The organism is Actinoplanes lobatus (assembly GCF_014205215.1).
In the GTDB taxonomy this organism is placed as follows: domain Bacteria; phylum Actinomycetota; class Actinomycetes; order Mycobacteriales; family Micromonosporaceae; genus Actinoplanes; species Actinoplanes lobatus.
The window spans coordinates 1771602-1885735 of the sequence record NZ_JACHNC010000001.1; the positions used below are offsets into that span (position 1 = coordinate 1771602).

General features: G+C 71.3%; 103 protein-coding genes and 1 tRNA gene (2 of these 104 cut by a window edge). 38 read left to right on the top strand and 66 right to left on the bottom strand.

Features of this window, described 5'->3' with window-relative positions:
• The 3 genes in view from BJ964_RS07980 to nagA are tightly spaced (each overlapping or abutting the next) and all read left to right on the top strand, a layout consistent with a single transcriptional unit that may run on beyond the window.
• Window positions 1–337 carry the 3' portion of an SIS domain-containing protein gene (locus BJ964_RS07980; RefSeq protein WP_188120082.1) on the top strand. Its footprint begins 587 nt before the window's first position, so 337 of the gene's 924 nt are visible here — the last part of the coding sequence; its start codon lies beyond the left edge, outside the window; the stop codon is at window positions 335–337.
• Window positions 334–1266 carry an ROK family protein gene (locus tag BJ964_RS07985; RefSeq protein WP_407650795.1) on the top strand — a complete coding sequence of 311 codons (933 nt, stop codon included), beginning with the start codon at window positions 334–336 and terminating at the stop codon, window positions 1264–1266. Before BJ964_RS07980 ends, BJ964_RS07985 begins: the two co-directional genes overlap by 4 nt.
• Window positions 1263–2357 carry an N-acetylglucosamine-6-phosphate deacetylase gene (gene nagA, locus BJ964_RS07990; RefSeq protein WP_188120083.1) on the top strand — a complete coding sequence of 365 codons (1095 nt, stop codon included), beginning with the start codon at window positions 1263–1265 and terminating at the stop codon, window positions 2355–2357. The genes BJ964_RS07985 and nagA overlap by 4 nt, the downstream gene beginning before the upstream one ends.
• Here nagA and BJ964_RS07995 read toward each other — a convergent pair.
• Both BJ964_RS07995 and BJ964_RS08000 read right to left on the bottom strand, forming a co-directional pair.
• Complete coding sequence (locus BJ964_RS07995; RefSeq protein ID WP_188120084.1) at window positions 2283–3008, bottom strand: phosphatase PAP2 family protein; 726 nt, start codon at window positions 3006–3008, stop codon at window positions 2283–2285. The genes nagA and BJ964_RS07995 overlap by 75 nt on opposite strands.
• A 9-nt stretch (window positions 3009–3017) precedes the next feature.
• The gene (locus BJ964_RS08000) at window positions 3018–4082 is read right to left on the bottom strand and encodes a trypsin-like serine peptidase (protein ID WP_229807079.1); all 1065 of its coding nucleotides are present in this window, start codon (window positions 4080–4082) and stop codon (window positions 3018–3020) included.
• A 348-nt stretch (window positions 4083–4430) separates the two neighbouring features.
• Here BJ964_RS08000 and BJ964_RS08005 point away from each other — a divergent pair, with 348 nt between their 5' ends.
• Complete coding sequence (locus tag BJ964_RS08005; protein ID WP_188120086.1) at window positions 4431–5651, top strand: DUF4032 domain-containing protein; 1221 nt, start codon at window positions 4431–4433, stop codon at window positions 5649–5651.
• On the opposite strand, the gene BJ964_RS08010 is transcribed toward BJ964_RS08005, so the two are convergent.
• The gene (locus tag BJ964_RS08010) at window positions 5631–7394 is read right to left on the bottom strand and encodes an NAD-binding protein (RefSeq protein ID WP_229807078.1); all 1764 of its coding nucleotides are present in this window, start codon (window positions 7392–7394) and stop codon (window positions 5631–5633) included. The genes BJ964_RS08005 and BJ964_RS08010 overlap by 21 nt on opposite strands.
• Before the next feature lie 123 nt (window positions 7395–7517).
• Here BJ964_RS08010 and BJ964_RS08015 point away from each other — a divergent pair, with 123 nt between their 5' ends.
• Window positions 7518–8405, top strand: a complete 888-nt coding sequence (locus BJ964_RS08015; protein WP_188120087.1) for a hypothetical protein — start codon at window positions 7518–7520, stop codon at window positions 8403–8405.
• A gap of 58 nt (window positions 8406–8463) precedes the next feature.
• Here BJ964_RS08015 and BJ964_RS08020 read toward each other — a convergent pair whose 3' ends face one another.
• Window positions 8464–8883, bottom strand: coding sequence for a GNAT family N-acetyltransferase (locus tag BJ964_RS08020; RefSeq protein ID WP_188120088.1), 420 nt, complete (start codon window positions 8881–8883; stop codon window positions 8464–8466).
• A gap of 102 nt (window positions 8884–8985) precedes the next feature.
• On the opposite strand from BJ964_RS08020, the gene BJ964_RS08025 reads away from it, so the two are divergent.
• A complete protein-coding gene (locus BJ964_RS08025) occupies window positions 8986–10506 on the top strand; it encodes an outer membrane protein assembly factor BamB family protein (protein WP_188120089.1) in 1521 nt (506 codons plus the stop codon).
• Window positions 10507–10558: 52 nt separating this feature from the next.
• On the opposite strand, the gene BJ964_RS08030 is transcribed toward BJ964_RS08025, so the two are convergent.
• A complete protein-coding gene (locus tag BJ964_RS08030) occupies window positions 10559–11647 on the bottom strand; it encodes an ABC transporter ATP-binding protein (protein WP_188120090.1) in 1089 nt (362 codons plus the stop codon).
• 138 nt (window positions 11648–11785) lie between these two features.
• On the opposite strand from BJ964_RS08030, the gene BJ964_RS08035 reads away from it, so the two are divergent.
• Window positions 11786–11862 (top strand) — tRNA-Thr (locus BJ964_RS08035).
• Between the two features lie 49 nt (window positions 11863–11911).
• On the opposite strand, the gene BJ964_RS08040 is transcribed toward BJ964_RS08035, so the two are convergent.
• The 5 genes from BJ964_RS08040 to BJ964_RS08060 all read right to left on the bottom strand — a co-directional run bounded on the left by BJ964_RS08040 (window position 11912) and on the right by BJ964_RS08060 (window position 16647).
• Window positions 11912–12304, bottom strand: coding sequence for a RidA family protein (locus BJ964_RS08040; protein ID WP_188120091.1), 393 nt, complete (start codon window positions 12302–12304; stop codon window positions 11912–11914).
• A gap of 26 nt (window positions 12305–12330) precedes the next feature.
• On the bottom strand, window positions 12331–13668 hold the full coding sequence (locus BJ964_RS08045) for an APC family permease (protein WP_188120092.1): 1338 nt from the start codon (window positions 13666–13668) through the stop codon (window positions 12331–12333).
• Window positions 13669–13790: 122 nt separating this feature from the next.
• A complete protein-coding gene (locus tag BJ964_RS08050) occupies window positions 13791–14711 on the bottom strand; it encodes a methionyl-tRNA formyltransferase (protein WP_188120093.1) in 921 nt (306 codons plus the stop codon).
• Window positions 14712–14726: 15 nt separating this feature from the next.
• On the bottom strand, window positions 14727–15941 hold the full coding sequence (locus BJ964_RS08055; protein WP_188120094.1) for an argininosuccinate synthase: 1215 nt from the start codon (window positions 15939–15941) through the stop codon (window positions 14727–14729).
• Window positions 15934–16647: a HalD/BesD family halogenase gene (locus tag BJ964_RS08060; RefSeq protein WP_188120095.1), complete on the bottom strand. Its 714-nt coding sequence runs from the start codon at window positions 16645–16647 to the stop codon at window positions 15934–15936. The genes BJ964_RS08055 and BJ964_RS08060 overlap by 8 nt, the downstream gene beginning before the upstream one ends.
• Before the next feature lie 518 nt (window positions 16648–17165).
• On the opposite strand from BJ964_RS08060, the gene BJ964_RS08065 reads away from it, so the two are divergent.
• The 3 genes from BJ964_RS08065 to BJ964_RS08075 are packed head-to-tail and all read left to right on the top strand — an operon-like array spanning window position 17166 to window position 20118.
• Window positions 17166–17927: an SDR family NAD(P)-dependent oxidoreductase gene (locus tag BJ964_RS08065; RefSeq protein ID WP_188120096.1), complete on the top strand. Its 762-nt coding sequence runs from the start codon at window positions 17166–17168 to the stop codon at window positions 17925–17927.
• A 28-nt stretch (window positions 17928–17955) separates the two neighbouring features.
• A complete protein-coding gene (locus BJ964_RS08070) occupies window positions 17956–18993 on the top strand; it encodes an ornithine carbamoyltransferase (RefSeq protein ID WP_188120097.1) in 1038 nt (345 codons plus the stop codon).
• Between the two features lie 18 nt (window positions 18994–19011).
• A complete protein-coding gene (locus tag BJ964_RS08075; RefSeq protein ID WP_188120098.1) occupies window positions 19012–20118 on the top strand; it encodes a PQQ-like beta-propeller repeat protein in 1107 nt (368 codons plus the stop codon).
• A 6-nt stretch (window positions 20119–20124) separates the two neighbouring features.
• Here BJ964_RS08075 and rlmB read toward each other — a convergent pair whose 3' ends face one another.
• Genes rlmB through BJ964_RS08095 form a run of 4 tightly spaced genes read right to left on the bottom strand, consistent with a single transcriptional unit; the run spans window position 20125 to window position 27075 of the window.
• A complete protein-coding gene (gene rlmB / locus BJ964_RS08080; RefSeq protein ID WP_188120099.1) occupies window positions 20125–21252 on the bottom strand; it encodes a 23S rRNA (guanosine(2251)-2'-O)-methyltransferase RlmB in 1128 nt (375 codons plus the stop codon).
• Window positions 21252–22667 carry a cysteine--tRNA ligase gene (gene cysS, locus BJ964_RS08085; RefSeq protein WP_188120100.1) on the bottom strand — a complete coding sequence of 472 codons (1416 nt, stop codon included), beginning with the start codon at window positions 22665–22667 and terminating at the stop codon, window positions 21252–21254. The genes rlmB and cysS overlap by 1 nt, the downstream gene beginning before the upstream one ends.
• A gap of 23 nt (window positions 22668–22690) precedes the next feature.
• A complete protein-coding gene (locus BJ964_RS08090) occupies window positions 22691–24046 on the bottom strand; it encodes a class II fumarate hydratase (RefSeq protein ID WP_223150016.1) in 1356 nt (451 codons plus the stop codon).
• Window positions 24047–24084: 38 nt separating this feature from the next.
• Window positions 24085–27075, bottom strand: coding sequence for an AfsR/SARP family transcriptional regulator (locus tag BJ964_RS08095; RefSeq protein WP_188120102.1), 2991 nt, complete (start codon window positions 27073–27075; stop codon window positions 24085–24087).
• Window positions 27076–27315: 240 nt separating this feature from the next.
• Between BJ964_RS08095 and BJ964_RS08100 the strand changes: the two genes are divergently transcribed.
• Window positions 27316–27840, top strand: coding sequence for a hypothetical protein (locus BJ964_RS08100; RefSeq protein ID WP_188120103.1), 525 nt, complete (start codon window positions 27316–27318; stop codon window positions 27838–27840).
• 15 nt (window positions 27841–27855) lie between these two features.
• Here BJ964_RS08100 and BJ964_RS08105 read toward each other — a convergent pair whose 3' ends face one another.
• The 3 genes from BJ964_RS08105 to BJ964_RS08115 all read right to left on the bottom strand — a co-directional run bounded on the left by BJ964_RS08105 (window position 27856) and on the right by BJ964_RS08115 (window position 31421).
• Window positions 27856–29514, bottom strand: coding sequence for a fumarate hydratase (locus tag BJ964_RS08105; RefSeq protein ID WP_188120104.1), 1659 nt, complete (start codon window positions 29512–29514; stop codon window positions 27856–27858).
• A 62-nt stretch (window positions 29515–29576) separates the two neighbouring features.
• Entirely contained in the window at window positions 29577–30869 is a 1293-nt protein-coding gene (locus tag BJ964_RS08110; protein ID WP_188120105.1) for a hypothetical protein, read from the bottom strand.
• A gap of 57 nt (window positions 30870–30926) precedes the next feature.
• Window positions 30927–31421 carry an Lrp/AsnC family transcriptional regulator gene (locus BJ964_RS08115; protein WP_188120106.1) on the bottom strand — a complete coding sequence of 165 codons (495 nt, stop codon included), beginning with the start codon at window positions 31419–31421 and terminating at the stop codon, window positions 30927–30929.
• Window positions 31422–31614: 193 nt separating this feature from the next.
• Between BJ964_RS08115 and BJ964_RS08120 the strand changes: the two genes are divergently transcribed.
• Together BJ964_RS08120 and hisC are read left to right on the top strand one after the other, a co-directional pair.
• Window positions 31615–32562: an RDD family protein gene (locus tag BJ964_RS08120; protein WP_188120107.1), complete on the top strand. Its 948-nt coding sequence runs from the start codon at window positions 31615–31617 to the stop codon at window positions 32560–32562.
• A complete protein-coding gene (gene hisC / locus BJ964_RS08125; RefSeq protein ID WP_188120108.1) occupies window positions 32559–33647 on the top strand; it encodes a histidinol-phosphate transaminase in 1089 nt (362 codons plus the stop codon). Before BJ964_RS08120 ends, hisC begins: the two co-directional genes overlap by 4 nt.
• A 13-nt stretch (window positions 33648–33660) precedes the next feature.
• On the opposite strand, the gene BJ964_RS08130 is transcribed toward hisC, so the two are convergent.
• The 6 genes from BJ964_RS08130 to BJ964_RS08155 are packed head-to-tail and all read right to left on the bottom strand — an operon-like array spanning window position 33661 to window position 38563.
• On the bottom strand, window positions 33661–34812 hold the full coding sequence (locus BJ964_RS08130) for an outer membrane protein assembly factor BamB family protein (RefSeq protein WP_188120109.1): 1152 nt from the start codon (window positions 34810–34812) through the stop codon (window positions 33661–33663).
• A gap of 29 nt (window positions 34813–34841) precedes the next feature.
• Window positions 34842–35684, bottom strand: a complete 843-nt coding sequence (locus BJ964_RS08135) for a hypothetical protein (protein WP_188120110.1) — start codon at window positions 35682–35684, stop codon at window positions 34842–34844.
• A 39-nt stretch (window positions 35685–35723) separates the two neighbouring features.
• On the bottom strand, window positions 35724–36824 hold the full coding sequence (locus tag BJ964_RS08140; RefSeq protein ID WP_188120111.1) for a tetratricopeptide repeat protein: 1101 nt from the start codon (window positions 36822–36824) through the stop codon (window positions 35724–35726).
• 30 nt (window positions 36825–36854) lie between these two features.
• Window positions 36855–37343, bottom strand: a complete 489-nt coding sequence (gene ispF, locus BJ964_RS08145) for a 2-C-methyl-D-erythritol 2,4-cyclodiphosphate synthase (RefSeq protein ID WP_188120112.1) — start codon at window positions 37341–37343, stop codon at window positions 36855–36857.
• Window positions 37340–38035, bottom strand: a complete 696-nt coding sequence (gene ispD / locus BJ964_RS08150; protein ID WP_188126850.1) for a 2-C-methyl-D-erythritol 4-phosphate cytidylyltransferase — start codon at window positions 38033–38035, stop codon at window positions 37340–37342. The genes ispF and ispD overlap by 4 nt, the downstream gene beginning before the upstream one ends.
• A 42-nt stretch (window positions 38036–38077) precedes the next feature.
• The gene (locus tag BJ964_RS08155) at window positions 38078–38563 is read right to left on the bottom strand and encodes a CarD family transcriptional regulator (RefSeq protein ID WP_183222390.1); all 486 of its coding nucleotides are present in this window, start codon (window positions 38561–38563) and stop codon (window positions 38078–38080) included.
• A 350-nt stretch (window positions 38564–38913) separates the two neighbouring features.
• Here BJ964_RS08155 and BJ964_RS08160 point away from each other — a divergent pair, with 350 nt between their 5' ends.
• A complete protein-coding gene (locus BJ964_RS08160; RefSeq protein ID WP_188120113.1) occupies window positions 38914–39696 on the top strand; it encodes a hypothetical protein in 783 nt (260 codons plus the stop codon).
• 62 nt (window positions 39697–39758) lie between these two features.
• On the opposite strand, the gene BJ964_RS08165 is transcribed toward BJ964_RS08160, so the two are convergent.
• From BJ964_RS08165 to BJ964_RS08180, 4 genes are read right to left on the bottom strand one after another with little or no spacing between them, the layout of a single operon-like run.
• Entirely contained in the window at window positions 39759–40211 is a 453-nt protein-coding gene (locus BJ964_RS08165) for a DUF6023 family protein (RefSeq protein WP_188120114.1), read from the bottom strand.
• Window positions 40208–41272, bottom strand: coding sequence for a type III polyketide synthase (locus tag BJ964_RS08170; protein WP_188120115.1), 1065 nt, complete (start codon window positions 41270–41272; stop codon window positions 40208–40210). Before BJ964_RS08170 ends, BJ964_RS08165 begins: the two co-directional genes overlap by 4 nt.
• 11 nt (window positions 41273–41283) lie before the next feature.
• A complete protein-coding gene (locus BJ964_RS08175) occupies window positions 41284–42438 on the bottom strand; it encodes an acyl-CoA dehydrogenase family protein (RefSeq protein WP_188120116.1) in 1155 nt (384 codons plus the stop codon).
• Window positions 42428–43144, bottom strand: a complete 717-nt coding sequence (locus tag BJ964_RS08180) for a methyltransferase domain-containing protein (RefSeq protein WP_188120117.1) — start codon at window positions 43142–43144, stop codon at window positions 42428–42430. The genes BJ964_RS08175 and BJ964_RS08180 overlap by 11 nt, the downstream gene beginning before the upstream one ends.
• Window positions 43145–43192: 48 nt before the next feature.
• Between BJ964_RS08180 and BJ964_RS08185 the strand changes: the two genes are divergently transcribed.
• The 4 genes from BJ964_RS08185 (at window position 43193) to disA (ending at window position 47494) form a co-directional block, all read left to right on the top strand.
• Window positions 43193–44020, top strand: a complete 828-nt coding sequence (locus BJ964_RS08185) for a UbiA family prenyltransferase (RefSeq protein WP_188120118.1) — start codon at window positions 43193–43195, stop codon at window positions 44018–44020.
• Window positions 44021–44112: 92 nt separating this feature from the next.
• The gene (locus BJ964_RS08190; protein WP_188120119.1) at window positions 44113–44778 is read left to right on the top strand and encodes a hypothetical protein; all 666 of its coding nucleotides are present in this window, start codon (window positions 44113–44115) and stop codon (window positions 44776–44778) included.
• A gap of 35 nt (window positions 44779–44813) precedes the next feature.
• Entirely contained in the window at window positions 44814–46229 is a 1416-nt protein-coding gene (gene radA / locus BJ964_RS08195) for a DNA repair protein RadA (protein WP_188120120.1), read from the top strand.
• A gap of 83 nt (window positions 46230–46312) precedes the next feature.
• The gene (gene disA / locus BJ964_RS08200) at window positions 46313–47494 is read left to right on the top strand and encodes a DNA integrity scanning diadenylate cyclase DisA (RefSeq protein WP_188120121.1); all 1182 of its coding nucleotides are present in this window, start codon (window positions 46313–46315) and stop codon (window positions 47492–47494) included.
• A gap of 1595 nt (window positions 47495–49089) precedes the next feature.
• On the opposite strand, the gene BJ964_RS08205 is transcribed toward disA, so the two are convergent.
• The 4 genes from BJ964_RS08205 to BJ964_RS08220 all read right to left on the bottom strand — a co-directional run bounded on the left by BJ964_RS08205 (window position 49090) and on the right by BJ964_RS08220 (window position 51434).
• Window positions 49090–49599, bottom strand: coding sequence for a 2'-5' RNA ligase family protein (locus BJ964_RS08205; protein ID WP_188120122.1), 510 nt, complete (start codon window positions 49597–49599; stop codon window positions 49090–49092).
• Between the two features lie 5 nt (window positions 49600–49604).
• On the bottom strand, window positions 49605–50348 hold the full coding sequence (locus BJ964_RS08210; RefSeq protein ID WP_188120123.1) for an adhesin: 744 nt from the start codon (window positions 50346–50348) through the stop codon (window positions 49605–49607).
• Between the two features lie 82 nt (window positions 50349–50430).
• Window positions 50431–50928 (bottom strand): peptide deformylase, encoded by a 498-nt coding sequence (locus tag BJ964_RS08215; RefSeq protein ID WP_188120124.1) that lies wholly within the window; start codon window positions 50926–50928, stop codon window positions 50431–50433.
• Complete coding sequence (locus BJ964_RS08220; protein WP_188120125.1) at window positions 50925–51434, bottom strand: glycine cleavage system protein R; 510 nt, start codon at window positions 51432–51434, stop codon at window positions 50925–50927. Before BJ964_RS08220 ends, BJ964_RS08215 begins: the two co-directional genes overlap by 4 nt.
• A 20-nt stretch (window positions 51435–51454) precedes the next feature.
• On the opposite strand from BJ964_RS08220, the gene BJ964_RS08225 reads away from it, so the two are divergent.
• Entirely contained in the window at window positions 51455–52354 is a 900-nt protein-coding gene (locus BJ964_RS08225; RefSeq protein WP_188120126.1) for an A/G-specific adenine glycosylase, read from the top strand.
• Window positions 52355–52403: 49 nt separating this feature from the next.
• On the opposite strand, the gene BJ964_RS08230 is transcribed toward BJ964_RS08225, so the two are convergent.
• From BJ964_RS08230 to BJ964_RS08275, 10 genes are all read right to left on the bottom strand, one after another.
• Complete coding sequence (locus tag BJ964_RS08230; protein ID WP_188120127.1) at window positions 52404–54929, bottom strand: ATP-dependent Clp protease ATP-binding subunit; 2526 nt, start codon at window positions 54927–54929, stop codon at window positions 52404–52406.
• Between the two features lie 347 nt (window positions 54930–55276).
• Entirely contained in the window at window positions 55277–55633 is a 357-nt protein-coding gene (locus BJ964_RS08235; RefSeq protein WP_188120128.1) for a histone-like nucleoid-structuring protein Lsr2, read from the bottom strand.
• A gap of 95 nt (window positions 55634–55728) precedes the next feature.
• Entirely contained in the window at window positions 55729–57237 is a 1509-nt protein-coding gene (lysS, locus tag BJ964_RS08240) for a lysine--tRNA ligase (RefSeq protein WP_188120129.1), read from the bottom strand.
• A gap of 56 nt (window positions 57238–57293) precedes the next feature.
• Entirely contained in the window at window positions 57294–58052 is a 759-nt protein-coding gene (locus tag BJ964_RS08245) for a type III pantothenate kinase (protein WP_183224407.1), read from the bottom strand.
• A gap of 64 nt (window positions 58053–58116) precedes the next feature.
• Complete coding sequence (nadC, locus tag BJ964_RS08250) at window positions 58117–58974, bottom strand: carboxylating nicotinate-nucleotide diphosphorylase (protein WP_229806981.1); 858 nt, start codon at window positions 58972–58974, stop codon at window positions 58117–58119.
• Window positions 58971–60641, bottom strand: coding sequence for an L-aspartate oxidase (locus tag BJ964_RS08255; RefSeq protein WP_188120131.1), 1671 nt, complete (start codon window positions 60639–60641; stop codon window positions 58971–58973). The genes nadC and BJ964_RS08255 overlap by 4 nt, the downstream gene beginning before the upstream one ends.
• Before the next feature lie 62 nt (window positions 60642–60703).
• Complete coding sequence (locus tag BJ964_RS08260) at window positions 60704–61609, bottom strand: septum formation family protein (RefSeq protein WP_188120132.1); 906 nt, start codon at window positions 61607–61609, stop codon at window positions 60704–60706.
• Between the two features lie 91 nt (window positions 61610–61700).
• Entirely contained in the window at window positions 61701–62129 is a 429-nt protein-coding gene (gene panD / locus BJ964_RS08265; RefSeq protein WP_188120133.1) for an aspartate 1-decarboxylase, read from the bottom strand.
• The gene (gene panC, locus BJ964_RS08270) at window positions 62129–62962 is read right to left on the bottom strand and encodes a pantoate--beta-alanine ligase (RefSeq protein WP_188126851.1); all 834 of its coding nucleotides are present in this window, start codon (window positions 62960–62962) and stop codon (window positions 62129–62131) included. Before panC ends, panD begins: the two co-directional genes overlap by 1 nt.
• A 35-nt stretch (window positions 62963–62997) precedes the next feature.
• Window positions 62998–63855, bottom strand: coding sequence for a Rossmann-like and DUF2520 domain-containing protein (locus BJ964_RS08275; protein ID WP_188120134.1), 858 nt, complete (start codon window positions 63853–63855; stop codon window positions 62998–63000).
• Window positions 63856–64062: 207 nt separating this feature from the next.
• Between BJ964_RS08275 and BJ964_RS08280 the strand changes: the two genes are divergently transcribed.
• On the top strand, window positions 64063–65043 hold the full coding sequence (locus tag BJ964_RS08280) for an SAM-dependent methyltransferase (RefSeq protein WP_188120135.1): 981 nt from the start codon (window positions 64063–64065) through the stop codon (window positions 65041–65043).
• A gap of 17 nt (window positions 65044–65060) precedes the next feature.
• A complete protein-coding gene (locus BJ964_RS08285) occupies window positions 65061–66185 on the top strand; it encodes an NADH-quinone oxidoreductase subunit D (protein ID WP_188126852.1) in 1125 nt (374 codons plus the stop codon).
• 4 nt (window positions 66186–66189) lie between these two features.
• Here the strand turns inward: BJ964_RS08285 and BJ964_RS47300 are convergent, their stop codons facing one another.
• From BJ964_RS47300 to folP, 8 genes are all read right to left on the bottom strand, one after another.
• Window positions 66190–67281: a hypothetical protein gene (locus tag BJ964_RS47300; RefSeq protein WP_203832531.1), complete on the bottom strand. Its 1092-nt coding sequence runs from the start codon at window positions 67279–67281 to the stop codon at window positions 66190–66192.
• Window positions 67282–67391: 110 nt separating this feature from the next.
• Complete coding sequence (locus BJ964_RS08295; protein ID WP_188126853.1) at window positions 67392–67883, bottom strand: hypothetical protein; 492 nt, start codon at window positions 67881–67883, stop codon at window positions 67392–67394.
• A 45-nt stretch (window positions 67884–67928) separates the two neighbouring features.
• Entirely contained in the window at window positions 67929–68213 is a 285-nt protein-coding gene (locus BJ964_RS08300; RefSeq protein ID WP_229806980.1) for a hypothetical protein, read from the bottom strand.
• 40 nt (window positions 68214–68253) lie between these two features.
• Complete coding sequence (locus BJ964_RS08305; protein WP_229806979.1) at window positions 68254–69462, bottom strand: ABC transporter permease; 1209 nt, start codon at window positions 69460–69462, stop codon at window positions 68254–68256.
• A 138-nt stretch (window positions 69463–69600) separates the two neighbouring features.
• Complete coding sequence (locus BJ964_RS08310) at window positions 69601–70119, bottom strand: DUF3180 domain-containing protein (protein ID WP_188120137.1); 519 nt, start codon at window positions 70117–70119, stop codon at window positions 69601–69603.
• On the bottom strand, window positions 70116–70643 hold the full coding sequence (folK, locus tag BJ964_RS08315) for a 2-amino-4-hydroxy-6-hydroxymethyldihydropteridine diphosphokinase (protein ID WP_188120138.1): 528 nt from the start codon (window positions 70641–70643) through the stop codon (window positions 70116–70118). The genes BJ964_RS08310 and folK overlap by 4 nt, the downstream gene beginning before the upstream one ends.
• On the bottom strand, window positions 70640–71002 hold the full coding sequence (gene folB / locus BJ964_RS08320; RefSeq protein ID WP_188120139.1) for a dihydroneopterin aldolase: 363 nt from the start codon (window positions 71000–71002) through the stop codon (window positions 70640–70642). Before folB ends, folK begins: the two co-directional genes overlap by 4 nt.
• On the bottom strand, window positions 70999–71823 hold the full coding sequence (folP, locus tag BJ964_RS08325; protein ID WP_188126854.1) for a dihydropteroate synthase: 825 nt from the start codon (window positions 71821–71823) through the stop codon (window positions 70999–71001). The genes folB and folP overlap by 4 nt, the downstream gene beginning before the upstream one ends.
• 362 nt (window positions 71824–72185) lie before the next feature.
• Here folP and BJ964_RS08330 point away from each other — a divergent pair, with 362 nt between their 5' ends.
• From BJ964_RS08330 to BJ964_RS08360, 7 genes are read left to right on the top strand one after another with little or no spacing between them, the layout of a single operon-like run.
• A complete protein-coding gene (locus tag BJ964_RS08330) occupies window positions 72186–72449 on the top strand; it encodes a hypothetical protein (protein ID WP_183224381.1) in 264 nt (87 codons plus the stop codon).
• 1 nt (window position 72450) lies between these two features.
• Window positions 72451–72813, top strand: a complete 363-nt coding sequence (locus BJ964_RS08335; protein ID WP_188120140.1) for a hypothetical protein — start codon at window positions 72451–72453, stop codon at window positions 72811–72813.
• Window positions 72814–72850: 37 nt separating this feature from the next.
• Window positions 72851–76156 (top strand): ATP-binding protein, encoded by a 3306-nt coding sequence (locus BJ964_RS08340; RefSeq protein ID WP_188120141.1) that lies wholly within the window; start codon window positions 72851–72853, stop codon window positions 76154–76156.
• Window position 76157: 1 nt separating this feature from the next.
• Entirely contained in the window at window positions 76158–78107 is a 1950-nt protein-coding gene (locus BJ964_RS08345) for a DMT family transporter (RefSeq protein ID WP_188120142.1), read from the top strand.
• A 3-nt stretch (window positions 78108–78110) separates the two neighbouring features.
• Window positions 78111–78653 carry a hypothetical protein gene (locus BJ964_RS08350; RefSeq protein WP_188120143.1) on the top strand — a complete coding sequence of 181 codons (543 nt, stop codon included), beginning with the start codon at window positions 78111–78113 and terminating at the stop codon, window positions 78651–78653.
• Window positions 78650–79768 carry a M23 family metallopeptidase gene (locus tag BJ964_RS08355; RefSeq protein ID WP_188120144.1) on the top strand — a complete coding sequence of 373 codons (1119 nt, stop codon included), beginning with the start codon at window positions 78650–78652 and terminating at the stop codon, window positions 79766–79768. The genes BJ964_RS08350 and BJ964_RS08355 overlap by 4 nt, the downstream gene beginning before the upstream one ends.
• Window positions 79765–80367, top strand: coding sequence for a hypothetical protein (locus BJ964_RS08360; RefSeq protein WP_229806978.1), 603 nt, complete (start codon window positions 79765–79767; stop codon window positions 80365–80367). The genes BJ964_RS08355 and BJ964_RS08360 overlap by 4 nt, the downstream gene beginning before the upstream one ends.
• A gap of 2 nt (window positions 80368–80369) precedes the next feature.
• Here BJ964_RS08360 and BJ964_RS08365 read toward each other — a convergent pair whose 3' ends face one another.
• The 5 genes from BJ964_RS08365 to BJ964_RS08385 are packed head-to-tail and all read right to left on the bottom strand — an operon-like array spanning window position 80370 to window position 82971.
• On the bottom strand, window positions 80370–80921 hold the full coding sequence (locus BJ964_RS08365) for a hypothetical protein (protein WP_188120145.1): 552 nt from the start codon (window positions 80919–80921) through the stop codon (window positions 80370–80372).
• A gap of 30 nt (window positions 80922–80951) precedes the next feature.
• On the bottom strand, window positions 80952–81242 hold the full coding sequence (locus BJ964_RS08370; RefSeq protein ID WP_188120146.1) for a hypothetical protein: 291 nt from the start codon (window positions 81240–81242) through the stop codon (window positions 80952–80954).
• A 13-nt stretch (window positions 81243–81255) separates the two neighbouring features.
• Window positions 81256–82251: a WXG100-like domain-containing protein gene (locus BJ964_RS08375; RefSeq protein ID WP_188120147.1), complete on the bottom strand. Its 996-nt coding sequence runs from the start codon at window positions 82249–82251 to the stop codon at window positions 81256–81258.
• Window positions 82248–82562: a hypothetical protein gene (locus BJ964_RS08380; protein WP_188120148.1), complete on the bottom strand. Its 315-nt coding sequence runs from the start codon at window positions 82560–82562 to the stop codon at window positions 82248–82250. The genes BJ964_RS08375 and BJ964_RS08380 overlap by 4 nt, the downstream gene beginning before the upstream one ends.
• A gap of 49 nt (window positions 82563–82611) precedes the next feature.
• Window positions 82612–82971, bottom strand: coding sequence for a hypothetical protein (locus tag BJ964_RS08385; protein ID WP_188120149.1), 360 nt, complete (start codon window positions 82969–82971; stop codon window positions 82612–82614).
• Window positions 82972–83174: 203 nt separating this feature from the next.
• On the opposite strand from BJ964_RS08385, the gene BJ964_RS08390 reads away from it, so the two are divergent.
• The 3 genes from BJ964_RS08390 to BJ964_RS08400 are packed head-to-tail and all read left to right on the top strand — an operon-like array spanning window position 83175 to window position 86707.
• Window positions 83175–85763, top strand: coding sequence for an FtsK/SpoIIIE domain-containing protein (locus BJ964_RS08390; RefSeq protein ID WP_188120150.1), 2589 nt, complete (start codon window positions 83175–83177; stop codon window positions 85761–85763).
• A complete protein-coding gene (locus tag BJ964_RS08395) occupies window positions 85760–86443 on the top strand; it encodes a hypothetical protein (RefSeq protein WP_188120151.1) in 684 nt (227 codons plus the stop codon). Before BJ964_RS08390 ends, BJ964_RS08395 begins: the two co-directional genes overlap by 4 nt.
• A 3-nt stretch (window positions 86444–86446) precedes the next feature.
• Window positions 86447–86707, top strand: coding sequence for a hypothetical protein (locus BJ964_RS08400; protein ID WP_188120152.1), 261 nt, complete (start codon window positions 86447–86449; stop codon window positions 86705–86707).
• On the opposite strand, the gene folE is transcribed toward BJ964_RS08400, so the two are convergent.
• The 6 genes from folE to dacB form a co-directional block, all read right to left on the bottom strand.
• The gene (gene folE, locus BJ964_RS08405) at window positions 86700–87359 is read right to left on the bottom strand and encodes a GTP cyclohydrolase I FolE (protein WP_188126856.1); all 660 of its coding nucleotides are present in this window, start codon (window positions 87357–87359) and stop codon (window positions 86700–86702) included. The genes BJ964_RS08400 and folE overlap by 8 nt on opposite strands.
• Window positions 87360–87436: 77 nt before the next feature.
• Complete coding sequence (gene ftsH, locus BJ964_RS08410) at window positions 87437–89446, bottom strand: ATP-dependent zinc metalloprotease FtsH (protein WP_188120153.1); 2010 nt, start codon at window positions 89444–89446, stop codon at window positions 87437–87439.
• A 252-nt stretch (window positions 89447–89698) separates the two neighbouring features.
• Window positions 89699–90274 carry a hypoxanthine phosphoribosyltransferase gene (hpt, locus tag BJ964_RS08415; protein ID WP_188120154.1) on the bottom strand — a complete coding sequence of 192 codons (576 nt, stop codon included), beginning with the start codon at window positions 90272–90274 and terminating at the stop codon, window positions 89699–89701.
• A gap of 64 nt (window positions 90275–90338) precedes the next feature.
• Window positions 90339–91313, bottom strand: coding sequence for a tRNA lysidine(34) synthetase TilS (tilS, locus tag BJ964_RS08420; protein WP_188120155.1), 975 nt, complete (start codon window positions 91311–91313; stop codon window positions 90339–90341).
• A 1-nt stretch (window position 91314) separates the two neighbouring features.
• Window positions 91315–92355 carry a zinc-dependent metalloprotease gene (locus tag BJ964_RS08425; protein ID WP_188120156.1) on the bottom strand — a complete coding sequence of 347 codons (1041 nt, stop codon included), beginning with the start codon at window positions 92353–92355 and terminating at the stop codon, window positions 91315–91317.
• 52 nt (window positions 92356–92407) lie between these two features.
• Window positions 92408–93847 (bottom strand): D-alanyl-D-alanine carboxypeptidase/D-alanyl-D-alanine endopeptidase, encoded by a 1440-nt coding sequence (gene dacB, locus BJ964_RS47840; protein ID WP_188120157.1) that lies wholly within the window; start codon window positions 93845–93847, stop codon window positions 92408–92410.
• A 693-nt stretch (window positions 93848–94540) separates the two neighbouring features.
• Between dacB and BJ964_RS47845 the strand changes: the two genes are divergently transcribed.
• On the top strand, window positions 94541–95065 hold the full coding sequence (locus BJ964_RS47845; protein ID WP_188120158.1) for a hypothetical protein: 525 nt from the start codon (window positions 94541–94543) through the stop codon (window positions 95063–95065).
• Between the two features lie 2388 nt (window positions 95066–97453).
• Entirely contained in the window at window positions 97454–97963 is a 510-nt protein-coding gene (locus tag BJ964_RS08440; RefSeq protein WP_183224342.1) for an inorganic diphosphatase, read from the top strand.
• A gap of 116 nt (window positions 97964–98079) precedes the next feature.
• Here the strand turns inward: BJ964_RS08440 and eccD are convergent, their stop codons facing one another.
• A complete protein-coding gene (gene eccD, locus BJ964_RS08445; RefSeq protein WP_188120159.1) occupies window positions 98080–99501 on the bottom strand; it encodes a type VII secretion integral membrane protein EccD in 1422 nt (473 codons plus the stop codon).
• Window positions 99502–99629: 128 nt separating this feature from the next.
• On the opposite strand from eccD, the gene eccCa reads away from it, so the two are divergent.
• The gene (gene eccCa, locus BJ964_RS08450) at window positions 99630–103598 is read left to right on the top strand and encodes a type VII secretion protein EccCa (protein ID WP_188126857.1); all 3969 of its coding nucleotides are present in this window, start codon (window positions 99630–99632) and stop codon (window positions 103596–103598) included.
• A gap of 138 nt (window positions 103599–103736) precedes the next feature.
• On the top strand, window positions 103737–105050 hold the full coding sequence (gene mycP, locus BJ964_RS08455) for a type VII secretion-associated serine protease mycosin (RefSeq protein WP_229806976.1): 1314 nt from the start codon (window positions 103737–103739) through the stop codon (window positions 105048–105050).
• 509 nt (window positions 105051–105559) lie between these two features.
• On the opposite strand, the gene BJ964_RS08460 is transcribed toward mycP, so the two are convergent.
• Genes BJ964_RS08460 through BJ964_RS08480 form a run of 5 tightly spaced genes read right to left on the bottom strand, consistent with a single transcriptional unit; the run spans window position 105560 to window position 109992 of the window.
• On the bottom strand, window positions 105560–106738 hold the full coding sequence (locus tag BJ964_RS08460; RefSeq protein ID WP_188120161.1) for a MarP family serine protease: 1179 nt from the start codon (window positions 106736–106738) through the stop codon (window positions 105560–105562).
• A gap of 28 nt (window positions 106739–106766) precedes the next feature.
• Window positions 106767–107480, bottom strand: coding sequence for an NUDIX hydrolase (locus BJ964_RS08465; RefSeq protein WP_188120162.1), 714 nt, complete (start codon window positions 107478–107480; stop codon window positions 106767–106769).
• Complete coding sequence (locus tag BJ964_RS08470; protein ID WP_188120163.1) at window positions 107477–108028, bottom strand: TlpA family protein disulfide reductase; 552 nt, start codon at window positions 108026–108028, stop codon at window positions 107477–107479. Before BJ964_RS08470 ends, BJ964_RS08465 begins: the two co-directional genes overlap by 4 nt.
• A complete protein-coding gene (gene nth, locus BJ964_RS08475; protein WP_268248026.1) occupies window positions 108025–108837 on the bottom strand; it encodes an endonuclease III in 813 nt (270 codons plus the stop codon). Before nth ends, BJ964_RS08470 begins: the two co-directional genes overlap by 4 nt.
• Before the next feature lie 18 nt (window positions 108838–108855).
• Window positions 108856–109992: a CapA family protein gene (locus BJ964_RS08480; protein ID WP_188120164.1), complete on the bottom strand. Its 1137-nt coding sequence runs from the start codon at window positions 109990–109992 to the stop codon at window positions 108856–108858.
• Between the two features lie 207 nt (window positions 109993–110199).
• On the opposite strand from BJ964_RS08480, the gene BJ964_RS08485 reads away from it, so the two are divergent.
• From BJ964_RS08485 to BJ964_RS08495, 3 genes are all read left to right on the top strand, one after another.
• Entirely contained in the window at window positions 110200–110877 is a 678-nt protein-coding gene (locus BJ964_RS08485; RefSeq protein ID WP_014447921.1) for a Crp/Fnr family transcriptional regulator, read from the top strand.
• A gap of 153 nt (window positions 110878–111030) precedes the next feature.
• Complete coding sequence (locus tag BJ964_RS08490; protein WP_188120165.1) at window positions 111031–112329, top strand: carboxyl transferase domain-containing protein; 1299 nt, start codon at window positions 111031–111033, stop codon at window positions 112327–112329.
• Window positions 112330–112340: 11 nt separating this feature from the next.
• Window positions 112341–114134 carry the 5' portion of an ATP-binding protein gene (locus tag BJ964_RS08495; RefSeq protein WP_188120166.1) on the top strand. Its footprint extends 213 nt past the window's final position, so the window shows 1794 of its 2007 coding nt (coding positions 1–1794); the start codon lies at window positions 112341–112343; the stop codon falls past the right edge of the window.

Sequence of the window (114134 nt, forward strand, 5' to 3'; positions counted from 1 at the left end):
ATGCCGGGAGACCGCCGGCTTCTGGACCGAGTCGTACCCGGCCATGGACTACCGGCACGGGCCCATCGCGATCGCCGGGCCGCGCCGGGTGGTGTGGGCGTTCGGTGACGTGCCGGAGGGCCTCGCCGGTGAGGTCGAGGCCACCGGCGCCGCCTTCGTGCACAGCCGCCACCACGGCGGGTACGGCTCGATCGGCCGCTGGGTCGGCGGCCGGGCCCCGCTGGACCCGATGGCCGACCTGATCCTGGCCCAGCGGGTGGCCCTGGCGCTGGCCACCACCCAGGGCCTCGACCCGGACAACCCTCCTCACCTCACCCGTTCCGTAGTCCTCGCGTGAACGTGAGCGACAGCGCCGTCGTCGCTCTGGACGTCGGCGGCACCGGGATGAAATGCGCCCTGGTCCGGCCGGACGGCACGGTTCACCACGAGGAGCGGCACCCGACCCGGGCCGAGCGCGGCCCGGAGGCGGTCACCGAGACGATCCTGGGCGTGGCCGAATCGCTGGCCGGGAAGGCCCGCGCCGACGGGCTCACCCCGGTCGCGACCGGCATCGCGGTGCCCGGCGTGGTCGACGAGCACAACGGCGTCGCGGTCTGGTCGGCGAATGTGGGCTTCCGCGACGTACCGCTGAGGGATCTGGCCGTGCAACGGCTGGGGATGCCCGCCGCGCTCGGCCACGACGTGCGGGTGGGCGCTCTCGCCGAGGCGCGCCTCGGCGCCGGGCGCGGGCGGCGGCACGTGCTGTTCGTGGCGATCGGCACCGGCATCGCCGCCGGCCTGGTGGTCGACGGCGCCGGCTACCCGGGGGCGCACGGCGCGGCCGGCGAGCTGGGGCACGTCGTGGTCCGGCCGGGCGGCACACCCTGCGGCTGCGGGCTGCGCGGCTGCCTGGAGGCGGAGGCGTCGGCCAAGGCCGTCGGGCGACGGTACGCGGAACTGTCCGGCGAACCCACCGCCACCGCCTTCGACGTCGCCACCCGCGCGGCCCGTGGCGAGGAGCTGGCCCGCCGGGTCTGGCAGGACGCCGTGGAGGCTCTGGCGGACGGCCTGATCACCGCTCAGGCGCTCTACGACGTCGGTGTCGTGGTCCTCGGCGGCGGGCTGGCCGAGGCCGGTGACGAGCTGCTCGGCCCGGTCCGTGCCGCGGTCGCCCAGCGGGTCACCTTCCACCGCTCCCCCGAGATCGTCCGCGCCGAGCTCGGCGACGCCGCCGGCTGCCTGGGTTCGGCGCTGCTGGCCCTCGACTCACTGAAAGAGACACCGTGACCCGCATCTCCGGCCGGATCGTCACCCCCGGCGCGGTCGTTCCCGGCCATCTCGACCTGGACGGCGAGGCGATCGCGGCGATCGTCCCGGACGACGCGGTGGGCGACGACGTGATCGTGCCCGGCTTCGTGGACCTGCACTGTCACGGCGGCGGTGGGCACACGTTCACCACCGGTGACGCGGGGGCGGCCCGCAAGGCGGCCGCCTTCCACCTGGGCCACGGCACCACCACGGTCCTGGCCAGCCTGGTCAGCTCGCCGTTCGAGCTGATGCGGTCGGCCACCGTCGACTACCGGCCGCTGGTCGCCGAGGGGGTGCTCGCCGGGATCCACTTCGAGGGGCCGTACCTGTCGCACGCCCGCTGCGGGGCGCAGAACCCGGCGTTCCTGCGGGATCCGTCGCTGTCCGAGATCGCCGAGCTGGTCGAGGTGGGTGACGGCGCGGTCCGCATGATGACCGTCGCCCCGGAACTGCCCGGCGCGTGCGAGGCGATCGGCCTGCTGCGGTCGTCCGGCGTCCTCGCGGCGATCGGGCACACCGACGCCACGTACGACCAGACGCACGCCGGAGTGGCCGCCGGAGCGACCGTCGCCACCCACCTGTTCAACGGGATGCGGCCGCCGCACCACCGCGAGCCGGGCCCGGTGGTCGGCCTGCTCTCCTCGACCACGGCGTGCGAGCTGATCGCCGACAACATTCACCTGCACCCGGGGATGCTGGCGTTCGCGGCCCGCAGCGCCGGACCCGAACGGGCCGTGCTGGTCACCGACGCGATGGACGCCACCGGCATGCCGGACGGCCGGTACGAGCTGGGCGGCCAGGAGGTCCTGGTCGCCGACCGGGTGGCCCGGCTGGCCCACAACGGCTCGATCGCCGGTAGCACCCTGACCATGGACGTGGCGCTGCGCAACGCGGTGGCCGCCGGCCTGCCGCTGGTGGACGCCGCCGCGATGGCCGCCACCACCCCGGCCCGGCTGCTCGGCCTGTCCGGGACGCTGGGCGCCCTGGTCCCGGGCCTACGCGCCGACCTGGTGGTCCTCTCCGCCGACCTGACCCTGCGCCGGGTGATGCGCTCCGGCGCCTGGATCTGACCGGAGTCCCCACGGGATCCGGCCCAGCACGCGGACCAGGACGAAGCCCAGGAAGAGCGCCGCGATCGAGTCGGTGAGCCAGTGGAACCCGGTGTAGACCGTGGTCACGAAGACGATCACGACCGGCGCCACCCGCAGCAGCAGCCACTCCCGCCGGGACAGGTCCCGCCGCAGCAGCATGGCCAGAAGCAGGCCGATCACCGCGAACCAGACAAGCGTGTTGACGACGTGCCCGGACGGGTAGCTCATCGAGAGCGTCCCGGACGCGTCCGGATTGAACATGACCGTCCGGTTCTCCAACGGGAACTTCGGCGCGGCCCGGTCGAAGTAGACCTTCATCGGGCCGATGGTGCAGTAGGTCAGCGCGAAGGTGACCATGAAGGGCAACAGGGCACGGACCGATCGGGTACGCCAGAACAGCACCCCGGTCAGGATCAGCGTGACCGGCATCAGCACCTGACCGCCCTGGCCCAGGTAGTTGAACACCCGTGCGGTCCAGTACACCGGCGCGGGCTGGTGGGCGAACGCCCAGTCGGCCACCCACTGGTCCAGGTCCAGCAGGTGACCGCGGACCAGCGCCAGGGTCAGCGCGGCGAACGCCACCAGCGCCGCCGCGTCGGGCCACCAGGTCTTACCGATCTTCTCGCTCACCTCTACAAACTAGAGGTACGTGCGCAACCTCCCGGCCAGCACATCGCCCCGCACGCCGGAGTTCGGGCAGCCGCCGAAGTGGTGCAGCGCCACCACCCGGTTGGTGGCGCGGGAGATGACCGGGCTGCCGGACGAGCCGCCCGCCGTGTCGCAGAAGTACGAGACGTCCGAATGTGCCGCGTACCCGGTGTAGTCCGGATTGTCGACCTCGCAGTTGCCGGCCGCCTCGCCCTTGTTGCCGGCGATCTTGGCCGGCTCACCGGACGGATGCTGTGGCACGTACAGCTCCTGGCCCTTGGCGGGCCGGACGGTGTCCAGGGTGAGGTAGCCGAACTTCTCGATCGACTCGAAGCCGTCGACCGTGAAGAGCGTGTAGTCGTACGTCTTGTCGGTGGCGAGCACCTGATCGCCCCACACCTTGGTCGGCTTGAACACGTCGTAGCCGCCGCACTTGGCGCACTGGTAGTTGAACCAGACCTCGGTGTCGTACGCCTCGCCGGACGTGGTGAGGCAGTGGTTGTTGGTGATCATGCGGTTCTTGGGGCCGACCCGCCAGCCGGTGCACAGCTCGGTGCCGTTGATCAGCAGCCGGGCGGTGGCCTTCGACTTGGTGTAGGCCACCGGGTCCTTGGACTCGTAGCAGACCGCGTCGCTGGAGGTGTCGGCGCCGCAGACCGACTCCTCCCGGCCCGGCCGCGCGGGCGCCGGGCGGGAATTGCCGCGGGCCACCCGGTCGATGCCGATCCCGAGGTCACCGGTGATGTCACGGAGCCCGAGCGGGTTGATCTCCCGGTGCACCTCGACGACCGCGGTGTCCCCGGTGATCGACATGGCCCAGCGGCCGTCCGGGTCGCTCTCGTCGTACCGGTAGGACTCGGTGCGCTCCGGGTTCGACACGGTCACGTAGTCGCCGGGCAGCATGGTCAGGCGGTCGAAGTGCACCTTGACGTAGGAGGCGCCGGGATAGGCGAACTCCTCCCGCTTCGGGCCGCCCAGGTTGCCGAGCAGGCGGTCCACCCGGAGCAGCTCGCCGATCCGCTGACGGCCGGCGGACCGGGTGGTGCCCGATTCCACGCGGCGGGCCCTGGCCGGAGCCGAAGCCGAGGACGAAATGTCCGGTTTAGCGCCAGGGGTCGCGGTTGTCGGTGTAACGTGTGGGACAGCCCGCCTCCCCACCTCTGCCGGGGTGCGTTCGACCGTGGACGGCCGGGCCGCGGTGAGCCCCACCTCCGTGGGCCGCTCGCCGGCGCCCGCCGACACGACCGACCCGGCCGTGCCGATCAGGGCCAGCGCGGTGCACGTCCCGATGACGATTCCAGTCCTACGTCGCATGCCACTCCCGTACGTCGTCGGCGGTTTCGCACCTGTGTAACGAGCCACGTGCAAGCACGACGCGCCGCGCGACCCGGCACACTTGTGATCGTGCGCATCACCTCCGCCCTCATCGACCCCGCGTTGCTGGATCTGCCGTGGCACATTCCGCTCGAGGACTGGCCGGCCGATCATCTGGTCGCGCTGCCACAGGGCATCTCGCGGCACATCGTCCGGTTCGTGAAGCTGAACGGCGTGGTCTACGCCATGAAGGAGACCCGCGAGCGGATCGCCGAGAAGGAGTACGACCTGCTCCGCGCCCTGGAGCGGATCGACTTCCCGGCCGTGCAGGCGGTCGCCATCGCCACCGACCGGCAGACCAAGGAGGGCGAGCCGCTGGAGACCGTACTGGTCACCCGGCACCTCCAGTTCTCCCTGCCGTACCGTGCGCTGTTCTCCCGGGTGCTGCGGCCGGACACCATGAACCGTCTGCTCGACGCGCTGGCCGCCCTCGTGGTGCGGATGCACCTGACCGGCTTCTCCTGGGGTGACTGCTCGCTGTCGAACACGCTGTTCCGGCGGGACGCGGGCGCCTTCGCCGCCTATCTGGTGGACGCCGAGACCGGCAATCTGTACCCGAAACTGTCCGAGGGGCAGCGCAGCGAGGACATCGAGATCCTCCGGCTCAACATCTTCGGGGAGTGCCTCGACCTGGAGGCCGCCGAGCTGCTGCACGAGTCGATCGACCCGGAGAAGGTGGTCGACGACATCGTGGCGCGCTACGAGCGGTTGTGGCACGAGGTGACGTACGAGCAGGAGGTGTCGAAGGACTCCCGGCACCACATCGAGCGGCGCATCCGGCGGCTCAACGAGATGGGCTTCGACGTCGCCGAGGTGTCCATGTCCACGTCCGACGACGGCGGCTACCTGGTCCGCCCCAAGGTCGTCGACGCCGGCTACCACACCCGGCGGCTGATGCGCCTGACCGGCCTGGACGCCGAGGAGAACCAGGCCCGTCAGCTGCTCAACGACCTGGACGCGTACCGGGCGGAGAGCCACCTCACCGACGAGCAGCAGGCCGCGCACCGCTGGCTCACCGAGGTGTTCGAGCCGGTGGTCCGCGCGGTCCCCGCCCACCTGCGCCGCAAGCTGGAGCCGCAGGAGATCTTCTCGCAGATCATCCAGCACAAGTGGCTGCTCTCCGAGAAGGCCGGGCGGGACGTCGGCATGGGCCCGGCGGTGCAGGGCTACCTGACCGACGTGCTGGTCAACAAGCCGGACGAGCAGGCCGTGCTGGGTGTCGAGGCGGAGTCACTGAGCGGCACCCTGTAGCGGCGGGCTGGCCAGCTCGACGAGCGCGCGCAGCCCGCCCCGGCGGGCCACCACCAGGATCTCGTCGCCCTCGGCCAGCACCCGGCGCCGGTCCGGCACCCAGTCGACCCAGCTCTGGCCGGCCGCCGACATGCCGATCACCCGCGCCTCACCGGGGTGGTCGGCGTGGTCCAGCGGCGCGCCGTCCAGAAGGGACCCGGCCGACACGGTCACCGTCGCGACCATCACGGCGTGCCGGTCGACCGGGATGGTGGCGTGCACGTCGCGTTCCAGCAGCGCGGCCGCGAAGACCGGGGCGCACAGCCGGGAGACGCTGCGGGACGTGTTGATCTGGAAGGCCGACTCGACCCGCTGCGCGAAGTCGTCGTCGAAGAGCCGCAGCACCACCCGCAGGTCCGGCCGGGCCGACCGGGACTGCAACGCGGCCTGGAGGTTCACCACGTCGTCGGTGGAGAGCACGACCAGCGCCCGGCACGTGTCGATCGAGGCGGCCCGCAGCGTGGCCTCGGCGGACGCGTCACCCACGATCACCGGCACCCCGCGCCGCTGCGCGCTCTTCGCGCCCCGGGCGTCGGCGGTGCGGTCGATCGCCACCACCCGGACCCCCAGGTCGATGAGCTGGCGCAGCACCTGCGTGCCGACGTTGCCGAGCCCGACCAGGACGATGTGGTCCCGCAGCTGCCCGGCCACCCGGCCCTGGGCCAGCGCGAGCCGGGCGTTGACCATGCCGTCGACCACGGCCGCGGTGATCAGCGGGATCAGCGCGAGCCCGGCGATGGTCAGCACGAGCTGCGCGGCCTGCGCCACCGGATTGCGCTCCACCTCCACATCGGATGATCCGACCGCGGTCAGCAGGGTCACGTAGACCGACTCCCACAGCCCGTGCCCGCCCTTGTCGAACCTGGCCAGAACCAGACCGGCCACCACCGTGGTGGCCAGCGTGATCAGGACCGCGATGCCGAGCTTGCGGCTGAGCGCGGCGCGCAGGACCCGGCCGACGGCACGCAGCGGGCGTCGGCGCCGGCCGGCCCGGGTGAGCAGGCGGCGGGTCACGTCCTCCCCGGCCGGGCGCCCGAGCGCCTCGGCCAGCACCAGGTCTCCCGGCCGCGCCGAACCGGGCGGCGGGTCCTCCGGCAGGACGCTCACCTCACCCCGGTCGCCGGCGGTGGTCAGGGTGAGGATCACCTGTCGCTCCGCGACGTCCTCCCGGTGAGCGACATAGAGGGTACGGCCGGAGTGCCGGAAATGTGTCGGAGCCACCTCGCCCAGTGCCGACGCCACGAAGGCCGGCGCGGCCATCTCGGCGTCGGACAGCACCGCGCAGTCCGGGAAGAGCCGGAGCACGCTGTGCCCCAGCTCCCGGTTGAACATCCGCACCACGACCCGCAGCTCCTCCTCGACCTCGCGGGCGCACAGCGCGGCGTGCAGGTTGATCATGTCGTCCGGCATGACCAGGGCGAGCCCGGTGGCGCCGGTGAGCCCGGCCTCGCGGAAGGTCCGCTCGTCCAGCCGGTCGGCCTTGCGCCACTCCACCCCGCGGTCGGCGAGCGTGGCGAGGTCGGGGACGTCGGCCCGGATCCGGTGCGGAGTGACCACCGTGATCCGGATCCGGTGCCGGGAGTTGGCGAGTTCCTCGGCCAGGGTGAAGACCAGCGCGTCCGCGCCGCACAGCACCAGGTGGGGGCGCGTGTCCTCATCGGACTCCGGACGCTTGTGGATCTTTGTCGGCGGTACGGCACTCACGTTCACGAATCGTAGTCAGCCGGAACCTGCCCGTGGGGCCGGTCGTTGCCCCATCCGACACCTTATGTCCGACTTGGTGGGTATCGACCGAACCCATCGTCCGATGTGGCCAGGAGAAGATCAGTGCGCAAGTTGTGGTGTGCCGGCGCCCTCGCCGGTGGAATCCTGCTCGGTGCGACCCCCGCGTGGGCCGACGACACTCTCGCCCCCGCGGCCGACGCCGGTCCCGGCGCCGCGGCCCCGGCGACCGGACAGGATCCCGCGGCCGGTCTCGGCGCCGCCCGGACCTCACTGCGCAACGCCCTCGGCTACGCGCTGGAACCCGGCAACGCCTGGCGGTTCGCCGCCGACCCGCTCAGCGGCCAGCCCCTGCTTCAGGTGGAGCCCGGAACGGCTCGCAACGCGCCCTCCCTCGAGGACCACCCGGACGGCCGCAGGAACGCCAGGAGCGGCCGGCGGCTCCTGCCCGCCGCGGACGTCATCCGCGGCACCGTACCGGCGGCGACCCGCCGGTACGGCGCCTCCCCGTCCTCGAGCCTCCCGGTTCCGGTGAGCCTCGCCGGGCTGCTGTCCCAGAACTTCCCCTCGATCACCGGGCTCGGCCCCTCCGGGGTGTCGCCGGCCGCGCCGCCGGCGAACACCAGGGTCCGCCGGCCCGCCCCCGACGAGCGCCCGTTCGCGCCGCGCCTGGAACACGACAAGGGCGACTACGCACTGCTCGGCGGCCTGGCCGGCGCGAACCCGGTGCGCATGCTCGACCGCGACATCACCGACCTCCCCGCCGACGTGGCCGGCATGCCCCTCGGCGGCGAGCTGACCGACCCCAACCCGGCCGACAAGAAGGTCGGCGACTCGAAGGCGGACGACCCGAAGTCCGCCCCCGAGGCCCCGGACGCCGGATCGAACGAGGCGCCCAGCCGTCCGAAGGCGATCCCGGGCGACCCGGCCATCGACGACCCCCGCCTGCACGAGGAGCCGGTCGACGGCTTCGTCGACCGCAGCACCGACTAGACGTCACTCCAGCGAGAGCGCGCGCCGCCAACGTCCAGCGGCGCGCGCTCTCGCGCGTTCAGTCCTGGTTGAGATCCCAGCTGAGCAGGGTGAACGTCATCTCCTCGAGCGCACCGGCCCGGCGGTAGGTGGCCAGGGCCGCCTTGTTGTCGTTCTCGGTGGCCACCCACATGCCGTAGCAGCCCCGGCCGCGGGCCAGTTCGGCGAGCGCGTCGACCAGTGCCGCGCCGATCCCCTGGAGGCGGGCCACCGGCGCCACCCCCAGCTCGTAGACGAGCATCTCGGTGCCCTTGTCCGGGTGGGTGGTCTCGACCCCGGTGATCATGCCGACCGGCCGGTCGGCGTCATCGTAGGCCAGCAGTAGATGGTGGGTGGGGTCGGCGAGGAAGCGGCGGGTGGCGGCCTCGATCGGCGGCGCGTCGAAGAGATCGGCCGCGCGGTGGACCTCGGCCTCGGCGGTGACCCGTTCGATGCGCATGCCGCCACGATAACCAGCCGGCCGGAAGCTCGACAGGATGGCCATCGATGGTCGACTCGGTAGCATGACGGGCCGACGGGGGTGGCCGAGAAGGGCGGGGACATGGCGGGTCCGGGGGACGAGGATCGACCGACGGCTCCGGAGATCGAGTACTCCGATCCGGTCGACCCGTGGGCGACCGCCGAGGCCGCCGCAATCGCCGCCGGTGGACAGCCGGGCGGTTACACGCCGCACCCGTACCCCGGTGGCACCTGGACCATCCCGGGCGCGGTCGAGGCGACCGCGGAGGAGGAACCGCCGTGGAAGCGGCGGCGCACCTGGCTGTGGGCCGCTGGCGCGACGGTCGTCGTGGCCACCGCCGTCACCGCCGCCGCGGTGATCCTCTGGCCGGGTGTGTCCCCGATCGACTTCGTCCCGCTGGCGGAACCCCGACGGGTAACTCCCAGCGTGCCGGTCACCTCGGCGTTCGCCGACACCGAGGTGCTCGGCGACCGGGCCTACCTCGCGAGCGCCGACGACAACGGCACGCTGCGGGTGGTGGCCGCCGACACGACGGACGGGTCGACGCTGTGGGAGAGCGACGGCGCCGGTCAGGCCACCACGTGGAAATCGATGCTCGCGCTGCCCGACGTGGTGCTGCTCCACTCGGGTCCGGACTCGGCGACCAGCACGAGCCGGGTGGTGGCGCTGAACGCCGAGGACGGCAAGCGTCTCTGGGACAAGCGGATCGGCTCGTACGACGAGGTCCGCCCCGGTGCGAAGACCGTGCTGTGGACGGACCGGGAGACGAAACGGCTCGTCGGGATCGGGCTGTCCGACGGCGCCGAGAAGTGGACGCAGGCCGACCCGGACTCGTCGGCGATCCACCTGTCCACGACGATCGAGGATCTCGCCGGTCCGGCGGGCACGGCTGGGCGGTCCTTCTCCCCCGACTTCACCGACGACGAGCGGTTCGTCCAGATCGACGGCGACCAGACGGCCACGGTCCGCGACCTGAACACCGGGAAGGCCGTCGGCGATCCGCTGCCCAGCGTGGCGTCGACCAGCGACGAGATCGTGGTGCACAACGGCCGGCTCTACGTGCGGGGTTCCGCCGCGCCGCAGCGGATCCTCTCGTACGACCTGGGCCGGCTCACCGAGAACCCGGTCATCGTGCACACCGCCCCGCCGAACTCCTCGCTCAGCAAGCTGACCCCGTGCGGTGAGCGGCTCTGTTTCGTCCAGACGGAGAGCTACGACCGGACGAAGGACCGGGTCTTCGCGCTCGGCAGGAACGGCTGGCCGGAGCCGGTGGACGTGCCGGAGGTGGAGGACCTGGTCCCGGTCGGCGACGCCGTGCTGGCGGTCGGCGACGAGACCACCACCCTGATCGGCGCGTCCGGCCGGAAGGGCCGGACCGAGCAGGGCGTCACGGTACGCCTGGACGCCGGCAACATGCTGCGCTTCTCCGACGGCCTGACCACCTCGGTGACCGACCGGGCGGTCTGGGGCATCCCGCTCGGCGAGAGCGCCGTGCCGTTGGGGCAGCTCGCGGACGTACGGTCGGCGAGCTGCTCCTGGAACACCTCGGTGATCACCTGCGCCGCCGAGAAGGACTACGTGATCTACCGGTTCACCGACTGACGAGAAAGGGCGGCTCCCCGAGGGGAACCGCCCTTCTCCGTGGATCAATGCGTCAGATGCGGAGGCCCGAGCCGGCGTTGAAGACGTGCAGCGCGTTGGTGTGCGGCTGGACGAAGACCGTCTCACCCATGTGCGGCATGTTGCGGCGCTCGGTCCGGACGACGAACCGCTCCGAGCCGTGGGCCAGGTCGGCGTGACCGTAGACGTTGGCGTCCGAGCCGAGGTCCTCGACCAGGTCGACGACGATCGGCAGCGCGCCGGCGGACTCACCGACCACGTCGGCGGCCTCGGGACGGAAGCCGATGGTGACCTTGCCCTCGCCACCCTGCTGGGCCGCGGCGACCTGCTCGCGGGTCAGCGGGATGGTCAGCGGGCCGAAGGTGGCGCCCGCCTCGGTCAGCGGCACGGTCTTGATGTTCATGGCCGGGGAGCCCATGAAGCCGGCGACGAAGACGTTGCCGGGGGTGTCGTAGAGCGCCCGAGGGGTGTCCACCTGCTGCAGCACGCCGTCCAGCATGACCGCGACCCGGTGACCCATGGTCATGGCCTCGACCTGGTCGTGGGTGACGTAGACGGTGGTGACGCCGAGCTTGGCCTGCAGCGTGGCGATCTGCGAACGGGTCTGGACGCGGAGCTTGGCGTCGAGGTTCGACAGCGGCTCGTCCATGAGGAACACCTGCGGCTGGCGCACGATGGCGCGGCCCATGGCAACACGCTGACGCTGACCACCGGAGAGCGCCTTCGGCTTACGCGACAGGTACTCCTCGAGCTGGAGCAGCGCGGCGGCCTCCTTGACGGCGCGGTCGATCTCCGCCTTCGGGGTCTTGCGCAGCTTCAGGGCGAACGCCATGTTCTCGTACACCGTCATGTGCGGGTAGAGAGCGTAGTTCTGGAACACCATCGCGATGTCACGGGACTTCGGCGGGAGGTGCGTGACGTCCTTGTCGTTGATGAGGATGCGGCCGCGGTCCACGTCCTCCAGGCCGGCGAGCATGCGCAGGCTGGTGGACTTGCCACAACCGGAGGGGCCGACCAGGACGAGGAACTCTCCGTCGCCGATCTCGAGGTTCAGCTCGTTGACGGCGGGACGCTCGGTACCCGGGTAGATCCGGGAGGCCTTGTCATAGGTGACGGTAGCCATGGTGAATCGACTTCCTTTCCACCGGCAGGAACGTGCCGGACGATCCGAGTAGAAGGAACTGCGAGCGCCACCGTATTTGTTTTCTTCCGACCTGCCAAGATGGCGTTCACATCACAGGACGTTATGCTGAGGCCGTTCGCCCCTGTAGCTCAGATGGCTAGAGCACCCGTCTTGTAAACGGGAGGTCGTCGGTTCGATCCCGACCGGGGGCTCCACCGGGCCACCGCTGTCGCGACAACGATGGCCCCGTCGCATCCGGGTGGCTCAGCGTTGGGCCGCGGCCGCCACCGCCTCGATCTCCAGCAGCCATTGCTCGTCGTAGATGCCGGTGATGATCACGGTGACGGCCGGGTGGTGCCCGTCGAGCACACGCTGCCGGATCCGGGAGTTGGAGTCCCGCAGATCCCGCCGGCTCAGGAAGGTCGTCACCTTCACCAGATTCCGGTGGGTCATGCCGGCCGCCTCGAGCGAGGCGAGGATGTTACGCCACACCTGCTCGCACTGCTCCTCGAAGGCCTCCGGAACCGTGCCGTCCGGCCGCTGGGGAATCTGGCCGCTGATGAACAGCAGCCGGCTGCCGGACGGCACTTCGGCCGCTTGTACGTATCCCGGGCTCGGGATCTCCGTCAGGATCGGTGTCATGCAGGTGGTTGCCATGGCTGGTTACGCTCCCGGTGAAAAGGTCAGGCGTCGTCGCCTACCTTTGCTACCAGAGAACCGTCCCGGTTCGGCCGATTTGCGCCAGTGCGTCGCTCACGCAGCAGGATGAGCCCGAGAGCGATCACGAAGAAGGCGCCGGCGTAGAGCAGGCTCTCCCCGAAGAACGGGAGGATCGCCGCGGTGACCACGATGACGATCATGTTGAGCGCCCGGATCCCCCGTCCCACCAGGATCTTGCGGGCCGCCAGGAACGTCACGAGGAAGACCACGAGGAACGCGGCCGACGACGCCGTGATGATCATCGTCTCGTCCTCGCCGGAGATCGCGAGGATCGCCAGGAAGACCCCGTAGCCCGGCACCAGGAAGAGCAGTGCGGCCCACGGGACGCTGTGCCGCGCGGAAACCTTCGTCAGCACCTTGGGCAACAGGCCGTCCCGCGCCGTCGCGTAGATGACCCGGGAGGTTCCGAGTACCCAGGCGTTGGTCGCGAGCACGAGGAGGATCACCGCCACGATGTTGCCGACGATCGCGATGCTCCGCCCGGAGGCGATCTTGAGCAGGGTGCTGAACGCGGTGATCTGCTCGCCGCTCGCCGCCTCCGAGGGCACGACCAGGACGACGGTCAGCGCCATCATGAAATAGAGCACGCCGACGAGGAAGACGGCCAGGAAGATCGCGCGCGGGAAGGTCCGCTGCGGATCCACCACCTCCTCGGCGACCGGTGCGGCGTTCTCCCAGCCGATGAAGCCGAAGAAGCAGATGATCAGGGCGGATCCGACGGACATCCAGCCGTGCGGCGCGAACGGTGTCAGGTTGCCGGTGTCGGCGTGCGGCAGGGAGACCACGATGACCAGCACCAGGAAGCCGATGAGGCAGCCCAGCAGCACGGCCTGCACCCTCGTGCTGACCTTGATGCCGAGCAGGTTGAAGAGGATCGAGCCGAGGACGAACAGGAACCCGTAGCCGATGACCATGAGGTTGCTCGGCGCCGGATCCCAGATCGTGTAGAGGTAACGGAACGCGGCCAGGCCCAGCACCGGATTGGCCACCAGCAGGGTCAGGACGAGGAAGACCGACGACACCTGGGAGGCGCGCCGACCGTACGCGTGCTCGATGAACGCCGGGATGCCCCGGCTCGTCGGGTGCCGCATCGACAGGCGGGCGAAGATCAGCGCGAACGGATAGGAATAGATCACGAGGATCAGCCAGGCGAGCAGCGACAGAGGGCCGGCAGCTGCGGCCGCGTGTCCGGGGATGATCAGCACACCGACGCCGATCACCGAGGTGACATAGTGCACGATCAGGCCGGGCGCTCGCAGCGACCGGGTCAACGAGGATTGCTTCGTCTCCGAGGCGGTCATGGGAAACGGTCTCCTGTGCGTTCATGCGCTCGGCGCAGGCCGTGTCCCCGCCCCCGAAGGGGCTGGTCACACTGCCTGCGCCGGGCGTATCGCTGTCACGGGTCAGGTTGATCCACCAGGGCTCAGCTCAAGTACGTCCCCATCCGCTTGAAGTACTCGGCGGCGGGGATCTCGTCGCCCTCCGGTGGCTGCACGGTCACCACGATCAGACCGTGGGAGCCGGCCTCCCCGACCGGTCCACAGCCGACTGCCACGCCGCCCTCGGTACGCCGGATCACCCGGCCGGGAGTGCCGCCGTGGGCCGTCTCCGGCAGCCGGGCCACCTTGATCCGCACCTGTTCGCCCTCGTACGTCGTCCAGGCGTTGAGGTACGGGTCGGACTGCGCGCGCACCAGGTCGTAGACCTTCCGGCTCGGCTGGTTCCAGTCGATGCGCACGTCCGCCGGACCGATCCGGTGATAGAACGTCCGCAACGCCGGGTCCTGGGGCGTGCCGGTCCGGCCCTCGGCACGCGCCCGGATCGCGGTGCTGAGCGTCGGCACGTACTGTGCCGTGACCTGCTGGTAGAGCTCCCCAGCGGTGATCTCCGGCCCGATCGGCACCACGGTCCGGGCGACGACCGGGCCGGTGTCGAACTCCGGCTCCATGACGTGCACGGTGACGCCGGTCTCCGTCTCGCCGTTGCGAATCGCCCAGTTGATCGCGCCGAACCCGGAGTACTTCGGGAGCAGGGCGTCATGGACGTTCAGCGCGCCGAGCGGGGCCAGCGACAACAGCCCGGCGGGCAGACGGGTGCGCCAGTTCGTGGACACGATGAGGTCCGGCCGGGCGGCACGGATCCGGTCCGGCAGATCGGCCTCGGTCCCGTAGGCGGAGAGCATCACCGGCAGGTCGTGCCACTGCACCCGGTCCAGCACGTCCGGCTCGCCGAGTCCGCTGAAATCCACCGGATGGGTGACGACCAGGGGTACCTCGTGCTCGGCCAGCAGCCCGGTCAGGGCCACCCCACCGAGTTCGCCGTAGCCGAAGAAGACCACTCTCACGGTGCTTGTTCCTCTCTACTTCGACCCGCCCGGCACGGTCCGGAACCGCAGGCCGGTCATGCGGATGTACCCCTCCGGGTGGCTGAGGTCGTACGAGGTTGCCTGCTCAAACGTCACCAGACCGCGGTTGTACCGTGAACGTTCAGCCGCCCGCCGCTGAACGGTCACGTTGCCCTTGTAAAGGGCCACTTCGACCTCACCCGTTACATCGGTTTGACTGTAGTCGATAGCAGCCTGGAGCATGTGCCGTTCCGGAGCGAACCACAGTCCACGATAGACAAGGTTGGCGTATCGCGGCATGAGCTCCCGCTTGAGCAGCGCCACCTCACCGTCGAGGACCATCGCCTCGAGCGCCTGGTGCGCCGCGAGCAGCACGGTGGCGCCCGGCGATTCGTAGACGCCCCGGGTCTTCATGCCGAGGATGCGGTTCTCCACCATGTCGACGCGCCCGACGCCGTGCCGGCTGGCGAGTTCGTTGAGAAGGGCGAAGACCTCGGCCGGCGACCGCTCCTCGCCGTCGATCGACACCGGGTCGCCGGCCCGGAAGCCGATCCGCACCGTCTCGGGCTCGTCCACCGCGTCCCGGAGGTCACGGACCCGGAAGAAGACCCCGTTCGGCGCCGGCACCGCGGGATCCTCCAGCAGCTCACCCTCGTACGTGGTGTTCACCAGGTTGGCGTCCACCGAGTACGGCCGCTCCGCCGAACCGGTCCGGTCGATCGGGATGCCGTGGTCGGCCGCGAACGCGAGCAGTTCACTACGGGAATGCAGGTCCCACTCCCGCCACGGCGTGATGATCTTGATGTCGGGTTGCAGCGCCTGGTAGGCCAGCTCGAACCGGACCTGGTCGTTGCCCTTGCCGGTGGCGCCGTGCGCGACCGCGTCGGCGCCCACCTTGCGGGCGATCTCGATCTGCCGGGCGGAGATCAGTGGGCGGCCGATCGCCGAGCCCAGCAGATACCCGTCCTCGTACACGGCGTTGGCCCGCAGCACCGGGAAGACGTAGTCACGGGCGAACTCCTCGCGCAGGTCCTCGACGTAGACCTCGCTCGCGCCGATCTTGTACGCCTTGTCCCGGGCCCGGTCGAGTTCCTCGCCCTGCCCCAGGTCGGCGATGAAGGCCACCACCTCACACTGGTGACGTTCCCGCAGCCAGGCCAGGATCACCGAGGTGTCCAGCCCGCCGGAGTAGGCGAGGACGACCTTGCGCACGCCGTTGTTGTCAGACACTGAACAGGTCCTCCATGGTCTCGTGGCTGATCTGCTTGTTCAGGTCACGCTCGGCCGCGAACGCCATGTTCACGATCGTGCGGCGGCCGCCCGGCTCCAGCGGGTGCACCCGGTGCAGCGTGGTGTCGGTGCGCAGCAGGTACATGTCGCCGGGCCGGAGCGCGTACGAATGGATCGGATTGCCGATCAGATGCTGGAAGACCTGTGGGTCCTCCTTGTCCCAGCTCGTGTTCGGCACGGTCTGGACGAAGCCGCCCAGGTGCGTGGGCGGGACGTCGACCACGTAGATCACGCCGAAGCTGTAGTCGTCCCAGTGCCACCCGTGGGTGTCGCCTGGGCGCTCCAGATGGGTGATCACGTATTCCTCGGGCTGGTACGGGCAGTCCAGCACCGCCTCACCCGCCACCGCCGAGAGCGCACCACGCAGGGCGGGGGATTCGTACATCTCACGGACCACGCCGTCGTGGGCGCGGATGTCCTCGGCCGTGACGTTGCGCATCCGCCGCGGGCTGTTGCTGGTCTGCGGAAGGGTCAGGTCACGGCGGATCGACTGCTGCGCGATGAGGTCGTTGATCTCCGCGTCCACCCGGCGCTTGACCTCGTCCGGCAGCAGGTAGGAGATCAGCGCGAAGCCGGTCTCGTAGAAGGATTTCCGGGACAGCCAGTACTGCTCGCTGTCGACGCCGTTCTCCAGGTGACGCCCCACCTGAGCGTCAATTGTGGCGGTTGATTTTCCATGCAGGGACATGTTCGCCTTTCCTTTCCGGGCAGCACTGATCCCACTGAATCCGCGCCCACTGGGACCTATGGACGCTGAAACAGCGGCGTCAGAAACAAACGGTGAACAGTTTCTTGGCTTCGCGTGACCACGGCAGCCCGGCATCGCCGGGGCCGTCCAAGATGTCATCTGCGGTCCCCCATGTCACGCAAAAGCGGACATAGAGTCCATGGAAAGCGCTTCCCTCGCCACGAAACCTATAGGCCTCCGAGGCCGACCGTCAACGCATATGTCCAATGTAAACTCTGTCGCAAGATCCATTTAACAGTTGCACGCACAGGAGATTCAAAGGCATTCGAGGGGTCGCATCCGGGCATCGTCAAAGCTAGGCTGTGGCCCGCGAAACAGAATTCGGCGGCGCCGCAAAAGAAGTTGATCTCCGTAAATGTGACTCGTCTCTAACATCAGTACGCCCGCCGCCGATCCGGCCCGTACCTGGAGGTTCCGTGGGAGCACTGTCCGGCAAGCACGCCATGGTGACGGGAGCCGGCTCCGGCATCGGACGGGCCGTGGCCCGGACGTTCGCCGACGCCCGGGCGGCGGTCACCGTCGTCGACATCGACGCCGGCGCGGCCGAACAGGTGTGCCGCCGGATCGTCGACGCCGGGGGGACCGCCACCGCGGTCGTGGCCGACGTGTCGGAGCCGGGCGGATGCGACCGGGCCGTCGCCGCCGCCGTCGAGCGGCACGGTGGGATCGACGTTCTCTGCAACGCCGCCGGCATCATCCGGCGCGGAAGCGTCACCGAGATCAGCGAGGACGACTGGACCCGGGTGATGGCGGTGAACGTCGACTCGGTGTTCCTGCTGGGGCGCCGGGTCGTGCCGCTGATGGAGGCGGCCGGCGGCGGCAGCATCGTCTCCATCGCCTCCGGTTGGGGGCTCAAGGGTGGCGACCGTGCCGCGGTCTACTGCGCCTCCAAGGCGGCCGTGGTGAACCTGACCCGGGCCATGGCCATCGATCACGGCCCACGCGGCATCCGGGTCAACTGTGTCTGCCCGGGTGACACCGACACACCGATGCTGCGACAGGAAGCGGCTCAGCTGGGCGCCGAGACCACGGCTTTCCTGGCCGAGGCCGCCGAGCGGCCGCTGGCCCGGATCGGCCGCCCCGAGGAGATCGCCGCGGCCGTGCTCTTCCTCGCCGCCGACACCGGCAGTTTCGTCACCGGGGTGGCGCTCCCGGTGGACGGCGGCGGGATCGCCTGACGCCGACCCGCAACCTGGGAGGGACCGAATGACCGTCGACCATGAGGTGCTCGCCGGGCTCCGTGGCCGTGATCTGCTGGGGCTGGCGGATCTGTCCGCCGCCGAGATCGGGGCGCTGCTGCGACTGGCACACCACTACAAGCGGACCGGCGAGCGGAACAACCTGCTCGACCGCCGTGAGATCGGCATGCTGTTCAACGTCAGCTCCACCCGGACCCGGGTGTCCTTCCAGGTCGCCGCGCGGCATCTCGGCGCGCACGCGGAGCACTACCGGGCCGAGGACCTCCGGCTCGCGGTGGCCGAGACGCTGGAGGACACCGGCAAGGTCCTCAGCCGGTACCTCGACGCGCTGATCCTGCGCCACTACGACATGACCCGGTACGGCGAGGGGCACGCGGCCCTGACCATGCTCGCCGAGCGGAGCCCGGTCCCCGTGATCAACGCGCTCGACGACCACGAGCACCCCTGCCAGGTGCTCGCCGACCTGATGACGGTGCAGGAGCTGCACGGCCCGGATCCGACCGCCCCGCGGGTCGTGTTCACCTGGGCGTACTCGTCGCGGGCCAAGACACCGGGGGTGCCGCACTCCTGGCTTCTCGCCGCCGGCGCGCTGGGCATGAACCTCACGGTCGCCCACCCGCCCGAGTTCCCGCTGGACGCCGAGTACGTCAAGCGGAGCGCCGCGCTCGCACAGGACTCCGGAGGCCGGATCGAGTACGTCGACGACATGCGCGAGGCGGTCCGGGACGCCGACGTCGTGTACGTGCAGAGTTGGAAGTGCCTGTCCCGGGAGGGCGCCGACGAGGCCGCCCGCCGGGAGGCCCACCGGGACTGGCGGGTGAGCACCGAGGTGATGGATCTGGCCGCCCCGCATGCCGTCTACATGGACTGCCTGCCCAGCAATCGCGGCGAGGAGGTCGACGCCGAGGTGAAGGACGGTCCCCGCTCGATCATCTTCGACCAGGCGGAGAACCGGCTGCACGCGCAGAAGGCGATCCTGGCCGCGCTGCTGGCCCCTGCCGGCTCCGCCCTCTCCGGCGATCCCGACGGAGGGCTCCTTCGTTGATCTTGTATGAGTTCCGTCATGGTTGCCGCACTCGCTGCGGCACTGAGTCTGCCCAGCCCAGCCGCCTGGGCCACACCACCTTCGGAGTGGTCCCAGACCGGCTACGGCCCAGGTGCCACCTACTACAACCCGTATGAGCGCCGGCTCACCCCGGCAACGGTCAACGACATCAGGCGGCGATGGGACATCCCCACGCACGCCGCCCCGGAATGCGAGGTCGGCCGGGAACCGCTCGCCGGGGGCGATCTCCTCTACACCAGCGATCCGGGCGGCGTCGGGGCGTACGACCCGGCCACCGGGAAACGCCGCTGGCACGCCGACCTGCACGGCCGGGGTGTCACGCGGCTGGCCATGTCGGACGGGATCCTGGCCGTTCTCAGCTACGCCTGCACCAGCACGCGCAACTTCCTGACCACCTATCGCGCCTCGACCGGTTCCCGGCTCTGGGAGCTTCCCCTCGGCGCTCCCAGCCAGGACATGGTCATCGACCAGGGTGTGGTCGTGGTGGACGTCCGGCCGGATTTCGGCGCCTCCACCATCGCGCACCGGCTGGCCACCGGCGCCCGTCTGTGGAGACTGGGCGGGACCCGGGCCGACGGGCTGCTCTCGGCCGGCGGACGGCTGCTGCTGCGGCAGGAGGGCGCGGGCTCCCGAGCCGTCCTGATCACCACCGGCGCGACGCTCTGGGAGACCAAGGAGAACTGGTACGCCGTGGGCAGCGACCCGGCCGGCTCCCGGTTCTACGTCTCGAGCAGCAACGTCGGCCTGACCGCGGTCGACGCCGCCAACGGCCGGACGATCTGGGAGTCGACCTGGCATCCGTCCGCGGTGACCGCCGATGACAAGCAGCTCTACTTCCCGGAGAACCACAGCATCTACTGCTTGGACGCCGGCAACGGCCGGAAGCTCTGGTCGGTGCCTCTGGAGGACGGGGCCGGGCAGCCGGTCCGGGCCGGCGCGCTGCTCTACAGCCCGGCCGGCATCGGCGCGGCGCTGTCGATCGTCGAGGCGGAGACCGGTAAGCCGCGCAAGGGCGGCATGCCGAGCGACGAGAGCCACCCGCCGGTCGTCGCAGACGGCCGCCTATTCCTCACGGACGGCAACCGTCTGCGCGCCTACTTCTAGCCGGACTCAGCCCTGGGATCGGCGGCGGCTCACCTCGGCGAGGGTCACGGCCGCCGCCACGCTGGCGTTGAGCGACTCCACGTCGGAGGCCATCGGGATGCTCACCCGCAGGTCACAGGTCTCGCCGACGAGGCGGGACAGGCCGCGGCCCTCGGAGCCGACCACCACGAGCAGCGGCCCGACCGCGGCCTCCAACTGGTAGAGGTCGGTCTCGCCGTCGGCGTCCAGCCCGATGACGGTGAAGCCGGCCTTCTGCGCCGACTTGATCGCCCGGGTCAGGTTGACCACCTGCGACACCGGCACCCGTGCCGCCGCCCCGGCGCTGGTGCGCCAGGCGGTCGCGGTGATGCCGGCGGCCCGCCGCTCGGTCATGAAGACGCCGTGGCCACCGAAGGCGGCCACCGACCGGATCACGGCGCCCAGGTTGCGCGGGTCGGTGATGCCGTCCAGGGCCACCAGCAGCGGGGCGGTCTGCTCCAGCGCCGCGTTGACCAGGTCCTCGAAGTCCTCGTACGCGAACGGCGGCACCTGGAGCCCGACGCCCTGGTGCAGCACCCCGCCGGTCATCCGGTCCAGCTCGTTGCGGCTGATCTCCAGGATCGGGATGCCCCGGTCACCGGAGGTCCGGACGATCTCGGTGACCCGCTCGTCGATGTCGATGCCCTGCGCCACGTACAGCGCGGTGGCGGGCACCAGGGCCCGCAGCGCCTCGACCACCGGGTTGCGGCCGAGCAGCAGCTCGGGACCTTCCTTGGTCGGGTTGGAGCGGCGCCCCGGGGCGATCCGCGGCCCCCGCGGACCGCCGCCACGCACGCCGCCGCGGGACGACTGGGTCCGGGTGATCCCGGTCGCCCGGCCACCGCCGCGACCCCAGGTGGTGTCCTTGGTGCCGGGCATGCCGACCTTGGGCGCACGGCCCTCGGCGGCCGCTGCCCGGCGCTCCTTGTCCTGCTTACGGGCGGTCTTCTCGGGCAGCTTCTCGGTGCCCGAGTAGCCCTTGTGCCAGGGGCGCTCGTCGGCCGGCAGGGTCTTGCCCCGGCCCTTGAGCCCGGCGCGGTTCTTGCCGCCGGACCCCATGCTCGCCCCCTTCTTCGAGGTGGAGCGCTTGCTCGCATTGAACGAATTGCCGGCCATCAGTGCTGTTCTCCTACCGTCCAGCGCGGCCCGGTCGGAGTGTCCTCCACCTGAATACCCGCGTTCTTGAGCTGGTCCCGCACCGAATCGGCGGCAGCCCAGTCCTTACGTGCGCGGGCCTGGGCCCGCTGTTCCAATGCCAGGGCGACCAGGGAGTCGACCACCGGCTTGAGATCGTTGCCGCCCTCGCCGCCACTCCAGGCGCCGTCGAACGGGTCGAGGCCGAGCACCCCGAGCATGGCCCGGACCGCGGTCAGCGCGCCGCGAATGGCCGGCTCGTCACCGGCGGCCAGGGCGGTGTTGCCCTCCCGGATGGTGTCGTGCACGACCGCGAGCGCCGCCGACGTGTTCAGGTCGTCGTTCATCGCGTCGGCGAAGGCCGGCGGCACCGCCTTGGGCCGCCCGTTGCCGACCACCTCGGCCGCGCGCTGCACGAAGCCCTCGATCCGCCGGTAGGCGACCGCGGCCTCCCGCAGCGCCTCGTCGGAGTAGTCGATCCGCGAGCGGTAGTGCGGGCTGCCCAGGTAGTAGCGCAGCTCGACCGGGCGGATGCCGGCCTCGGCCACCGAGGTCAGGTCGATCACGTTGCCCAGCGACTTGCTCATCTTGGAGTCGCCGAGGTTGAGCAGCGCGTGGTGCACCCAGTAGCGGGCGAAGCCGAGACCGGCCGCCTTGGACTGGGCCACCTCGTTCTCGTGGTGCGGGAAGGTGAGGTCGAGACCGCCGCCGTGGATGTCGAACTCGTCGCCGAGGTAGCGCTGGGCCATGGCCGAGCACTCGATGTGCCAGCCGGGCCGGCCGCGGCCCCAGGGCGACGGCCAGTACGCGTCCTGCGGCTCGTCCGCCTTCACGCCCTTCCACAGGGCGAAGTCACGGTGGTCGCGCTTGTCGCGCACCGGGGCGTCGCCGGCGTCGCGCATGTCGTCCGGCCGCTGACCGGAGAGTGCGCCGTACTCACGGTAGGAGAGCACGTCGAAGTAGACGTCGGCGCAGTCGCCACCGCCCGGGTAGGCGTGCCCACGCTCGATCAGTGTCGCGATCAGATCGTGCATCTCGGTGATGTGCCCGGTGGCCAACGGCTCGTACGTCGGCGGCAGCACGTTGAGGGCGCGGTAGTCGCGCTCCAGCAGCAGCCGGTTCTCGTAGGCGATGGCCCACCACGGCCGCTTGTGCTCCAGCGACTTCTGAAGGATCTTGTCGTCCACGTCGGTGACGTTGCGGACGAAGGTGACCTCCAGCCCCTCGTGCAGCAGCCAGCGCCGCAGCACGTCGTAGTTGACGGCGGAGCGCAGGTGGCCGATGTGGGGCGAGGACTGCACGGTGACACCACACAGGTAGATCCCCGCCTGACCGGGCGTCAACGGGACGAAGTCCCGGACCGATCGGGTCGCGGTGTCATACAAGCGCAGAGTCACCGTACAAGGGTACCGGCCGTACGTCAGGGACGCGTCATCCGGAGCACGTCGAGCGCTTCGTCGAGCTGCGCCTCGGTGAGCTTGCCCGCCCCGACGTGGCCGCGCCCGATCACCACCTCGCGGATGGTCCGTCCGGTGGCGAGCGCCTCCTTGGCGATGGCGGCCGCCTCGTCGTAGCCGAGGTACCGGTTGAGCGGCGTGACGATCGACGGCGAACCCTCCGCGTACCCCCGGGCGATCTCCTCGTTCGCCTCCAGGCCCACCACGCAGCGGTCGGCGAAGAGGCGGGACACGGCGGCCAGCAGCCGGATCGACTCCAGCAGGTTGCGGGCCATCACCGGCAGCATCACGTTGAGCTCGAAGTCGCCCTGGGTGCCGGCGAAGGCGACCGTCGCGTCGTTGCCGATCACCTGGGCGGCGACCTGGCGGACCGCCTCGGGGACCACCGGGTTCACCTTGCCCGGCATGATCGACGAGCCGGGCTGGAGGTCGGGCAGGCGCAGCTCGCGCAGCCCGGCCCGGGGCCCGGAGCCCATCCAGCGGATGTCGTTGGCGATCTTGTAGAGGCCGGTCGCCACCACGCGCAGCTGGCCGGACGCCTCGACCAGCGCGTCCCGGGCGCCCTGCGCCTCGAAGTGGTCGCGGGCCTCGGTCAGCGGCAGGCCGGTCTCGTCGGCGAGCAGCCGGATCACCGCCTGCGCGAACCCGGGCGGTGTGTTCACCCCGGTGCCCACCGCGGTGCCGCCGAGCGGCAGCTCACCGAGCCGGGGCAGGGTCGCCTGGAGACGCTCGACGCCGTTGGTGACCTGTCGCGCGTACCCGGAGAACTCCTGTCCCAGGGTGACCGGGGTGGCGTCCATGAGATGCGTGCGGCCGCTCTTGACGATCTGCGCGAAATCCGCGGATTTCGCGGTCAGGACGGTGGCGAGATGCGCGAGCGCGGGGATCAGGTCCTGGCTGATCGCCTCGGTCGCGGCGACGTGGATCGACGAGGGGAAGACGTCGTTGGACGACTGGGAGGCGTTGACGTGGTCGTTCGGGTGCACCGGGCGGCCCAGGTCGCGGCTCGCCAGGGTGGCGATCACCTCGTTCGCGTTCATGTTGGACGAGGTGCCCGAGCCGGTCTGGAAGACGTCGACCGGGAACTGGTCGTCGTAGCCGCCGTCGGCCACGTGCGCCGCGGCGGTCGCGATCGACTCGGCCAGGTCCTTCTCCAGCACGCCGAGGCTCGCGTTGGCCCGCGCCGCGGCGCCCTTGATCCGGGCCAGCGCCCGGATGTGCGACGTCTCCAGCCCCCGGCCGGAGATCGGGAAGTTCTCCACCGCCCGCTGGGTCTGCGCACGCCACAGGGCCGCGGCCGGGACGCGCACCTCGCCCATCGTGTCGCGCTCGATCCGGAAACCACTCTCGTCGGTCGTCACCGGACCATCCTCTCTCGACCCTCGGCGGCCCGCAGCCGATCGGCCACCGCGAAGCGCTCCGGCGTGCCCATCCGCTCGAACAGCTCGAGCGCCCGGGCCCAGAGGCGCCGGGCCTCCTCCGGGTCGCTCACCGCGGCGCACTCGCCGATTCCGGCGAGGGCACGGGCCACGAAGAACGGGTGCCGGTCCGCGCGGGGCAGATCGATCAATCTCTGGTACGCCGCCCGCGCGGCCAACGGATCCCCGGACGCCCGGAGCGTGTCCCCGTAGTCGGCGAGGGTCTCCTGCTGCAACCGGATCTGGTTCATCCGGTCGGCGATACCGACCGAGAGCCGGTGCTCGGCCAGCGCCGCCTCGTAGTCGCCCTGGAGGGCCAGGACCACGCCGAGCGCCGCGCGCACCTCGGCCTCCAGCGGGGTCAGCGAGTTTTCCAGGACGATCCGCAGGGCGATCTCCAGGTACCGCCGGTCGGACGACAGGGTGCTCAGGCCGAGACTGCGCTTGTTGCGCTGCATCTGCATGAGGCATCCGGAGATCTCGTGCGCCTCGCCGGGGTAGCGGGCGGACATCAGCCGGAGCCGGTCGGTGCGCAGCGCCTCCTCGTACCGGCCGAGCCGCCGCAGAGCGATGCCCAGTTGAGTGGTCGCGCACAGCGGGCTGATCGGCAGCCGGGCCAGGCAGGCGAGCCGGATCGCCTCCTCCGCGCTCGTCACCGCCTCGGCGAACCGGCCGGTGGCGACCAGCACCGATGCCAGGTTCGACAGGCCCTGCGTCCGGCCCCGCAGGTCGCCCTGCCGCACCCGGATCGCGTTGGCCTCCTGGAGGTACTCCAGCGTCCGGTCGTAGTCGGCGACCCGGTAGTGGTAGGAGGCCACGTAGTTCGCCATCATCGCGATCCCGTCCAGGTCGCCGGCCTCGCGCGCGATGGCCAGGCCACGCTCGTGCAGGGTCACGACGTCCTCGTTGTACCCGCGGTAGAAGAGCAGGTACCAGGCGGCCCGGGGGATGTACCACGCGTACCGGGGGTGCCCGGCCCGGACCGCCGCCTCCAGGAAGGCGCCCAGGTCCGGCCGGTGCAACTCCAGCCGCGCGGCCGGGTCGGTGATCGCCGCCCGGAGGTCGGGCCGCAGGTCCGGCACCTTCCCCAGGAAGGTGGCGAGGCTCTCTATGGTCGGCGGCGTGATGGCGGCCAGAGCGTGCGTCTCCAGGTTGAGCATCGCCAGGACGGCCGTGCCGCGCTCCGGTTCGGGCAGGCCCTCGGCGAGCAGCGCGCTGTACTCCCGGAGCAGGTCGTGCATGCGGAAGACGCCCGCCTCCGGCTCCTCCAGCAGGTGGACGTCGACCAGTTCGTCCAGCAGATCGCGGGCCTCGTCGAGGGGCAGGCCGGTGAGCGCCGCGGCGGCCGGCGCGTCGAGCAGCGTGCCCGGGAAGAGGCCGAGCAGCCGGTAGTGCCGCTGTTGGCACTCCGCGAGCTGGCCGAAGGAGAGCGCGAACGCGCTGGCCACGGTCCGGCTCTCCACCGCCAGCTCGGGCAGGGCCGCGTCGCCCAGCCGGCGGACCAGGTCGGCCACCCGCCAGCGGGGCCGGTGCGCGAGCCGGGCGCCGGCCAGCCGTACGGCGAGCGGCAGGCCACCGCAGCGCCGGACCACCTCGGCGGCCGCCTCCGGCTCGTCCCGTACCCGCTCGCCGGCGATCCGTTCGAGCAGGGTGATCGCCTCGTCCGGGTCCAGGACCGGCAGCGACTCCGGGTGCACGCCGTCCAGTCCGGCGAGCCGGCGGCGGCTGGTGACCACCGCGAAACTGCCCGCCGCGGTCGGCAGCAGGTCCGCCACCTGGGCGCTGGACGCGGCGTTGTCGAAGACCACCAGTGTCCGGCGGCGGGCCAACTCGGTACGCCAGAGCCCGACCCGGTCGACCAGGGCGGCCGGGATCATGTCGGCGGCGAGGCCGAGCTGGCGCAGCAGGACGAGCAGGGCGCCGGCCGGGTCGACCGGGTCGTGTTCGCTGTGCCCCTGGAGGTCGACGAAGAGGTGCGCGTCCGGGTACCGGTCGCCGATCAGGGTGGCGACGTGCAGCGCGAGGGTCGTCTTGCCGCTGCCGGCCATCCCGTCGATCACCAGGATCGCCGGTCCGGCCGGGTCGGCCGTGGACACCTCGCCGAGCAGCCGGCCGACCAGCCCGGACCGGCCGGTGAAGTCCCGGACGGTACGCGGCAGGCAGCGGATGACGTCGACCGGCGCCGACGGGCGGGCGGCCGCCGCGGGCACCGATCCGGCGAGCAGGTCACGGTGCAGTTCCTGGAGCTCCGGGCCGGGATCGATGCCCAGCTCGTCGCGGAGGGTGTCGCGGGCCCGCCGGAACTCGGCCAGCGCGTCGGCCTGCCGCCCGGCCCGGAACAGCGCCAGCATCAGCTGCCCGCGCAGCCGCTCCCGCAGCGGGAACCGGTCGACCAGGGCGGCCAGTTCGCCGAGCAGCTCCCGCGCCTGCCCGGCGGCCAGTTCCAGGTCCACCCAGTCCTCGACGGCGAGGGCCCGCCGCTCGTCCAGCATCGCGGCCGCCTGCCGGACCTCGGGGGCGTCGATCTCGGCGCACGCCGGGCCGCTCCACAGGTCCAGGGCCGCCCGGTACGCGGTACGGGCCCGCTCGGGAGCGGCCGTGCGCGCCTCCTCGACGAGCCGGAGGAACTCGGCGGAGTCCAGGTCGCCGGGATCGACGCGGATGCCGTATCCGGCCGGATCAGTGAGAATGACTCCGTCCGGGAGGATCCTGCGCAACCTGGACACACAGGTCTGCAACTGTCCGCGGGCGGTGGCCGGTGGCTCGGCACCCCAGACCGCCTCGGTGAGCTCGCCCACGCCGACGATCCGGCCGGGCCGGAGCAGCAGCATGGCGAGCACGATCCGCTCCCGGCCGGCCGTGACCGCTACCGGAAGTTCATTGTCAGTTACGGAGAGTATTCCCAGAATGCGGTAGCGCAAAGTGGCCATCCATTCCGTACGCGGCGATCAAAGGGTAGCCAGAACCGGCAAGAGTGGATCGACAGCGTTCCGATAGCGCGCCCCCGGAGAGTGGTGGGGCTACTCGCAACGGGGGAGGTACAGCCCGCTCGCGGTGAACACCCGCGAGCGGGCTGTTCGTTATTCAGTGATCACACAGAGTTGGCGGTCGTTGTCTTCGTTACGTAACGTCGGGTGGGTTTGGATGCCCCCGACGAAGAGGACCCTCTGATGCGAAGCGCCATCCTGGCCGTGCTCACCGGCGGCGTACTGCTCGGCAGCGCCGCCTGCGGGAGCGATCCGAAGCCGACCAGCGCCCCGCAGCCCGTCACATCGGCACGGATCGAGGCCACCCCGACCGCCTCGCCGTCGGCGCCGGACTACTCGGCCGACAACGACGTCGTGTGCCGCCGCCTCGACAAGGCCTTCACCACGGGGTTCGGCGACTTCGGCAAGGCGATCGGCAAGATGATCGCCTACAAGGAGGCCAAGGACAAGGCCGGCGCCGCCGCGGCCGAGAAGACCGCCGCCGCCGAGTTGCAGGCGGTGGCCACCGAGATCCGCAAGCAGGTCGCCACCGCGAAGAACCCGGATCTCAAGGCGTCCGCCATCGTCTCGGTGGGGAAGATCGAAACCAGCGCGAAGAACCGGGACTACATCGAGAAGATCAAGACCACCAAGGATCTGGACAAGAACCTCAAGATCCAGATCGCCGAGTGGCTGAACCCGGTGGCCGGCTACTGCGCGATCAGCTGACCACCGGTACGCCGGTCAGCGCCGGCCGATGCCCAGGACCGGCTTCGTCACCGCTTCGAAGAAGTCGTTGCCCTTGTCGTCGACCACGATGAAGGCCGGGAAGTCCTCGACCTCGATCTTCCAGACCGCCTCCATGCCGAGCTCCGGGAACTCCAGCACCTCGACGTGACGGATGCAGTCCTGGGCGAGGCGGGCCGCCGGGCCGCCGATCGAGCCGAGGTAGAACCCGCCGTGGGCCTGGCAGGCGTCGGTGACCTGCTTGGACCGGTTGCCCTTGGCGAGCATCACCATCGACCCACCGGCCGCCTGGAACTTCTCGACGTAGGAGTCCATCCGGCCGGCCGTGGTCGGCCCGAAGGAGCCGGAGGCGTACCCCTCGGGGGTCTTGGCCGGGCCGGCGTAGTAGACCGCGTGGTCGCGCAGGTAGTCCGGCATCGGCTGGCCGGCGTCGAGCCGCTCGGCGATCTTGGCGTGCGCGATGTCCCGGGCCACCACCAGCGGGCCGGTCAGCGACAGCCGGGTCTTCACCGGGTACTTGCTCAGCTCCGCGCGGATCTCGGCCATCGGCCTGTTCAGGTCGATGTTGACGACGGGCGACTCGTCCAGGTCGACGTCGGGCAGGTAGCGGGCCGGGTCGGTCTCCAGCCGCTCCAGCCACACGCCGGACGGGGTGATCTTGGCGACCGCCTGCCGGTCCGCCGAGCAGGAGACCGCGATCGCGACCGGGCAGGACGCGCCGTGCCGGGGCAGGCGGATCACCCGGACGTCGTGGCAGAAGTACCGTCCGCCGAACTGTGCGCCGATGCCGAAGTCCCGGGTCAGCTCCAGGACCGCGGCCTCCAGCTCCAGGTCACGGAAGCCGTGCGCCAGCATGGTGCCCGAGGTGGGCAGGTTGTCCAGGTACTTCGCGGAGGCCAGCTTCGCGGTCTTCAGCGCGTGCTCGGCGCTGGTGCCGCCGACGACCACGGCCAGGTGGTACGGCGGGCACGCCGACGTCCCGATGAGGCGCAGCTTCTCGTCCAGGAACTGCATCATCCGCTGCGGGTTCAGCAGCGCCTTCGTCTCCTGGTACAGGTACGACTTGTTGGCCGAGCCGCCGCCCTTGGCCATGAACAGGAACTTGTACGCGTCCGGCTGGCCACCCGGGTCCTCGGCGTACAGCTCGATCTGGGCCGGCAGGTTGGTCCCGGTGTTCTTCTCGTCCCACATGGTGATCGGGGCGAGCTGCGAGTACCGCAGGTTGAGCCGGGTGTAGGCCTGGTAGACGCCGAGGGCGATGGCCGCCTCGTCGGTGCCGTCGGTGAGCACGTGCCGGCCGCGCTTGCCCATCACGATCGCGGTGCCGGTGTCCTGGCACATCGGCAGCACCCCGCCGGCCGCGATGTTCGCGTTGCGCAGCAGGTCCAGCGCGACGAACCGGTCGTTCGGCGACGCCTTCGGGTCGTCGATGATCGAGCGCAGCTGGGCCAGGTGGGCGGGCCGCAGGTAGTGCGCGATGTCGTGCATCGCCTCCGCGGTGAGCTGGGTGAGCGCCGCCGGATCGACGGTCAGGAACCGTCGGCCGCCCGGACCCTCGACGACATCCACGCCCTCGTCGGTGACCAGGCGGTACTCGGTCATGTCCGCACCGGTCGGGAGGAGCGGCGAGTAGCTGAAATCGGCGCCTCTGCTCATGAGCGGCAAGCCTAGGCCAGCGAGGCCGTGCCGCGCGAACCACTCCCCGGAGCTTCCCCGCATCAGGAGAACGGCAGGTAGGCCATGTCCCTCCCGGACGCCGCGATCATCCCGTCCGGACCGACCGCGAAGACCTTCGCATCGGTACGCACATCGGCACGAACCGCCCCGTTCGACGGGGTCAGCGCGGTCACCCTGTTCTTCGAGACGACGATCACGGCGTACGGGGTGAGCGCCGCACCGACCTCACCCCGCCCGTCCAGCCGCCAGACCGCCTTGTCCTTGGCGAACGAGTACCCGCGTACCTGATCGCCCTTGCGGATGACGGCGTACGCGTCGTTGAGGGTGAGCACGGTCGACTCCTTGTCGCCGTACCACAGGTCGCGCCCGTCGTAGCCGTTGATCAGCACCTCCCGCCCGTACGGGTCGACGCCGAGCACCACGTTGTAGCCGCCGGCCGGATCGCGCTCCTGGTCGCAGGCCGACCCGTTGTCGGCGGTACGCAGGTTCAGCCCGTCCCGCCGCCACACCACCTGGCCGCCCGGCGGGTTCCCGGCCACCACGTCGTAGTAGCAGGTGCCGTCCTTGGCGGTGCCGGTGATCGTCAGGACCCGGCCGCCGACCACCGCGACCCGCTGCTGCCGGCCGGGCCGCACGGTCTGCACGAGCCGTCCGCTCGCCGTGTCGATCACCCGGATCTGCCCGTCGTGCGGCAGCCCGAGCAGCCCGGGCAGGACGGGCGGCCCGGCCACGTCGTCGTCCACCTTGTTGGAGGAGAGCCGCCGGGTGTCCGGCAGATCGGGGTTGGCGGCGTCCAGGACGAACCCGATGCTTCCGGTGCCGACCGACCAGAGCTGTTCACCGGAGCGCGGGTCCCAGGCGGTGAGCCGGCAGTCGTCGCCGTCGGAACAGCTCAGGTCCACGATCGCGTCCTGGTAGGTCCAGACCGCCGTGGCACCGGTGTCGGAACGCCGTACCGTGCCGGTGGCCGGGTCGAGGACCTGGTAGCCCTTGGTCAGCAGGCGGCCGGTCACCACGACGGCGTTGGCGCCCTTGCCGGCGATCGAGGCCCAGTCGGCGTCCGAGGACCAGAGTTTGACGGCGGCGGTCAGGCCGTAGGCCTCCACCGAGGTCCGGTACTCGACGATCACCGAGTCCCCGGCGATCGCGATGCTCTGCGGCGACCCGCCCAGCTGCTGCTGCCAGCGGGCCCCGGGCGCGATCGGCCCGCTCGTGTTGATCCACGACCAGAGCTGCGGGAACGGGTTCCACACGCCGGTCGCGGCCAGCACGGTGACGACGACCGTGGCGGCGACCAGCGTGTATCCCTTCCAGGAACCGCCTCCGGAGGCCATGCGGGCAGGGTAATGACCTTCGATCCGGGAACCCGCCAGCACGGAAAGTCCGTGTCGTCAGGTTATCCGCGCATTTGTCGCCGACCGAACCAGCGGCACGGTCCGGTACGGGATCAGCTCGGCGAGCGCGATGATCGTGTGGGCCCGGCCGATGCCCGCGTAGCCGACGATCTGGTCGATCACCCGTTGCAGGTCGGCGTTGGAGCGGGCCACGATCCGGCACAGGATGTCCCCGCCGCCGGTGATCGTGTGCGCCTCCAGGACCTCGGGGATCTCGGCCAGGTGCTCGGCGACGGCGTCGTGCCCGTACCTCTGGATGATCTCCAATGTCACGAAGCTGGTGACCCCGAAGCCGATCGCGGCCGGCTGGACCTCGGGCCCGAAGCCCTTGATCGCGCCCCGCGCGATCAGCTTGTCCAGCCGCGCCTGCACCGTGCCGCGGGCCACCGCGAGCCGCCGGGAGAGTTCCAGCACACCGATCCGCGGCTCGGCCGCGAGCAGCGAGATGAGCCGCGCGTCGAGCGGATCCAGCTGGACAGTCTGCTCACCCATGGCGTGAAGCTACCGCACCGATTGCGCAGGTTGATCAGCCATGAACGCGACGGTTGCCCAGCCCGGCCCGAAGGATCACCGTGAGGCGGAAGCACCGGCCTCCGGACGGTGACGACCTGTGACACTGTGAGCAGGCCCAGCGGACCGGTCAGCCCGCAGGGAATCGTCAAGATGTCGTGGTAAAGGTTTGCGCATGAGTTCCGTTCCCGCGGGTTGGTACAAGGATCCCGCCGACACCAGCACCCAGCGCTACTGGGACGGTGAGGGCTGGGTGGGCAAGGCCATCCCGGCGGACGCGGTGCCACCGGACGGCCCACCGCCCACGGAGGAGCCGGAGCCGCCCACCCCGGTCACGCCGGCCGCGCCCACCATCGTGACCCCCGCCCCCGCGCCGGCCCCCGGCCCGCAGCCGGGTCCGCCGCCCGGCTGGGGCCCGCAACCGCCGCCGCCACCGGGATGGCAGCCCCCGCCCGGCATGCAGCCGCCGCCGGGCTGGAAGCAGGCCGGCGCGCAGCCGATTCACCCCTACCTCTACCCGATGCCCGAGGTCCGGCCGCACGGCATGGTGCTGGCCGGGCTCGGCCGGCGGCTCACCGCCCGGCTCGTCGACATCGCCGCGGTGCTGCTGCTGAACATCCTGGTCAACGGCTACTTCGTGTACATGTACTGGCAGGACTTCCGGCCGATCCTCACCGATTACATGGACCAGATCGAGGCCGGCGTCGCCGCCCCGGTGGTCCAGCAGCCCCCGGAGCGGATGCAGACGCTGTCGGTGGCCATCGTCATGATCGCCACGCTGCTCTGGCTGCTCTACGAGGCGCCGTCGATCGCCAGCACCGGGCAGACCCTGGGCAAGCGGCTGATGGGGATCAAGGTCGTCCCGGTAGAGAAGACCGGCCCGATCGGGTTCGGCCGGGCCTTCACCCGCTGGGCCCGGCTCGGCATGTGGACCCTCTTCTGGTGGTGCGGCATCGGCCTGGTCATCCAGTTCGTGGCCGCGCTGTCCCCCGTCTTCGACCCCCGGCTGCGGCAGGCGTGGCACGACAAGGCCGCGGCCACCGTCGTGGTCGCCGTACCGCCCGGGGCGCAACCCACCATCGACGCCGCCACCCGCGACGACAACCCCGGAGGACCGCAATGACCCGGCTCACCCGTGCCGATCTGGACGCGCTGCCCGACTACGTGCCCGGCCGCAACGTCGCCGACCTCGCCCGGGAGCTGGGCATCGCCGAGGCGATCAAGCTGGCCAGCAACGAGGTGCCGTACGGTCCGCTGCCCGGGGTCGTGGAGGCGATCACCGAGGCCGCCCGGACCGTCCACCGGTACCCGGACATGGGCGTGGTCCAGCTGCGCGACCGGATCGGCGAGCGGTTCGGCGTCGCCCCGGAGCGGGTGGTCACCGGCTGCGGTTCGGTGGCGCTGGCCGAGATCCTGGTGAAGGCGACCTGCCTGCCGGGCGACGAGATCGTCTACTCCTGGCGGTCCTTCGAGGCGTACCCGATCATCGCGGCCGGCGGCGGCGCCACCAGCGTCCGGGTGCCGAACACCGCGGCGCACGGGCACGACCTGACCGCGATCGCCGAGGCGATCACCGACCAGACCCGGCTCGTCTTCGTCTGCAACCCGAACAACCCGACCGGCACCAGCCTGCGCCGGGCCGAGCTGGACCGGTTCCTCGGCGAGGTGCCGTCGGACGTGCTCGTGGTGCTCGACGAGGCGTACCGGGAGTTCGTCACCGACCCGGACGTGCCGGACGGCCTGGAGACGTACGGGGACCGCCCCAACGTCGTGGTCCTGCGCACCATGAGCAAGGCGTGGGGCCTGGCCGGTCTGCGGATGGGCTACCTGGTCGCCCAGCCGGAGATCGCGGCCACCATCCGCAAGGTGGTCACCCCGTTCTCCACCAGTCTGGTCGCGCAGGCGGCCGCCCTCGCCGCCCTCGACCAGGAGGCCGAGGTCCGCCGCCGGTGCGCCGAGGTGGTCACCGAGCGGTCCCGGGTGACCGAGGCGCTGCGCAAGCTGTCCCTCGACGTGCCGGACAGCCAGGCCAACTTCGTCTGGCTGCCGCTCGGCGACCGGACCGCCGCCTTCACCGCCGCCTGCGAGAACCGCGGCGTGATCGTTCGCGGCTTCCACCCCGAGGGCGTCCGGGCGACCATCGGCACCCCCGAGGAGAACGACCGGTTCCTCGCGGTCGCCGAGGCCACGCTCACCGAAACGGCCTGATCAAAAACCCTGATCAGTACGGGAGGACGGTGACCAGCACGGTGTCGAGGGTGAGGTAGTAGATCGGCGACGCCGGGTCCTCCGGGGCCTCGGGGCTCAGCCGCTCCATCGCCAGGTAGCCGTCGAAGACCTGGTAGAGCCCCGGCTTCCAGTGGGTGTCGTCGGTCCCGTAGGCCATCGGGTAGGTGTAGCGCAGCACCCCGGTCCGGGCGTCCAGGCCTTCGAGCGAGTTCGACGGCGTGAGCAGCAACACCGTCGCCGGGGTGCCGCCGAGCACCCGCACCAGCCCGGGGCGCTCCCAGAGCCGCTCACCGTCCACGGACACCGCGCTGATCCCCGCGTCCGTGGGGACGACCACCACACCGGCCGCGAACGTCGACCCGGGCGCGTCCAGGGCGGCCACCCGCCGCGGGACGGCGCCACCGGCGAGCCAGCCGTGCCCGGAGCCGTCCCGGAACGCCGGGCAGACGGACGAGACGCAGCCGACCGGCTCGTAGGGCCCGGCCGGCCAGCCGCTCACGGGACGGCCGGTCACCGCGTCGTAGGCGCCGGTCGCGCACACGTACGCGCCGCCCTCGGTGGTGAACCCGTCGGCGCAACCGGCCGGGACCGTGATGCTCCACAGGCGCTCGCCGGTGCTCAGCGCGTACCCCGAAAGATCCTGCCCCTGAGTGACCACGACGGCGCCGCCGGCGAGACGCAGACCCGGCGGGCTCCAGACCGTCGCGGCCCCGGTGCGGTGTCCGGCATAGCCGGGCGCGTCCGGGCCGTCCGCCCGCCACGACACCTTTCCGGTACGGGCATCGAGCGCGATCAACCGCCCGTCGGACCATCGGGTGACCACCGTGGCGCCGCTCGCGACCACCGCGCTCACCTGCTCCGGCCAGCGCCGGAACGACCAGCGGGCGGTGTACATGGTCCGCGCGGTGACCGGCCCGTCCGCCCGGACCTGGTGTTTCGCCGCGTAGACGCGCAGCCGCCGGTCGACGATCAGCGGCGCCTGGTTGAGCCGCCCGGTGACACCGAAGGTGGGCGTCGGCTCGGGAGGGTACGGCGTGATGGCGCTCGCGGCCTGCTCCGCCGGGGCCAGCACCCGCCACCCGATCGCCGCACTCGCGACCAGCAGAAGCACGGCCGCCAGGATTCGCAGCAGCACCCGGGTCACGGGCGAAAGTATTACAGGTCAGGGCGAGCTCACTCGAACCCACCGTTGATCAGGCCCAGCCGGACCAGTTCGGTGAGCGGTTCGACCACGTTCGCCGCACCGAATCCGACGAACAGCGGCCGCGGCCCGTCCCGGTGCGTGCGGGCCGGCTCGACCAGCGGCACCGGATGGGTCGCGGCCAGCGCCTCGGCCACCTCGGCCACCTCACCGCCACCGGCCGCGATCACCGTGGCGACCAGCACGTTCAGGAAGCCGTGGTGGGTGAACCCGGTCTCCGGATCGGTGTGCCGGGTGGCGTGGCGCATCCCGGCGGCCAGCTTGAACGGCAACTCCCGGTCCCGGCAGGCGCAGATCACCGCGGCCAGCTCGACCGGGGTCGGGAACAGCTCCGCGGCCAGCCCGCCGACCCGGAACTTGGGGGCGATCGGCACACCGTCGGCCCGGGCCTCGGCCACCGAGTCCAGCGCCGCCAGCAGGCCCCAGCTCAGCGGGATCTCGGCGTACAGCGGGAGCCCGGTGCCGGCGGCCGCGAAGGTGCGGAGGGTGGCCAGGCCGGGTTGTGGGTCCTCGCCCCGGCGGGCCACCGCCGCCTCGAGGTGCTTCACCACGACACCGGACGAGCGCAGCTTCTCCACGGTGTTGGGCAGGGCCGCGGCCGGCACGTCGCCGATCAGCGCGGCGGTGAGCCGGGGCACCTGCTCGGTCCCGAGGAGCGAGGCCGGCATCAGCAGCGAGCCGATCAGGTCGCTGTACCACGAAGCGGTGTGCTCCTGGTGCTTGAGCACCGCGTCGTCCAGTCCGACCGGGCTGGGCGGCAGCAGACACGCGTCATCGACCAGCCCGGCGTAGAGCGGAGGCACCATAGTCGACACGAATTCGAACCTAGTAGACGCCGCGCGAAACGGACAGCCTCAGCGTTTGCGGCGGCCCGCCGGCACCAGGACCTCGGCGACGACGCCCGCCACCATGCCGGCGACCAGTGGCGCCGGCCCGCCGACGACCGCGTACGCCAGCAGGAACAGCGGCGCCGCGAAGGTCAGGTAGACGGCCGCCGCGAGACGCCGGTCCCCGGAGCGCAGGCGGCGCATCACCACCCCGGCCGGCTCCGGCAAGCGGCCACGGAACCAGAACACCACGGCACCGAAGATCAGTACGCCGATGAGCCCCGCCCAGACCCGGGAGATCCCGACGTTGACCAGGGTCATCGCGGCCGCCAGCACGGCCGCCACGATGGTGCCGCCGGAGCCGTACCGGGCCGTCTCGCCCACCGCGTCCGCGGTCTCCCCGGACACGTCGAGAACCGGGTGGGCGGGCGCCACCACCGGTGTGGCCGGGCTCGCGAACGCCCCCGGAGCCGGGACGTCCCCACCGGGTGGCACGCCCAGCGACGCCTCCTCGGCCAGGTCCTCGATGGCACGGGCCCAGCGGCGGCGCTCGAACCGGACGATCCCGGTGTCCCGGCCCGCGTCACCGATCACCGGGTCCAGTTCCAGCGCCTCCCCGTACGCCCGCTGCGCCAGGTCGAACAACCGCAACCGGGCGGCGACCACGGCCAGCACCAGGTGCGCCTCGGCGTCGGTGGGTGCGATCCGGACGCCGTTCCACGCGGCGTTCAGCGCCTCCTGGCCGTTGCGTGACTCGCTGAGCAGGGCGGCTCCGGTGCGCTGCGCGTACGCCTCGTCCGGCCACGCGGTCAGGATCTCGGCGGCGACCCCGGCGGCGTCCGCGAACCGCCGGCTGTCGGTGAGCGCCATCGCCCGGACCACGAGGACGGCCAGGTCCCCCGGCTCAGCGGCGGCGGCACGCTCGGCGGCGGCCAGCGCCTCGGTGGGCTGATCGGCGGCGAGGTGGATGCGGGCCAGGGTGGTGAGGAGGCCGGCCTCCCGCGGCGCGGCGGTCAGACCGGCCGCGATCTCGTCGGCGGCCTCGTCGTAGCGGCCGAGATCGGCCAGCAGGAGGGCACGCTCGCGGTGCTCCTCCGGGGTGGTGTCGGGCTCCAAGGGGGCGGGCACGCTGCCGAGCGTAGGCCGTCCACCTGGAAATCAGTCGACTCGGGGTGACCCCGGGAAGACCATCGCGACGGCGATCCCGGCCAGGCCCTCGTCACGCCCGGTGAGCCCGAGCCCGTCGGTGGTGGTGCCGGCCACCGTGACCGGTGCTCCGGCCGCCTCGGAGAGCACCTTCTCCGCCTCGGCCCGGCGCTTCCCGATCTTGGGATGGTTCCCGACCACCTGGATCGACACGTTCCCGATCTCGAAACCGGCCGCCCGTACGCGCCGGGCCGTCTCGCCGAGCAGGGTGATCCCGGCCGCGCCCGCCCACTCCGGCCGGCTCGTGCCGAAGTTGCTGCCCAGGTCGCCGAGCCCGGCCGCGGACAGCAGCGCGTCACAGGCGGCGTGGGCCGCCACGTCGGCGTCGGAGTGCCCGGCCAGCCCGGTCTCGCCGGGCCAGTGCAGCCCGGCCACCCAGCAGGGCCGCTCGGGGTCGAAGGCGTGGACGTCGGTACCGATGCCGACCCGCGGAATGATCACTCCGAGAGCTTAAGCAGGTGGGTGGCGAGTGCCAGGTCGATGGGCCGGGTGATCTTCAAGGCGAAGTCCGAGCCGGGGACGCACAGCACCGGCCGCCCGAGCTTCTCCACCGCCCCGGCGTCGTCGGTGTGCGAGTCGGCGGCCGCGGCATGGGCGGCACGCAGGGTGCCGGCGCGGAAGCCCTGGGGGGTCTGGACCGCTCGCAGCACCGACCGGTCGACCGTCCCGAGGACCGTGCCGTCGGCCGCGACCTCCTTGATCGTGTCCACCACCGGAAGCGCGGGGATCACGGCGTCGGCGCCGTCCCGCACCGCGGCGGCGACCCGTTCGAACAGCTCGGCGGGCGCGAGGCAGCGGGCCGCGTCGTGCACCAGGACGATGCCGACGTCATCGGGAACGACCGCGAGCGCGGCGGCGACGGAATCCTGCCGCTCGGCGCCGCCCGCCACCACGGTGACCGGGGCCACCGGAGAGAGCAGATCGTGCACGGCCTCGACCTCGGCCGGCGGAGCGGCCACGACGATCATGCGGACCGACGGCGCGGCGGCCGTCCGGCGGATCGCGTGGACCAGGAGGGGCTCCCCCTCGAGCAGGCGCAGCGCCTTGGGGGCGCCCGGGCCGAGGCGCACACCGGCGCCCGCGGCCGGAACGACGACCGCGACGTCACCGCGAGCATTGAGCTGCGCGGTCACGTCGCGGTCGTCGGTCAAGGTGTGAGGGATGCGTTGGACGGATCAGGCCTCGGTGAGGACCTTGTCGAGCAGGACCTCAGCCTCATCCTTGCTGCTCTTCTCAGCGAGGGCCACCTCGCCGACCAGAATGTCGCGAGCCTTGGCGAGCATGCGCTTCTCACCCGCGGAAAGGCCACGCTCGCGCTCACGGCGCCAGAGGTCACGGACAACCTCGGCAACCTTCAGCGGGTTACCGGAAGCAAGCTTCTCGAGGTTCGCCTTGTAACGCCGCGACCAGTTGGTCGGCTCCTCGGTGTGCGGAGCACGGAGGACATCGAAGACCTTTCCAAGGCCTTCCTCGCCAACCACTTCGCGCACGCCGACTTCTTCGGCATTCTCAGCGGGCACCCGAACAGTCAGATCGCCCTGGGCGACACGCAGAACGAGATACTGCCTTTCAACGCCCTTGATGACCCTAGTCTCGATTGCCTCGATGAGTGCGGCCCCGTGGTGGGGGTAAACAACGGTCTCGCCGACACTGAAAACCATAGGTTCGAAACCCCTTTCGCTGTGTCTAGGGTAACACGCCCAGGCGGCCGTGTCTTGCCCTGTCGGTCACTGTTAGTGCAGCTCAGAGGCCCTGTGATGGGGCTTTCTACCGCTTGACAGCGAAGCGAGAAGCTGCCTAAGTAACGCAAAGTGACCAGACCGTTACGACCTCGGCCAACAAGGCCGCGTAAACCAAGTCGGGAATTCCGGACCTGATGGCTTTGTGAGATCAAGCTTATCGCTAAGGTCCGCATCGGCGCACCACTGGCGATGCGGCTCCACGTGCGGGACGCTGGACGGAAGTTCCCCGACCGAAGCAAGATCTGGTCGGCCAGGGGGGAGGTTGAGTCATGGCTGGCGCGAGCGACAACGGCGACAGGCCGCCCGGCGGCGGGCCCTCCGACGGTCTCCCGGAGTTCCCCGAGGAGTGGGGCGTCATCGTCATTCCGGACGACCTCTCCGAGCTCGCCGACGAGGTCGCGGCGGTCCGCGCCGAGCTGCACACGGCCGCGCCGCTCAACGGGTGGCAGCGCCTGGCCAGCCGGCCCACGGTCCGCCGGCTGCGCCGTCTCAGCGGCCTGCTGACCCACACCCCGGCCCTGATCATCACCCTCGCCATCCTCGTCACGGTCGCCAGCCTGTTCGCCTCGGCGTGGCCCGGGCCGCCCCGGCAGCCGGCCACCCAGCGGACCTCCGGCGCACCCGAGAGCCGGTCCGACCAGCTGCCCGCGCTGGACCTCATCGACAGCGAGGGGCAGAGCGTTTCGATTCTGGGGCGACTTCCGGCCGTGTTGATGCTCACCGAGGGCTGCGACTGCGCGGCACTGGTCAGGGACACGATCGCCGCGGTTCGAAGTGACATCGCGATCCTCACCGTGAGTAAGGCGCGGGCGTCCGCCAGCGCACCCGCGGCCGGGCAGAACCTGCTGCCGACCGCACGGACCCCGCGGGCCGACGGCAAGGTGGTCACCGCGTTGCAGGACCCCACCGACACGCTGCGGCGACAACTCGGGCTCGGTGCGCCGGACGGGACGGCCGCGGTGGTCCTCGTCGACCGGCTCGGGAAGATCGTCCGGGTTCATCCACGGACCGCCTCGGTCGAGACGTTCCGGCCCGACCTGTCCCGCCTCTAACGACTAAAACCCATAATGGGGTACGGAGTGGTCGGTACCGGCAGGAATCGGCGCGGCCGGGGTCAGCCGGAGGATCGCTGCAGGGCGTAGCGGAAGACGACCGGGCCGGGTGCGTCGATGCTGACGTGCATGCGCAGCTGCCGGGTGAGGCCGACGCTGAAGATGTCCGGGGTGCGGGCGCCGGAGCAGCGCAGGCCCCGGCCGGAGTCGTCGCCGCCGAGGCTGACCCGCACCCGGGCGCCGTCGTCCCCGGCGCACACCACCGACACCAGGAAGTCGCCCTGCTCCACCTCGACGATCTCGTCGTAGCCGGTGCCCGGCTCCAGGACCAGAGTGTTCGCCACCTCCTGCTCGCCGATATCGGGCAGCAGCTGCTCGGCGGTCAGCCGCCAGTGCGCCAGCCGGCCGTCACCCGCGCCCTCGGGTGCGGCCCGCCACCACCACACCAGTCCAGTCACCAAGATCAATGCCATCAGCGCGTGCAGCACGACGCCGCGTCCCCGTTCGCTGCTCACGCTGCGAGAGTAGAGCCCTCCAGAAGAGTGACGTAGAGCGTGAGCCCCGGACCGAAGGCGAGCATCACGATCCGCTGCGGCGGGACCGGGCGACGGCGTAGCTCGTTCAGGACCAGGAGCACGGTCGGTGACGAGCAGTTGCCGTGGGCGGCGAGGACGGCACGGGACTCGGCGAGCGCGGCGGCGGGCAGGTCCAGACGCTCCTGGACCACGTCGAGGATCTTCGGGCCGCCCGGGTGCACGGCCCAGCCGTCCACGTCCGCGATGCTCCGGCCGTGCTTCGACAGGACCTGCTCGACCAGGCCGCGGACGTGCGCGGCGAGGACCGCCGGCACCTTCGGCGACAGGCCCATCCGGAAGCCCAGATCGGTGACCTCCCATGTCATGTGGTCGGCGGTCGAGGTGTCGGTGATCGCGGCGAGCTCGCGGACGGCGTACCCCGGATGGTTTTGATCGTGAGGGGTGACCACGACGGCGGCCGCGGCGTCCGAGAAGAGGGCGTGCGAGACGATCTGCTGGATGTCCGCGCGGGCGCCGGGCGGTTGCAGGTGCAGGCTCGTCAGCTCGGCGCAGAGCAGCAGCGCGGGACGGCCGCGGGCCACCACGAAGTCACTCACCGTGCCGAGACCCGGCAACGCGGCGTAACACCCCATGTGTCCCACGAAGAGCCTTTGCACGTTGGGTGACATACCCAGATCCCGGGCGAGCAGAATGTCCAGTCCGGGGGTCGCGTAGCCGGTGCACGAACAGACCGCGAAGAGCCCCAGATCGCCGGCCGCCACCCCGGCGTCGGCCAGAGCCCGGTCCACCGCGGCCTTGCCCAGCGGAACCGCCTCGGCCTGGTAGCGGCGCATCCGGCGCTCGGTGGACCAGTTCGCGACGTCCTCCAGCAGCGGGCTCACCACGGCCTGCCGGGTACGGACCCCGGCGTTCGCGAAGATCCGCCGGGCCAGGCCGTGCCGGGCGCCGGTGTAGTGGTGGGCGAAGTAGCCGTCCCAGATGTCGTCCTGGGCGGTCGCGGGCGGCAGCGCCACCCCGACGCCGCTGATCACCGCGTCCATCCGGCGGCCCGTCACCAGCGCGGGGCGACGCCGTCGGCGTCCGGGTCGCCGCCGAGCGCGTCCACGCCCAGCCAGTCGGCACAGACGTCGCTGGTGGCCGGTTGCAGCGAACCCGCCCGGGCGTCCCGGTAGAGCCGCTCCAGCGGATGGCCACGCCGCATCGCCGAGGTGCCGGCCGCCTCCAGCATCGCCGCCGCCACGTCCGCCGCGGTCGTCCCGGCCAGCAGCTTGGCCCGCCACACCCAGCGGTTCGTCTCCGGATCGCCGGGCGCCCGGTCGACCCGGCGGGCCGCCTCCCGCACCACCAGGTGCGCGGCCGACACCGCGGCGTCGGCACGGCCGATCCGGGCCCGGACCGCGGGCAGCCGGCCCAGACCGCGGGCGTTGACGTGCTCGACCGCGGCCTCCACGGCAGCCCGGGCCACTCCCACGTAGACCGCGGCGTAACTGGCCACCATCCAGTGCGGGGCCAGCTGGGCGGCCACCAGGGCGAGCCCCTCCACGCCGCCGAGCAGCGCCGGCGCCGGGACCGTCACGTCCACGTGCAGGTCGTGCGAACCGGTGGCGCGCATGCCCAGGGCATCCCAGGTGGGTTCGACCCGCAGGCCCTCGCCCGCCGGGACCAGGAACTGCGACACCTGGGCGGGGTCGGCGGCACCGCGGGCGGCGACCAGGTAGGCGTCCGCGTGACCGGCGCCCGAACAGAACGTCTTGGCGCCGGTGATCCGGTAGCCGCCGTCCACCCGCCGGTAGGTGGTGGACAGCTCGGACAACCGGGAGCCGGCGCCGCGTTCGCTCATCGCCACGGCGTACCAGGCGCCGCCGGCGGCCGCCTTGAGGAAGCCGTCCCGGGCCTCCAGCGCCTCCGCCGGCAGCCCCAGCAACTCGGCCAGCTCGTCGGTGACGCCGGCGATCGCACCGGTCACCGAGGCGTGCATGTTGAAGACCAGGGCCGTCGAGCCGTTGCCGCGGGCCAGCTCGTAGGCGATCTCCGCGTACTCGGTGAAACCCGCGCCCGCGCCGCCCAGCCGGGCCGGGACCATCAGACCGAAGAAGCCCGCCTCCCGCAGCTCGGCGAAATCCCGTTCGGGGAAGGACCCGTCCCGGTCGCTGTCGGCCGCGCGGGCCGCGAACCGTGGGGCGAGCCGTCGCGCCTCATCCAGCATGTCGTCCCCTTCCTCTCCCGAACCCCTGATAGAGAATCGCCGCCGAGAAGCTGGGCACGATGCGCCCGGACCCGGCCCGGCCCAGCACCAGCCAGCGGAACAGTCCCGGCAGGCTCGGACGGACCCCCCGGATCTCCAGATCCACCCCGTGCCGCGCGAACTCGGTCACCAGGCGCCGGGGTGGCACGAACAACGCCGGATCGTGCAGGCCGGCCGGGGCGATCCCGAGCCGCTCGCCCAAGGTCACCGTGACCAGGCGGCTGAGGTGGGTGTCGTTCACCGTGTCCAGCACCACGAGACCGCCGGGACGCAGCACCCGGCACAACTCGGCCACCGTGCCGGACAGGTCGGTGACGTGCTCCAGGATCTCGCCGGCCACCACCACGTCGGCGCTGCGGTCGGCCAGCGGCAGCGCGGTCACGTCCCCGTTCACCGCGGTCATCCCACGCGGGGCGGCCCGCTCCAGCCCGGTCCGGCGCAGGTCGACGCCGATGTGCCGGTAGCCCTTGCCGCGGACGTGCGGTGCGAGCAGGCCACCGCCGCAGCCCGCGTCCACCAGGATCCGGCCGGGCGCCCCCGCCGGAGGGATCAGTGCCGCCCGGGCCTCGGCCAGCCAGTGCAGCAATTCGAAGGGTCCGCCGGGTCGCCACCACTCTCCGGCCAGGTCGTCGTACTGACGTGGATCATTGCGCTGCATCGACAGCATGTGATCGAGCCTGGCACGGACCGTGCGCGGAGGCCACACTTGGCAGCCATGTCCCGTGCGCTCGCACTGCTCAGATCGGCCCATCCGGAACCGGGTGCCGCGGTCACCCTCGCCATCACGCTGCTGGCCGTCGGCGCCGGGCATCGCGGGTCCCGGCTCGCGCTCGTCGCCCTCACCGTGGCGGCCAGCCAGCTCGCCGTCGGCTGGGTCAACGACCGGCTGGACGCGGAACGCGACCGGCGGGCCGGGCGGCGCGACAAACCGGTGGCGGCCGGTGCGGTGTCGCCGCGGGCGGTCGGCGCCGCCGGGATCGGGGCGGCTGTGGCCGTACCCCTGCTGGCCTTCGACCTGGGTCTTCCGGCGCTCCTGGCGATCTCGGTGGCGACCGTGTTCGCGCTGCTCTACGACTGGCCGCTGAAGAACACCGCGTTCTCGGTGGTGCCGTACCTGATCGCCTTCGGACTGCTGCCGGCCTTCGTGGTGCTCGCCAGGCCCGGGCACCCGGCGCCGCCGGCCTGGCTGGTCGCGGCCGGTGCGCTGCTCGGCGGCGGCGCGCACTTCGCCAACGTGCTGCCGGACCTGGACGACGACGCGGCCACCGGGGTGCGCGGGCTGCCGCACCGGATCGGCGCGGCCGGGTCCCAGCTGGCCGCCGCGGGCCTCCTGCTGGGCGCGACGCTCACCCTGGTCCTCGGGCCGCCCGGGCCGCCGTCGTGGACCGGCCTGGCGGCATGCGCGGCCGCCGTCGTGGTCCTTCCCCTCGGTTGGTACGCCGCGCGCCGCGCCGACGGACGGCCGGTCGCGCTGTTCCGGGCCGTCATCGTGGTCGCCCTGATCGACGTCCTGCTGCTGGTCTTCAGCGGTCGGCTGACCTGATCCGGCCACGTGATGGATGGGTCGGCGTACACCGCCGATCGCCGCCCATTAGGCTGATCGAACACCCTGGTGTCTCTATTTGGAGGATCGTGATGCGTCCCCTGCGAACCCGTCGCGCCGCACTGGTCGCGGGTGCCGCCACGGTCGCCGCCCTGGCCCTGGGTGGCTGCTCGGCCGGCCAGGTCGCCGAGACCGCCATCCTGGACACGCCCATCGCGGGCGTCGACACGGAAACCGCCGACGGCAGCGTGTTCATCCGCAACCTGCAGGTGGAGTACAACGGCGTCGAGGGCTACGAGAAGGGTGCGAACGCTCCGCTCGACCTGAGCCTCTTCAACCAGACCGCCGAGCCGGTCACCGTCACGATCACCAGCGCCGCGCCGGACCTCCCGCAGGTCGTCGGTGCGGACCAGGTCGGCTTCGTGAGCGCCGCCGCCACGGTCACCACCCCGGGCGAGGTCGCCGCCAGCCCGTCCGTCGCCCCGAGCGCCTCCGCGCCGGCTCCCACGGTCCGCCCGGCCCGGATCCAGCTCGCCCCGCTGTCAGCGGCGACGTTCCGCTCGACCGACCTGGTTCCGCTCCAGGTCATCGGCCTCCAGAGCGCGCTCACCCCGGGCGCCGCGGTCAACCTGGTCTTCGAGTTCAGCAACAGCTCGGAGAAGCTGGTCCTCCAGGCGCCGGTCGCCACCCCGCTCAGCCCGGCGCCCCGCGGCCCGGCGGAGCCCGGCGAGGACGCCCCGGAGTCCGAGGGTCACTGACCGGGATTGTCATACCGGCGAGCTAGCTTGTCGGTGTGACGACCTCCCGATCCGCCGCCAAGGCCCCCCGCACGGCATACGTCTGCGACGCCTGCGGTCATCAGCCACCGAAATGGGTGGGCCGCTGCTCCGAGTGCGGGGAGTGGGGCTCGGTCATCGAGTCCACGGTCACCGTTCCGGTCTCCGGCCGGGTGGTCAGCTCCCGCATGCCGGCCGAGCCGGCCCGCCCCATCGCGCAGATCAGCGCCGCCCCGGCCCGCGCCGTCGCCACCGGCGTCGGCGAGCTGGACCGGGTGCTCGGCGGTGGCCTGGTGCCCGGCGCCGTGGTGCTGCTCGCCGGTGAGCCCGGCGTCGGGAAATCCACCCTGCTGCTCGACGTCGCCCAGCAGTGGGCGGCCGGAGCGGGCACTCCGTCGCTGGTGGTCAGCGGTGAGGAGTCGGTCAGCCAGGTGCGGCTGCGGGCCGAGCGGCTGGGCGCGCTGCACGAGAAGCTCTACCTCGCCTCGGAAAATGATCTGGGCACCGTCATCGGCCACCTCGACGCGGTCCGGCCCGGCCTGCTCGTGCTCGACTCGGTGCAGACCGTCTCGGCGCCCGGCACCGAGGGTGTGCCCGGCGGTGTCACCCAGGTCCGGGCGGTCACCGCGGCGCTCGTCGCGATCGCCAAGGAGCGCGGCATCGCCACCGTCCTGGTCGGTCACGTCACCAAGGACGGGCAGGTCGCCGGCCCCCGGGTGCTGGAGCACCTGGTCGACGTGGTGCTCCACTTCGAGGGCGACAAGCACTCCTCGCTGCGCCTGGTCCGCGGGGTGAAGAACCGGTTCGGCGCGGCCGACGAGGTGGGCTGCTTCGAGATGCACGAGGGCGGCATCACCAGCCTGCCCGACCCGTCCGGGCTGTTCCTCACCCGCTATCTGGAGCCGGTTCCGGGCACCTGCGTGACGGTCGCCATGGAGGGGCGGCGGGCGCTGGTCACCGAGGTGCAGGCACTGATCGGGGCGGAGGTGCAGGGCTCGCCCCGGCGCACCGTGTCCGGTCTCGACAGCGCCCGGCTCGCCATGGTGCTGGCCGTGCTGGAGCGGCGCACCAAGCAGCTCAAGCTCTACAACCGAGAGGTCTTCGCGGCCACTGTGGGCGGCATCCGGCTGACCGAGCCGTCCGCCGACCTGGCGATGGCCCTCGCGGTCGCCTCCGGTGGCCTCGACCTGGCCATGGCCCCGCACCTGGTGGCGATCGGCGAGGTCGGCCTGACCGGCGAGATCCGGCGGGTCGGCGCGGTCGGCCGGCGGCTCTCCGAGGCGGCCCGGCTCGGCTTCAAGGTGGCGCTCGTCCCGCCCGGCTGCGGGCCGGACGGCACCGGCGGCGCACCCAAGGGCATGGAGATCGTCGAGGTCGGAAACCTCCAAGCGGCACTGCAGAGCGCGGCCCGCGCATCGGCGGCCGCACAGTGACGCTCAGTTATGAATCATCACGCTACGGAGCATTCATTGAACCACGCCTCGTTGACGTGGATGACAGTCCGTAGAATGTCCGGGTGCCGCTCGACCGCGATGGTTCCAAGCCCGCCGCCAGTTCAACGCCGCGTCCCGGCGTCAACGGCGTGGGGCATCGCGCGATGACGCCGGCCGCCGGCGCCGGCCTGACCGGCGGAGCAAGTGATCCGTTGCGGGCGAATCTCGCGCTCATGGCCCCCGGGACGGCGCTGCGCGACGGTCTCGAGCGCATCCTGCGCGGCCGCACCGGGGCGCTGATCGTCCTCGGACATGACGCCGTCGTCGAGACCATCTGCACCGGCGGGTTCCCGCTCGATGTGGAGTTCTCCGCCACCCGGCTGCGTGAGCTGTGCAAGATGGACGGCGCCGTGGTCCTCTCCAGCGACGGCACCCGCATCGTCCGGGCCGCCGTGCACCTGATGCCCGACCCGTCGATCCCGTCCGAGGAGTCCGGCACCCGGCACCGCACCGCCGAGCGGGTCGCCAAGCAGTCCGGCTTCCCGGTGATCTCGGTGAGCCAGTCGATGCACATCATCGGGCTGTATGTGAACGGTCAGCGCCACGTCCTCGACGACTCGGCCGCCATCCTGTCCCGCGCCAACCAGGCCCTCGCCACCCTGGAGAGGTACAAACTCCGGCTCGACGAGGTCTCCGGCACCCTCTCGGCCCTGGAGATCGAAGACCTGGTCACGGTGCGTGACGCCGTGGCGGTGGTGCAGCGCCTCGAAATGGTCCGCCGGATCGCCGACGAGATCTCCGGCTACGTGGTCGAGCTGGGCACCGACGGCCGCCTCCTCGCCCTCCAGCTCGACGAGCTGATGGCCGGCGTCGACGCCGACCGTACCCTGGTCATCCGCGACTACCTACCGACCAGCCGCAAAGCCCGCACCCTCGACGAGGCGCTCGTCGAACTCGACCTGCTGACCGCCACCGAGATGATCGACCTGGTGGCGGTGGCCAAGGCGATCGGCTACCCCGGCGCATCGGACTCCCTCGACGTGGCCGTCTCGCCGCGCGGGTTCCGGCTGCTCGCCAAGGTCCCCCGGTTGCCCGCCCAGATCGTCGACCGGCTGGTCGACCACTTCGGCAGCCTCCAGCGCCTGCTCGGCGCCACCGTCGAGGACCTCCAGGCGGTCGAGGGCGTCGGCGACGCCCGGGCTCGTGGGGTGCGGGAGGGGCTGTCCCGATTGGCCGAGGCCTCCATCCTCGAACGCTACGTCTGACCCCGCCCACAGCCTGCTGAACCTCGGCCGGCGGGGTCACCTCACGCCCGAAACAGCCCCCAGCCGAACAAGCTCAACACCGCGCCGGGCGGGTATGCGGCGCACCTTGCGGAGCGGGCAACCGAGAGGGGCCGGAGCGCACACGACCCGAAGCCGACGAGCGCCGGCGCACACGGAACCGCCGCGTGTGCACCCGTCGAGGGCCGGCGCACACCGAACCGCCACATGCGCACCCGTCGAGGGTCGGCGCGCACGGAAACCGCCGCGTGTGCTTTCATCGCCCCGATAGGGCAGGCGCGTGAACACGCATCCGTGATTGTGTGCGCCCGCCCGGCCGGGGAGACCGGCGAGCAGTGCCTACCGTGACCGGTGCTATAGCGGTAAGCGGGCTAGATCGGTGCTGGCCAGAGCCTGTTTCTCGGGTTTGGGTGGCCGCGATGTCGAGTCGCGCATTCAGATGACTGCGGGCGCCATCCCGACACGCCGGCGATCTTGGGCGATGGTGGCTTTCGGGCCGATCTTGATGCCTGGTCGCCGTCCGGCGGTAGACAATCGCCCATGATCAATTTTCCCTGGAAGACCTTGGGTTATCCGATCCATCCGGGAGTCTTCTTCTTGGGTGTTTCCGGTTCTACGTCAAGCGCCCGGTCGGGCGAACCGCCAAATGGGGGGCGCCGTCCGCCGCGCTAGGCGGAAATGGGGCTTTCGTCGGAAACAGGCGCCCGTTTCGCCCGCTTTGCCCGCCCCTGTTGTGCGATCTTGAACGATTTGCCACCCGAGGCGGTGGTAAATCGTTCAAGATCGCTCCGGGTGGCGCGCCCTACTGTCGAGGGATTGCGGATTCGGCCGTAGGCAGCCAAGAAGAAGACTCCCGGATGACCGCAATGGCTCAAGATCGCGCCGTTCGGCGACGATTGCTCAAGATTTACATCGCTGCCTGCGGATGGCTTGAGCGGTCGGCGGTGACCGGCCGAATCCCGCGGCGGAGGCGGGAAACACGCGAGCAGGCGACTTGGGATCGGCGCCCGACGACAGCCGAGAAAGAGACCGAGACCGCCGCGGACCTCACCGTCGACGTACTCACCAGCCCTTCCGCAGCTACCCACCACCGCAAGCGGCCACCTGAGTGCCAGGCAGCCGTAGTCATCCCTCGGTCGAGACGGGCGGGCAGGAGGGACGGGGCGTGAGGGTGAGTAGGCAGCTCAGCCCGGCGGGGGCGGCAGAGGCTGGAAGTGGCAGGTGGTCGCCGGCTTCCTCGGGCGGGGCACCAGGGGCGTACAAGGAAGGGGTTGAAAGGCGACGGAAACCGATGGCGCGGCAGCAAGGGTGACGGGACGGCGGCAGGCGTCGCCAGAGACGGCAGCGCGTCGGGCCGGGACTCCGGCAGGCCGTTGTTCGAGACAGCGGTGGGCGTCGGCTGCGATGGCGGTGAGCGGCGGATGGGATCGCGGTGAGCGGCGGATGGGATCGCGGTGAGCGGCGGATGGGATGGCGCGGTGGGTGGCGGCCGGAATGGCGGTGGGTGGCGGATGGGATGGCGCGGTGGGTGGCGGATGGGATAGCGGTGGGTGGCGGATGGGATGGCCGGGATGGGGTCAGAGGGGGTGGCTGATGTCGTTGGCGTGGTCGGCTACGGCGGCGCCGGTGATGGTGGCCTGGAGGGGAAGGTATTCCAGGCAGCGGCGTACGGCCGGGGCCATCACCGGGTTGGGGACGCGTAGCGAGATGGTGCAGTGCGGGACCCAGCGGCCCGGGCGGTAGTGGTCCCAGATGTCGACTCCGGCCGCGGAGAGGCGGTCGTGTACGGCGCGGTGGTGGGTCAGCAGGTCCTCGGTCACGGTGACGCCCAGCCAGAGGACGCGGCCGACGAACTGGCCCACGAAGTCGATGCTCAGCGGGAGCGGGCGGGCCACCTGGAAGCCGGACAGCGCCTCGGCCACGGCGTGCGGGTCGATGCGGTGGGCGGCGGCCAGGGAGATGTGCGGGCGGTGCTTCTGGTGCAGGGAGCCGAGGGACGGGATGCCCTCGGCGTCCAGGGCACGCCACAGGTTGCGGACCCGGCGCGTCGTGTCGACGTCCAGGTACAGCTCGATAGCGGCTACCAACGAGGTCAGGCGACGATGGTCAGGATGACCGCGTTGCTGCGTAGCGTGTCGAGGCGGCCGCGCAGCTCGTAGGCGCCGGTCTCGGGGATCGGGCCGGCCGCCACGTTGTCGGCGCACTGGGTGGAGGAGCGGCCGTTCCAGGTGACCTCGTACTCGCGCTCGGCCCCGGCGTTCAGGGTCTCGACCTGGTTGCCCTTCGACGTGGTGCACAGGTCGGAGGACCAGTACTTCTGGGCGCCCTGTTCGATGTAGAGCTCCTGTGCGCTGGCGCCCAGGTCGCGGGTGCACGTACGCGTACCGATGTTCTTGATCTTGAGTTTGATCTTGAGCGGGGTGCCGCGCTGCGGGGAGGTGTCCGCCGGGACCGGGATCACCGACATCTCGGTGTCGGCGCAGGCGCCGGAGCCGGCCGCGGCGGTCGTGGCGGTCGCGGTGGCGCCGTTCGCGGGCGGGGGCAGCGGCTCACCGTCGTCGGGCTGCCGGGACAGCAGCTCGTTGGGGTCGGGCAGGGCCGGGCCGACGGCGGGACCGCTCTCCTCGAACGACGGTGACGGCAGCGGGCTCGCATCCTTCCCCGCGGCGGGGGTCGGATAGCTCGTCGTCTGGGAGGACGCCTTCTTCTTGTTCGGATCGTCCTCGCCCGAGCAGGACACGAACAGCACGATGACGCCGAGCAGGACCGCGCTCAGCACGACCGCACGCCGCCGCCAGTAGACCGCGGGTGGGAGGGGACCAACCGTCGCACGCATGATGCCGCTCACGGTAAACCCGGACAGCCGTCGCTATGTGCACGACGCGCCGGTCATGCGACACCAACTCGCGCAACGCTCGTTAGAGATAGACCTTGCGCTGGTAGACAGCGTGCGCTCCGGCCACCCGATCGAGGAACAGCTTGCCGGCGCAGTGATCGATCTCGTGCTGTACCGCCCTGGCCTCGAACGCGTCGGTGGTCAGTGTGAACGGCTCGCCGGTGCCGGGCAGGACCGCCTCGACCACGATCCGGCCGGCCCGTTTCACGTCGCCGGTCAGGTCGGGAACCGACATGCAGCCCTCCCGGCCCGGCCGCCACCGGCTCGCCTCGACGATCCTCGCGTTGCAGAGCACGAGCGTGCCGTGTGTGGTGGCCGCCTTCGGATGCCCGGTCACGTCCACACAGAACACCTGGGCGCTCACGCCGATCTGCGGTGCGGCCAGGCCGACACAACCGGGTGACTCGCGCATCACCTCGACCAGTTCCTCCGCCAGCCGGACGACCTCCGGATCGGTCGGGTCGACCACCTCGCCCGGGGTGCCGAGCACACCCGCCGGAGCGGTGACGACCGATCTCACAGGATCTCCGTGTCGGACCGGCGCAGTGTCACGTCCACATCCAGTTCGGCGGCGGCCACGGCGAGGCGCTCGGCCAGCTCGTCGCCCGCCCCGGCCGGTACGTCCACCTCGGCGAGCAGCAGATAGAGCGGCCCGGTGAGCCGGGTGGTGAGGTCGGTGATGTTGCCGCCAGCGGCCGCGACCACCCGGGTCACCGCGGCCACGATGCCGAGCCGGTCGGCGCCGTGCACGCTCACCTGGTACGGCTCGCCGGCCGCCGCGCTGTCGGCCTCCGGCTCCACCCGGCGGACGGAGGTCAGCAGGCCGCCCCCGGTGACCCGCTCCAGGGCCCGCGCCGCCTCGGCCTCGGTCGTGCCGGTGCAGATCAGGGTCATCGCGAAATGGCCGCGCAGCCGGGTCATCGTCGAGTCGGTCAGGTTGGCGCCGACCTCGGCGAGAGCCTCGGAGACGTCCGCCACGATGCCGGTGCGGTCCGGGCCGATGACGGTGATGGCGAGCTCGTACACCCGCCTACAGTAAACGGGATATGACTCTCGCCGACGAAGCCATCGCCTGGTACGCCGAAAACGCCCGTGATCTGCCCTGGCGGCAGCCGGACACCACCCCCTGGGGGGTCCTGGTCAGTGAGGTGATGCTGCAACAGACCCCGGTCGTCCGCGTCGAGCCCGCCTGGCGCTCCTGGATGATCCGCTGGCCCACCCCGGCCGCGCTCGCCGAGGACCCGCCGTCGGAGGCGATCCGGATGTGGGGGCGGCTCGGCTATCCGCGCCGGGCCATGCGGTTGCACGCGTGCGCCGTGGCGATCGTCGAGCGGCACGGCGGCGACGTCCCCTCCGCGCTCGATCAGCTGCTCGCGCTGCCGGGCGTCGGGACCTACACCGGGCGGGCGGTGGCGACGTTCGCGTACGGCCAGCGGCACCCGGTGGTCGACACCAACGTACGGCGGGTCGTCTGCCGTGCGGTCGAGGGCAAGCCGGACGCCGGGCCGGCCACGACGGCCGCCGACCTGACCGCCATGGAGGAGTTGCTCCCCGGGGACGAGGCGCGGGCCGCGAAGGCCAGCATCGCGTTCATGGAGCTGGGCGCGATCGTCTGCACGGCCCGGTCACCGAAGTGCGTGGACTGCCCGTTCCATGGGGTCTGCGCGTGGCGGCTGCGCGGTGAGCCGCTGCCGGAGGGCCCGAGTCGCAAACCGCAGCGGTACGCGGGGACCGACCGCCAGGTGCGCGGCCTGCTCCTGGAGGTGCTGCGGCACGCCACCGGCCCGGTGCCGCGGCAGCGTCTCGACATGGTCTGGCAGGACGAGGTGCAGCGGGCCCGGGCGCTCGCCGGCCTGGTCGAGGACGGCCTCGTCGAGCGGCTGGGCCGGGAGGATTTCGTGCTCGCCGGGGACGCCCCTTCCGGGGACGTCCAGACGCTTTCCTGAACGCCGAACGGCCCGGCCGCGTCAGCAGCCGGGCCGTTCGTCAGTGGTCCTACTCTTCGGTGGTGGTCGCCGTGCCGAGGTCGGCCGGCACCGCGTCGGGCACCGTCACGCCCTTCTCAGCGCCGCGGAAGACCAGCTTGGACTTCTCCACCTTGGCCGGGTCGCCCTCGCAGTCCACGACGACGATCTGGCCGGGGCGCAGCTCGTTGAAGAGGATCTGCTCGGACAGCGTGTCCTCCAGCTCGCGCTGGATGGTCCGGCGCAGCGGACGGGCGCCGAGCACCGGGTCGAAGCCCTTGGCCGCCAGATACTTCTTGGCGTTGTCGGTCAGCTCCAGGCCCATGTCCTTGTTCCGGAGCTGGCCCTCGATCCGCGCCGTGAAGATGTCGACGATCTGCAGGATCTCCGCCTCCCGCAGCTGGTGGAAGACGATCGTGTCATCGATACGGTTCAGGAACTCCGGGCGGAAGTGCTGCTTCAGCTCGTCGTTGACCTTGATCTTCATCCGCTCGTACGACGACTCCTCGGCCTCCGACGCCTGGAAGCCCAGCGACACCGCCTTCGCCACATCCCGCGTGCCGAGGTTGGTGGTCAGGATGATGACCGTGTTCTTGAAGTCCACGATCCGGCCCTGACCGTCGGTCAGCCGACCGTCCTCCAGGATCTGCAGAAGCGTGTTGAACACATCCGGGTGCGCCTTCTCGATCTCGTCGAACAGCACCACCGAGAACGGCTTGCGCCGCACCTTCTCGGTCAGCTGGCCACCCTCGTCGTAACCCACGTAACCGGGAGGCGCACCGACCAGGCGGGACACCGTGTAACGGTCGTGGAACTCGGACATGTCCAGCTGGATCAGCGCATCCTCGGAACCGAACAGGAACTCGGCGAGCGCCTTGGACAGCTCCGTCTTACCCACGCCGGACGGGCCGGCGAAGATGAACGAGCCGGAGGGGCGCTTCGGGTCCTTGAGGCCCGCACGCGTGCGCCGGATCGCCTTGGAGACGGCCTGCACCGCGTCCTCCTGGCCGATGACGCGCTTGTGCAGCTCGTCCTCCATGCGCAGCAGGCGGGAGGTCTCCTCCTCGGTGAGCTTGTAGACCGGGATGCCGGTCCAGTTGCCCAGCACCTCGGCGATCTGCTCGTCGTCGACCTCGGACACCACGTCCAGGTCGCCGGCCTTCCACTCCTTCTCCCGCTGCGCCTTCTGACCGAGGAGGGTCTTCTCCTTGTCACGCAGCTGGGCGGCGCGCTCGAAGTCCTGCGCGTCGATCGCGGACTCCTTGTCGCGGCGCACCTGGGCGATGCGCTCGTCGAAGTCGCGGAGGTCCGGCGGCGCGGTCATCCGGCGGATGCGCATCCGGGCGCCGGCCTCGTCGATCAGGTCGATCGCCTTGTCCGGCAGGAAGCGGTCCGAGATGTACCGGTCGGCCAGCGTCGCGGCCGCGACCAGGGCCGCGTCGGTGATGCTGATCCGGTGGTGCGCCTCGTAGCGGTCGCGGAGACCCTTGAGGATCTCGATGGTGTGCGCCAGCGACGGCTCGCCGACCTGGATGGGCTGGAAGCGGCGCTCGAGAGCGGCGTCCTTCTCCAGGTGCTTGCGGTACTCGTCGAGGGTGGTGGCGCCGATGGTCTGGAGCTCACCGCGGGCGAGCATCGGCTTGAGGATGCTGGCCGCGTCGATCGCGCCCTCGGCGGCGCCGGCGCCGACCAGCGTGTGGATCTCGTCGATGAACAGGATGATGTCGCCGCGGGTGCGGATCTCCTTGAGCACCTTCTTGAGGCGCTCCTCGAAGTCACCGCGGTAGCGGGAGCCGGCGACGAGCGCGCCCAGGTCCAGCGTGTACAGCTGCTTGTCCTTCAGCGTCTCGGGCACCTCGCCCTTGACGATGGACTGGGACAGGCCCTCCACCACGGCGGTCTTACCCACGCCGGGCTCGCCGATCAGGACCGGGTTGTTCTTGGTGCGCCGGGACAGCACCTGCATGACCCGCTCGATTTCCTTCTCCCGGCCGATGACCGGGTCGAGCTTGCCCTCCCGGGCGGCCTGGGTCAGGTTGCGGCCGAACTGGTCCAGCACGAGCGACGTGGACGGCGCGGCCTCTCCGGTCGCGGTGCCCGCGGCGGCCGGCTCCTTGCCCTGATAGCCGGAGAGCAGCTGGATCACCTGCTGGCGGACCCGGTTGAGGTCGGCGCCGAGCTTGACCAGCACCTGGGCGGCGACGCCCTCGCCCTCACGGATCAGGCCGAGCAGGATGTGCTCGGTGCCGATGTAGTTGTGGCCGAGCTGCAAGGCCTCCCGGAGCGAGAGCTCCAGAACCTTCTTGGCGCGCGGCGTGAACGGGATGTGCCCGCTCGGCGCCTGCTGCCCCTGGCCGATGATCTCCTCGACCTGCTGGCGGACCCCCTCGAGGGAGATGCCCAGGCTCTCCAGAGCCTTGGCGGCGACGCCCTCGCCCTCGTGGATCAGGCCGAGCAGGATGTGCTCCGTCCCGATGTAGTTGTGGTTGAGCATCCGGGCCTCTTCTTGGGCCAGGACGACAACCCGTCGCGCTCGGTCGGTGAACCGCTCGAACATGCCCTCGTGCTCCTCACATGCCGTGCGCCCATGAACTGGCGGGGCCAGCGCACGGGCATCGGTGATGCCCGTGCTGTAACTCTATCGCCGCTGACGGTCTCCGCCGGGCCTCCAGAGCCCCTCGGAGCGATCCGCAACGTTGATTTAGCCAACTTCGCACGCTCAGCGGCTGTTCCCCCACCCGAACGTGTACGCGTACAGCGAAATCCTGCCGATCCACAGCCTGTGGACAACCCTGTCCACTCCTGTGGATAACCGTAGTGAGGTTGTGGGCGGCCCGACGGGTAAACACGGAGAGGGCGCGCCGACCACGTGGTCGGGGCGCCCTCTCCGGGGTGGAACCGTGATCAGGCCCGGCCGGGGCCCTTCTGGTGGAACTCGTCGACGATCTCCTGCGGGATGCGGCCGCGGTCGGAGATGTCCTTGCCCGACTTCTTGGCCCACTCGCGGATCGCCTTGTTCTGCTCGCGGTCGGCGGTCGCCCCGCCACGGCCACGCGCGGCGCGACCACCCACCACGACGCCGCCCCGGGCCACCTTCGTCCCGGCGTTCACGTAGGGCTCGAAGACCTCCCGCAATTTTGCGGCGTTCTTCTCCGAGAGGTCGATCTCGTACTGAATGCCGTCGAGCGCAAACTTCACGGTCTCGTCGGCGTCAACACCGTCGATGTCATCGACCAGCTTGTGAATGATCTGCTTGGCCACGCGCGGTTATCCTCCCGAACACAGGTTCTCTCCCCAGCAATGGGAGAACAATAACGCCAGGAGCGCATGACCCGTCAATGGCGGGTGGGTAATTGTTACTCCGGGCGGGCCAACGGGAAGAGGATCGTTTCCCGAATGCCCAGGCCGGTGAGCGCCATCAACAGCCGGTCGATTCCCATTCCCATGCCACCGGACGGCGGCATTCCGTACTCCATGGCCCGCAGGAAATCCTCGTCCAGCTGCATCGCCTCGGGGTCGCCACCGGCGGCGAGCAGCGACTGGGCGTGGAAGCGCTCGCGCTGGACGACCGGGTCCACCAACTCGGAATAGGCGGTCGCGAGTTCGAATCCGCTGACGTACAGGTCCCACTTCTCGGTCAGGCCCGGGGTGGCCCGGTGGCCGGCGGTCAGCGGGGCGGTCTCCTCCGGGAAGTCCCGGACGAAGGTGGGCGCCTGGAGGCTGTCCGTCACGAGATGCTCGAACAGCTCCTCGGCGAGCTTGCCGGGGCCCCACTTCGGATCGACCGAGAGCTGGACCTTCTCCGCGTACCGCTGCAACTGGGCCAGGTCGGTCTCGATCGTGACCTCCTCGCCGAGAGCCTCGGAGATCGCGCCGAAAAGCGTGATCTGTGCCCACTCGCCGCCCAGGTCGACCTCGGTGCCGTCCTGGTGGGTCACCACGTGCGATCCGGACACCGCGAACGCGGCCTCCTGAATCCACTCGCGCGCCTGCGCCTGCATCACGTTGTAGTCGGCATAGGCCTGATAGGCCTCCAGCATGGCGAACTCCGGAGAGTGCGTGGAGTCCATGCCCTCATTCCTGAAGTTCCGGTTGATCTCGAAGACCCGGTCGATGCCGCCGACCACCGCACGCTTCAAAAACAGTTCCGGGGCGATCCGAAGATAAAGATCGGTGTCCAGTGCGTTGCTGTGCGTCACAAACGGGCGTGCCGCGGCGCCGCCGTGCAGCAACTGGAGCATCGGAGTTTCCACCTCGAGGAAATTCCGGCGGAACAGCGACTCACGCAGGCTGCGGACCACGGTGGCCCGGGTACGCACGACATCGCGGGCCTGCGGGCGCACGATGAGATCGACATAACGCTGCCGGACCCGGGTCTCCTCGGAAAGCGGCTTGTGCGCGACCGGAAGGGGCCGGAGAGCCTTCGCGCTCATCGACCAGGAATCAGCGAGAACGGAGAGCTCGCCCCGCCGGCTGGTGATCACCTCGCCGGTGACCGCGACCAGGTCACCGAGGTCGACCACGCTCTTCCAGTCGGCCAGGGACTTCTCCCCCACCTTGTCGAGCGAGAACATCGCCTGGATCTCGGTGCCGTCCCCGGCGCGCAGCGTGGCGAAGCAGAGCTTGCCGCCGGTCCGCACGAAGATCACCCGGCCGGTGATCGACACCGTGTCGCCGGAGGCGGTGTCGGTGGGCAGGTCCGCGTAACGCGCGCGGATCTCGGCGATCTCGGCGGTCCGCGGGACCTCGACCGGGTAGGGCGGCACGCCCTCGGCGAGCAACCGGTCCCGCTTCGACCGGCGGACCCGCATCTGCTCGGGAAGGTCCTCGGCGGGGTCGATCGCTGGCGTGTTCTGCTCGGTCACGGCAAGACTTCCTGTGTAGGTCTGTGCTGGGGCCCTGAAAGCCTACTCAGCGGGGATCAGACGTTCCGCTCATATACCATCCGCAGCCCGATCAGCGTGATCATCGGCTCGTGCGCGGTGATCGTGCGGCATTCGTCCTTCACCAGCCAGGCCAGGCCGCCGGTGGCGATGACCGCGCGGACCGGGCCGATCTCCTCGATCATCCGCTCGACGATCCGGTCCACCTGGCCGGCGAAGCCGAAGTAGAGCCCGGCCTGGAGGCACTCCACGGTGTTCTTGCCGATCACCGAGCGCGGCTTGGTCGGCTCCACCTTGCGCAGCTGGGCGGCGCGGGCCGCGAGCGCGTCGAAGGAGATCTCGATGCCCGGCGCGAAGGCGCCGCCGAGGAACTCGCCCTTCGCGCTGATCAGGTCGAAGTTGGTGGTGGTGCCGAAGTCCACCACGATCGACGGTCCGCCGTAGAGGGCGTGCGCGGCCAGGGTGTTGACGACCCGGTCGGCGCCGACCTCCTTGGGGTTGTCGATGGCCAGCTGCACCCCGGTCTTCACACCCGGCTCGACGATCACACTGGGCACGTCGCCGTAGTACCGCTTCAGCATGGTGCGCAGATTGCGCAGCGCGGCCGGCACGGTCGAGCAGGCGGCCACCCCGGTGATCTCCACGGCGTCGCCGGCGAGCAGGCCCCGGAACATCAGGCCCAGCTCGTCGGCGGTCGAGGCGGCATCGGTCTTGATCCGCCAGTTGTGCACCAGCTTGTCGCCGTCGAAGGTCGCCAGCACGGTGTTGGTGTTGCCGATGTCAATGCAGAGCAGCACGCCAGGCCCCTAAAGAATCAAAATCAAGACCCCTATTTTGTACGCGCAGCGCCTCGCGCCGCCGTCAACGGGGACGGAGGTCCAGGGCGATGTCGAGGATCGGCGACGAGTGGGTCAGGCCGCCCACCGACAGATAGTCCACCCCGGTGGCGGCGTAGGCGGCCACGGTGGCCAGCGTCAGGTTGCCGGTCGCCTCCAGTTCCACCCGGTCCCCGACCGCGCCGACCACCTCGGTGAGCAGCTCGGGCGTCATGTTGTCGCAGAGCAGGAATTCGGCGCCGGCCGCGACCGCCTCCTCCGCCTCGGCCAGGGTGGTCACCTCGACCTGCACCGCCACGTCCGGGAAGGTGACGCGGACCAGCTCGTACGCCGCCGTGATGCTGCCCGCCGCGAGCTTGTGGTTGTCCTTGATCATGGCGACGTCGTACAGGCCCATGCGCTTGTTGGTGCCGCCGCCGGCCCGGACCGCGTACTTCTCCAGCACCCGCAGGCCCGGGGTGGTCTTGCGGGTGTCGAGCACGGTGGCCTTGGTGCCCTCCAGCTGATCCGCCCACTTCCGGGTGTGGGTGGCGACACCGGACATCCGGCACAGCAGGTTGAGGGCGGTGCGCTCGGCGGTCAGCAGCGCCCGGGTGGGGCCGGTGATCACGGCGAGCACGTCGCCGCGCCGGACCCGGTCGCCTTCGGCCACGACCGCCGCGAAGGTGGCCGCTCCGGCCGACGTGACGGCGAAGACCTCGGCCGCCACGAGCAGGCCGGCCACCACACCGTCGGCGCGGGCCACCAGCTCGGCGGTGTCGGTCTGGGTGGCCGGGATGGTGGCCTCGCTGGTGACGTCCCGGGCCGGGGTGCCGAGGTCCTCGGCCAGGGCGGTGAGGACGATCCGCTCGACCTCCGCGAGGTCCAGACTGGGGTCGATCACGCCATCTCCTCGAAGGTCTGGGTCAACGCGCCGTCGGGGGCGACGGCGTTGAGCAGGTGGCCGCGCCATTCGTCGGCGGCGGCCGGGTGGTCCTCGCGCCAGTGGCAGCCGCGGGTCTCCCGGCGGGTGCGGGCCGACGCCACCAGCGCGGTGGCGACGGTGAGCAGGTTGGTGACCTCCCAGGCCGCGGTGTTCGGCCGGGACCGCTGCTCGGCGAGGCGGGTCAGCTCCTTGGCGGCGGTGGCCAGCGAGTCGGCGGAGCGCAGCACCCCGGCCCCGCGGGTCATGGCGCGCTGCAACTCGGCGCGGATCGCCGGGTCGGCGACCCAGGCCGGGCCGGACGCCGCGGCCCGGACCGGCTCGGCCTGCGGGGGCAGCTCGCGGGCGATGTCGTCGGCGATCCGGCGGGCGAAGACCAGGCCCTCCAGCAGCGAGTTGCTGGCCAGGCGGTTGGCGCCGTGCACGCCGGTGCAGGCCACCTCGCCGCACGCGTACAGCCCGTCGATGCTGGTGCGCCCGTGCAGGTCGGTGCGCACGCCGCCGGAGGCGTAGTGGGCGGCCGGGGCGACCGGGATCAGGTCGGTGGCCGGGTCGACGCCGGCGCCCCGGGTGGACGCCATGATGGTCGGGAAGCGGCCCTCCAGGAACTCCCGACCGAGGTGGCGGGCGTCCAGGTAGACGTGGTCGGCGCCGGTGACCCGCAGCACCCGGTAGATGCCCTTGGCGACCACGTCGCGGGGCGCCAGCTCGGCCAGCTCGTGCTGCCCGACCATGAACCGCTCACCGGACTCGTCGACCAGGTGGGCGCCCTCACCGCGCAGCGCCTCACTGATCAGCGGCCGCTGGACCGGGTCCACCGCGGGAGATCCCGGAACGGGGCCGGGCGTCACGAAAGACGTGGGGTGGAACTGCACGAACTCGACGTCGGTGACCGCGGCGCCGGCCCGTAGCGCGAGCGCCACGCCGTCGCCGGTGGAGACCGACGGGTTCGTGGTGGACGAGAAGATCTGCCCCATCCCGCCGGTGGCCAGCACCACGGCCCGGGCCAGCACCGCGCCGACGCCGTCCTCGGTGCCCTCGCCGAGCACGTGCAGGGTGATCCCGCAGGCCCGGCCGTCGGCCGAGCGCATCAGGTCGAGCACGAGCGCGTGCTCCACCAGGCGGATCCACGGGTCGCGGCGGACCGCGGCGTGCAGGGCGCGCTGCACCTCGGCGCCGGTCGCGTCGCCGCCGGCGTGGACGATCCGGTCGGCGCGGTGGCCGCCCTCGCGGGTCAGCATGAGCGAGCCGTCCGGGTTGCGGTCGAACTCGGCGCCCCGGCGGATCAGCTCCCGGATCCGGGCCGGCCCCTCCTCCACCAGCACCCGGACCGCCGCCGGGTCGCAGAGCCCGACGCCGGCGATCTCCGTGTCGTACGCGTGCGCCTGCGGCGTGTCCAGCGGGTCGAGCACCGCCGCGATCCCGCCCTGCGCCCACCGGGTGGAGCCGTCGTCGATGTTGACCTTGGTGACGACGGTGACGTGCAGACCCTGCTCGCGCAGGTAGAGGGCCGCGGTCAGCCCGGCGATACCGGAGCCGACCACGACGACGTCGGTGGTCTCGGTCCAGCCGGGCTCGGCGGCCGCGAGCCGGCGGGGCAGCGCCGGAAGATCGGCGAGAGGTGACATGTGTTTCAGTACACTCCGCCCCCGCGGACCGGTCGAGCCGGGGGCAGCCTCAGTGGTCATGGTTACTTGTACTGGACCGGGAGGGCCTTCGTCCCCTTGCCCTTGAGCGAGGTGGTCAGATCGGACCCGTCCAGCCACAGATAGCAGCGGACCCCGTGGTCGCCCTGCCCCCACACGTCGGCGTTGCCGGGCAGCGACACCACCCCGATCCGGTACTGCAGGTTGCCGTCGAGCGGCACCCCGGCGTATTCGGCGGCCACCTTCCGGCAGCCCTCGTGGAACTCCTCCCAGGAGGCGTCCTTCTTCGGGTAGGCGGTCCCGGCCGGGGCGGTCCAGATCCCGGCGAACTCGGCGTTGTGCTTGTCCGTGCACTTCATGGACGGCATGCTGCTGATCGCCCCGGCCTTGTCCAGCTTGATGGCGTAGCAGGTCAGCAGCAGATCGGAGTTCTTGCCGGCGAGTGCGCCACGGAGGCTGCCGGTACGCCGGGCCAGGGCGCCGTCGTTCTCGATCGAGTCGAGTTCCACCAGCTCGCAACGGAACCAGCGGGCGCCGCCGTTCCACGCGGCGGGCGAGGGGTGGGTGACGCCGATCCAGAGCCGGGCGTCGCGCCAGGGGCCACCGACGTACGCGGTGGTCTTCTCGTCGCACTCCTTGTAGGCCGCCCGTGCGGCGGCCGACGTGCCGGCCGGTGGCTGGGCGGCGTCCGCGGCGGGCTTCGGGTACTCGCCGACAGCCACGGTCTCGGTGCGGTGCTCGACGCCGCAGTCGACCTCTTCGTAGGTGGAGCGCGGCCCGGAGACGGCGAAGTTGGAGAGGTGGCACGTCTCGGCGGCCGGTACGAACCCGGTGGCCGGGGCCATCGCGCCCCAGTCGTTGGTCAGATCGCCGTCGATGTCCCGGCCGGCGCCGCAGCCGGCCACACAGAGCAGGGCGGCGATTCCTGAGATACACAGGCCGAATCGCATGACCCGTGCCTCCCGAGCAGCTCGGTGACATTATCCGATTTGCCGACTATATGGGCATCGGTACTGCTCGGGAGGAAGGATCGAGAAAGAGCTATCCCACAGCCAGGGTGAGGTCGCCGCGTACCAGGTCACCGGCCATTCCGGGAACCGCCTCGGCCGGGTCCGCGCCCAGCTCGATGACCCGGTTGTCGGCGTCCACGTGCACGACCCGCGGCTGGTAGGCGCGCGCCTCGGCGTCGTCCATCTGCCCGTACGAGATCAGGATGACCAGGTCGCCCGGGTGCACCAGATGCGCGGCGGCCCCGTTGATGCCGATCACGCCGCTGCCCCGCTCACCGGGGATCACGTACGTCTCCAGGCGCGCCCCGTTGGTCACGTCGACGATCGCCACCTGCTCACCGGGGATCAGGTCGGCCGCCTCGAGCAGGTCGAGGTCGACGGTGACCGAGCCGACGTAGTGCAGGTCGGCCTGCGTCACGGTGGCTCGGTGGATCTTCGACTTCAGCATGGTCCGAAGCATCAGGCGTTCTTCTCCAGGGTCAACGGGACGTTGTCGATGAGCCGGGTGGTGCCGACCCGGGCCGCCACCAGCAGGCGGGCCGGGCCCTCCTCCGGGACCGGACCGAGATCCGGGCCGGTCAGTTCCAGGTAGTCCACGCGTACCCCCGGCTCGTCCGCCAGGATCTTGCGGGCGACGGCCAGGACCGACGCGGGGTCGCGCCGCACGGCGCCCTCACGCAGGGCGCGGGACAGGGTCAGAGCGGACCGCCGCTGGTCCGGCGAGAGATACCCGTTACGGCTGGAGAGCGCCAGACCGTCCCCTTCGCGTACGGTGGGGACGCCCACGATCTCGACGGGCAACTCCAGGTCGCGCGCCATTCGCCGGATCAGCGCCAGCTGCTGGAAGTCCTTCTCGCCGAAGTAGGCGACACCGGCCCGGGTGAGCATCAGCAGCTTCTCGACCACGGTGAGCATCCCGGAGAAGTGGCCGGGGCGGCTCGCACCCTCCAGGATCTCGCCGAGCGGGCCCGGGTGCATGGTGATCGACGGCTGCCCGTACGGGTAGACGTCGTCCCGTCCCGGCGCGAACACCACGTCGGCGCCCTCGGCCCGGCAGGCGGCGAGGTCCTCGTCCAGGGTGCGCGGGTACTTCTCGTAGTCCTCGTTCGGCCCGAACTGCAACGGGTTGACGAAGATCGTCACGACCACGAACGGGGACCGCTCCCGGGCCACCCGCATCAACTGCCGGTGCCCCTCGTGCAGGGCGCCCATGGTCATCACGACGGCGATCTCCCCCGGCGCGGCGTCCAGGGCGGCCGCCAGCTCGGCCCGGGTGTGCACCAAATTCGTCACGCGGTGCCTCTCGTGCTCGGTCGCGGTGCGGTCGGTCACGCGTTGCTCCCCACCGCGGCACGGGACAGGACGTCGAGCAGGGCGGTGGCGTCCTGCGGGCGCAGCCGGCCGGAGGCGATCGCCCGGTCGGCGGTGCGCCGGGCCATCGCCAGGTACGCCGGCAGCGCCTCGGCCGGCATCCGGTCCAGGTGCTTGCCGACCGTGCCGGCGTCGCCCCGGGAGACCGGCCCGGTCAGCGCGGCGTCACCCATCCGCAGCGCGTTGTCCAGCGCCGCGGTCAGCAGCGGGGCCAGCACCCGGCCCGGCTCGCCGACGCCGGCCGCGCGCAGCACGTCGGCCGCCTCGTTGACCAGGGTGACCAGGTGGTTCGCGCCGTGCGCCAGAGCCGCGTGGTAGACCGGGCGGGACTCCTCGGCGATCCACTCGGGCACGCCGCCCAGATCGGCGACCAGCCGGGTCGCGAAGGCGCGGTCCGGGGCGGTCACCCCCCAGGCGATGCCGGGAAGCCGGTCCAGGTCGGTGTCCGCGCCGGTGAAGGTCATCGCGGGGTGCAGGGCCATGCCGTTCACATCGCCCAGTACGGCCAGCCCGTGAGCCCCTGAGGTGTGCGCCACCACCGGGCCCCGGTGCAGCGCCCCGGTCCGGTCGAGGCCGGCGACCACACCGGCGAGCATGTCGTCCGGGACCGCGAGCAGCAGCAGATCGGTGGCCGCGCGGGCCACCTCGTCGGCGGGGAGGATCGCGGCGTCCGGCAGCAGGCGGGCGGCCCGCTCGCGGGAGGCGGCGGAGACCGCGGCGGCGGCGACCACCCGGTGGCCCGCCGCGTTCAGGGCCGCGCCGAGCACGGCGCCGACCCGGCCGGCGCCCACGACGCCGACGGTCAAAGCTCTCATCTTCGGATCCAGTCCTCGTGGAAGGGGTACCGGTCGGACGGCCAGTATGCGCCGCGTTCACACGGACGTAGCAATGGCGTGTGAGTTACCGCACGGGGTTGAGCCCGGGCACCCACTCACGCCCGGATGCGGGCGCTACGGCCCGGTGTTGCAGCGGCGCCGCGACCGCCCACGGCGGTACGGGTAGGCGTACGAAAGGATGGGTTCATGGGGTTGGGGTGGCGGCCGGCCATGCAGGCGGCGCTCTACGGCAGTGACGGTTTCTTCGTGCGGGCGAGCGAGGGGCCTCGTGATCATTTCCGGACCAGCGTGCACTCGTCGCCGTTGTTCGCCGGGGCGATCGCCCGGCTGGTGGAGCGGGTTGACGCGGCGCTCGGGCATCCGGCCGCGTTCGACCTGGTGGATGTGGGAGCCGGCCGCGGGGAGTTGATCACCGCACTGCTGGCAGCGCTGCCGGAGGAGCTGGCCGGGCGGGTGCGGGCGACCGCGGTGGAGATCGCGCCGCAGCCGATCGGGCTCGACCCGGCGATTCGCTGGCGGCGGGAGATCCCGGAATCGATCACCGGACTCCTGGTGGCTACCGAATGGCTGGACAACGTGCCGCTCGACGTCCTCGAGACCGACGACGACGGGCTCCTGCGGACGGTGCTCGTGGACCCGGCGACCGGCGCCGAGACGCTCGGCGCGGAAGCGGACCCGGCCGATCGTTCCTGGGCCGGCCGCTGGTGGCCGGGAGAGGGCCGGATCGAGGTGGGCCGGCCCCGCGACGAGGCGTGGGCGGAAGCGGTCGGCTCGATCGAGCGGGGTGCCGCGCTCTGCGTCGACTACGGGCATGTGAAGACGGAGCGGCCGGTGTTCGGGACGCTGACCGGATTCCGGCAGGGGCGGCAGGTCCCACCGGTGCCGGACGGCGGCTGCGACGTCACGGCGCACGTGGCGATGGACGCGGTGGCCGCGGCGGCCGGCGTTCCCCATCGGATGGTGCGGCAGCGGGAGGCGCTGCGGGCGCTCGGTGTGGACGGTGCCCGGCCGTCGCTGGAGACCGCCCGGACCGATCCGGCGGGCTATCTGCGGGCGCTGTCCGCGGCGGGGGCGGCGGCCGAGCTGACCGATCCGGCCGGACTCGGCGGACACTGGTGGCTCTGGCACGGTGTCGGCCTCGGCGACCATGGCACGATGCTCTGGTGAGCGAGACGCTGCGGGAGATGACCGTCGGGACCGGCTCCGGGCTCGACACCGCCGACATGGTGCTCAACATCGGGCCGCAACACCCCTCCACGCACGGCGTGCTGCGGCTGAAGCTGACCCTGGACGGCGAGCGGGTGGTCGCCTGCGAGCCGATCGTCGGCTACATGCACCGTGGTGCCGAGAAGCTGTTCGAGGTGCGCGACTACCGGCAGATCATCATGCTGGCGAACCGGCACGACTGGCTGTCCGCCTTCTCCAACGAACTGGGCGTTGTCCTCGCCGTGGAACGGCTGATGGGCATCGAGGTGCCGGAGCGGGCCACCTGGCTGCGGATGGCCCTCGCCGAGCTGAACCGGGTGCTCAACCACCTGATGTTCCTCGGCTCCTATCCGCTGGAGATCGGCGCGATCACGCCGATGTTCTACGCCTTCCGTGAGCGGGAGACGTTGCAGGCGGTGATGGAGGAGGTCTCCGGCGGCCGGATCCACTACATGTTCAACCGGATCGGCGGGCTGAAGGAGGAGGTCCCGGCCGGCTGGACCAAGCGGGCCCGGCAGGCCGTCGCGGCGGTCCGCAAGCGGATGCCCGACCTCGACGGCATCATTCACCGCAACGACATCTTCATGGCCCGGACGGTCGGGGTCGGCGTGCTCAGCGCCGAGGACGCGGCCGCCTACGGCGCCTCCGGTCCGGTCGCCCGGGCGAGTGGTCTTGATTTCGACGTACGCCGGGACGAGCCCTACCTCTTCTATGAGGAGTTGCAGGTGCCGGTGGTGACCAAGACCGCCGGGGACTGCCACGCCCGGTTCGAGGTGCTGCTGGAGCAGGTGTACGTCTCCCTCGACCTGATCGACGCCTGCCTGGACCGGGTGGAGCGGATCGGTGGACCGGTCAACGTGCGGCTGCCCAAGGTGGTGAAGGCGCCGGAGGGGCACACCTACGCGTGGACCGAGAACCCGCTCGGGGTGAACGGCTACTACCTGGTGTCCCGGGGCGAGAAGACGCCGTGGCGGCTCAAACTGCGGACCGCCTCCTTCGCCAACGTGCAGGCGCTGGCCACGCTCATCCCGGGCTGCCTGGTCCCCGACCTGATCGCCATCCTCGGGTCGATGTTCTTCGTGGTCGGCGACATCGACAAGTAGCCGTCTACCAGCTGTCCTGGTTGCTGTAGCCGGGATAGTTCGCGAAATCGGCGAGGGTGCCGACGTTGGTGTCGTTCGCGGACGGGCGGTGGCGGCGGGCCTTGTAGTCGGCGGTCGGCTCCTCGTAGCCGTTGGCACCGGCGTAGCCGTCGACGGCACCGAAGTCGCCGTCCGGGGCCTCGGGGCGGCCGTACTGCGGACCGGGCCGGACCGCCGCGGCGGCACGGGCGGCCGGGGGCGCCATCATGCCGTTCGGGCCGGGCGGAGCGACCGCGGCGGCGGCTCTGGGCCGTTGCGGCGGCGTGGCGGCAGCGGCGACCGGCGCCGGGCCGGGCATCGGCACACCGCCGGGCATCGGGACAGCTGCCGCGGCGACCCGGGCGGCTCCCGTGGCGGGCGGCGGCGGGACCGCGGCGCTCGCCCGGCCGGCGGGGGCGCTGCTGCGGGCGGGTGAGACCGGGTGGACGATGCCGGGCACCGAGGCGCGGCCGTTGGTCGGTTGCGGCGCGAAGTCCGGCTGGTAGTCCTCGTACCCGGTCTGGTCGTAGCCGGTCTGCTCGTCATAACCGGTCTGGTCGTACCCGGTCTGGTCGTACCCGCCCTGGTCATAGCCGTCGTAGGCGCCGGGCGAGACCGGCTGCGGGACGAGATCCGCGTGCGCGAACTCCGGCTGGGGCTCGTAGCCCGGCTGGTGCACGAACTGCGGCCGGTGCCCGTAGTCGGGCTCCGGCGGCGGTGCGGCGACCTGCGCCCGCCCTCCGGAGTTGCGCACGGGCAGGGGCGGTCGCGGCTCGGCCGGGGCCGGCGCCGGAGCGGCCTGGGCGAACTCGGCGCGCAACTCCCGCCGGAGAGCATCGACCTCCTGGGCGACCCGGTCCTCGATGTCCATCCGGAGGAGCACCGGATCGCTGCGGACCAGCACCGACGCGCCGATCAGCACGACGCTGACCGCGATCAGCAGGATCGCGAACCGGACCGAGTTCGAGTTGCCGCCGATCAGCACGATGGCGGCCGACATCGGGGCGAGGACAACCCCCGCCCAGACGAGGCCACGGAGCAGCCGTGCGCTGTGTCCTTGGGTCTCCCGTTCCGGCATGGCCGCAGATGTTACCGAGAGTGCGGCCCGGACAAAACCATCCGTCGCGGGACGGCATGAACCGGCCGTGGCCTCGCCCTTCGGTGAGGCCACGGAACCGGCTGCCGGAATCAGCGGGTGCCGCGCCAGCCGCCGAGCGAGGCGAGGCCGACGATCCAGCCGGTGAACAGGCCGTACTGGGTGCCCGCGCCGGCCGCGTTGAACGCGCCGAGCAGGGACGGGTTGCTGAGGAAGAGGGTGGCCAGCAGGGCGGCGAATCCGCCCGCGAAGATGTACGCGGCCCAGCCGGCGAAGAACTGACTGATCGTGCCGCGCGCCCGGGCCAGCTGCGAACCGGGCAGCAGGTAGAGGAAGAGCGCGGTCAGCACGACCACCAGGATCGCCTTGAGGTCGCCGACGATCACGTCACGCAACGAGTCGTCGGTGTCGAAACTCCAGTGCGGCCAGGCCAGCAGCCGCAGCCACCAGCCGCCCGCGGTGTCGGGGGACGTGTTCTCCTGGGCCCAGTCCGCATACCACGGGCTGCCGAAGACCAGGACGAGTACGAGTGCGGCAAGAGTGCCCGCACCGGGTGCGGTCTTGTACCGGTTACCGAGAGCCATGCACCCGCGAATTCCCACGGGGGCATGATTTTCAAACGATGACGGTCACTGCTTGCTGAGGTAGTCGATGAACGCCGCCCGCAGCAGTGGCTCCTGCACCCCGAGATCGCGGCCGTCGAACTCGCGCCACAGGGCGACCGCCTCGTCGACGGTGGGGCCGATCGAGTTGGGCGCCCCGTCCAGCGAGGCGGCGTCGGCCGCGTCCGGCAGGTGCCGCAGCACCGCCCAGAAGAAGGCGATGTCGTGTTTCTCCCGCGCCTTGGTGAACGCCTGCACACGCAGGACCTCGGTGGGCAGGGCGTCCAGTTCCGCAAAGCTTTGCGAGGTCATGTCCGAAAGCATAGGTCAGCAGGTGGCACCCCACCGGCCGTCATCCCCAACGGTCGCTGCGCGGCGCCGGGGTGGCCGGCGAGTTCCACGTCTCCGGCAGGGTGGGCGACCACGTGCCGTTGGAGGCCGCGGCGTTCCACTCCTCGGGGGCCGCCGACTGGTAGGCGGCGCCGTACGACTCGACGAACCGGGTGACGATCAGGCCCGCCGTGAAGACCGCCGCGGCGATCGCGAACAGGGCGATCTTGAGGTCGAGGCGGTCCGAGTACTCCAGGAAGAGGGTCAGGGCGGTCACCGCGAACAGGGTGCCGAAGATGCCGCCACGACGGCCGTACGCGCTGGTGCCGGCGAGCATGGCCAGGCCGAGCGCGATGCCGGTCCACTCGAGGCCGGTCTCCGGCTCGATCGGGCGGTCCGCCTGGGCGGCGAACAGCACCCCGGCGCCGACCGCGAAGAGCGAGGAGACGATCAGCGCGAGGACGGCCGGGACGGCGGCGGCCACACCACGGCGGCGGGCCGGGTCGCCGACCGGGCGCATCCGGCCGACGAAGCGGCGCACCGGGCCGATCGCGCCGAGCGCCCCGCCCAGCACCGCGAGCAGCGCGAACCCGCCGAAGAACAGGAACGCCTTGCCGGTCGGGTCCCAGTCGCCCTGCACGACGACCGGCTCGGGCCGCATCTGGATGTAGACGATGACGCCGAGCCCGGCGGCCAGGGTGGCGGCCCAGCCGGGGACGTGCAGCACGACCACCAGGGCGGCGATCGCCAGGGCGCCGGCGGCCGCGATGATCAGTGCCGGGACGATCGCCTTGACCACGCCCTGGTCGCCGTTCTCGGCGTACTGGAGGGCGGCGGCCAGGGCGATCGGCCCGAGGGCCAGGTTCGGCACGCCGGCCCGCAGGGTGAGCCCGGCGCCGAGCGTGAGCAGGCCGATCGCGGCGCCGGTGACCAGCAGCGCGTCGAGGGCCGGGCGCTGGAGGGCGGCCACGTCCTCGCGGCGCAGCAGGAAGCCGAGGACGCCCGCGGCGACCAGCAGCATGACCTCCCAGCCGAGGTGGATGCCGAGCCGGTCGCGGCCGTCGTCGGTCACGGTCGGGAGCGCGCCGGTGGTGGTCACCGGGCTCCGCAGAGACTGGTCGAGGGTGGTGCCGGCGGTGTCGTCGTACTGCACCCGGCGCCGGTAGGCGGCCGGGTCGCTCTCGGTCTTCTCGTCACCGGGCCGGCGGAAGGTGGTGTCGTCGTACGCCATGGTCCGCGCCTCCTTACGCCTCCACGAGCGGTTCGAGGCGCACGCTACTCCGGCTGTGTGCCGCCCGCCGCAAAGCATACGGAAACGAGATGGCCTCAGTTCAGAGGCCATCTTTCGTCGAAGATCATCAACGGCCGGTCAGTGGCGGTTGGCCTCGTCGTCCTCGCGGTCGGGGCGCTCCGGGACCCGGCAAGCGCGTTCCAGCCAGAGCGCCGCGGCGATCAGGGCGATCGCGGCGGCCAGGGTGGTGGCCGCGGTGGGCACGCTCGACCCGGCCTCGTCGGTCGGCTCCAGCAGCAGCCAGACCAGCAGGCCCGCGGTGAACCCGGCGGACAGGGCGCCGACCAGTGAGGACGCCTTGGCGAGAGCGGCGTACCGCGCCACGGCCAGCGGCTGGACCGGCGGCGCGCCCGGCTTCCGCTGGATCCGGGCGCTGGTGTTCTGCGCGAGATAGGCCTCGGCGACGGCGAGCACCCCGAGCACGCCCGCGCCGGTCCACGGCAGCGGGGAGATGTAGTAGAAGAGGTCGCTCGTGGAGATCAGCAGCCAGCCCACCGCCGCGGCCGCCAGAGCGGCCACGATCAGCGCCGACGCGCTGGTCGGCCGGAGCGAGGGATCGGTCCGGCGCGAAGGGTCGTTGCCCGGGTTGACGCTCACTCCATCGACTCTAACGACAGTTCCGGACGGGCCGTGACACCGGCGAGGTCCGCCGCCACCTCGGGCGTGTCCAGCAGAGCGGTGACCGGGCCGTGCCCCGGCAGCTCGGCCTCCGGATCCACGGCGAGCCACGGCACCAGCACGAAGGCCCGCAGGTGGGCGCGCGGGTGCGGCAGCGTGAGCACGGGATCGTCGTCGACGACCGGGGCGCCGTCGTCCCGCCGGACGGCGATGACGTCGACGTCCAGCGTCCGCGGCCCGAACCGTCGCTCCGGGTCACGGACCCGGCCTTCGGCCGTCTCGCAAGCGTGTGCCCGGTCCAGCCAGTCGCGCGGGGTCGCGCCCGGATCCTTCACCAGGACCACGGCATTGAGGTACGGCGGTTGCGCGCTGTCTCCCCACGGAGGTGTCTGGTAGATCCCGGAGACGGCCGTGACGCTGTCGCCGAGCAGCGCCACGGCGGCCCGCAGGTGGGCGAGCCGATCCCCCAGGTTCCCGCCCAGGGAAAGCACCGCGCTGGTCATGAACGGCTCCGATGGAGGGTGACCGCCACATCGGCGAACTCGTGCGGGATGGGCGCCTGCGGCTTGTGCACGGTCACCACGGCGGACTTGACCCGAGGATCGGCGAGGCACACGTCGAGGAGCCGGTCGGCGAGCCGCTCCAGCAGGTTGACCGGCTCGCCGGTGAGCACCCCGACCAGGGCGGTGGCCAGCTCGCCGTAGTGGACCGTGTCGGTCACGTCGTCGCTGCGGGCGGCCGGGCCCAGGTCGAGCTCCAGGGTCACGTCGACCACGAAGTCCTGCCCCTCGGCCCGCTCGAAGTCGTACACGCCGTGGTGGCCGCGGGCCCGCAGGCCACTCAGCGTGATCCGTCCGGTCATCGGCCCTCCTTCGCTCCGGCACGGATCGCCGGTGCGCCCGTCGCCTGCCAGACGGCGAGCGCGTCGGCGGTCGCGCGTACCTCATGGACCCGCACACCCCAGGCGCCGGCGGCGACCGCCAGCAGAGAGGTGGCGAGGGTGGCCGCCTCGCGGCCGTCCACCGGCCGTGGCGTGCCGTCCGGCCCGGCGAGCAGCCGGCCCAGGTAGGTCTTGCGGCTGGCCGCGAAGAGGACCGGGAAACCCAGTTCGACGAGTACGTCGAGGTGGGCACTGAGCGCCCAGTTGTGCTCGGGCAGTTTCGCGAAGCCGAGACCCGGGTCGAGGACGATCATGCCGGGGTCGACGCCGGCCGCGATCGCCGCGTCGGCACGGGCCCGCAACTCGTCCCGGACCTCGGTGACGACGTCCGTGTAGACGGCGAGCTTCTGCATCTCGCGGGAGTGGCCGCGCCAGTGCATCAGGATCCACGGGCACCCGGCGGCCGCCGCGACCGATGCCATGGCCGGGTCGGCGAGGCCACCGGAGACGTCGTTGATCACGGCGGCGCCGGCCGCCAGCGCCGCCTCGGCGACCGCCGCGCGGGTGGTGTCGATGCTGACCGGTACGCCGTGGGCGAACAACGCCTCGATCACCGGAACCACCCGGGTGATCTCGGTGGCGGCGTCCACCCGCTCCGCCCCCGGCCGGGTGGACTCGCCGCCGATGTCGATGACGTGCGCGCCTTCGGAAAAAAGGGCGATGCCGTGTTGAACCGCGGCGTCGAGGTCGGTGTATCTCCCACCGTCAGAGAAGGAGTCCGGCGTGACGTTGAGGACACCCATCACGACCGGGTGATCCAGACGAAGCAGTTCAGACCCCGTGAGCTGCGCGCCTGTCGGCGAAGTGGACACACGTGAAGGGTACGGGGCAGCGGTCACTCGAACACGCGTACGATGGCATGTAACGAGGATTCACGCACTCCTTCACCTTGGGTAACGAAACGGGCGCTTGTTGCTCGCATGTACGGGCCGTACTCTTCGGAACTGGGCATCATGAAGTGACCGAAGAGAGCAGAGACGAGCATGGCAGTGCCCGAACGGCTCACTCGACGCGGTGAGTCAGAGGTAGCACCATATGGGCGTTGCCGTACGGCTTCACAACTGCAGCGTGTCCGTACCCCCCACGGACACCGGGAGGTTTACCGATGATCGCCACCGAGATCGCCATCCTGGCCGCCGAGCCAGCCGGCAACATCAATACCGAAGGCATCGTCACCTTCTTCGCGAGCAACATCGCGCCGATCCTGCTCGCGGTGCTCGGCGTGATCTTCATCGGCCGGGCCAGCAAGGGCGAGATCTCCAAAGTGCTCACCAGCTCGGCGATCGCGATCGTGGGCCTGGCGTTCATCGCCGGCGCCGCGACGCTGTTCTTCGTCGGCGAGTCGATCATCGACCTGATCTTCAACTGAGATGCGGCTCCGGACCGACGACGACATCTACCGGGCGCGCCTGGTCTATCTCGGCCCGCCCGGCTACACACTGCCCGTCCATCTGCCATATGCGCAGTACGGGATGTTCGTCGTACTGGTGCCGCTCTTCATGTTCTTGCACTACCTGATGACGCTGGAATTCGACCCGTTCCCGGCCTGGGAGATCGCCCTCGCCATGGTCACCACGTCGTACGTGTTCCGGCACGTCGACCCGGACCGGCCGGCCCGTGCCGTCATCAAGACCGCGCTCACCGACTGGCGCCGCACCCGCGAGCCGGCCGTGGAACAACGCGACCCCAGACTTGTCGCCACTCGCATCCGGGTTCGGGAGGAGTTGGTATGACCAGTTGCCGCTTCGTCCACGCGCACGAGGTCCACGCATGACCGGAACGTATCCGCACGGGCATCCCCGGGCGGACGCCTCGTCCCCGGGCAGGCAGAGTAACGGTGTGCGTTCGGACAACTACTCCCTTCCCGACCCGGTCGACGATGCCGACGAGTATGTCGCCGCGCCCGGGCACGGTGGAGTGGGCGTCTTCCAGGCGCCGCAGCCGGTCCGGCCGCGCGGGTCCGCGGTGGACAGCAACCTGGACATCGACTCGCCCTTCCTCGACCTCTTCGGCGGCGCCCCGGGCCCCCGATCGGGTGAAGCTCGCCCGATCTCGCTCCCGCCGGCCGTCGCGGCACCGCCCATCGCCCCGCCGCCACCGGTCGCCCAGGCACCGGTCTCGCCACCCCCGGTCGCCCAGCCGCCGGTCTCCCCGGCACCGGTCCCGCCGCCGCCGCTGGAGACCTCACGCGGGTGGAACGGGGCGCCCTTCACCCGGGCGCCGGTCGGGCCCGAGCCGGACTTCTTCGAGGAGAACGGCAACGTCCCGGCCCCCGAGGTGGACGACGAGTGGACCGACTTCGAGGACTGGCCGCCGCCGCCCGCCGCGGCCGGGCCCGCCGTCGCCCCGCCGGCCGACCCGGTTCCGGTGTGGCAGGCCCCGGTGCCGGCCGTGCCCGTCCCCACCTCTCCCGCGCCGCTGCCGGTGCCCGTACCGGAAAAGGCCCCGGCCCGCCGCGAGGAGAAGGCGCCCGCCAAGCGCAAGGAGCGCCGGGAGCCGAAGCCGGCGCCCGTCCGGGCGCCGAAGTTCAAGTTCAACGACCGTGACCCGTCCGTCGAGCTGGCGATCAGTGAGATCGCCGGGCACCTGACGTTCACCCAGAGCACCGTCACCGCCTGGTACCAACTGCCCGAGGTGCGCTGGGCGTTCCGGCCGGACGCCGAACGCGAGGCCCTGCTCAGCGCCATCTCCGAGCAGTACGCCGGGCTCGCCGGCTTCCGCCTGCACCTGCGCCGGACCACCCGCCCCTTCCCGGCCGACGAGTGGGCCCGCACCGTCGACGCGTTCACCACCAAGCCGCTCGGCGACGTGCACGGCGGCACCTCCTGGTCGGACCACCTGGTCGCGGCCCAGCGGCACCTGCTCTCGATCAACCATGCCGAGGGGCAGACGTACCTCGGGGTGACGTTCGCGCGGCGGTCGCTCGGCGACACCTTCTCCGAGCGGATCCTGCGCGTCTTCGGCCGCGGCACCTCCGACGGCGAGCGGCGCAAGCTGGGCCGCACCGTCGAACAGTTCGACGAGGTGCTCAACGCGTTCGGCATGCGCGGGCGCCGGGTCACCCCACAGGAGCTGGAGTGGCTGCTCTACCGGTCGGTGGCGCTGTGCATGGCCCCGCCCGGGCTGCTCTCCCCGGTCACCAACGGCCACTGGGAGACCGGCGACCTGCTGGCGCTCACCGAACAGGTCGAGCGGTACCGGACCCCGTACGGGTCGACGGTCAAGCTGGTCAACCGGATGTCCGGCGAGGAACGGCACGTCGCCGTGCTCTCCGTCGGCCGGATGGAGCCGCTGGAGATCCCGGAGAAGCACGAGCCGTGGATGCACTTCCACGAGCGGCTGCCCTGGCCCATGGAGATCTCCTCACGGATCGACATCCTCGGCTCCGGCAGCTCCTTCAAGAACCTCGAACACCGGCTCCGGATGATCCGCTCGCAGCAGCTCGACTACGCCGAACACGGCATCGACGCCCCGCCCGAGCTGGAACGCCTCGCCAAGCGGGCGCTCGTCATCGGCGACGAGATGACCACCGGCCTGCCGGTCGAGTCGGCCCGCGCCCACGGCTGGCACCGGATCGCGGTCGGCGGCGCCACCCGCGAAGAGTGCCTCGAACGCGCCCGGCGCCTGATCCAGCTCTACTCCCGCGAGATGCGGATCTCGCTCCAGCACCCGAAGAACCAGGACCAGCTGGCCCGCGAGTTCATCCCCGGCGAGCCGATCGCCAACACCGGGTACGTCCGCCGCATGCCGGTCAAGCTGCTCGCCGCGGCCCTCCCGCAGGCGGCGTCCACGGTCGGTGACCGGCGAGGCGACCTGATCGGGCGGACCGCGGGAACCTGCCGGCGGCCCGTCTTCCTCGACCTGCACTTCCCCATGGAGGTCCGGGAACGCTCCGGGCTCGGCGTCTTCGTGGCCGAACCCGGTGGTGGCAAGTCGACCCTGATGGGCGCGCTGGGCTACCTCAACGCGCGCCGAGGAGTGCAGGTCACCCTGCTCGACCCGTCCGGGCCGCTCGCGCGGTTGTGCCAGATGCCGGAGCTGCGGCCGTACAGCCGGGTGCTCAACCTGACCGGGTCGGAACAGGGGACGCTGGCGCCGTACTCGCTCATCCCGACCCCGGTACGGTCCGAGTTCCCGACCGGGCCGTCCGGCGACCGGGAGTACGAGATCGCCGTCTCCAACGCCCGGGCCGAGCGGCGCATGCTCGTCCAGGACATCTGCTCGATGCTGGTGCCGCCACAGGTCGCCAAGGAAGCCTCCACCGCCACCCTGCTGCGCCACGCGGTACGACAGGTGCCAGCCGAGGAGACCTCCACACTGGACGACGTCGTACGTACCCTCCAGGGTCTCGACGACGAGGGCAAGGAACTCGCCAACCTGCTCCTCGACACCGCCGAGATGCCGCTCGCGCTGCTCTTCTTCGGGCACCCGCCGCAGCATCTGCTCGGCGCCGACGCGGCACTCACCGTGATCACCATGGCCGGCCTGCGACTGCCCGACCTCAAGATCGAGCGGGAGTACTGGTCGGCGGAGGAATCACTCGCCCTGCCGATGCTGCACACCGCACACCGGCTGGCCGTCCGCCGCTGCTACGGCGGCTCGATGTCCTCCCGCAAGATGGTCGGCCTGGACGAGGCCCACTTCATGGAAGGCTGGCGCTCCGGCCGGTCCTTCCTGGTCCGCCTCGCCCGCGACTCCCGGAAATGGAACCTGGCCGCCCTCGTGGCGTCACAGAACCCGCGCGACATCCTCGGACTCGACGTCCAGAACCTGGTCTCCACCGTCTTCGTCGGCCGGATCGCCGAAGACCAGGAGATCGCGTCCGAGGCGCTCCGGCTCCTGCGGGTGCCGGTCCACGACGGGTACGAGGCGACGCTCGCGTCCCTCTCCCAGGTCGACACGTCCTCCCAGCACCGGCTCGGGTTCCGTGAGTTCGTGATGCGGGACGTGGACGGGCGGGTCCAAAAGGTGCGCGTCGACGTCTCATACGTCGACGGGCTGCTCGAACACCTGGATACGACTCCGGGCGTGGCACCGCCGACGGTGGTGCCACTCCCGTCCGACCTGGAGGTTTGAGATGGTACGGCGGGGGTTGGCGTTCCTCACCACGTTGTTCGTCGCGGTGGTGGCGTCGATCGCTTGGGCGGTCGCGGCGCCTTCCAGCGCGGGCGCGGCACCACCACCGCCGACGAAGGTCCCGGGCGGCGCCTGCAGCGTCGAGGAGTGGCAGCAGAACATCCAAGGCTGTGTGAGCCGCCTGGCCGAGGTCAGTAGTGCCCGTGCTCAATGCCTCACCGCCCCGACGCCCAACACACCGGATTCCGGCTTGGCCGGATGGTTCGCGGAACGTCCCGAGTCCTCGGATGGACTCGGCTACGACGGCCTCTACAGCAAGTACGGATATGCCGGGTACAACTACACGACCTATGACCTGGACAGTGGCTGCGCCTCGACGCTGGTCGACCCCGACTTCAAGGTCGAGACAACGATCGCCAACGGCGAATTCATGATCGCCACGGCCATCATCGGCGCCTCCAATGCGCTCAGGGAACGTGCCTGGGATCCGCAATCTCTCTGGGGTTGGGCCGATCCCCTGGTCGAACAGGCCACGCGAGCGGTCTACGAGAAGGTGTTCACCGTCTTCGGGGTGGTGACCCTCGCAGTCGTCGGTCTCTACCTGCTCTGGCGGTCACGGCAGGCGGAGTTGGGCGCCGCGACCACGACAGCGGGCTGGGCCATCCTGATCATGGTGGTCGTCACGGCTATCGCGGCCTGGCCGGTCAGGTCGGCGACCATCGCGGACCAGAGCCTGATCACCAGCCTCAGCGTCGTCCACGACGCCGTGGGACCTCGTGCACACGAAGTCCCGCCTGAGCAGTGCGACGACCCCACTCCGGGGGCATGCGAGGACGACCGCGCCCCGGCGGTCCGGGCGAGTGACACCGCCACGGAGACCATCCTCTATCGGAACTATCTGCGCGGACTCCTCGGCTCGGCGGACAGCGAGACCGCCAAGAAGTACGGCCTCGCGCTCTACGACGCGAAGTCGATCTCGTGGCAGGAGGCGGAGAAGCTCCGCGAGAACCCCCAGACACGCGATGCCCTGATCAAGCAGAAGAACACGCAGTGGCAGAAGGTCGCCGAGCAGATCAAGACGGAGGACCCGGAGGCTTATCAGTACCTCCAGGGCATCAACGGGATGGACCGGATCGGTGCCGGTTTCATCGCCGTCCTCGCTGCGGTCATGTTCGCCATGTTCGACCTGACCGCGTCTCTCCTGGTGCTTCTCGGCTTCCTCGTATTCCGATGGGCGGTCATCGCCGCGCCGATTCTGGGAACCATCGGCCTCCTGCAGCCGGCGAGCAGCGGCATCCGTCGCCTCGGCAACGCTGTCGTGGCGGCTCTGTTCAATATCGCGATCTTCGGTACCGGCGCGGCCATCTATCTGTTCGCGGTCGATCTGATCATGAACACCGCAAGTCTTCCCGGCTGGCTTCAAGTCGTCCTGGTGTGGCTTTGCGGCATCGTGGGCTGGCTGCTTCTCCGGCCGTACCGGCGAATCACTCAGCTCGGTGGAAAAGACGGCACGGCCGCCATCGCGTCCGCCGGTTCGTGGCATCGCCGGTTCTTCCGTGACATGCGGGAAGCGGCCAAGCTCGAAGTCGCCGAGGGTGGTGGCACCCGGGAGCCGACATTCGGCAAGGGCGGTGCCGCCGCCGAGCAGCGGGCCCTTCGCCCGGAGGCTCGACTTGAAGATCCGGCGCATTCATCGCGCAACGAGAGCACCGAGATCGTTCCCGCCGGCGCTCCGACCCGTCCAGACGGCAACGAGTCCGTACGGGACGATGGTCCGACCACCTCGCCCGCACCACAGCCCCAGCCCACCCGGGCCCGGACCCGCGCCAATTCCGACTGGACCGAGCCGGACGTCGCAGAACGGCCCGCCTCCTACGCGATCTACCGGCCGGAGACTGGTTCGACCAGCCAGGAGCCGGCCAGCCCGCGGGTGCGTTCCGAGGCGAGGTAGTAGATGCCCCGATTGATCGAACGCGGCCTCAACGGGATCTTCCGATCCCGTTGGGGGGTCGGCATCGTCATCGTCGCCATCATCCTGGCCGTCGTGGGTATCGGACGGCTGTTCTCCGACGGGCAGGCGTCTCCTCCCCTCGGGAACAGCAGTCCGGCGCCGGCGATCAGCGTGGACCCCTCGGACAACGACAGCGTCATCTCCCCGGACCCGCCGCCGACTCCGAAGACCAGCCCGGGGCGGGCGCAGCCGGAGGCGGTCGCCTACGCGTTCGCCTCGGCCTGGGTCGACCACTCGAACGTCACCGCGAAGAAGTGGATGAACCGCCTACAGCCGAACGCGACCCAGGCGCTCGCGGACAAGCTGCGCGGGGTCGATCCGGGCAGTGTTCCGGCTGATCGGGTGATCGGGCGGCCGAGCCTGGTGGCGGTCAACGAGACCATGGTCAACGCGACCGTGACGATGGACTCCGGCAAGCTCGGTCTTCGGCTCGTGGCACCGGAGGGGTACTGGCTCGTCGACGGCATCGACTGGGAACCGGCGTGAGGTTCCGTCGTCCCCGTAAGGCAGTCCTGGTCGTCGCCCTGGTCGTCACGCTCGCGCTGCTGTGCTGTGGCGGCACCCTCACGGTCCTGCTGTTGAACGGACTCACCAACAACGACAACGACCGGTTCTCCAACGCGTCACTGGGCTGCGGGAAGGGCGGGGCAGTCGATCCGGATTCCAAGCTGCCGCGGATCCGGCCCTACGGCGCCGCCCAGATCCGCAATGCCGCCATCATCATCAATGTCGGCGCCGACATGAAGCTGCCACCCCGGGCCTGGGTGATCGCGGTGGCGACCGCCATGCAGGAGTCCCGGCTGACCAATCTCGGGAATCTCGGTTCGCGTAACGACCACGACTCACTCGGCCTCTTCCAACAGCGGCCCAGCACCGGCTGGGGCACGCCGCAACAGGTTCAGGATCCCGTCTACGCCAGCACGAAGTTCTACGAGAAGCTCAAGACGATCCAGGGCTGGGAGAACATGGCGCTGACCGAGGCCGCGCAGGCGGTCCAGATCAGCGCCTATCCGGACGCCTACGCGAAGCATGAGCCCCTGGCCACCCAGATCGTCAACATGCTGGCCGACGGGGCCGCCAACGCGGTGGGCAACCAGATCGCGCTGGAGTGCGCGGCAGCGGGGCAGATCGCGGCCTCCGGCTGGACCATTCCACTCAAGGCGCCGGTCGGGTCCGGCTTCCGTAGCCCGGAGCGGCCCACCCACCAGGGTGTCGACCTGAGCGTGGAGAGGTACAAGCCGATCCAGGCAGCGGCCAGCGGGGTGGTCTCGCTCGTCAAATGCGACGAAGACTTCAGGGGCCGCAAGACCTGCAATGTGGACGGCTATCCGGGTAAGGGCGGATGCGGGTGGATGGTCGAGATCATCCATGCGGGCAACGTGATGACGCGTTACTGTCACATGGTGCAACGGCCGTTCGTGCGGGAGAACCAGCAGGTCACGGCCGGTGAGGTGATCGGCCGGGTGGGCACCAGCGGCAACTCGTCCGGACCGCACCTGCACTTCGAGGTCCATCTGAACAACGACCGGTCCAGCGCCGGCGCGGTCGACCCGGTTCAGTTCATGCAGCAGCAGGGCGCAGCGTTGGGGAACCAGGGATGAGTGGCGGAACGATGCCGGACCCGTTCGGCGGGCACCGGGAAGGGGCACTGGAATCGCCTCGCCCGATAGTGCCGACTCCGGCCACCATGGCCGGTGAACTGCGGGGTCGGCGCGTGCTCGTCGGATTGCCCGGACACGGCTGGCGGTGCGATCTCCGGGCCGATGAAAAGGTGATACAGGGCAGCCGAACCTACGTTCCGGTGATGCCGGAGGCCGAGTGGTACAGGGCCGAGGCGGAACAGACGGAAGTGTTCGCGGCATTGGTTCCGGTCGAACGGGTCTGGGTCGAGGAATTGGGGTTCGCCGGCACAAGTATTCCCGGCGCCAAGGTGAATCGGCTGGTCTCACTCGATGAGCCGCCACGACGGCCGCCGGTGGCGGCGATCGACGCGGATTCGCTGACCGGGCGCCGGGTCACACAGGTCCTGGAAAATGGCGAGGAACGCCGTGACCTGCGGGCCGTCACGGAGACACACGTGAGCGACGACGGCACGGTCGCCGTGCGTGTGACTCAGGAACTCGACTGGTACAGGTGGGGCTGGAGCGGCAAGATCCCCCGCACGCTAGAGGTGCCGGCACATCTGATCTGGGTCGAATAGGCTCACGCCTGCTTTGCCGCTCCGCAGACACGCCAGGACTCGCCTTGGTCCTGCAGCTTGAATACCCACTCTTCGTTCCTGCTGCTGTTCATCTTGCCGTTGGCGGCACTGGAAATCGTGAGCTGAGTACTCACGTCCTCCTGGCCTTGACCGGTTGGCGACCGGTAGAGAGCTCCCCAACTGACCGAGACCGTCACCTTGAATTCGGCCTCCCGCCTCAGGAACTCATCGCGGAGACCCTTGATCGCTTGCAGGTCCGGGGAGTCACAGGTGTAGAGCTGTGCCTGCTGGTCGTCTCTGTTCACGAGGTAGGCGATCAGGAAGGCGTCGGCGACGATGTCCGGCTCGCTACGGTTGATCTCGGTGGCGTCGTTGTAGAGGAGGAAGACGGCGCTGACTGCGCCGACGCAGAGGAGGGCCATGATGCCGCCGCCCATGGCCAGCCACAAGCGGGCCCGGCGGCTCTGCAGGCGGGCACGGGGACGTTCCGGGGGCGTCACCGCGACGTCCCCCTCGTATCCGGCCTCACCGGCGCCAGGCTCACTGCATTGCATACATGAGACAGTAGTTCGTCCACCGAGCGCCTACGGGTTCCAGGCCGGCAGGGTGATGAACTCGGTCTCGGCCCCCCAGTGCCGCAGGATCTCCACGACGGCGTCCTTGATGACGGCGAGGTGCTCTGGGGCGATCGGCTCGCCGTCCTCCCAGACCGGCACCTTCGGCAGGTAGACGCCGTCGCTTCCGATCCCGCGATCCACCGGCAGAATCATGCCGCGTCCCTGGTAGTCGGCTCGCATGGTCTCCCGGTCGACGTTGCGGAGAGTCACCCCGGTGTCGGTTCGTGCCGCTTGGCTGGCGATATCGTGTACACCCATCCCGCCTCCACCGTCATGCATCGGGGTCGATGACCCCAATCTTCGTCACTGCCGGGTTTCGTTCCAAGGCCGGGCGTTCCACGGTGTTCCAGATCCCCTCGGCTCGCGCGTTGTGTGACCAGGCGGTGACCTCGCCCTGAGCGTCTTCGGCGTAGCGTTCGGAGAGCCGGGACCAGACATCCTTGGCATGATCGGTCCGGATCGGTGAGCCGGTTTCGAAGAGGAGCATGTCGTCGAAGCGGGCGCCACCGGGGGTCTGTTCGAGCGTCACCGAGGTCACGCCGTCGGTGTGTTTCTCGGCGTAGACCCGCATGGGTGTTCCGGCGCTGTCCTTGCCGGAGTAGAAGTTCGCGCCGTCGAGGGGGCTGTGTACGTCAACTCGTTCGACCTCGCGCATGAGGCGGTGGAATTCGGAGTTCTGTCCGAAGTGCTTGGCGAGTTGGCCGGCGTGCTGGGCGGCGGCCTTGGTGCCGGCCGTGCGGAGCAGTTCGGCGGCCTGGGCGAACGAGTGGGCGATCTCGCCCTCGACCACCTGGAGCGCCTTGTGGACGAGCTGGCGGCAGGCGATCCGGCTGGCGGCGACGAAGAGCGGGATCTCGGCGAGGGTGGCGCCGGCCGAGACGGCGGCGGTGGCGATGGCCTGGCCGACCTGGAAGGCGAGCAGGGTGAGCTGGGCCAGGTAGGCGGTCTTGAGGGCGACCGTGACACCGGACATGGCGATGAGTCCGGCGCCGATCAGTTCGACGGCGGTGGCCGCGTCGGCGAGGTGGCGGCCGGGGCCGTCGTCGCCGTTCCACCACTGCTCGAAGGCCTCGACGGTGGCGCCCTCGTTCTCCAGCCACACCCGGCGGGCGGCCGCGTCCGCGTCGGCGGCGTGCTGGCGCAGGCGGGTGCCGTGCTGGATCCAGGCCATGCCGTCGGCGTAGAGGCGGTCCTCGTCGGCTTCCGGCCAGCTGAGGCCGAGCCATTCGAGCGGCTCGGTGAGTTCCGGGGGCAGTTCGATGGTCATGATTCGGCCCTCAGTGCGGCCGCGGCGGAGGCGTCGGTGGCGGCGACGGCACGGGCCTGTTCGGTGAGGGTGAGCGCGGCCTCACCGATCTGCTGGACGTGGGAGCCGAGCGCCTGGAGGGCGTGCCCGAGGACGGCCTGGTAGGCGATGGCGAAGACGCCGCCGCTCTCGTCGCCGCCCCACGGGTTGCCGGGGCCGGCGACGGTGGTCTCCAGGACGGCGACGTCGTCGGCCATCCGCTGCGCGATTCCGGCCAGGGCACGGCCGGACGACGCCACCGCTTCCGGGTCCAGTCTCATTCGTACGCTCATGTCGCCGCCTCCGTTCCGCTCCGGTGGCGGCACGGGAACCCGAGTTCGCTCATCGCCCGGCCGCCCGCCGGGAGAGGTCGCGCAGGGCCGCGGAGATCTCGGCGAAGCGGCGTTCGGCCGTGGTGTTGACGTCGGCGACGGCTTCCTCGTACGCCGTCCGGTGTTCCGTCTCCATGCCGGCCTGTGCCTCGGTGATCGCGTCGAACAGGGCGGTCCGCAGTTCGTCGACGGTGAGTTCGGTGACTTGCGGGTCGAGTACGACGTCCCACAGTCGCCCGTCGCCGTCGAGTTCGATGCGGATCAGGCCGTCGGCGCCGGTGCCGGCGGACGCGATGTAGTCGGCGGTGTCGCCGGATTCCACCGTGTGGGTGGATCGGGCGTGCTCACCGTGCCTCTGCGTGTGGTCCACCGCGGCCTCCCCTCGCTGCCGTCCCGCGCGGATCGTGTGGGTACGAATACCGCTGTTGCACGCTTCGGGTTCAAGCCGACACGGACGGTTTCGATGGTGGTCCTGAATGGACTGGTCGGGACCGGTCCGGCACGAAAGTCGCACAGGGGACGCAACGCGGTGACCGGACGGGTCTGGGATAGGTTTTATGGCGCGGACAGGAGGTGACGGCAGTGGCTGATTCGACTCTGCGGGTCCGGCAGGCCGCTGCTCTGCACCGGCAGGCGGTGGCGGCGGCGGACGCGGCCGCTGTCGCGTTGGAGGCGTACGCTCCGGCCGCCGCCGACCCGCGCGAGCAGCATCGTCTGGCCGACCGGCTTCGGGCGGCGGCGGCGCGGCTGGCGCCGGGCTGGCTGGGGTCGACGCTGGACGCGTTGTCCCCGGTCGCGCCGCTGGGTGGGGACGGGACACCGCAGTTCGTCCGGGTGGGGCTGGCGCAGCCGCTCGATGACGTGCGTTTTCCGGCCGTGGTGCCGCTGCTGGGCACCGGGCATCTGACGATCGACGCGACGGCCACCGATCCGCGGGTGTTCGGCCTGCTGCGGTCGCTGCTGTTGCGTCTGCTGGCGGCCGCCCCGCCGGGTTCGCTGCTGGTGCGCGCGGTGGACGGTGTCGGTGGCGGTGCGGTGTTCGCGCCGTTCGAGGAGCTGTCCGACGCGGGCCTGATGTCGCCGCCGGCGACCGATCGGCAGGGTCTGCGGGATGTGCTGTCCGAGGCGGAGAAGTGGCTGCGCCCGGCCCGGTCCGGCGGCCGGCGGGGGCGGCGGGATCGCAGTCTGCTCGTGGTGATCGCGAGTCTGCCGGAGCTGACCGAGGGTGAGGAGCTGCGGCGGATCGCGGCGCTGGCTCAGCAGGGCCCGGATTCCGGGCTGCATCTGATCGTGGCGGGCTGGCCGCCGCCTCCGCTGACCGCGGAGACGACTCAGGCGCCGCTGCCGCGGACGACGGCCATCTCGGTGCGCAACCCGTATGCGATCGTCGGTGACCCGCCGGGCGGGACGTTCGGGTCGTCGCCGGCGGCGACGTGGCTGAACGCGCCGGTGTTCCTGGACGAGGATCCGCCGCCGCGCCTAATCGACGCGGTCTGCCGGGAGCTGGCGGCCGATTCGGCGGAGGCGTCCCGGGTCGCTCTCTCCGACCTGCTGCCGGACGAGGAGTTGTGGTCGCAGGACGCGGCGGGCGGTGTGGAGACCGTGGTGGGCCACCACGGTGACGTGCCGCTGGTGCTGCGGTTCAACGACCTGACCCCGCACTGGATGCTGGGCGGCCGGTCCGGCGCCGGCAAGACCGCCTTTCTGATCAACGTCCTGTACGGGCTGGGCGCCCGCTACAGCCCGGACGAGCTGGCGCTGTACCTGCTGGACTTCAAGGAGGGCGTGTCGTTCGCCGAGTTCGTCCCGACCCAGCGGGACCGGACGTGGCTGCCGCACGCCCGCGCGGTCGGTGTCGAGTCGGACCGGGAGTACGGCCTGGCCGTCCTCCGCGAGCTGGACGCCGAGATGGGCCGCCGGTCGCTGGCCTACAAGCGGGCCGGGGTGTCGCGGTTCGCCGATCTGCGGGCGGTCGCCGCCGAGGAGGGCCGGGGTGGTCCGCTGCCCCGGGTCCTGTGTGTGATCGACGAGTTCCAGGTGCTGCTGGCCGGCAACGATCCGATGGCGGCCGAGGCGGTGGCGCTGCTGGAGTCGCTGGCCCGGAAGGGCCGGTCGTACGGGATCCATCTGGTCCTGGCGAGCCAGACGGTGCTCGGTGTCGAAGCGCTGTACGCGAAACGCGACTCGATCTTCGGCCAGTTCCCGGTGCGGATCGCGCTGCCGGGCGGCGGGGACGTGCTGGAGCCGACGAACGACGCGGCGGCCGGCCTGCCGATGGGCAGCGCCGTGGTGAACACGGCCGGTGGTCTGGGCGGGCCGCGGGGCGCCACACGCGGGCATGAGCGGGTGGTCCGGTTCCCGGACCCGCACGCCGATCAGAGGCTGCTGAGCGATCTGCGGCACCGGTTGTGGGGTGCCCGCGACCTCCAGGCCCAGCCGCCGCGGGTGTTCGCGGGTTATGCGCGTCAGCATCTGGCCGACGATCCGACGTACCGGGCCGCGCTGGCGGGCCGGGTTGCGCGCCCGGCCGCGCTGGTCGGCCGGGTGATCGACGTGGCGCTGTCGTCGGCGGCGTTCCCGCTGGACTCGTCGCCGGGCCGGCATCTGGCGATCCTGGGCTCGCAGACGGCCGGGGCCGAGGTACTGGATGCGGCGGCCCGGAGTCTGGCCGCCTGCCACCCGCCGCGGACCACCCGGTTCGTGATCGCCTCGATGGTGGCCGAGGGTGACGAGCTGGCCGCCGAGCTGGCCGCCGAGATCGGGCACCGGCAGGAGGTGACGGTGGTGGACGCCGCCGGGCTGGCCGACGAGCTGGATCCGGAGCGGCCGGGTTACCGGGTGGTGTTCGGGCTGGACGCCGCGCCGCCGGGCAGCCTGACCGGTCTGCGCCGGCTGTTGCGGGAGGGCCCGAGCCGTGGCGTGCATCTGCTGTCCTGGTGGCGGGGGGTGCGCCGGTTCAATGAGGAGACCGGCGGCAGCATGGGCCGGGAGGATGTGGCCGGTCTGCTGTTCCTGAACGTTCCGCAGTCGGACGTGTCGCTGATGCTGGGCCGTCCGGTGGACTGGCAGCCGCGGGAGAACCGGGCGCTGCTGCACGACCGGCATGCCGATCGCACGGTGACCGTGGTCCCTTTCGTAGCGCCGGAGAGTGACGCGCCGTGACCGACCAGGCGGAACAGCACGGAGTGATCCCGGTGCAGGCGGGGCCACCGGCGCCGGGGCCGTGGGCGGACTATCTGGAGGCGGCCCGGGAGCTGGACGCGCTGCGCCGGGCGGCCAGTTCGTCGGCGGGTGAGCATGCCGCGACGGTGGCGGCCGCACGGCAGGAGCTGACCTCGGTCCGGGCGCGGCTGGCGCCGCAACGGGCTCGCCTGGCGCGCGATTTCCGCGTACCGGAGAGGGATCTGACGCCGCAACCCGCTGAGCAGGCGGCGGCGCTGGACCGGGTGGCCGGTGGACCGCCCGCCGTGCTGACGGCGCTGCGGGAGGCGCGAGTCACCGCGGACGCCGCGGATCATGCCTTCATCGGGCCGGTTCCGGCCGGGCCGGCCCGGCCGTGGGCGCGCAACCTGCTGATCTACGGCCCGTTCGCGGCCGCGGTGCTGATCGTGCAGGTGCTGCTGTTCCTGGTCGCCCCGCCGGGTTCGTCGTCGACCTACGCGCTGCTGTGCGGCCTGAGCATGCCGCTGCTGGCGTTCGGGATGGGGTGGGCGACGATCGGGTTCGTCTACGGCGGTGAGGGGGCGAAGGTGGATCGCACGCCGGTGCCCGGGCTCATCGCCTGCCTGACGCCGGTGCTGCTCACCTGTGCGGGCACCGGCCTGGAAGCGTTGTTCAATTAGGGCATGGCGAACGTCGAGGAAGTCAAGGTCAACGTGGCGGCCACGGTGGACGGGGCCCGGCAGGCGGTCGGCGGCATCCGGGCCGTGTCCGATCAGCTGGACGAGGCGCTGGCCCGGATGCGGATGACCGCGGTCGGTTCGTTCCATCCGGCCGCCGTGGCCGCGATCGCGCATCTGGAGCAGGCCCGGGCCCGCCTGGACGAGGCGGCGCAGCTCACGAATGCGGCGATCGACTCGGCCGATCAGTACCGCAACGTCATCTAGCGTTGATCAGGGCCATCGCCTCGGCCCGCACCTTGCCGTCGGTCTGGAAGCCGCCGCGCACGGCCGAGGTGACGGTCCGGGCGCCCACCTTGCGGATGCCGCGCATCTCCATGCAGAGGTGCTCGCACTCCAGGACGACTATCGCGCCGCGGGCGCCGAGCTGCTTCATCAGCAGGTCGGCTATCTGCGACGTGAGGCGCTCCTGCACCTGTGGGCGGCGGGCGAACACCTCGACGAGGCGGGCCAGTTTCGACAGGCCGGTGATGCGCCCGTCGGTGCCGGGGATGTAGCCGATGTGCGCCACGCCCTTGAACGGCAGCAGGTGGTGCTCGCACATGCTCTGCACCTCGATGTCGCGGACCAGGACGAGTTCCTCGTGGTCCGCCTCGAAGCTGGTGGTGAGCACGGTGGCCGGGTCGACCCGCAGGCCGGCGAACAGCTCCGCGTAGGCCCGGGCGACCCGGGCCGGGGTGCGCTGGAGACCGTCACGGTCCGGGTCCTCACCGACGGCGATGAGGATCTCCCGGACCGCCTTCTCGATCCGCCCGAGGTCGACGGCCTGCTCCACCGGGGTACCGGTGAGCTTGCCGTCGACCAGGCGGGCGGCGAGATAGTCGAGTTCGTCCTGCGTGCTGATTGAACCCTTTTCAATGTGGCGAGGCCCGCTGTCGCCGGCGCTTGCCAACGGCCCGGCACCCTCAGGCTCGATGCCAGATTGAAAAGGGTTCACTAGTTGCTGCCTTCCGCGCCGTTCGGGTTCTGGCCGACCGCGATCTGCCCGTCCGCCTCGGCCTGCGCCTTCAGCTTCTCCCGCTCGGCGGGGGTGAGCACCGGCGGCGCCTCGGAGGGCAGGCGCTTGCCGAAGCCGTTGAACGGCGACATCGGCGGGCGCTTGGCCACCCGGGCACAGATCCGGTTCATGTCCTCCTGAGTGATGGTCTCCTTCTCCATCAACTCAAGCACCATGTTGTCGAGCACGTCGCGGTATTCGACCAGGATCTCCCAGGCCTCGTCGTGGGCCAGCTCGATCAGGGCCCGGACCTCGGCGTCGATGTCCGCGGCGACCGCGTCCGAGTACGCCTTTTCGTGCCCCATGCTGCGGCCCATGAACGGCTCGTCGCCGGTGGTGCCGTACTTGACGGCGCCCAGCTTGGAGCTCATGCCGTACTGGGTGACCATGGCCTTGGCCAGGTTGGTGGCCTTCTCGATGTCGTTGCCGGCACCGGTGGTGGGCTCGTGGAAGACGAGCTCCTCGGCGGCCCGGCCACCCAGCGCGTACGCCAGGGTGTCGATCATCTCGGCGCGGGTCTGGGTGTACTTGTCCTCGGTCGGCAGGACCAGCGTGTGGCCCAGCGAGCGGCCACGCGGCAGGATCGTCACCTTGTGCACCGGGGCCGAGTGCGGCAGGGCGTAGGCCACCAGCGCGTGTCCACCCTCGTGGTACGCGGTGATCTTCTTTTCCTTGTCGCTCATCGCCCGGGTGCGGCGCTCGGGGCCGGCGATGACCCGGTCGATCGCCTCTTCGAGGTAGTCGTTGCTGATCGCCCGCTTGTCGTGCCGGGCGGTCAGCAGGGCGGCCTCGTTGATCACGTTGGCCAGGTCGGCGCCGGAGAAGCCGGGCGTGCGGCGGGCCACCGAGTCGAGGTCGACGTCCGGCGTGAACGGCTTGCCCTTGGCGTGCACCCGCAGGATCGCCTTGCGACCCTCCATGTCCGGGTTGTCGACCGGGATCTGCCGGTCGAAACGGCCGGGACGCAGCAGGGCCGGGTCCAGGATGTCCGGGCGGTTGGTCGCGGCGATCAGGATGACGCCGCCCTTGGTGTCGAAGCCGTCCATCTCGACCAGCAACTGGTTGAGGGTCTGCTCGCGCTCGTCGTGGCCGCCGCCCATGCCGGCGCCACGGTGCCGGCCGACGGCGTCGATCTCGTCGACGAAGACGATCGCCGGAGCGTTCGACTTGGCCTGTTCGAAGAGGTCGCGGACCCGGCTGGCGCCGACACCGACGAACATCTCCACGAAGTCCGAGCCGGAGATGGAGTAGAACGGCACTCCGGCCTCACCCGCGACGGCCCGGGCCAGCAGCGTCTTACCCGTACCCGGGGAGCCGAACAGCAGCACACCCTTCGGGATCTTGGCGCCGAGAGCCTGGTACTTCGTCGGGTTCTGGAGGAAGTCCTTGATCTCGTGGAGCTCCTCGACCGCCTCGTCAGCACCGGCCACGTCGGCGAACGTGGTCTTCGGCGTGTCCTTGGTGATCATCTTCGCCTTGGACTTGCCGAAGTTGAGCACCCGCGAACCGCCACCCTGCATCTGCGACATGAAGAGCAGCAGCAGGACCACGAGGATCGCGATCGGCAGCAGGTTGATCAGAATGCTGAGAAGAATGTTGTCACCGGAGACCGTGGCGTTGACCGTGCCGGAGATCCGGTTCTGGTCCTTCGCCTGGATGACCTCGTTCCAGATCTCGTCGGTGAGCTCGTACGGATACTGGGTCTCGATCTTTTCGGTCGACTTGTTGTTGAACGTCTCGGCCTTTTCGAGATCGATCTGGAGCGTCTGCTCCTTGTCCTTCTGGACGACCTTCTTGATCCCGGGCTGGTTCAGACGCTCAAGAGCGACCGATGTGTCTACCCTCTGGTAGTTCGGACCACTGGTGAAGAAAGAGCTCAGCGCCACTACGCCGATGATCACCAGAATGATCCAGACCACCGGGCGGCGGAAGAAACGCGTACGTTCCATACTGTTGTCGGGCGCCAAGCGCCCGGACCCTCCTGATCGGCGTCCTGGTCACCTCAACGTCGCCGCGTGGTGGGCGGCCCCTCCGGCGCTTGTGACGAGTACGCCATTGGTCACTCGACCGTACACCGTAGGTGCCGCCAACGAACCCGTGAGGCGGTAGCGCGAAGACCGGGTATCGGTGGGGAAGTCAGGGCGGTTCGTGTGCAAAACCGCCCATAACGACCAATACTGAGAACACGCTGAGAAAGCGGTTCAGCTACGGGCGTAGACCTCGGGCTTCAAGACCCCGACGTACGGCAACTCCCGGTAGCGCTCGGAGAAGTCCAGTCCGTACCCCACGACGAACTCGCTGGGGATGTCGAAGCCCACATACCGCACCGGAACCTGCACCTTGACCGCGTCCGGCTTGCGGAACAGGGCCACCACCTCGACGCTGGCCGGCTGCCGCGACTCCAGGTACTTCATGAGCCAGGAGAGGGTCAGACCGGAGTCCACGATGTCCTCGACGACGAGCACGTGCCGGCCGGCGATGTCCCGGTCCAGGTCCTTGAGGATGCGCACCACGCCCGAGGAGGTGGTGCCCTGCCCGTACGACGAGACGGCCATGAACTCCATCTCGGTCGACGGACCGTGCTTCCCCAGCGCGCGGGCGAAATCGGCCATGAACATGACCGCACCCTTCAGCACACAGACCAGGAGGATGCCTTCGTCGGCGTCGGCGTGGTCCACCGACACCTGCTTGGCAAGTTCGTCGATCTTCTCCCGGATCTGTTGCTCCGAGATGATCACGTGGTCGATGTCGGCGTCGTACCAAGAGCCATCAGCCATGGGCCTAGCCTGCCGTATGGAAGTTACCGTTCGGCCAACGGGGCCACATTCCGAACGGGACGCCTCACTTGATATAGGACGGAACCACCCGTACGAGGTCGTCCATGTGGCGAGCCACACGTATCCCGGCGGGCAGATGCACCGCTCCCTGGCCGTGCCAATCGGTCACCAGAGCATCCATGGCGACCACGTGCCCGAACCCCAGCGCCGCACCCGGCGCCCCCAGCTCCCGCGCCCAACGGTGCAGCACCCGGCCCCGGATCGCCGCCTTCTGATCGGCGAGCGCCCGCACCGACAGCCCTCTCGGCGACCGGGCCGACTCCAGTGCGGCGCCGGCGAGTTCGTCCAGCGCCTCGTTGTCCGCCGCCACCAGGGACGCGGTCCGCGCGAGGTTGCCCAGCACACCCGGGCCCAGCGCGTCGACCAGCACCGGCAGCACCGCGGACCGCACCCGGGACCGGGCGTACGCCGGATCGGTGTTGTGCGGGTCCTCCCACGGGGCCAGGCCCAGGGCGGCGCAGGCCTTGCGGGTGTCCGCCCGGGCCACGTCCAGCAGCGGGCGCCGGAAGATCCCCCGGCGGCCGGGCATCCCGGACAGTCCACGAGGGCCGGCCCCGCGGGCCAGCGCCAGCAGCACCGTCTCGGCCTGGTCGTCGCGGGTGTGACCGAGCAGCACGGCGGCCGCGCCCAGATCGGCGGCGGCGGTGGTCAGAGCTTCGTACCGCGCGGTGCGGGCGGCCGCCTCCGGGCCGCCCGGCAGGCCGGCCACCGAGACCGTGGCGATCCGCACCGGGTCGAAGCCGGCGTCCCGCGCCCAGGCGGCCACCGACCGGGCCCGCCGGTCCGAGCCCTCCTGCAACCCGTGATCGACCGTGACCAGGCCCACCCGGCGACCCACGAACTGGGCCGCCGACGCCAGCGCCAGCGAATCCGCCCCGCCCGAACAGGCCACCAGGACCAGCGCGTCACCCGGCAGATCGGCCAGCCCTCGGCGCACGGCGGTGCGGACGGCCGCCACCGGCGGCGGGATCCGGGCCATGTCAGCCGTGCACCCGGGTGACCCAGGCGTCCGGGTCGCCCAGCTCCTCCAGGCGGGGCAGGGTGAGCGGGGACTCGAAGATCCGGTTGAAGCCGTCCATGCCGACCCGCTCGACGACACCGTGCACGAACTTGCGGCCCTCCGCGTACTGCCGCATCTTGACCTCGATGCCGAGCACCCGGCGCACCGCCTTCTCCAGCGGGTTGCCGCTCTCCCGGCGGCGGTTGAACTTCGCCCGGATCGACTCGACCGTCGGGATCACCTCGGGGCCGACACCGTCCATGACGAACTCGGCGTGCCCCTCCAGCAGCGTCATCAGCGCGGTCAGCCGGTCCAGCACGGCCCGCTGGGCGGGAGTCTGGACGACGTCCAGCATCGAGACCCGGCTCTCCTCGTCGCGCAGCGCCTCGGACAGCGTCGCCACGCCCCGGCGCAGCCGCTCCAGGATGTGCTCGCCGCCCTGCGACGCGTCGACGAACGCCTGCACCTCGCCGAGGAAGTAGCCGCGCATCCACGGCACCGCGGTGAACTGGGTGCGGTGCGTGACCTCGTGCAGGCAGACCCAGAGCCGGAAGTCCCGCGGGTCCGCGCCGATCTTGCGCTCCACCTCGACGATGTTCGGCGCGTTGAGCAGCAGCTGGCCGGGCTCGCCGGAGAACACTTCGTACTGCCCGAGGACGCGGCCGGAAAGGTAGGCCAGCACCGTGCCGGCCTGCACGCCGGTCACCCGGGAACCGATCGCGTCGGCGAACGGGCTCGGCTCCCGGTCCCCGGAGAGCCGGCTGACCAGCGGGCCGATGACCTTCTGGAGACCGGTGATGTTCACCCGGGCCCAGTCCCGCCGGTCCACCACACGGACCGGCGGCACGTCGGTGTGCGCGATCAGACCGGTGTAGGCCGCCACGTGCACGGCCGCCTCGTCGGTCAGGGTCCGCAGCTCGGACACCACCTGGGTGGCCTCCTCGAAGGAGACCGCGGGGCCGGTCTTCGACAGCGCGCCCGCGGTTGCGGCGGCCAGATCCCAGTCAACGAACTGCGCCATGCAGCCCACCGTACCCGCGCGGCTCCACAGCGCACTCCGGTGAAACCCCGGATCAGCAGCCGCAGGCGACCAACCGGGCGGCGATGTCGTCCAGCGCGGCCCGGGCCGTGATCGCGTTCGCCCCGCCCTTCGCCATGATCGCGAAGACCAGCGGCCGCCGCTCCCGGGTGACCAGCACCCCGGCCAGGGTGTTCACCCCACTCAGCGACCCGGTCTTGGCCCGGACGATGCCCTGCGCGGTCTCGTTGGCGCTCGGCGTGGCGAACCGCGTCTCCAGAGTGCCGGACCAGCCGGCCACCGGCAGACCGTTGAACAGGTTGCTGAGCGCCGGCTGATCCGGGCCGGCGGCCAGCGCCAGGGTCTTGACCAGCAGCTCCGGGGCGATGGTGTTGCGGTTGGACAGGCCGCTCGCGTCATTGAGGACGGCCAGTTCGGCGGGCAGGCCCAACTCGGTCAACTGGTTCTCCATCGCGGTGGCCGCGCCCTTGAAGCTCGGCTCCTCGCCGGCCGCCAGCGCGACCTGCCGCCCCAGCGCCTCGGCCACCACGTTGTCGCTCTGCTGCAACATCCAGTCGACGATCTGCACCATCGGCGGCGACTCGACCTTGCCCAACTCGTCCCCGGGGGCGATCGTCGCCGACGCCACCGCCGAGGCCGACGGCGCCGGGTCGACGGCCGCCGTCTCCGGCGCCTCGCCCTTCGACACCGCCGACGCGGGGACGCCGATCATCTTGGCGAACAGTTTGCCGGCCGCCAGCGCCGGATCCGAGTGCCGCGGATCCCCGCCGTACTCGTTGTGCACCGGCTCGACCCGCCCCGCGTTGACCATCAGCGACTGGATCCGGGCCACCTGCCCGGCCGCGATGTCCCCGCTGCCCCAGCCGGGCGCCGTCTCCGACCCGGTGAACAGGGAGGTGTCCACCGTCACCCGGGTCGGCTTCGTACCGCCGAGCGCCTTCTTCACCTGCGCCGCCAGATCGTCCAGGCGGGCCGCCCCCGGGAAGAGGTCCTTGTCGTCCTCCTCGACCGCCAGCGTCGGGTCACCACCGCCGATGATCACCACCTCGCCGGGCCGCTCCCCGGCCACCACGCGGGTCTCCAGCCGGTGCGCCGGCCCGCGCGCGGCCAGCACGGTCGCCGCGGTCAGCACCTTCGTCGTCGAGGCTGGGGTGGTCATCTTGTCGGCGTTCCGCTCGTACAGCACCGTCCCGGTCGCCGCGTCGACCACCTGGACGTGCACGGTGGAACCCAGCGCCGGCGCGTTGACCAGCGGATCCAGCGCCGCCTTGACGGCCGCCGGGTCCGGTGCGGCGCCGTCCGCCTCGGCCGCCGCCAGCACCGGCGTCGGCGTCGGCTCCGGGGTGGGCGCCGCCGTCGTGGGCGCGGCGGTCGGTTCGGCGCCGAGCCATTCGTCGACCGGCCCGGGCCGCACCACGAGACCCGCTGCCGCCGCCCCCGCCACCAGCGTCAAGATCACAAGAGCGGACACCATTTTCGTACGGGACTTGCGGGGAACCGCCTCGCCCGCAGCGACGCCGTCACCGGTCCCGGCCGTAACGCCCGCGCCGGGCTGAGGTGCGGCTTGCGCTCCCCACGGCGGCGTACTCACCGAGGCGGTGTTCAACGGCACGGAGGCGCGCCCGTAGCCACCCGGGTCCGCCGGGCCGCTCTCCCCGCCACCGCGTCCCGGCCCACCGATCCCCGGCCCGCCGTTTCCTGGCCCGCCGTTTCCTGGCCCACCAATCCCGGGCCCGCCGATCCCCGGCCCGCCATGACCCGGTCCATCGGCCCAGGGTCCGCCGGCCGCGGGTCCGCCGGCCCGGGGCGGGGTCCCGCCGGGTGCGCCCGGCGCGGGTGCGATTCCGCCGGCGGGCAGCCCGAGGCTCGCGGTCCGGTCCGGATCCACGGAACGGCCCGGAGCAGCGGCCCGGCTCACGATCTGCCCGAGGTTGGCGGTACGTCCCGGGTCGTTCTCCTGGCCCGGAGCAGCGGCGATCCCGGAGCCGGGCGCCCCGCCGAGATCGGAGGGCCTTCCCGGTTCGAGGGCCCGCCCGAAATCAGCGGTCCTCCCCGGATCGAGGGCCCGCCCGAAGTCGGCGGTCTTCCCCGGGTCCGTGCCTTGCCCCTCGCTCGGGCGGCCAGGCACAGCGGCTTGACCGGCTCCGGACCAACCCGGCACAGGGGCGTGACCGACCTCAGGTCGACCCGGCACCGCGGCCGTCCCCTGCCCACCGTGCTGACGGGGATCGCCAGATTGACCCGAGTCGCCGACCTGACGGGGATCGCCAGGCAAACGAAGATCATCAGGCAGACGGTGGTCGCTGGGCTGACGGTGATCGCCGGGCTGACCCGGGTCACCGACCTGACGAGGATCGCCAGGCAAACGAAGATTGCCAGGCAAACGAGGGTCGGCAGGCTGGCCCTGGGCACCGACCTGACGGGGTTCGGCAGCCTGGCCCGGAGTACCGACCTGACGAGGATCGGCGGGCTGGCCCGAAGCGCCGACCTGACGAGGATCGGCGGGCTGGCCCGAAGCGCCGACCTGACGAGGATCGGCGGGCTGGCCCGAAGCGCCGACCTGACGAGGATCGGCGGGCTGGCCCGAAGCGCCGACCTGACGAGGATCGGCGGGCTGGCCCGAAGCGCCGACCTGAGCGGAGCCGGCGGAACGTCCATGCGTCCCGGGCTGCCCGTTCCCAGGACGGCCTGATCCGGCGACCTGACTCAGATCAGCGGGACGTCTCGGCGCTCCGGCCTGCCCAAGATCGGTCGGCCGGTTCGAAACGCCACCATGGTCCGGATTCGCAGTTTGCGCATCATGCGAAGCGCGGCCGGCCGGCCCACCGTGCGCGGGCGGCCCGGCTGCCCACGCACCGCGCACGGCCGGCTCCCCGGGCAGACCCGGGCCCTCGCCGCCCTGCGGGACCGCGGCACGGTCTGGTCGCGGCGGCGTCGAACCAGGCTGAGGGGCCGAGCCGGACTGAGGTGTCAAGCCGGACTGAGGCATGGTGCTGGACTGAGCCGTGGTGCCGGACTGACCGGTGGTGCCGTGGTCCGCCTCGGCCTGGGGCTGCGCCGGTGAAGCCTGGCCCGGCCGATCGTCGGCCTGGTCGGGGCGGTGGCCCGGCCAGTTCCCGATCGGTCCGGGGCCGCTGGGCGGATACTCGCCGGAAGGCGCCATGGGAAGTCGCCCACCCGGCGCCGCGGCTTCATCACGGCTATTCGGCACGGTCGGCCCGGATGCCGGTTCCGCGAAAGGCGCCCGCCCCGGCGCGGCGGCCGGCGGAACGCTCGGATGACCCGGTTGAGCCCCGGTGAAGAAGTTCGGCGCCATCGACCTGGACGGCGCGGTCTCGGGCCCCGGAACACTTCCCGGCCCTGCCTGTGCGTCCTGCCCAGGCCGCCCCACCTGCCCAGGCGGCCCCGGCTGTCCAAGCGGCCCCGGCTGTCCAGCCTGTCCCATATGCATGGCCTGTCCCACCTGCGCGGGCGACCCCACCTGTCCGGCCTGCCCTATCTGTGCGGCCGAAGGCATCTGCACGGCGCCTGTCGGCGCGGCCGAAGGCATCTGCACGGCGCCTGTCGGCGCGGCCGGAGGCATCTGCGGGCCGACCGCCGGAACCGAAGGCGACGCCTGCGCGGGCCGGGCCGCCCCTGAGGACGGTGGCTGCGGCACGATTCCCGGCCCGGGCGCGGGCGCGGCGGGTATTCGGCCGGACGCGGCCCCGGGCAGGAAGGCGGTGAGGTCGGTCATCGAGGCTGGAGGACCGGCCATCTGCCCGGCTCCGGACGCCCCCTGCGCCCCACCTCCCGAGCCGACTGTGGAGCCTGTGCCCGTCGCCGGCGCCTGTCCGGGCGCAAAAAGCTGACCAGGCGCAGGGGCCTGCCCAGACGTGGGCGCCTGACCGGGCGCGGAAGCCTGACCGGGCGCGGAAACCTGACCCGGCGCGGAAACCTGACCGGGCGCGAGCGGCTGACCAGGCGCGGATGAGCGACCAGCTACAGACGGATGACCAGGCGAGATCGGCTGACCAGGCGAGATCGGCTGACCAGGCGCGGAAGACTGGTCAGGCACGGACGGCTGACCAGGCGCGGGAGCGTGGCCAAACGTATGGGCCTGCGCAGGCGTAGGCATCTGACCGGGCGTGGACGGGTGACCCATGTCTGGAGCCCGGCCGGCGGCGGGTCCTTGTGGTGTGGCCGGCCGTCCGGGCGTACCGGATGGGTGTGGGTTTGCGGGTGACCGGCCAGAGTCCTCGCCGGGCGCAGATGCCTTGGGAATCGATGCGCTCCCGGAAGTAGGTGCCGGTCCGGTGGGCGAATGGCCGCCGGCCGATGATTGCGGAACGCTCGCCCGGCCGGGAGCCGGCACAGACGGCGGGGAAGCCCGGCCCGGAATCGGCACGGAGGGCAGGGAAGCCTGACCCGAAGCCGGAACGGACGACGGGAATGTCTGGCCCGCGGCCGGCGCGGACAGCGGGAAAGTCTGGCCCGCAACCGGCGCGGACAGCGGGAAAGCCTGGCCCGCAACCGGCGCGGACAGCGGGAAAGCCTGGCCCGCAACCGGCGCGGACGGCGGGAAAGCCTGGCCCGGAGCCGGAACGGACGGCGGTGAGGCCTGGCCGGAGGTCTGCGGCGCTGCGGATGGCGGGGTGCCGGGCGAGGACGGCCCGGCAGGGGTGACCGTGGCACGGCCGGGGGTGGACTGCGCGTCCTCCTGCTGCCAGGGGAACGGCACCCGGGCGCCGGGGCCCGCGGGCGGGGCGACGGCGCGGCCGGCCGAGGGGGCCGCGGGAGCGAATGAGGGATCGGTCACACCCGATTTATCCGGATATGCCGGAGCTGCACCGGCTGGACCGGCGGATCCAATACCCTCTTCGGGGCCGGGCTGAGCATCCGACACGCCGCGTCCCTCCGGACCGTCATGTGAATCTTGCCTCGTCACACGCCCCTCCTCACCCGTGGCGTCAGACTTAGGGGAGACTAGCGACATCCGGCACACCGTCGCGCGCGGATCCTGCGGGCCCTGCATCCAACCCCCGCTTTCCTGCCCGGCGGACCGGTCTATTCAAGCGGGCAAGCAAAAGGGGAGCGAATAATGGATTTCGACGTTCTGGTTGAGATCCCCAAGGGGCAGCGCAACAAGTACGAGGTGGACCACAAGACCGGACGTATCCGGTTGGACCGGACCCTCTTCACCGCGACACAGTATCCCGCGGACTACGGCTACATCGAGGGCACCCTCGGGCAGGACGGCGACCCGCTGGACGCGCTGGTGCTGATCCAGGAGCCGACCTTCCCCGGCTGCCTGGTCCGGGCCCGCGCGATCGGCATGTACCGGATGACCGACGAGCACGGCCGTGACGACAAGGTGCTCTGCGTTCCCTACGAGGACCCGCGTCAGGAGCACCTGCGCGACATCCACCACCTGGGCGAGTTCGACCGGATGGAGATCCAGCACTTCTTCACGGTCTACAAGGACCTGGAGCCGGGCAAGTCGGTCGAGGGCGCGACCTGGACCGGCCGGATCGAGGCGGAGGCCGAGATCCGGGCCTCCTTCAAGCGCGCCGAGGCCGCCGAGGCCGCTGAGGGCGAAGGCGAGCACTGATCGATCGCTCCCGCGAGACCGCTGACCGACCGCACCTGTGGGGCCCGCCCCGCAGGTGCGGTCGTATTGCGGGGTGTCCCAGCCGGCGGACCCGGGAGAGATAGCTCACACGGGCGTCAGCCCAGACCGGACACCGCACCGTAGAGGCCGGTCACCGCGCAGGCCACCGGGATCACCGAGACCACCGTGAGGGCGTCCAGCCAGTCGGCGGCACGGCCCAGGTAGGGCGACGGCGGGCGGCTCGCGTACCGGGCTCCGGCACCCACCGTGATCAGCGCGACCAGGACGGCTCCCGCGATCACCGCGGGCAGGGCGTCGCCGGCGCCGGTGAGCAGGTCGGCGCCGAGCGCGGCGCCGCCGGCGAGGCCGGCGACCAGCACCGGCACCCGGTGCCGCCAGGTGACGAAGAGGCGGGAGCGCAGCAGCAGCGCTGCCGCGCTGACCGCGAGCAGGATGCGTGCGGAGAGGGTGCCCGCGGTGGCGAGCACGGCGTAGGCGCCGGCCGCCAGGACGGCATGGCCGAGGAGCATTCCGGCGAGCAGTTCATCGGTACGCTCGACCGCCGCGAACACGGCCGCCCTCTGCGGTCGCTGACGGACCGTGTCGGCGCCGGGGCGGGACTGCCCGTCCGGAACCGCCGACTCGACGCCGGGCGGCAGGCTGACCGGCGGCAGCGGGGCCCGCCCGAACCGGACGGCGAGCAGCGGCAGCACCCCGATCCCGCAGACCAGCACCGAGATCAGCACCGCGGCACCGCCGGCCGCGTCGGTGAACAGCCCGGTGGCGGCGGTGAGCGCGCCCAGCAGGCCGACCGTAACGCCGGCCGTGAAGAACCGTGCCCCGGCCGCCACACCCGCCCCGGCCAGCGCCGACACCAGCAGGACGGCGACCGATCCGGCGAGCAGCTCCGGTCCGCCCAGCCAGGGCAGCGGGGTGAACACACCGCCACCGTCGCCGGAGGTGATCAGGAGCGCACCGCCGGCGAAGGCGTACGGCAGCGCGTACCCACCGAGGGCGACCCCGGCCCGGCCGTCGCCGTACGCCCGGGACGCGATGGTGCCGGTGAACGCCAGCAGCAGCGCCACGCCGAGCCCGGCGATCCCGGCGAGTTCCCCGTCCGGCCCGCTGAGCAGCAGGGCGGGCAGGCCGAGCGCGAGCGGGACGGCGGCCGCCGCCAGGGTCGCGGTACGGGTGGCGGCCGGGGTCCAGACACCGCCCCGGCGGCGGGCGCCGTCGGCGATGGCCTCGACGACGTCGTCGTACTCCAGCTCCGGCCACTCGTCGCCGGCCGGGACGAGATGCAGCACCTCGCCGTCGCGTACGCCCTGGGGGTGGAGGCCCTGAGCTGTGGCGAGCGCGACACCGTCGCCTCGCCGGAGCACCCACCCGCCGTGCTTCTCGCCCTCGTCGGCGAGGCCCTCGCCGGCGTGCCGGAGCACCTCGGGAAGCAGCTCGGCCAGTGGGACCTGCTCGGGGAGCGCCACGTCGACCCGACGGTGCGGTGCGCTGATCGTCACACGGGCAAGACCGACGCTCACCAGGAATTCCTTCCGTTTGTCCACAGCAACCGTGGTCGAGGCTGCGGGATCGACGGAACTTTACCTAGCATGGGCCGGTCGTGAAGTCCCGAGATGGCCGGGGCTGGTCACCGGTCGAGGGGGCGGATGTGGGCACCGTGATGGTCAGGCGTGCGGCCCGCAGGCCGGCACCGGAGATTCCGTCCGATCCGCTGACCGTCGATCCGCCGCCGGAGATCCCGGAGCAGGTGGCGGCCCGCTGGCAGCAGTGGCTGATGGCGCTGCCGATGCTGGGCGGCACGCTGGCCATGGCGATGATGATGGGGCAGGGCCGCGGCGGGGCTTATTCGTACGTGATCGGCGGCCTCTTCGGCGTCTCCTCGCTGGCCATGCTGACCACCTCGTTCGGAGCCTCGGGGGCGCCGCGCAAGGCGGAGATGATGTCCGCCCGCCGGGAGTACCTCCGCCATCTCGCGGCGCTGCGCAAGCGGGCGCGCGACACCGCCCAGCGGCAGCGGACCGGCCTGCTCTACCGCCATCCCGACCCGGAGCGGCTCTGGTCGACGGTGGGCAGCCACCGGCTGTGGGAACGGCGCGGCGGGGACCCGGATTTCGGCGTGGTCCGCGTCGGTCTGGGCCCGCAGACGCTGGCCACCCCGCTGGTGCCGCCGGTCGCCCGGCCGCTGGACGAGCTGGAGCCGATGACCGCGGGAGCGCTGCGCCGCTTCCTGGACGCGTACTCGGTGGTGCCCGACCTGCCGGTGGCGATGTCGCTGCGCGGGTTCTCCCGGGTCTACATCCGCGGTGACGCGCCCGGCACGGAGGGCCCGCGTGCCCTGGTCCGGGCGGTGCTGACCCAGCTCGCGGTGTTCCACGGGCCGGACGAGCTGGTGATCGCGGTCTGCGCCGGGCAGGAGGCGCGCGGCTGGTGGGAGTGGGTCAAGTGGCTGCCGCACGCGCAGCATCCGAGCCAGTTCGACGCGCTGGGCCCGGTCCGGCTGGTGGCCGGTGACGAGCCCACGCTGGCCGGGTTGCTGGACGAGGTGATCGGTTCGCGGCCCCGGTTCCATCCCGGGGAGAGCGCCGGCAGCGTGCCGCACGTCCTGGTGGTGGTGGACGGCGCGGAGCCGGCGAACACCCGGCTCGACGACGCGCTGGACGGACTGACCGTGCTCGACCTGGACACCGCGCCGCCCCGGCTGCTGGACCGGTCGGCGCTGGTGCTGGAGGTCCGGTCGGACGGGATGCTCGGCACCTACACGATGGATCACGAGGGTGAGGTGGGCCGGGCGGACGGCCTGACCGTCGCGGAGGCCGAGGCGGTGGCCCGGCGGCTGGCGCCGCTGCGGCTGGCCACCGCCCCCGACCCGGGCGGCGCCCCGACCGCGTCGGCCGAGACCGGGCTGCCCGAGCTGCTCGGCATCGCCGACCCGGAGAACTACTCGGTGGCGCACGGGTGGCCGGCCCGCGCGCCGCGGGACCGGCTGCGGGTGCCGATCGGCGTGAGCGACGACGGGGTGCCGGTCGAGCTGGACATCAAGGAGTCCGCCCAGGACGGCATGGGCCCGCACGGCCTGCTCATCGGCGCCACCGGCTCGGGTAAGTCGGAGATCCTGAAGACGCTGGTGCTGGCACTCGCCGCGACCCATTCGTCCGAGGTGCTCAACTTCATCCTGATCGACTTCAAGGGCGGCGCGGCGTTCGCCTCGATGGACCGGCTGCCGCACACCGCCGCGCTGGTCACCAACCTGGAGCACGCGCTGCCCCTGGTGGACCGGATGGCCGACGCCCTGGAGGGCGAGATGTCCCGGCGGCAGGAGGTGCTGGCCAAGGCGGGCAACTACGCGGGGCTGTACGACTACGACCGCGCCCGGGCCGGTGGCGCCCCGCTGCCCCCGCTGCCGACCCTGTTCGTGATCGTCGACGAGTTCACCGAGATGCTGAAGGAGAAGCCCGAGTTCATCGAGCTGTTCCTCCAGATCGGGCGGCTCGGCCGGTCGCTGGGCGTGCACCTGCTGCTGGCCAGTCAGCGGCTGGAGGACGGACGGCTGCGCGGGCTGGACACGCACCTGTCGTACCGGGTCGGCCTACGGACCAACTCGGCGCTGGAGTCACGGGCGGTGCTCGGCGTGCCGGACGCGTACGAGCTGCCCCGCTCCCCCGGTCACGGCTACCTGAAGTTCGGCACCGAGCCGCTGATCCGGTTCAAGGGCGTCTACGTGGGCGGGCCGATCCGCCGGGCCGGCCGGGGCCCCGGCACTACCGATCACGTCGACCTGCGGGTGCTGCCGTGGACCACGCAGCACGTGGCGGTTCCGGCCTCCGCGCCCAAGCCGAAGCCGGCCGCCGAGCCGGAGGGCCCGAAACTGGTCGACGTGGTCGTCGACCGGCTGGTCGGGCAGGGCCCGCCGGCGCACCAGGTGTGGCTGCCGCCGCTCGAGGTGTCCCAGGTGCTGGACGAACTGCTCGGCCCGGTCGGGGTGACTCCGGGGCGCGGGCTGGCCTTCACCAACCCGGCGCTGCACGGTCGCCTCCAGGTGCCGGTCGCGGTCGTCGACAAGCCCCGCGAGCAGATGCGTGACGTGATGTGGTTGCAGCTGGCCGGCGCGGCCGGGCACGTCGCGGTGGTCGGCGGCACGCAGAGCGGCAAGTCGACCGCGCTGCGGACCCTGATCTGCGGTCTGGCGCTGACCCACACGCCGGCCGAGGTGCAGGTGTACTGCCTGGACTTCGGCGGCGGCTCGCTCGGCACGCTGCGGGACCTGCCGCATGTGGGTGGGGTGTTCGGGCGGCTGGACGCGGAGGGCGTCCGGCGTACGGTCGGCGAGATGGTGACCCTGCTGGCCCAGCGGGAGGCCCGGTTCGCCGAGCTCGGGGTGGACTCGATGGCGGCGTACCGGAGCCGGCGGGCGGGCGGTTCCGACCCGTTCGGCGACGTGTTCCTGGTGGTCGACGGCTGGGCCACGGTCCGCAAGGAGTACGAGGAACTGGAGCCGGTCCTGACCGACCTGGCCACCCGCGGTCTGTCGTACGGGATCCACCTGGTGGCGGCGGCCTCCCGCTGGATGGACTTCCGTCCGGCCGTCCGGGATCTCTTCGGCTCCCGGCTGGAACTGCGGCTCGGCGACCCGTCCGACTCGGTCGTCAACCGGCGGGCCGCGCAGGCGGTGCCGGACCAGACACCCGGCCGTGGCGTGATCGAGCACCCGACCGACCGCAACCGGGGCCTGCACCTGCTCACCGTGCGGCCCGAGGTGAGCACGCTCGGGGACACCACCGGCCTGGTCAAGGCGGTGGCGGCGGCATGGGAGGGACCGCTCGCGCCGCGGGTGCGCCTGCTGCCGGCCTCGGTCGCGTACGCCGACCTGCCCGTCGACGGCGGCACCGGCCTGCGGCTGCCGATCGGCATCGCCGAGGCCGACCTGCGGCCCGTCGAGATCGACTTCGCGTCCGACCCGCACTTCCTGCTCTTCGGTGACGCGGAGGCCGGAAAGTCGTCGTTCCTGCGGGCACTTGCCACCACGATCACCAGACGGTTCCGGCCGGAGGAGGCCCGGATCATCCTGGTCGACTACCGGCGCAGCCTGATGGACCTGCCCGAGTCGGAACACCGGATCGGGTACGGCATGCAGGCTCAGCAGACCAGCGACCTGATCCTGTCCGCCGCCGGGTACATGCAACGCCGGCTGCCCGGCCCCGACGTGACCGCCCGCGAGCTGCGCGACCGGTCCTGGTGGACCGGTCCGGAGCTGTTCGTCCTGGTCGACGACTACGACCTGGTGGTGGCCGGGCCGACCAACCCGCTGCTGCCGCTGCTGGAGTACCTCCCCCAGGCCCGGGACATCGGTCTGCACCTGGTGCTGACCCGCCGGTCCGGTGGCGCGGGGCGGGCCCTCTTCGAGCCGGTGATCCAGCGACTGCGCGAACTGTCCGCGCCGGGTCTCGTGATGTCCGGTGCGCCGGACGAGGGCGCGCTCATCGGCAACGTCCGCCCGGCGAACCTCCCACCCGGGCGTGGTCGTTTGATCACAAGGCGTGAGGGAACCCGCCTGATCCAGCTGGCCCACCGGCCACCTTTTCGCGATTCCGAAAAATCGGCAGACTCTCGGTGCGATTAACCATGAAGGACCGCAGCGACACGCCGCTGTGGGAGAGTAATCTCCCTCCATCGACTGACCGTCCGACTGACCCGTCTCAGAATGGCGACGCCGACCCGTGAGCAGTGTGAGCATCGTGTCCCGGCCGGAGAGGCCGCGATGGGTGGCACCCGATGGCGGTGGCCGGTGCTGAGCCGACGGCTCAGCGCCTCGGCGCTGGCGGGCCTGATCGCCTTCGGCCCGGCACCCGTCATCTACTCCACCACCCCGATCCCGGCCGGCCACGGCGCCGGCGTCCTGGCCGAGCCCGTCGACACCGCCGGTAACGCGGTGCGCGCCGACCAGTGGCAGTTGCAGGCGCTCAACCTGGCCGAGGCGTGGAACTACTCGGACGGCGCCGGCGTCACCGTCGCCGTGATCGACTCCGGGGTGGACGCCCACCACGCCGACCTGGAAGGCCAGGTGCTGCCCGGCCTCGACCTGGTCGACAAGAAGGGCGACGGCGAGAGCGACCCGGTCGGGCACGGCACATCGGTGTCCGCGCTCATCGCCGGCCGCTCCGACGATCCGCAGGGCGTCGTCGGCATCGCCCCGAAGTCCAAGATCCTCCCGGTCCGGGTGCTGGACGAGGAGAACCGCTACGACGACGCCCTGATCGTGGCGAAGGGCGTGCGATGGGCGGTCGACCACGGCGCCAAGGTGGTCAACCTGTCCCTCGGCGGCAGCGGGTCCAGCTCCATCCTGTCGGCCGCGATCGACTACGCGTTCGCCAAGGACGTCGTGGTGATCGCCTGCACCGGCAACGCGACCGGCACCGCCACGGCCACCACACCGCGCTCCGGGGTGTGGTACCCGGCCCGCGAACCCGGCGTCATCGCCGTCGGTGGGCTCGACCGCGACGGCGAAGGCCTCTGGTCGGGTTCCGTCACCGGCAAGGAGACCGTGGTGACCGCCCCGGCCAACGAGCTGGTCGGCGCCCGGCCCGGCGGCTACTGGAAGGTCCAGGGCACCAGCTTCGCCGCCCCCATGGTGGCCGCCACCGCGGCGCTGATCCGCTCCCGCTGGCCGGACATGCCGGCCGGCGAGGTGGTCAACCGGATCATCAAGACCGCCAAGGACCGCGGCGACCCGGGCCGCGACCCGGAATTCGGCTTCGGCCTCGTCGACCCGGTGGCCGCGCTCACCGCGGACGTTCCGCAGGTGCCCGGCAACCCGCTCGACAACACCCCACCGGCCGGTGTCGCCCGCTTCGGCAGCGCGCCGGTCTCCGGGCAGGCCCAGTCGGCCCCCGACGCCAGCACCCCACCGAACTCCACCACCGCGTCCACAGACCAGAACGCGGGCGGTTGGGCGGCACCCGCCGAACCCGCCGACACCGGCGTCCCGGTGGCCCGGTGGGTCGCCATCCTGCTGCTCCTGCTATCCGCGATCGCGGCCGCGATAACGATCCGCCGCTTCGCCGACGGTACTTAGTCCGATTGCTCCGCTTCGCTCCGCGGCAAAACGCTGGGCCTGATGGCTCCGCTTCGCTACGCGGCAAAACGCCTTGTAACCGGTGTCGAGGCAGGTGATTTCCCGCCGCCAGCAAACCCCGCTGGCGTCGGCAAATCACTTGCCTCGACACCGGCGGCGTTTTGCTGGGGTGTTGAGCGCACCGCCGTCCAGCTCGGGTGACCGTCCTGCGGCTGGGACCAATGCCCCGGGGGGGGTGTTGAGCGCACCGCCGTCCAGCTCGGGTGACCGTCCTGCGGCTGGGACCAATGCCCGGGGGGGTGTTGAGCGCACCGCCGTCCAACTCGGGTGACCGTTCCGCGGCTGGGACGAATGGCGGGGGCGCGTGGCGGCCTGGCCGGGCCACGTGGTCGCGAACCCGGCAGCTCCGCCCGGGGCGGGCGGCAAAGGCGTGAGTGGGCAGGTGGTCGCCGGGCGCCACGGGGCGGGCTGTGTGTGGTTGGAGAGGCCTAGGCCGTACAGGGAAGGGGTTATGCGCACTCGCCGGTGCGGACGCCTCGGGTGCCTGTGCGACCGGCCTGGGCCACCGATGCGGCCTCGTCGGCTGTCAGGGCGAAGCCGACGTATTTGTCGTCGGCGGCGGCCGCGAAGATGACGCCGAGTACGTCGCCGTTGGGGTCGATCAGGGGGCCGCCCGAGTTGCCGCTGCGGACCAGGGACTTGATCGTGTAGATCTCGCGGGTCACATCGCCGGACTCGTAGATGTCCGGGCCGGTGATGCGGCTGACGTCGCGGACCCGGGCGGACTGGGCGTTGTACGGGCCGTCCTGCGGGTAGCCGAGCACGATGGCGTTGGCGCCGCTCGACGCCTCCTTGGCGACGAACGGCATGACCGGCGCCTTGAGGCCGGGCACGTACAGGACGGCCAGGTCACGCTTGGGGTCGTAGACGACGACCTTGCCCTCGATCTGGCGGCCGCCGCTCTCCACGACGACCTCGCGGGTGCCGGCGACCACGTGCGCGTTCGTCATGACGCGCTCCTTGGCGTAGACGAAGCCGGTGCCCTCGATGCGGCGGGAGCAGCTCGGCGCCGAGCCGAGGATCTTGAGGACCGAGGATTTGGACTCCTGCACCACCTTGGAGCCGGCGAGCGCCGGGTCGGGGGCCGGGACCTCGCGGGCCTGGGTTCGGGCGAAGCCGCCGAACACGTCCGGGAAGCCGTTGGTGTCGAGGGTGTCGCGCAGCCCGGAGGAGAGCGCCTGCACCTGCTCGGGCATCAGCTCGTTGATGCCGCCGAGGATGGCGCTGCCGCGCACCTCCCGGTTGATCGCCGGGAACGGGGTGGACTGGAACGGCACGGCCACCAGCCAGGCGGCCAGCAGCACGGCGACGATCGAGACGAGCGCTCCGCCGGCGTCGTCGAGGTATTGCAGGGGGCGGCTCTGGATGACCTGCCGCAGGTTGGTGCCGAGCCAGCCGGCCAGGGTCTGCCCGAGCACGGCCAGCACCAGGATGACGCCGAGGGCGACGACCAGGCGGACCGTCCCATTCTCGAACTGGCGGGCGATCAGCGGACCGAGCTGGAGACCGATCAGGACGCCGCTGAAGAAGCCACCGAGCGACAGCGCACCGATGGTGAAGCCCTGGCGGTATCCGCTGATCGCGAACAGCACCATGAGCACGATCAGGATGACATCGACCACGGGCACTCACTCAGCGTAGAAGTCGGGGTCCATCTCACGGCACCACCTCGTCCGGCGCCCCGCCGCGGGCGGCGGGCACCGGCGCGCTGGCATCCGGTAGCTCGACGACCTGTCCCGGCTCCCACGGGACCGCCCAGCCGGCCATCTCCAACATCGCCGCGATCACTCCCGCCGTGAAACCCCAGACGAGTAGCCCACGGACCTGGAAGGCGGGCCCGATCCAGCCACTCGGATGACGCACCCGGATACGGTTCGCGGGATCGGTGAGTTCACTGATCGGCAGCCGGGCGACATGGGCCACCTCGGCCGGCTGGAGCGGATGCACCGGATGGGGTTTGCGCCACCAGGCGAGCACCGGGGTGACGACGAAGCCGCTGACCGGGATCCACAGCTCGGGCAGCAGCGCCAGCACCTCGGCCGAGGTCGGGTCGAGGCCGACCTCCTCCTGGGCCTCGCGCAGCGCGGTGGCCGGGGCGTGGGCGTCCTCCGGATCGGTGGCGCCGCCCGGGAAGGCCGGCTGCCCGGCGTGGTTGCGCATGGTCGCGGCCCGTTGCAGGACCAGCAGATCGGGGCGGCCGTCGTCGTCCTCGCCGATCAGGACCAGCACGGCGCTGGAGCGCCCGCCCTTCCCGACGGGGCGGCGCAGGGCGGTGAAGTCCTCGGTACGGCATTCGGCGACCCTGGTCAGCAGCGGGTCGAACCATCCGGGCAGTCCGTCCGGCCGGTCCAGCACCTCACCGCGGCTCATCGGGTCACCGTAACGCCGGTATGTTTCTTCATCTGTTCGATCAACTGGTCGACGTCCATGGCGGCTCGGTGCACGTACATCCCCCCGTCGGCATCGATGAAGACGGTCGCGGGCAGTGTGGCCAGCCCGAGTTCGTCCAGGAGCTGTTTCTCCCGGTCGTACAGGGTCGGGAAGTTGACACCGCGGGTGGTGGCGAAGTCGGCGGCGGCGGCCCGGTCGTCGCCGATGTCCACGCCGAGGACGGTGAAGCGGCCGTCGGCGCGGTCGGCGAGGCCCTGGATGACCGGGAGTTCCTCGCGGCAGGGGCCGCACCACGACGCCCAGAGGTTGATCACCGCGGGCCCGCGCAGGTCACGCAGTTTCACTCCCTCGCCGCCGGTGAAGCAGGGGAGCGAGATGTCCGGAATTTCGGTAGCGGCGACACCGGGGCTTTCAAGAGGAGAGCAGGTCGCGAAAGGAGACGGTATATCCGGTTCATCGGGTTCGGTGGCGGCGGTGCAGGCGGACAGCGCCAGGGCGGCGACGATCAACGGGACGAGCCGTCTCACGGCTCCTCCGGAGCCAGGACCGCCACGGCCGGGACCAGGGCCGGATCCACGCCGGCGGCCACCGCCAGCTCACGCGCCCGCGGGCCCTTCAGAAGCCTCGCCGCCGGGGCGGCCTCGGTCGGGCCGGTGCCGAACGACGGGCACATCGCCTTCAGGGTGCAGGCCCCACAAGCCGGGGTACGCGAATGGCACACCCGCCGCCCATGGAAGATCACCCGGTGCGACAGCATCGTCCAGTCGCGCTTCTCGATCAGGTCGGCGACCAGGGACTCGATCTTCACCTCGTCCTGCTCGTCGACCCAGCCGAACCGGTTGGTCAGCCGCCGGAAGTGGGTGTCGACGGTGATGCCGGGGACGCCGAACGCGTTGCCCAGGATCACGTTGGCGGTCTTGCGGCCGATACCGGGCAGCTTCACCAGCTGGTCCAGCTTGCCGGGGATCCGCCCGTCATGGTGCTCCAGCAGAGCCTGGCCGAGCCGGATCAGCGAGTTGGTCTTGGCCCGGAAGAAGCCGGTGGGGCGCAGCAGCGCCTCCATCTGCTCCCGGTCGGCCGCCGCGTAGTCGGCGGCCGAGCGGTAGCGGCGGAACAGCTCCGGGGTGACCTGGTTGACCCGCACGTCGGTGGTCTGCGCGGACAGGATGGTCGCGACGGCCAACTCGAGCGGGTTGGTGAAATCCAGCTCGCAGTGCGCGTCGGGATGGGTCTCGGCGAGCTCGCGTGCCATCTTCCGGGCCCGGCGCTTGCGGCCCAGCGGCGTCTCCCCCGCGAAGCGCGAAAGCACGGCTGTCGCTGCGCGGGGTCGGGTCACCGGTAAAGAGTACGTCGGTCACGCCGGAGGCTTGATGCTCCCGTCCGCGGCGACGACGGCGGCGGTGTCGCCGAAGTCCGCCTCGGACAGCTGGGCCACCAACTTGCGGCTGCGGTCGTCGCCCTTGTTGCGGGACGGCACACCGGCGTCGTTGAGATAGGTGGAGATGAACTTCCCGCCCACGTACTTCCCGTCCCCGGTGAGCGAGACGTGCAGGATGCCGGAGTACTTGAGGTCGCCGTCGCGGGAGAGGGTGCGCCCGCCGCCGGCGAAGTTGCCCAGGCTGTAGGCGATGAGCTTGCCCTTGTAGAACTCCATGCCGCGCAGCACGTGCGGCCCGTGCCCCACCACGAGGTCGGCCCCGGCGTCGATCACGGTCCGGCTGAACTTGACCGGGTTGCCCCGGTTCTCTCCGAAGTAGATCTCGTTACCCGGCTTCACGTGCGCCTTGTCCGTCCCCTCGGCGCCCATGTGCACCTGCACCACGACCAGGTCGGCCCGCTCGTGGGCCTCGGCCACCACGGAGGCGGCGGCGTCCAGGTCGTTCACGTTGTTCGCCCCCGTGTACGGCGAGAAGCCCACCACCGCGACCCGGATCCCCTTGACCTTCACGACGGTGATCTGGTCCTCGGCCCCGGTGTGCTCGAGCCCGGCGCCCTCCAGCGCCTCCACGGTGTTGCGGTAACCCTGGGGGCCGTAGTCCTTGGAGTGGTTGTTGGCCGTGTTGAGCAGCTGGAACCCGGCCTCCTTCAGGTGCCCGGCGTAGGCCGGCGGGGACCGGAAGGCGAAGCAGTTGTCCCGCTTCGGGGTGCCGCACTTGGAGGTGCCGGTGTCGCCGGTGAGCGGCTGCTCCAGGTTGCCCATCACGAGATCGGACTTGAGCGAGCCGGTGACGGCGTCGAAAAAGCCCTCGCCGTCGTTGGCGGGCAGCCTGTTCGGGGCGTCGCCCATGATGATGTCGCCGGTGGCCGAGAGGGTGATCGACTCGATCTCGGCCGATTCCTCGATCGGGGGCCGGGCCGAAGCGGACGTCGGCGCCGTCCAGACCGGGGAGTCACTTTCCTCGCTACAACCACTCAAAGCGCCACTTATCAGAGCAACCGTCACAAGCAGGACGGAACGCTTCTTACTGGGGGAGGGGGGCTGCGAATTCATCGACGGGGACGATACCGTCGGCCGGCAAGCGGGATCGACCGACGAAAGGCCTGTCCTGATATGCCCGGACCGCTGAATTGTCATGAGCGGTCACGGCATTTCTGGTTACCGTCCAGTATCTGGATCAAGGGGTGGCCGCCCGTTTCCCGCCCGCATGCGCCTAGACTGATCGAGCGCAGACGTTGCGCGTTTTCGAAAGGTGCGGCGATGGATGAGGTACTGGCCCGGAGCGGAATCTTTCAGGGTGTAGACCCGGAAGCCGCCGAGGCGCTCGCCAAGGAGATGGACACGATCGAAGTCCGCAAGGGCGACGTGGTCTTCAACGAGGGCGAGGCCGGCGACAGTCTGTATATCGTCCTGTCCGGAAAGATCAAGCTCGGTCGCCGGGCCGCGGACGGACGGCAGAATCTCGTCTCCATCATGGGCCCGTCCGACATGCTCGGCGAGCTCTCGCTCTTCGACCCCGGCCCGCGCACCGCGACGGCCACCGCGGTGACCGACAGCCGCCTGGCGCGGCTGAAGAAGTCGTCGCTGCGCCCGTGGCTCAACAACCGGCCGGAGATCGCCGAGCAGCTGCTCCGCGTGCTGGCCCGCCGGCTGCGGCGCACCAACGACGCGCTCGCCGACCTGATCTTCACCGACGTGCCCGGCCGGGTCGCGAAGAACCTGCTCCAGATGGCCGGCCGCTTCGGCACCCGGGACGGCGGCGTCCTGCGGGTCACCCACGACCTCACCCAGGAGGAGCTGGCCCAGCTGGTCGGCGCCTCCCGCGAGACGGTCAACAAGGCGCTCGCCGACTTCGCCTCGCGTGCCTGGCTCCGGCTGGACGGCAAGTCCGTGATCATCCTGGACCCGGAGCGCCTGGCCCGCCGCGCTCGCGTCTGACGCCACCCGCTCATAAGGGGCTGTCCTGCCGGACAGCCCCTTAGTCGTGCCTGCGTGTCGCATCCGTACGGCCACTCGTTACGGAGGTGGTCGAGAGGGCAACGGCGGGCACGGGAAGGGCGCGGCTTTGAAGGCAGGCAGGGGCGTGGCGGTATGACCGTGCTCGGCACCACGCTGGACCAGCGTGATCCCGCCTACCTGCAGGGCCGCAGCACCACCCTGGAACTCCTCGCCGAGCTGGAGCAGGCGCTCGACGAGGCACGTGCCGGCGGCGGCGAGAAGAACGTGACCCGGCACCACGCGCGCGGGAAGCTGCTGCCCCGGGAGCGCATCGAGATGCTGCTCGACCAGGACAGCCCGTTCCTCGAACTGTGCCCGGTCGCGGCCCGGGGCACGGAGTACCCGGTCGGCGGCAGCGTGGTCACCGGGATCGGCGTGATCGAGGGCGTCGAGTGCGCCGTGGTGGCGAACGATCCGACGGTGGCCGAGGGTGCGGTCAACCCGTACACCGCCGACAAGATCCGCCGGGCCACCACGATCGCCACGGCCAACCGCCTCCCGCTGATCAACCTGATCGAGTCGACCGGCGAGACCGGCACCACCGGCGGGCTCTTCCCCCCGGAGCGGGTGCCGTCGATCTGCGTGGTCTTCGGCGCCACCACCGGGGACGCCGCCTACCTGCCGGCGCTCTCCGACTACACGATCACGGTCCGCGGGCCGGTCAGCGGCGGCGTCAACGGGCACTCCCCGGTGGCGCCGGCCGACCCCGCCGACCAGACCGCCGTCGACGAGCGGGACGGGCTGCGGCTGGCCCGGCAGTGCGTACGGCGGCTCAACTGGCGCAAGCAGGGGCCGGCTCCGCGTACCCACCATCCGGCCCCGCCCCGGCACGGTGACGAGGATCTGCTCACCCTGGCCGCCGTCGATCCGGCCGGCTTCGAGCCGCGTGAGGTGTTCGCGCGGATCCTCGACGACAGCGACTTCGACGAGTTCAAACCCGGTCACGGCGCCGCCGTCGTGGCCGGGTGGGGTGAGCTGCACGGGTATCCGCTCGGGGTGCTCGCCGCCCCGAACCGGTCCTGCTCGGCCGCCGAGGCACAGAAGGCGGTGCACTTCCTGCACCTGGCCAACGCCACGGCCACCCCGCTGCTGTTCCTGGGCCATCCGGGTACGGCCGGTGGTGACCAGGAGAGCCGGCACGACGCCCCGATGGGGCACGCCATCTCCCGGTCCACAGTGCCGCACCTGGTGCTCACCGTCGGCGGGACCGTCCCCGAGCGCACCGACGAGCCCCGCTTCCGATTCAGCTGGCCCACGGCCGGCGCCACCGCCCCGGTCGACGACGGCGTCATCGATCCGCGCGACACCCGTACGGTCCTCGGCCTCTGCCTCTCCGTAGTGCACAGCGCGGCCGTCGTGGGCGCCGGTCACGTCGGCGTGTTCCGATCTTGAAAGGTGGACCAGTGATCCGACGACTTCTGGTGGCCGACCGCGGAGAAGTCGCCCGCCGGGTGTTCGCCACCTGCCGGCTGGTCGGCATCGAAACGGTCGCCGTCTACTCCGACGCGGACGCCGACGCGCCGCACGTGGCCGAGGCCGACTACGCGGTACATCTGCCGGGCAGTACGCCGTCCGCCACCTACCTGGCGCCCGGGGCGCTGCTCGCGGCCGCCCAGCGGGCCGGGGCCAACGCCGTGCACCCGGGCATCGGGATCCTCGCCGAGGACCCGGAGTTCGCCCAGGCCGTGGTGGACGCCGGGATGATCTGGGTGGGGCCGCCACCGGCCACGCTCCGCACCCTGGCCGCCAAGATCGAGACGAAGAGCCTGGTCGCCGAGGCGCAGGTGCCGGTCCTGCCGACCTACACCGACCCGGAGACGGTGCCCGGCTTCCCGGTGCTGATCAAGCCGGCCACCGGCACCGGCGGTCACGGCATGCGGGTGGTCCGGGACGCCACCGCGCTCGCCGAGGCGGTCGCCTCCACCCGGCGTGAGGTCGGCGGCGACGTGTTCTGCGAGCCGTACGTCAGCAACGCCCGGCACATCGAGGTCCCGATCCTGGCCGACGCCCAGGGCGCCGTGGTCCCGTTCGGTGAGCGCGAGTGCTCGGTGCAGCGCCGCTACCAGAAGATCGTGGAGGAGACCCCGTCCCCGGCCGTCGACGTCAGCCTGCGTGAGGACCTGTGCCGTGCCGCGATCGTCGCGGTCCGGGCGCTGGGTTACGTGGGCGCCGGCGCCGTCGAGTTCCTGCTCGACTCCGAAGGGGACTTCTGGTTCCTCGAACTGACCCCCACCCTCCAGGCCGACCACGCGGTCACCGAGTGCGTCTCCGGCTACGACCTGGTCCGCCTCCAACTGCTGGTGGCCGAGGGCGGCAACGTGCCGATGCCCGGCCCGCCGGCGATCCGCGGGCACGCCATCGAGGTGCGGATCTGCGCCGAGGACCCGGCGTACGCCTGGCTGCCCGCCTCCGGCACCCTGCACCGGTTCGCCGTCCCGGACGTGGCCGGCCAGTTCCGCCCCCTGCCGCAGCCCGGCCTGCGCCTGGACGCCGGCGTCACCGACGGCTCGGTGATCGGCATGCACCACGACCCGATGCTGGCCAAGCTGATCTCCTGGGCGCCGAGCCGTCAGGAGGCCGCCCGGATGCTCGCCTCCGCCCTGGCCCGCGCCCACCTGCACGGCGTCGTCTCCAACCGGGACCTGCTGGTCCGGGTGCTGCGGCACGACGCGTTCCGGGCCGGCGAGGTGGACACCGGCTTTCTGGACCGGCACCCCGAGGTGTTCGCCCCACTGCTCTCCTCGGTGGACGCGGTCCGGCTCTCCTGCCTGGCCGCCGCCCTGGCCGGCGCCGCCGCCCGGCGCGCCGGCGCGCCGGTCCTCCGCTCCCTGCCGTCCGGCTGGCGCAACGTCCCGTCCGGCTCACAGACCGCGGTGTACGACGGCCCCACCGGCCCGGTCGAGGTCGGTTACCGGATGAACCGCAGGGGCGGTCTGGCCGGCTGGTGGGTCCGCGCGGTGGACCCGGAGGAACTGGACCTGGCCGGGCTGGGTCAGGCCCCGGTCGCCGACGAGCACCCGGCCATCGTGGTGGTCCGCGCCGACAGCGACCGGGTGATCCTCAACGTGCAGGGCATCCGGTTCGCGGTCCACGTGCACCGGGCCGGCGACATCTCCTACGTCGACAGCCCCGAGGGCTCGGTCGCCCTGCGTGAGATCTCCCGGTTCCCGCTGCCCACGCCGGAGGCCGCCGAGAGC

Coding starts and splice junctions, on each gene's coding strand:
- BJ964_RS08020 (WP_188120088.1), bottom strand. CDS start 8,883: ATGCGCATCGAACGGGTCACCGCCGAGGCCGAGGTCCACCGCGCGGCC.
- BJ964_RS08025 (WP_188120089.1), top strand. CDS start 8,986: ATGGCGGGTCCGGGGGACGAGGATCGACCGACGGCTCCGGAGATCGAG.
- BJ964_RS08030 (WP_188120090.1), bottom strand. CDS start 11,647: ATGGCTACCGTCACCTATGACAAGGCCTCCCGGATCTACCCGGGTACC.
- BJ964_RS08040 (WP_188120091.1), bottom strand. CDS start 12,304: ATGGCAACCACCTGCATGACACCGATCCTGACGGAGATCCCGAGCCCG.
- BJ964_RS08045 (WP_188120092.1), bottom strand. CDS start 13,668: ATGACCGCCTCGGAGACGAAGCAATCCTCGTTGACCCGGTCGCTGCGA.
- BJ964_RS08070 (WP_188120097.1), top strand. CDS start 17,956: ATGACCGTCGACCATGAGGTGCTCGCCGGGCTCCGTGGCCGTGATCTG.
- BJ964_RS08075 (WP_188120098.1), top strand. CDS start 19,012: ATGGTTGCCGCACTCGCTGCGGCACTGAGTCTGCCCAGCCCAGCCGCC.
- rlmB (WP_188120099.1), bottom strand. CDS start 21,252: ATGGCCGGCAATTCGTTCAATGCGAGCAAGCGCTCCACCTCGAAGAAG.
- BJ964_RS08090 (WP_223150016.1), bottom strand. CDS start 24,046: ATGGGCGAGGTGCGCGTCCCGGCCGCGGCCCTGTGGCGTGCGCAGACC.
- BJ964_RS08095 (WP_188120102.1), bottom strand. CDS start 27,075: ATGGCCACTTTGCGCTACCGCATTCTGGGAATACTCTCCGTAACTGAC.
- BJ964_RS08100 (WP_188120103.1), top strand. CDS start 27,316: ATGCGAAGCGCCATCCTGGCCGTGCTCACCGGCGGCGTACTGCTCGGC.
- BJ964_RS08105 (WP_188120104.1), bottom strand. CDS start 29,514: ATGAGCAGAGGCGCCGATTTCAGCTACTCGCCGCTCCTCCCGACCGGT.
- BJ964_RS08110 (WP_188120105.1), bottom strand. CDS start 30,869: ATGGCCTCCGGAGGCGGTTCCTGGAAGGGATACACGCTGGTCGCCGCC.
- BJ964_RS08115 (WP_188120106.1), bottom strand. CDS start 31,421: ATGGGTGAGCAGACTGTCCAGCTGGATCCGCTCGACGCGCGGCTCATC.
- BJ964_RS08120 (WP_188120107.1), top strand. CDS start 31,615: ATGAGTTCCGTTCCCGCGGGTTGGTACAAGGATCCCGCCGACACCAGC.
- hisC (WP_188120108.1), top strand. CDS start 32,559: ATGACCCGGCTCACCCGTGCCGATCTGGACGCGCTGCCCGACTACGTG.
- BJ964_RS08155 (WP_183222390.1), bottom strand. CDS start 38,563: ATGGTTTTCAGTGTCGGCGAGACCGTTGTTTACCCCCACCACGGGGCC.
- BJ964_RS08160 (WP_188120113.1), top strand. CDS start 38,914: ATGGCTGGCGCGAGCGACAACGGCGACAGGCCGCCCGGCGGCGGGCCC.
- BJ964_RS08170 (WP_188120115.1), bottom strand. CDS start 41,272: ATGGACGCGGTGATCAGCGGCGTCGGGGTGGCGCTGCCGCCCGCGACC.
- BJ964_RS08175 (WP_188120116.1), bottom strand. CDS start 42,438: ATGCTGGATGAGGCGCGACGGCTCGCCCCACGGTTCGCGGCCCGCGCG.
- BJ964_RS08180 (WP_188120117.1), bottom strand. CDS start 43,144: ATGCTGTCGATGCAGCGCAATGATCCACGTCAGTACGACGACCTGGCC.
- BJ964_RS08185 (WP_188120118.1), top strand. CDS start 43,193: ATGTCCCGTGCGCTCGCACTGCTCAGATCGGCCCATCCGGAACCGGGT.
- BJ964_RS08190 (WP_188120119.1), top strand. CDS start 44,113: ATGCGTCCCCTGCGAACCCGTCGCGCCGCACTGGTCGCGGGTGCCGCC.
- BJ964_RS08210 (WP_188120123.1), bottom strand. CDS start 50,348: ATGCGTGCGACGGTTGGTCCCCTCCCACCCGCGGTCTACTGGCGGCGG.
- BJ964_RS08225 (WP_188120126.1), top strand. CDS start 51,455: ATGACTCTCGCCGACGAAGCCATCGCCTGGTACGCCGAAAACGCCCGT.
- BJ964_RS08230 (WP_188120127.1), bottom strand. CDS start 54,929: ATGTTCGAGCGGTTCACCGACCGAGCGCGACGGGTTGTCGTCCTGGCC.
- BJ964_RS08255 (WP_188120131.1), bottom strand. CDS start 60,641: ATGTCACCTCTCGCCGATCTTCCGGCGCTGCCCCGCCGGCTCGCGGCC.
- BJ964_RS08260 (WP_188120132.1), bottom strand. CDS start 61,609: ATGCGATTCGGCCTGTGTATCTCAGGAATCGCCGCCCTGCTCTGTGTG.
- panD (WP_188120133.1), bottom strand. CDS start 62,129: ATGCTTCGGACCATGCTGAAGTCGAAGATCCACCGAGCCACCGTGACG.
- BJ964_RS08275 (WP_188120134.1), bottom strand. CDS start 63,855: ATGAGAGCTTTGACCGTCGGCGTCGTGGGCGCCGGCCGGGTCGGCGCC.
- BJ964_RS08280 (WP_188120135.1), top strand. CDS start 64,063: ATGGGGTTGGGGTGGCGGCCGGCCATGCAGGCGGCGCTCTACGGCAGT.
- BJ964_RS08285 (WP_188126852.1), top strand. CDS start 65,061: ATGACCGTCGGGACCGGCTCCGGGCTCGACACCGCCGACATGGTGCTC.
- BJ964_RS47300 (WP_203832531.1), bottom strand. CDS start 67,281: ATGCCGGAACGGGAGACCCAAGGACACAGCGCACGGCTGCTCCGTGGC.
- BJ964_RS08295 (WP_188126853.1), bottom strand. CDS start 67,883: ATGGCTCTCGGTAACCGGTACAAGACCGCACCCGGTGCGGGCACTCTT.
- BJ964_RS08300 (WP_229806980.1), bottom strand. CDS start 68,213: ATGACCTCGCAAAGCTTTGCGGAACTGGACGCCCTGCCCACCGAGGTC.
- BJ964_RS08305 (WP_229806979.1), bottom strand. CDS start 69,462: ATGGCGTACGACGACACCACCTTCCGCCGGCCCGGTGACGAGAAGACC.
- folK (WP_188120138.1), bottom strand. CDS start 70,643: ATGACCAGCGCGGTGCTTTCCCTGGGCGGGAACCTGGGGGATCGGCTC.
- folB (WP_188120139.1), bottom strand. CDS start 71,002: ATGACCGGACGGATCACGCTGAGTGGCCTGCGGGCCCGCGGCCACCAC.
- folP (WP_188126854.1), bottom strand. CDS start 71,823: ATGGGTGTCCTCAACGTCACGCCGGACTCCTTCTCTGACGGTGGGAGA.
- BJ964_RS08330 (WP_183224381.1), top strand. CDS start 72,186: ATGATCGCCACCGAGATCGCCATCCTGGCCGCCGAGCCAGCCGGCAAC.
- BJ964_RS08335 (WP_188120140.1), top strand. CDS start 72,451: ATGCGGCTCCGGACCGACGACGACATCTACCGGGCGCGCCTGGTCTAT.
- BJ964_RS08340 (WP_188120141.1), top strand. CDS start 72,851: ATGACCGGAACGTATCCGCACGGGCATCCCCGGGCGGACGCCTCGTCC.
- BJ964_RS08345 (WP_188120142.1), top strand. CDS start 76,158: ATGGTACGGCGGGGGTTGGCGTTCCTCACCACGTTGTTCGTCGCGGTG.
- BJ964_RS08350 (WP_188120143.1), top strand. CDS start 78,111: ATGCCCCGATTGATCGAACGCGGCCTCAACGGGATCTTCCGATCCCGT.
- BJ964_RS08360 (WP_229806978.1), top strand. CDS start 79,765: ATGAGTGGCGGAACGATGCCGGACCCGTTCGGCGGGCACCGGGAAGGG.
- BJ964_RS08365 (WP_188120145.1), bottom strand. CDS start 80,921: ATGCAATGCAGTGAGCCTGGCGCCGGTGAGGCCGGATACGAGGGGGAC.
- BJ964_RS08370 (WP_188120146.1), bottom strand. CDS start 81,242: ATGGGTGTACACGATATCGCCAGCCAAGCGGCACGAACCGACACCGGG.
- BJ964_RS08375 (WP_188120147.1), bottom strand. CDS start 82,251: ATGACCATCGAACTGCCCCCGGAACTCACCGAGCCGCTCGAATGGCTC.
- BJ964_RS08380 (WP_188120148.1), bottom strand. CDS start 82,562: ATGAGCGTACGAATGAGACTGGACCCGGAAGCGGTGGCGTCGTCCGGC.
- BJ964_RS08400 (WP_188120152.1), top strand. CDS start 86,447: ATGGCGAACGTCGAGGAAGTCAAGGTCAACGTGGCGGCCACGGTGGAC.
- ftsH (WP_188120153.1), bottom strand. CDS start 89,446: ATGGAACGTACGCGTTTCTTCCGCCGCCCGGTGGTCTGGATCATTCTG.
- hpt (WP_188120154.1), bottom strand. CDS start 90,274: ATGGCTGATGGCTCTTGGTACGACGCCGACATCGACCACGTGATCATC.
- tilS (WP_188120155.1), bottom strand. CDS start 91,313: ATGGCCCGGATCCCGCCGCCGGTGGCGGCCGTCCGCACCGCCGTGCGC.
- BJ964_RS08425 (WP_188120156.1), bottom strand. CDS start 92,355: ATGGCGCAGTTCGTTGACTGGGATCTGGCCGCCGCAACCGCGGGCGCG.
- dacB (WP_188120157.1), bottom strand. CDS start 93,847: ATGGTGTCCGCTCTTGTGATCTTGACGCTGGTGGCGGGGGCGGCGGCA.
- BJ964_RS08440 (WP_183224342.1), top strand. CDS start 97,454: ATGGATTTCGACGTTCTGGTTGAGATCCCCAAGGGGCAGCGCAACAAG.
- mycP (WP_229806976.1), top strand. CDS start 103,737: ATGGGTGGCACCCGATGGCGGTGGCCGGTGCTGAGCCGACGGCTCAGC.
- BJ964_RS08465 (WP_188120162.1), bottom strand. CDS start 107,480: ATGAGCCGCGGTGAGGTGCTGGACCGGCCGGACGGACTGCCCGGATGG.
- BJ964_RS08480 (WP_188120164.1), bottom strand. CDS start 109,992: ATGAATTCGCAGCCCCCCTCCCCCAGTAAGAAGCGTTCCGTCCTGCTT.
- BJ964_RS08485 (WP_014447921.1), top strand. CDS start 110,200: ATGGATGAGGTACTGGCCCGGAGCGGAATCTTTCAGGGTGTAGACCCG.
- BJ964_RS08490 (WP_188120165.1), top strand. CDS start 111,031: ATGACCGTGCTCGGCACCACGCTGGACCAGCGTGATCCCGCCTACCTG.